Origin of the sequence: Tenacibaculum sp. TC6, from assembly GCF_050606265.1 — a bacterium.
Taxonomy (GTDB): Bacteria; Bacteroidota; Bacteroidia; order Flavobacteriales; family Flavobacteriaceae; genus Polaribacter.
Map to the genome: position 1 here is coordinate 1 of NZ_JBOCUK010000015.1, position 88,739 is coordinate 88,739.

57 protein-coding genes are annotated in these 88,739 nt (G+C 32.3%); 31 read left to right on the forward strand and 26 right to left on the reverse strand.

Features of this window, described 5'->3' with window-relative positions; all coding sequences use genetic code 11:
- Nucleotides 1-184: 184 nt before the first annotated feature.
- Both ACQY1Q_RS09865 and ACQY1Q_RS09870 read right to left on the reverse strand, forming a co-directional pair.
- The gene (locus ACQY1Q_RS09865) at nt 185-883 is read right to left on the reverse strand and encodes an OmpA family protein (protein WP_431005145.1); all 699 of its coding nucleotides are present in this window, start codon (nt 881-883) and stop codon (nt 185-187) included.
- Nucleotides 884-899: 16 nt separating this feature from the next.
- Nucleotides 900-1,370: a hypothetical protein gene (locus ACQY1Q_RS09870; RefSeq protein WP_431005146.1), complete on the reverse strand. Its 471-nt coding sequence runs from the start codon at nt 1,368-1,370 to the stop codon at nt 900-902.
- A 209-nt stretch (nt 1,371-1,579) separates the two neighbouring features.
- Between ACQY1Q_RS09870 and rocD the strand changes: the two genes are divergently transcribed.
- Entirely contained in the window at nt 1,580-2,824 is a 1,245-nt protein-coding gene (gene rocD, locus ACQY1Q_RS09875; protein ID WP_431005147.1) for an ornithine--oxo-acid transaminase, read from the forward strand.
- A gap of 146 nt (nt 2,825-2,970) precedes the next feature.
- Here the strand turns inward: rocD and ACQY1Q_RS09880 are convergent, their stop codons facing one another.
- The 4 genes from ACQY1Q_RS09880 to ACQY1Q_RS09895 form a co-directional block, all read right to left on the reverse strand.
- Nucleotides 2,971-5,943 (reverse strand): AAA domain-containing protein, encoded by a 2,973-nt coding sequence (locus ACQY1Q_RS09880; protein WP_431005148.1) that lies wholly within the window; start codon nt 5,941-5,943, stop codon nt 2,971-2,973.
- 220 nt (nt 5,944-6,163) lie between these two features.
- Nucleotides 6,164-6,502 carry a CCC motif membrane protein gene (locus ACQY1Q_RS09885; protein WP_431005149.1) on the reverse strand — a complete coding sequence of 113 codons (339 nt, stop codon included), beginning with the start codon at nt 6,500-6,502 and terminating at the stop codon, nt 6,164-6,166.
- A 17-nt stretch (nt 6,503-6,519) separates the two neighbouring features.
- On the reverse strand, nt 6,520-6,792 hold the full coding sequence (locus ACQY1Q_RS09890; protein WP_431005201.1) for a DUF2752 domain-containing protein: 273 nt from the start codon (nt 6,790-6,792) through the stop codon (nt 6,520-6,522).
- A gap of 26 nt (nt 6,793-6,818) precedes the next feature.
- Entirely contained in the window at nt 6,819-7,142 is a 324-nt protein-coding gene (locus ACQY1Q_RS09895; RefSeq protein ID WP_431005150.1) for a YbaB/EbfC family nucleoid-associated protein, read from the reverse strand.
- A 74-nt stretch (nt 7,143-7,216) separates the two neighbouring features.
- On the opposite strand from ACQY1Q_RS09895, the gene ACQY1Q_RS09900 reads away from it, so the two are divergent.
- Both ACQY1Q_RS09900 and ACQY1Q_RS09905 read left to right on the forward strand, forming a co-directional pair.
- Nucleotides 7,217-9,391, forward strand: a complete 2,175-nt coding sequence (locus ACQY1Q_RS09900; protein WP_431005151.1) for a S9 family peptidase — start codon at nt 7,217-7,219, stop codon at nt 9,389-9,391.
- Nucleotides 9,392-9,504: 113 nt separating this feature from the next.
- Nucleotides 9,505-10,497 (forward strand): PLP-dependent cysteine synthase family protein, encoded by a 993-nt coding sequence (locus ACQY1Q_RS09905; RefSeq protein ID WP_431005152.1) that lies wholly within the window; start codon nt 9,505-9,507, stop codon nt 10,495-10,497.
- A gap of 80 nt (nt 10,498-10,577) precedes the next feature.
- Here the strand turns inward: ACQY1Q_RS09905 and ACQY1Q_RS09910 are convergent, their stop codons facing one another.
- From ACQY1Q_RS09910 to clpB, 5 genes are all read right to left on the reverse strand, one after another.
- Nucleotides 10,578-12,044: a hypothetical protein gene (locus ACQY1Q_RS09910; RefSeq protein WP_431005153.1), complete on the reverse strand. Its 1,467-nt coding sequence runs from the start codon at nt 12,042-12,044 to the stop codon at nt 10,578-10,580.
- 21 nt (nt 12,045-12,065) lie between these two features.
- The gene (locus tag ACQY1Q_RS09915) at nt 12,066-13,838 is read right to left on the reverse strand and encodes a hypothetical protein (RefSeq protein ID WP_431005154.1); all 1,773 of its coding nucleotides are present in this window, start codon (nt 13,836-13,838) and stop codon (nt 12,066-12,068) included.
- A 26-nt stretch (nt 13,839-13,864) separates the two neighbouring features.
- Nucleotides 13,865-15,397, reverse strand: a complete 1,533-nt coding sequence (locus ACQY1Q_RS09920) for a hypothetical protein (RefSeq protein ID WP_431005155.1) — start codon at nt 15,395-15,397, stop codon at nt 13,865-13,867.
- A gap of 267 nt (nt 15,398-15,664) precedes the next feature.
- Nucleotides 15,665-16,087: an Hsp20/alpha crystallin family protein gene (locus ACQY1Q_RS09925; RefSeq protein WP_431005156.1), complete on the reverse strand. Its 423-nt coding sequence runs from the start codon at nt 16,085-16,087 to the stop codon at nt 15,665-15,667.
- 34 nt (nt 16,088-16,121) lie between these two features.
- On the reverse strand, nt 16,122-18,722 hold the full coding sequence (gene clpB, locus ACQY1Q_RS09930) for an ATP-dependent chaperone ClpB (RefSeq protein ID WP_431005157.1): 2,601 nt from the start codon (nt 18,720-18,722) through the stop codon (nt 16,122-16,124).
- A gap of 162 nt (nt 18,723-18,884) precedes the next feature.
- Between clpB and ytxJ the strand changes: the two genes are divergently transcribed.
- Together ytxJ and ACQY1Q_RS09940 are read left to right on the forward strand one after the other, a co-directional pair.
- Nucleotides 18,885-19,277 carry a bacillithiol system redox-active protein YtxJ gene (gene ytxJ, locus ACQY1Q_RS09935; RefSeq protein WP_431005158.1) on the forward strand — a complete coding sequence of 131 codons (393 nt, stop codon included), beginning with the start codon at nt 18,885-18,887 and terminating at the stop codon, nt 19,275-19,277.
- A 71-nt stretch (nt 19,278-19,348) separates the two neighbouring features.
- The gene (locus tag ACQY1Q_RS09940) at nt 19,349-20,902 is read left to right on the forward strand and encodes a DEAD/DEAH box helicase (protein ID WP_431005159.1); all 1,554 of its coding nucleotides are present in this window, start codon (nt 19,349-19,351) and stop codon (nt 20,900-20,902) included.
- Between the two features lie 11 nt (nt 20,903-20,913).
- Here ACQY1Q_RS09940 and corA read toward each other — a convergent pair whose 3' ends face one another.
- Both corA and ACQY1Q_RS09950 read right to left on the reverse strand, forming a co-directional pair.
- Nucleotides 20,914-22,008, reverse strand: a complete 1,095-nt coding sequence (corA, locus tag ACQY1Q_RS09945; RefSeq protein ID WP_431005160.1) for a magnesium/cobalt transporter CorA — start codon at nt 22,006-22,008, stop codon at nt 20,914-20,916.
- Entirely contained in the window at nt 21,995-22,396 is a 402-nt protein-coding gene (locus tag ACQY1Q_RS09950; protein ID WP_431005161.1) for a hypothetical protein, read from the reverse strand. The genes corA and ACQY1Q_RS09950 overlap by 14 nt, the downstream gene beginning before the upstream one ends.
- Nucleotides 22,397-22,458: 62 nt before the next feature.
- Here ACQY1Q_RS09950 and ACQY1Q_RS09955 point away from each other — a divergent pair, with 62 nt between their 5' ends.
- The 8 genes from ACQY1Q_RS09955 (at nt 22,459) to ACQY1Q_RS09990 (ending at nt 28,982) form a co-directional block, all read left to right on the forward strand.
- Nucleotides 22,459-23,289: a universal stress protein gene (locus tag ACQY1Q_RS09955; protein ID WP_431005162.1), complete on the forward strand. Its 831-nt coding sequence runs from the start codon at nt 22,459-22,461 to the stop codon at nt 23,287-23,289.
- A 111-nt stretch (nt 23,290-23,400) separates the two neighbouring features.
- On the forward strand, nt 23,401-23,916 hold the full coding sequence (locus ACQY1Q_RS09960; protein WP_431005163.1) for a mechanosensitive ion channel domain-containing protein: 516 nt from the start codon (nt 23,401-23,403) through the stop codon (nt 23,914-23,916).
- 339 nt (nt 23,917-24,255) lie between these two features.
- Entirely contained in the window at nt 24,256-25,647 is a 1,392-nt protein-coding gene (locus tag ACQY1Q_RS09965; protein ID WP_431005164.1) for an arginine decarboxylase, read from the forward strand.
- Between the two features lie 36 nt (nt 25,648-25,683).
- Entirely contained in the window at nt 25,684-26,619 is a 936-nt protein-coding gene (gene speB, locus ACQY1Q_RS09970; RefSeq protein WP_431005165.1) for an agmatinase, read from the forward strand.
- Nucleotides 26,620-26,621: 2 nt separating this feature from the next.
- Complete coding sequence (locus tag ACQY1Q_RS09975) at nt 26,622-27,401, forward strand: RMD1 family protein (protein WP_431005166.1); 780 nt, start codon at nt 26,622-26,624, stop codon at nt 27,399-27,401.
- A gap of 43 nt (nt 27,402-27,444) precedes the next feature.
- Nucleotides 27,445-28,413: a deoxyhypusine synthase family protein gene (locus ACQY1Q_RS09980; RefSeq protein WP_431005167.1), complete on the forward strand. Its 969-nt coding sequence runs from the start codon at nt 27,445-27,447 to the stop codon at nt 28,411-28,413.
- A 3-nt stretch (nt 28,414-28,416) separates the two neighbouring features.
- Nucleotides 28,417-28,707, forward strand: coding sequence for a hypothetical protein (locus tag ACQY1Q_RS09985; RefSeq protein ID WP_431005168.1), 291 nt, complete (start codon nt 28,417-28,419; stop codon nt 28,705-28,707).
- A gap of 14 nt (nt 28,708-28,721) precedes the next feature.
- A complete protein-coding gene (locus ACQY1Q_RS09990) occupies nt 28,722-28,982 on the forward strand; it encodes a hypothetical protein (protein ID WP_431005169.1) in 261 nt (86 codons plus the stop codon).
- Between the two features lie 59 nt (nt 28,983-29,041).
- On the opposite strand, the gene fahA is transcribed toward ACQY1Q_RS09990, so the two are convergent.
- Nucleotides 29,042-30,322, reverse strand: a complete 1,281-nt coding sequence (gene fahA / locus ACQY1Q_RS09995; RefSeq protein WP_431005170.1) for a fumarylacetoacetase — start codon at nt 30,320-30,322, stop codon at nt 29,042-29,044.
- Between the two features lie 201 nt (nt 30,323-30,523).
- On the opposite strand from fahA, the gene glyA reads away from it, so the two are divergent.
- Nucleotides 30,524-31,798 (forward strand): serine hydroxymethyltransferase, encoded by a 1,275-nt coding sequence (gene glyA / locus ACQY1Q_RS10000; protein ID WP_431005171.1) that lies wholly within the window; start codon nt 30,524-30,526, stop codon nt 31,796-31,798.
- A 702-nt stretch (nt 31,799-32,500) separates the two neighbouring features.
- Here glyA and ACQY1Q_RS10005 read toward each other — a convergent pair.
- Nucleotides 32,501-33,685: a hypothetical protein gene (locus tag ACQY1Q_RS10005; protein ID WP_431005172.1), complete on the reverse strand. Its 1,185-nt coding sequence runs from the start codon at nt 33,683-33,685 to the stop codon at nt 32,501-32,503.
- Between the two features lie 133 nt (nt 33,686-33,818).
- Nucleotides 33,819-35,198 carry a DNA recombination protein RmuC gene (gene rmuC, locus ACQY1Q_RS10010; RefSeq protein WP_431005173.1) on the reverse strand — a complete coding sequence of 460 codons (1,380 nt, stop codon included), beginning with the start codon at nt 35,196-35,198 and terminating at the stop codon, nt 33,819-33,821.
- A gap of 106 nt (nt 35,199-35,304) precedes the next feature.
- Here rmuC and ACQY1Q_RS10015 point away from each other — a divergent pair, with 106 nt between their 5' ends.
- Entirely contained in the window at nt 35,305-35,838 is a 534-nt protein-coding gene (locus ACQY1Q_RS10015) for a lysophospholipid acyltransferase family protein (protein WP_431005174.1), read from the forward strand.
- Between the two features lie 47 nt (nt 35,839-35,885).
- Nucleotides 35,886-36,827: an MBL fold metallo-hydrolase gene (locus tag ACQY1Q_RS10020; RefSeq protein ID WP_431005175.1), complete on the forward strand. Its 942-nt coding sequence runs from the start codon at nt 35,886-35,888 to the stop codon at nt 36,825-36,827.
- Between the two features lie 73 nt (nt 36,828-36,900).
- On the opposite strand, the gene ACQY1Q_RS10025 is transcribed toward ACQY1Q_RS10020, so the two are convergent.
- The 4 genes from ACQY1Q_RS10025 to ACQY1Q_RS10040 form a co-directional block, all read right to left on the reverse strand.
- Complete coding sequence (locus tag ACQY1Q_RS10025; protein ID WP_431005176.1) at nt 36,901-39,663, reverse strand: TonB-dependent receptor; 2,763 nt, start codon at nt 39,661-39,663, stop codon at nt 36,901-36,903.
- Between the two features lie 121 nt (nt 39,664-39,784).
- The gene (locus ACQY1Q_RS10030) at nt 39,785-42,715 is read right to left on the reverse strand and encodes a TonB-dependent receptor (RefSeq protein ID WP_431005177.1); all 2,931 of its coding nucleotides are present in this window, start codon (nt 42,713-42,715) and stop codon (nt 39,785-39,787) included.
- Between the two features lie 16 nt (nt 42,716-42,731).
- Nucleotides 42,732-43,736, reverse strand: coding sequence for a FecR family protein (locus tag ACQY1Q_RS10035; RefSeq protein WP_431005178.1), 1,005 nt, complete (start codon nt 43,734-43,736; stop codon nt 42,732-42,734).
- Nucleotides 43,737-43,811: 75 nt separating this feature from the next.
- Nucleotides 43,812-44,378, reverse strand: coding sequence for an RNA polymerase sigma factor (locus tag ACQY1Q_RS10040; protein ID WP_431005179.1), 567 nt, complete (start codon nt 44,376-44,378; stop codon nt 43,812-43,814).
- Nucleotides 44,379-44,528: 150 nt separating this feature from the next.
- Between ACQY1Q_RS10040 and ychF the strand changes: the two genes are divergently transcribed.
- Complete coding sequence (ychF, locus tag ACQY1Q_RS10045) at nt 44,529-45,620, forward strand: redox-regulated ATPase YchF (RefSeq protein ID WP_431005180.1); 1,092 nt, start codon at nt 44,529-44,531, stop codon at nt 45,618-45,620.
- A gap of 90 nt (nt 45,621-45,710) precedes the next feature.
- On the forward strand, nt 45,711-46,385 hold the full coding sequence (locus ACQY1Q_RS10050; protein WP_431005181.1) for a DUF2461 domain-containing protein: 675 nt from the start codon (nt 45,711-45,713) through the stop codon (nt 46,383-46,385).
- Here the strand turns inward: ACQY1Q_RS10050 and ACQY1Q_RS10055 are convergent.
- A complete protein-coding gene (locus ACQY1Q_RS10055; RefSeq protein WP_431005182.1) occupies nt 46,382-47,710 on the reverse strand; it encodes an MATE family efflux transporter in 1,329 nt (442 codons plus the stop codon). The two genes, ACQY1Q_RS10050 and ACQY1Q_RS10055, sit on opposite strands and share 4 nt — an antisense overlap.
- A gap of 111 nt (nt 47,711-47,821) precedes the next feature.
- On the opposite strand from ACQY1Q_RS10055, the gene ACQY1Q_RS10060 reads away from it, so the two are divergent.
- Nucleotides 47,822-48,214: an acyl-CoA thioesterase gene (locus ACQY1Q_RS10060; protein WP_431005183.1), complete on the forward strand. Its 393-nt coding sequence runs from the start codon at nt 47,822-47,824 to the stop codon at nt 48,212-48,214.
- 32 nt (nt 48,215-48,246) lie between these two features.
- On the forward strand, nt 48,247-48,882 hold the full coding sequence (locus ACQY1Q_RS10065) for a trimeric intracellular cation channel family protein (protein WP_431005184.1): 636 nt from the start codon (nt 48,247-48,249) through the stop codon (nt 48,880-48,882).
- A gap of 32 nt (nt 48,883-48,914) precedes the next feature.
- On the opposite strand, the gene ACQY1Q_RS10070 is transcribed toward ACQY1Q_RS10065, so the two are convergent.
- The gene (locus ACQY1Q_RS10070) at nt 48,915-49,346 is read right to left on the reverse strand and encodes a hypothetical protein (protein ID WP_431005185.1); all 432 of its coding nucleotides are present in this window, start codon (nt 49,344-49,346) and stop codon (nt 48,915-48,917) included.
- Between the two features lie 231 nt (nt 49,347-49,577).
- Here ACQY1Q_RS10070 and ACQY1Q_RS10075 point away from each other — a divergent pair, with 231 nt between their 5' ends.
- From ACQY1Q_RS10075 to ACQY1Q_RS10115, 9 genes are all read left to right on the forward strand, one after another.
- Nucleotides 49,578-53,963, forward strand: a complete 4,386-nt coding sequence (locus ACQY1Q_RS10075) for an Ig-like domain-containing protein (RefSeq protein WP_431005186.1) — start codon at nt 49,578-49,580, stop codon at nt 53,961-53,963.
- 110 nt (nt 53,964-54,073) lie between these two features.
- Nucleotides 54,074-54,619: a LysM peptidoglycan-binding domain-containing protein gene (locus tag ACQY1Q_RS10080; RefSeq protein WP_431005187.1), complete on the forward strand. Its 546-nt coding sequence runs from the start codon at nt 54,074-54,076 to the stop codon at nt 54,617-54,619.
- A gap of 221 nt (nt 54,620-54,840) precedes the next feature.
- The gene (locus ACQY1Q_RS10085) at nt 54,841-57,330 is read left to right on the forward strand and encodes a hypothetical protein (RefSeq protein WP_431005188.1); all 2,490 of its coding nucleotides are present in this window, start codon (nt 54,841-54,843) and stop codon (nt 57,328-57,330) included.
- Between the two features lie 14 nt (nt 57,331-57,344).
- Nucleotides 57,345-63,449: a fibronectin type III domain-containing protein gene (locus ACQY1Q_RS10090; protein WP_431005189.1), complete on the forward strand. Its 6,105-nt coding sequence runs from the start codon at nt 57,345-57,347 to the stop codon at nt 63,447-63,449.
- Nucleotides 63,450-63,452: 3 nt separating this feature from the next.
- Entirely contained in the window at nt 63,453-64,016 is a 564-nt protein-coding gene (locus tag ACQY1Q_RS10095; RefSeq protein ID WP_431005190.1) for a hypothetical protein, read from the forward strand.
- Nucleotides 64,017-64,053: 37 nt separating this feature from the next.
- Nucleotides 64,054-68,673 carry a hypothetical protein gene (locus tag ACQY1Q_RS10100; protein WP_431005191.1) on the forward strand — a complete coding sequence of 1,540 codons (4,620 nt, stop codon included), beginning with the start codon at nt 64,054-64,056 and terminating at the stop codon, nt 68,671-68,673.
- Nucleotides 68,666-70,765, forward strand: a complete 2,100-nt coding sequence (locus ACQY1Q_RS10105) for a hypothetical protein (protein ID WP_431005192.1) — start codon at nt 68,666-68,668, stop codon at nt 70,763-70,765. Before ACQY1Q_RS10100 ends, ACQY1Q_RS10105 begins: the two co-directional genes overlap by 8 nt.
- A 5-nt stretch (nt 70,766-70,770) precedes the next feature.
- The gene (locus tag ACQY1Q_RS10110; protein ID WP_431005193.1) at nt 70,771-80,076 is read left to right on the forward strand and encodes a T9SS type A sorting domain-containing protein; all 9,306 of its coding nucleotides are present in this window, start codon (nt 70,771-70,773) and stop codon (nt 80,074-80,076) included.
- A gap of 122 nt (nt 80,077-80,198) precedes the next feature.
- Nucleotides 80,199-80,621, forward strand: a complete 423-nt coding sequence (locus tag ACQY1Q_RS10115; RefSeq protein ID WP_431005194.1) for a hypothetical protein — start codon at nt 80,199-80,201, stop codon at nt 80,619-80,621.
- Nucleotides 80,622-80,724: 103 nt separating this feature from the next.
- On the opposite strand, the gene ACQY1Q_RS10120 is transcribed toward ACQY1Q_RS10115, so the two are convergent.
- Both ACQY1Q_RS10120 and ACQY1Q_RS10125 read right to left on the reverse strand, forming a co-directional pair.
- Entirely contained in the window at nt 80,725-81,777 is a 1,053-nt protein-coding gene (locus ACQY1Q_RS10120; RefSeq protein WP_431005195.1) for an endonuclease, read from the reverse strand.
- A gap of 21 nt (nt 81,778-81,798) precedes the next feature.
- The gene (locus ACQY1Q_RS10125; RefSeq protein WP_431005196.1) at nt 81,799-83,010 is read right to left on the reverse strand and encodes an RsmB/NOP family class I SAM-dependent RNA methyltransferase; all 1,212 of its coding nucleotides are present in this window, start codon (nt 83,008-83,010) and stop codon (nt 81,799-81,801) included.
- Nucleotides 83,011-83,156: 146 nt separating this feature from the next.
- On the opposite strand from ACQY1Q_RS10125, the gene recG reads away from it, so the two are divergent.
- Nucleotides 83,157-85,274, forward strand: a complete 2,118-nt coding sequence (gene recG / locus ACQY1Q_RS10130; RefSeq protein WP_431005197.1) for an ATP-dependent DNA helicase RecG — start codon at nt 83,157-83,159, stop codon at nt 85,272-85,274.
- A gap of 267 nt (nt 85,275-85,541) precedes the next feature.
- On the opposite strand, the gene ACQY1Q_RS10135 is transcribed toward recG, so the two are convergent.
- Together ACQY1Q_RS10135 and ACQY1Q_RS10140 are read right to left on the reverse strand one after the other, a co-directional pair.
- Nucleotides 85,542-86,066 carry a DinB family protein gene (locus ACQY1Q_RS10135; protein WP_431005198.1) on the reverse strand — a complete coding sequence of 175 codons (525 nt, stop codon included), beginning with the start codon at nt 86,064-86,066 and terminating at the stop codon, nt 85,542-85,544.
- A 58-nt stretch (nt 86,067-86,124) separates the two neighbouring features.
- Nucleotides 86,125-86,676: a Crp/Fnr family transcriptional regulator gene (locus tag ACQY1Q_RS10140; protein ID WP_431005199.1), complete on the reverse strand. Its 552-nt coding sequence runs from the start codon at nt 86,674-86,676 to the stop codon at nt 86,125-86,127.
- Nucleotides 86,677-87,170: 494 nt separating this feature from the next.
- Here ACQY1Q_RS10140 and ACQY1Q_RS10145 point away from each other — a divergent pair, with 494 nt between their 5' ends.
- A complete protein-coding gene (locus ACQY1Q_RS10145; RefSeq protein WP_431005200.1) occupies nt 87,171-88,664 on the forward strand; it encodes a DNA/RNA helicase domain-containing protein in 1,494 nt (497 codons plus the stop codon).
- The last annotated feature ends 75 nt before the right edge of the window (nt 88,665-88,739 follow it).

The window sequence follows — 88,739 nt, forward strand, 5'->3', positions numbered from 1 at the left end:
TGTGCGCTTTTTCTTGTGTGGACTCGTATTCATAAAATAAGTCTAATTTGTGTCAACTTATTTCAGGACGGGACAAAGGGAATAAAAAAAGAGGTCGTCTAAAAATTACTTTTTAGACGACCTCTTTAATTAATGTTTTATAAAAACTGTCAACCTATTTTAGGACGACTCACTAAAAATTTAATTATTGACCTCCGGCTTCTTTTTTAGCTTCCTGAATCATTTGTTCATTGGCTACAATAGCAAACTCTACACGTCTGTTTTTACTTCTACCTTCAACTGTTTCATTAGTAGCTATAGGATCATTAATACCTAACCCTTTAGTGGTAAATCTTGCAGTAGCTAATCCTTTACTAGTTAAATAGCTTTTAACAGAATTTGATCTTTTTTCAGAAAGAGCTTGGTTGTACTCAACTTTACCCGTATTATCTGTATATCCGTAAATAACAATGTTTGTATTTTGATAATCTTTAAACACAGGAATCAATTTGTCTAAGTTAGATTTAGCAGCACTGGTTAGTGTTGATTTGTTAATGTCAAATCTAACCGCATTTTCACCTAAGGTTAACTTAATACCTTCACCAACTCTTTCAACTTCAGCAGCAGGTAATGCTTCTTCGATTTCACGAGCTTGTTTATCCATTTGATTACCAATGATACCTCCGGTAACCCCTCCAATTACACCACCTAAAACAGCTCCTAGTTCAGAGTTTTGTTTGTTACCTACATTGTTTCCAATAACAGCTCCTAAAACAGCTCCGGCTGCTGTACCGATTGCGGCACCTTTTTGCGTGTTATTTGCATTTTGAATTGATTTACATGAAGTAAATATACTTCCTGCTAAAAGTAAGGCTGATAAGCTATAAATTATTGTTTTTTTCATCATTTATATAAATTGATTATTTTCTTTGAAATGTATACGTAATGTTTTTAACGCTACCGGCAACGTTAACTTTGTCTATTAAATTAAAACTGTTTTCTGTAACGTTAGTTAGTTTTAAAATGTAACCGCTATTTACTTCTTTAGCTTTATGGTCGTTAATAATTTTTAAAACAAAATTACCTTCAGTATTAACATACCATGTTATTGGAGAGTTAAATGATTTACAGTTTACACTATTTAAACTCATTTCACCTTCGTTATTGTTAGAAATAAAACTCCAATTACTTCCAACAAAACATTTTGAATCTTCGATATTAAAAGAGGTAACTTTTAAATAATCAGAACCCGGAAAATCAACAGAAGTAATAACCCAGTTTCCTTTTAACATTCTTTCTGTTTTACCGTCAAGTTTTGTGTTGGTAACAGATGTTGATTTACATCCAATAAGTGCAATTGAGAATAGAAGTAATAAAAGGCTTTTTTTCATAATTAAAAATTTAATATTTCTTATTTAGACCCAAAAATATAAATAACGTCACTTAATATTTAACTCAATACAGTTTTTCTTGTGCTCATTTATTATTAATTTGCACCTTTTTAGGGATGATTTCTCTCCCACGCTGCTTTTTTGAGTTCTTCAAAAAAATAAAGGTATAGTAGGAATGGTTATTTTATCAATTTTTAAAAATTAAAGAAATGGCTGTTTTAGAACAATTAACTTCACAGCAAGCGATTGATTTAGAAAATAAGTACGGAGCCCATAACTATCATCCATTACCGGTAGTTTTAAGTAAAGGAGAAGGAGTGTATGTATGGGATGTAGAAGGAAAAAGATATTATGATTTTCTTTCTGCATATTCTGCAGTAAACCAAGGACATTGTCACCCTAAAATTGTAGGAGCAATGGTAAATCAAGCTCAAACATTAACACTTACGTCTCGTGCCTTTTATAATGATATGTTAGGTCGTTATGAAAAATTTGCAACAGAATATTTTGGGTTTGATAAGTTACTACCGATGAATACCGGAGCTGAAGCAGTGGAAACGGCGTTAAAAATCTGTAGAAAATGGGCTTATGAAGTAAAAGGTATTGAAGAAAATGAGGCTCAGATTATTGTTTGTAAAAATAATTTTCACGGAAGAACTACTACTATTATTTCATTTTCTAACGATCCGGTTGCTCGTAAAAACTTTGGACCGTTTACCAATGGTTTTATTAAAGTTGAATATGATAATTTAAAAGAATTAGAAGCTGCTTTAGAAAACAACAAAAATGTAGCTGGTTTTATGGCAGAGCCTATTCAGGGTGAAGCAGGAGTATATGTGCCTTCAGAAGGATATTTAGCAGCAGCTAAGGCGTTATGTGAAAAACATAATGTTTTATTTATTGCTGATGAAGTACAAACAGGAATTGCACGTACCGGTAAACTATTAGCTGTACAACATGAAAATGTACAACCGGATATTTTAATTTTAGGAAAAGCATTGAGTGGCGGTGCTTATCCGGTATCAGCAGTTTTGGCAAATGATGCTATTATGAACGTGATAAAACCGGGTAACCATGGTTCTACGTTTGGAGGAAATCCTGTAGCAGCGGCAGTGGCTATTGCTGCTTTAGAAGTAGTAAGAGATGAAAAGTTAGCTGAAAATGCAGAACGTTTAGGAATTATTTTCCGTGAAGAACTAAGTAAGTTTGCTGAAGAGAACGATTTAGTAACTTTAGTAAGAGGAAAAGGATTGTTGAATGCTATTGTAATTAACGATACAGAAGAGAGTGATACGGCTTGGAATATTTGTATGCAATTACGTGATAATGGATTGTTAGCAAAACCAACTCACGGAAATATCATTCGTTTTGCGCCACCTTTAGTAATGAATGAAGAGCAATTAAGAGATTGTATAGCTATTATTAAAAAAACAATTTTAGAGTATACAAACTAATTTTAATAGAAAAAGGTTTATAAAAAAAACGGTATTGAATTAATTCAATACCGTTTTTTTATTTTTAAGTTTGGGATATCGTCCAAATTAGGTTTGAATTGCTATCCTTATTAGTTTTAAAGAATTGTATTAACTATTGAAGATACTTAATTAACCATCTCATAAATATTCAAATGTTTTTTTAAGAGTCCGGAAGGTGTGTTTTTGGTTTCGTCAAATATTCGGGTATCACCAAATAAAATAAAGCTGTCTTTGGCTCTGGAAACCGCTACGTTTAGCATGTTGGGTTTGTTATCTTTGTCAAAAAAAAGTGTACCTTCATCGTTATTACTATATACTGAGCTAAATAAAATAATATTTCTTTCTGCTCCTTGAAGCGCATGCACGGTTCCTAGTTTTATGTTGTTTATATCGTATCCCGCTTCTGTAAGCGCTTTTGATAATTCTCCTTTTTGGCTGGCAAAAGGGGTAATAATTCCTAAAACTTCTTCAATGGTATCAACATTATAAGCTTGTTGAATTTCTTCTTTATGTTGTTGAAGCCATTGAATAATAGCTTTTACCTCGTCTAAATTACAACGACTATTGTACTTACGTTCACTAACACCCTCTACGTGGTAGGCCATCATAGAAGGAAAAATCTGACTGTCATCGGCTTTTCCCTTCATCGGTTTTAAAATACCACCATAAGCTAATTCGTTACAAAAACCAATAATTTCGTCATTGCAACGCCTGTGCTCTAAGAGAATAAGTCCATTTTCTGTTTCGGAGTGTAAAGGTGTTTCATACTCACATGCATTTTGAGCCATTTTCATAATACTACCACTAGAAGCCAGAAATCCTAAATCATTTAAAAAAGTATTTTCAGAAAAGTCATCAATAATATGCAATGAGGTAAGGTTTCCTAAATCTATTTTGGGAGGAATAGACCAAATAGGTTCTATTTGTTTTAAATCTCCTACTACAAAAGCTTTTTGTGCTAAAGAAAAAATAGGAATACTAACTTCAGGAGTAACTTGCCCGGCTTCATCAATAATTAATAAATCGATAAAGTTATATAGCGGAAGATATTCAAAAACAGGCCTGCCTTCTTCATTGGCTCCTTGAAACTGACTGTAAACAAAATGAGAAGGTGCCATATAAAAGGTAGCTACAAAGCAAGGTGTAAGCATGGCTCTACGTTTCCATTGTGCTTTAATGGCTTTTTCTCCGGTACCTTTTTCTGTATCGTATTCAAGAGCATTAAATGTTTCTAATAACCAACGAGCTTCCCAATAATGCGTGGCTAATAAAAAAGCGGAGTGACGTAAGGTAACATCTATTTCGTCATAGAAAAAGCGATGTGATTTATCATTGTTTTTAATCTTTTCATACTCATAATTCCACATTTGTTCTTCCGAAGTAAAAGGTTGTCCTTTAATATTATTTTGCTGTTTCCATTGTGTTAACTTCAAGTTTGTTTGAAGTAGTTGATTTATATGAGCTAAAAGTTGTTTTATATAAGAAAGAGCTGTATGAATATCTTCGAGCTTATCATTGTCAATTTTAAAAAGATGAGTAGGCTTTAAAGCATCAGAAGAAGATTTAAAAACGACTTGTATTTCTTGGATAAAGTTAGGCTCTTTGTATAAAGATTTTAATTCAGAAATAATACTTCTCCACTGGTGTAGTTTGGTAATGGTAATATTTTTGTTGGTAATAAGATCTTCTTTATGTATGACTAAATTGTTGATATAATCGATAGAAATAATATAGTCATTAGAAAAGCGAACACTATCTATCAATACATCTTCAATATGTATAATTTCTTGTTGTAAATGATAACAGGCTTCTTCTAAAGAGTTTTCATGAAGATTGAAATAGGTGTTGAACTTTTCTAAAAAGTAATATTCGGCTTCATGTAAATACTGTTCATTTTCAAGCTCACAAAGAGTGCCTTCATAACCAAATAAATTTCCTTTTAGGAAGTTGATATCTTGTAATGATTTTTCTCCTTTGGTGTTTGAGGGTAAGTAGGTAGCGTATCCTTGAAAATTAGGAATCCAACGCTCTGCTAAATTTTCTAACGTACTTACTGAATTGATAAAACTATCAATAATATTAGTAACTGCCTGATTGTTATTAGAGCAGGCTAAAATTAAAGGAGGTTCTTCTCCAATAATAGCTGCTTTAACAAACTCGGTTGCTACTAAACTTTGTAATAACGTAGTTTTTCCGGTACCCGGAGGTCCGTTTACGGCTAAAACCGGTTTTTCTTCAGCTGTTAAATACGATAACAAGGTTTTACGCTGACTGATAGACAAAGGAAATTCATTTGACATTTGACCTAAGTGCAAATGATTGTAATGTAAAAAACCTTCATCAGTAATCGGAGGTCTTCTGAGCCTGTTTGCCGGATGTATAATTTTAGAAAGGAGCGGAAGCTCTTCTGTTTCATTCAATAAATTATCGTATAAAAATAAAATGCTTTTTGCTGTTGATATTTTAGAGCTTACGGCAAAATAGGTCAACTTGCGTTGTGTTGTGTATTTCTCTGTACGATAGGTGTATATAGAAGAATGGGTAATTGCTGAAAAAACGCCATTCAGATAGTCCCAATACACATTCCAATCAACTTTTTCATGTTCATAATCACTTTCAGGCGTTTCTAAATCTCTGGCTAACGTAACATTATGAATGGATGAAAAAACAAAATCATTTTTTGTGTCGGCAATAGGAGTAAGGTAATTACGAACAATTAAAGGAAAAAGATCTTTAGGAGCCGATAATTGACCGGATCTGTCTACGGTGGCTGTAATCCAAAAAGGATGAATAATTCGTTGTTTAAATTTAGGATCATTAGAATGATGTTCTAAATAAAAAGGGGCAATAAGAATTTCTGTTTCATTGAATTCTTGCCATCTGGAACTGTCTTTTTTAGTAACTCCACGCAATCGGTTAATTCTTCTTTCTTCACTATTTAAAAGCTCTTCAGCTTGTTTAGCATTAATCAGCGGAGTACTTAAATCAGAATTATTTTGGTAATATAAATTTTTAATTCTTGAGATGTCAATAGCCAAGTTTTCACTGTCAAATAAGCTGTTTTTATAGTAAAGCAACCAATTTTTTTCGTTATCCATTACTGCTTAATATTCGAAATTAATAGATTTTTGATTGAGATGAGGGAGCGCGAAAATAGGAGAATTAATTCTTTTTTTTGAGGAAAAGAAAGAGTTTTTATCAAGTAAAAAAGTGAAAAAATGAGTACCTGTATTAAAGTCAGTAGGTTAACAAAATAAAAAACCGATAGTACTGTAAAAAATACTATCGGTTTTTTATATATAATCTTGTTAGAGGAGGTTAACCTTGTAATTCTTGCATTCTTTCCTGTAAAAGTTCAGGGTTTTGAAGAACGTCCCATCCTAAAAATGCTAGCATAGCAATTACATAGATTAAAAATAAAATACTTAATACTAATCCTATAATGGCTAAAATTCTTCCGGTATTTAAGTTTGAATAGTTTGTGTACATGCTTGGACTTGCATTATATTTAGCTTTGTCTTGTTTAAATAAAACTAAAGCAATAATAGACATAATGATTCCGGGAACTCCGTAGCAACAACAAGTAATAATTGATAAAATACCTAAAACTAAAACAGCTGTGGCGTTAGGGAGAGATCTTTGTTCAAATTCATTCATAATATTAGAAAGTTTTGTTAGATATATAATTTGTTCATTTTAATAACGTAAGCAATTATCATGGTAATTACATTAACAATTGCCAAAATAATAAGAATTTTTGAAGTAATTTTTTTCTTTAAATAGAAATGAAGTGCTACAGCAAACACAAAGAGGATGGTAGTATAAATAGCAGGAAACATAAAAAAAGCTTCTTGAAATTCTCCTTTTGATACCAGTGCTAATGAACGTTGAAAGCCGCATCCGGGGCATTCAAATCCAAACATTTTTTTGTTTAAGCATGGTAGCATGTAGTCTTCTAACTTCACAATCTTTTTTATTTAAAAAAATCCATTCCCGGAATAGAAGGCATACCACTTTTTGCAGCTATAGCTAGCTCTTGTTCATTAATTTCACCGGCACGTTTTAAAGCTTTGTTTAAGGTTAAAATTAAGTAATCTTCCAGTTCTTCTTTATCTTCAAGTAATGCCTCATTAACGGTAATAGCTTTGATTTCACGATTGGCAGTTACGGTTACTTTTATATTACCATTGGCTGCAGTTTCATCAATTAATACTGTATTTAGCCTTTTTTTAGTTTCTTCAACCTTTTCCTGAGCTTCTTTTAATTTGCCCATCATCCCTGAAATATCTCCAAACATTGATTTTTTATTTTAAGATTTTTATAACAACAAAAGTAGTATTTTCACAAAGAAAATAAGTAACCAAAATAAAAATGAAAAAAATAATCCTCACTATAATAGTATTAAATCTTACTTTTGCATCCTGCAAAAAAGAAAGAATGGAAAATGATATTAAAACAGCTGCTAAAGCTCCTATAGCTGAAAAACAGTTAACTAAATTAGAAAAACACGGTGACGTAAGAGTAGATAATTACTTTTGGATGCGTTTAACCGACGATCAAAAAAATGCAGAAGTTAAAGATGAGCAAACACAAAAAGTGTATGATTATCTGAATGCAGAAAATGACTATTATGATAAAATGACTGCTGAAACTAAAACATTTCAGGAAGAGTTATTTGAAGAAATGAAAGGTCGAATTAAGGAAGATGATGAATCGGTTCCTTATAAAGAAAACGGATACTACTATATTACCCGATATGAAATAGGAGGACAGTACCCTATATACAGTAGAAAAAAAGGAACGTTAGAGGCTGAAGAGGAAATATTATTTGATGTAAATAAAGAGGCTGAAGGGTATGATTACTTTCAGTTAGGAGGACTGAATATTACACTTGATAATAAGTTAGCTGTATTTGCTGTTGATACTTTGAGTAGACGTCAATACACGCTTCAGGTTAAAAACTTAGAAACGGGTGAAATTTATGCTGATAAAATAGAAAATACTACCGGAGGTTCTGTTTGGGCAAATGATAATAAAACATTGTTTTATACTAAAAAAGATCCGGTTACTTTACGAAGCTCACAAATATACAGACATACTTTAGGAACTGATGTGTCTGAAGATGTATTAGTGTTTGAAGAAGAAGATGAAACTTTTAGTGTTTTTGTAACTAAGTCAAAATCTAAAAAGTATATAATTGTAGGTTCTTTTAGTACCGTATCAAATGAATATCAGGTTTTAGAAGCTGATGAACCTAAAGGAGCTTTTAGAATTATACAACCACGTGAAAGAGATTTAGAGTATGATATAGCACATTATAAAGATCATTTCTATATCAGAACGAATAAAGACGGGGCAACTAATTTTAAGTTGATGAAAACCCCGGAAACTAAAACAACCAAAGAAAATTGGGTAGATGTAATTCCGCATAGAGAAGATACTTTTTTTGAAGATTTCTCAATTTTTAAAGATTACTTAGTTCTTGAAGAAAGAAACGAAGGGTTGAATAAAATACGTATTAAACGTTGGGATGATACAGCAGATTATTACTTGCCTTTTGATGAAGAAACCTATTCTGTTGGAGTATACTCAAACCCTGAATTTGATACAGATGTGATTCGTTATTCATATAATTCAATGACAACTCCTAACTCTGTGATTGATTTTAATATGAAAGATAAATCGAAGGATGTTAAAAAGGAACAAGAGGTTTTAGGAGGAAAGTTTAATAAAAACAATTACATAAGTAAACGTATTTGGGTACCTGCAAGAGATGGTAAAAAAATAGCTCTGTCTATAGTGTATCATAAAGATACTCAGATAAATAAGAACACCCCTGTTTTACAATATGCTTACGGTTCATACGGGTATACTGTTTCAGATGGTTTTTCTACTACTCGCCTAAGTTTATTAGATAGAGGGTTTATTTTTGCGTTGGCTCATATTAGAGGAGGTCAGTATTTAGGTAGAGAGTGGTATGAAGATGGTAAAATGTTAAACAAGAAAAATACCTTTACAGATTTTATAGACTGTTCTAAATATTTAATAGATAACGGATATACTTCACCTCAGCACTTATATGCGATGGGAGGTTCAGCAGGTGGATTGTTAATGGGAGCAATTATTAACATGAATCCTGAATTATATAACGGAGTTATTGCAGCTGTTCCGTTTGTTGATGTAATTTCAACTATGTTAGATGATAGTATTCCTTTAACAACAGGTGAGTATGATGAATGGGGTAATCCTAATGATAAAGAGTATTATGAATACATAAAATCGTATTCTCCATACGATCAGGTAGAAGCTAAAGCGTATCCGAATATGTTGGTTACTACCGGTTTACATGATAGTCAAGTACAATATTGGGAACCGGCAAAATGGGTAGCTAAATTAAGAGAAGTAAAAACAGATTCTAATTTATTATTCTTACATACCAACATGGAAGCTGGCCATGGAGGAGCATCAGGAAGGTTTGATGCTTTAAAAGAAACAGCAGAAGAATACACGTTCTTTTTAATGTTAGAGGGTAAGTTAGAAAAATAATTATATTTTTGCCCTCGGAAAGAGTAGGGGTGTCATTACGAGAAAACTGAGGAAATCTTTAATTTCACCGTGTACCTCTCGTAATGACACCTTTTTATATTATATAAGTAAGAATGAGACATACTGGTATAACCAATACAATTTTAGATTTAGTAGGACAAACACCGTTAGTAAAATTACATGAAATAACTAAAAAACTACCAGGAAAGTACTACGCTAAAATTGAGGCATTTAATCCAGGGCACTCGGCTAAAGATAGAATAGCTCTTCATATACTTGAAACAGCTGAGAAAAAAGGAATCGTAAAAGAAGGTGATATTATTGTTGAAACTACTTCCGGAAATACCGGCTTTTCTTTAGCAATGATTAGTATTGTAAAAGGGTACAGATGTATTTTGGCAGTAAGTGATAAATCTTCACAAGATAAAATAGACATGTTGAGAGCTATGGGGGCTGAAGTACATATTTGCCCTGCTTATGTAGCAGCAGATGATCCTCGCTCTTATTACGAAGTAGCAAAAAGACTCCATAAAGAAAATCCGGGATCTATCTATATTAATCAATACTTTAATGAATTAAATATTGAGGCACATTATGTAAGTACCGGACCTGAAATTTGGGAACAAACCGAAGGAAAAGTAACTCACATAGTTGTAGCTAGCGGTACCGGAGGAACTATTTCCGGAACAGGGCGATTTTTAAAAGAGCAAAACCCTAAAATTAAAGTAATGGGAGTTGATGCTATGGGCTCTGTTATAAAAAAATACCATGAAACAGGGGAGTTTGATGCTACAGAAATAAGTCCGTACAAAATAGAAGGATTAGGTAAAAATTTAATTCCTACCTCAACAGATTTTGATGTGGTTGATATTTACGAAAAAGTATCAGATAAAGAATCGGCATTGAAAGCAAGAGAACTTGTAAAAACAGAAGGAATTTTTGCAGGGTATACTTCAGGAGCCGTTTTACAAGGGTTACAGCAGTACGCAGATAAAGGGTATTTTGATGAAAATAGTGTAGTAGTGGTTATTTTACCAGATCACGGGTCTCGCTATATGAATAAGATATACTCAGATAAATGGATGAAAGAACAAAACTTTTTATAGAAAGCAATTCTTATAGATAATAACTACGGGTAGGTTGTAAAACCTACCCGTAGTTGTTTATAATAGAAAGATAAATGTTGTTATGAAAAAGTATTTCCTATACTTTGCTCTACTAAAAGGGCTTCTGCCGCAGAAATACGAGTTCTTTGTCTGCTTAAATTAGTAGGCATTATACGATCATTAGTAATAATAGCATTTAAATTAAGTTCATCATTACTTACTATTGAAGAGAATGAAGAACCAGAATCTAAAGCGCTTTGAATACCTTCTCTTACGGCTATCAGTAAATCTGTTAGTTTACTGCCAAAAGCAGCTTGAATCCAAGCTCTCTCACTATGTCTGTCCATAGAAGAAAGTAATTGGTTTCTTTGAGTTTCGTTTAAAGCACGGGCAAATTCATGTGAATGAAATCTTCTTAAAAAACGTCTTTTACGTTGTCTTATTTCCACAATAAAAGCGGCTAATAAATCTCGTTCTCTTAGGTAAGCAGGGTGTACATCTCTAATCAGCTCACCTGGAACTCTATCGTTTCCAACAACAGGATGCACTTCAGATCTAATGCTTCTAGGGAAGTAATTTCTGTAATCATACACCCAGTCTAATCCCGATCTTCCTCTGGAATGTGCATCTCGTCCTGCAGTTACAATTCTGTTGTTTGAATGTGCCAAAGCAGTGCTTACACCAGATTCTCTAATAGCAACGGCTAAAACAAAGGCAATGTCAATTTCATTTCTACCTTGATGAGATCTTTCGTCAGTATCATTAACAAATAAATTAATTGTATCGGTAATATGAGCTCGAATTTCGGGTTCATTAAGTCTTTCAATTAACTGATTTATTCTAGTTGTTTCTAAATTCTTTCGTATTCTTCCTCTTGCAGTTTCCACTAAGAAACCATCTTCAGGAATATGCATTTGGCTTTTTACTTGCTGAATTTGAGATGCTGTCAAAGCTCTGAGCGGTTGTATAGTTTCATGTTCATCTTGATCCGGTTCGTCATCTATATAAGCTTCATCTCTGGCAGATTCTCCGTCTTCATAAGAACTTCCATACACTTCCTCTTCCGTAAAAACCATATCCGGTTCACTGTGTGTGTCTCCGCCTCCTTTACTAATTCTTGAACCAGATTCGGTTCTTGTTGAGTCTGTATCCGGTGATTTTGAATAACTATCGCGTTCTTCTTCATAAGGCGGGTCAGTAATAGGCTCATCATCATAATCATAGCTTGATGATCCTTTTTGGTAACCCGAATCTCTATGAGTTTCACTACCGCCTCCTTTTGAAGGTGTAGAATGATAGCTACTGCCACCTCCTTTAGACGGGTAGCCTCGATCATCATCGTAACCACGTCCGCTACTTCCTTTAGAAGAATATCCGCGGTCATCATCGTAGCTACGTGAACTGCCTCCTTTAGAAGAATAATTTCCATCATCATAATAACTGCTACCTCCTTTAGAAGATGAAGATCTGGAAGTGCCTTTTCCGGAAGAGCCACTGCCACCGCTACCGCTTCCTTTTCCATAGTAGCCTGATTGTTTTGCTGCCATAATTGTTGTTTTTTAAGTTAGTTATAAGTAGTCTGCCTTTTTTATAGGATTAGGGTAAGGGGAAATTTTTGATGCAATTACACCGATTAACTGAAAAGAATTATCTATAAAATCTGGTTCCTTAACAGGAGTTTTAACCAGATTGATTGTTAGTTTAACAGGTATGTTTTTAGATGGTTTTTTAATTTCTGTTTTAAAAACTACCTCTTTAATTTTATATCCTTCTTTATTTATATTTAATTTATAAGAGGTGTTGAGTTGTAATTGTGTATAAAGTATTGTAGAATTTTGTTTGTTAAAAACAATATTAATTTTCTTGCTGTCTTTATACAAAGTAACACATTCAGGTAAAATAGGAATCGTTTCTTTGGTTACAGCATCAATAAAACTAAATTCATATTTAATGGTATTTAGCTGAATGGCTGTAATCATACTTTTTAAATTCAACCCTTTAAATGCTACTGATTGTAGTTTAAGCGGATTAGTAATTTTTACGGTTTTTTGTTCTTTTTGCTGAAGCCTTGGTGCTAACTTTATAAATTGTTGTTGTTTTTGAGTAATAATACTTTTTGCAGGTTTACTGGCAATTGAAAACTGCTTTTTTGTATTGATTTGCGAAGCTACATTGAACACTGTTTTTCTTTCTAAATTTAAAGCTGTGTTTACAGATTGTAGCTGAATTTTTTTGTCTGATTTTAGTAGTGTTGGGTTTAAAACGAAAGGCCCGAAATTTTTTAATTGATTAGAGTTTAAAAAAGCAGTATTGGTTTGTGAAGCTGTATTGATTTTTAAATCGATTTTTCGAATAAAAATAAGTTTACTGGTAATGCTAGGTATTTCTATTTCTTCTTTATTAATAATATTAATATCCCAAAACGGACTTTCTAAAAGACTGCTCTCAAACCAAGATCGTGTAACATTTACCAATAACAATTCAAATTCTATTTCATCTAAATCCAAATCAGAAGGTTGATCACCAAAAATTGTTTGGTAATTTTTCATGGATTCTTTTTTGAGTAACCGGGTAATTTCAGTCTTATTAATAGTTATTTTTTTCCAATCCAATTTATCTGCGTTGTACAAATTATTTGGTGAACAATAAGTCAGATAAAAATTGGATCCGCTACCGGGGTGTGTTCTTATAGCAGTTTCAAAAGAAGCTTTAAGATCGCTCAATTTTGAAATGAAACGTTTGATTTCATCTTTAATAATCGCTACTATTTTTTGTTCTATTTTATCTTTATAACCTCTTGTAACCCATTCGCGTTTAACTTCTTCAAGGTTGTTTTCTTTAAGATTGATTTCAAATGCTATTGTGGCACTGTTTTCAGAAGCTTTAAGTTGATTTATTTCTTCTAAAAGTTTCTTTTGCATAGCATAAAAAGAGGAGTATTCATCTTTTTCCTGAAAAGACACTACCTGTAAAGCTTTTTCAAAAATAGGATGCTCATAAAGCATTTCTATTTGTAAGGTATCGATATCAATAAGTCGTAACGACTGAATAATTGATTTGTATTTATTGAACAAAAAATCATTTTGATCATTAGAGGTAACCCAGTAATTATCCAGCTTAGGTATGGTATTGGCTATTTGAGAAAACTCGTATAGCTCATCAAGATATTTATGAACGTTACTAGAGGCGTTATTGGTATCAAGGAATAAAAAATCATCACTGGTAAAACCTGTAGAAAAAGGAGCAAAAACAAGATCGAATTGCTCCTGAGTTTCATTAACAGGTAGCCCGGTATAAAAATCTTCTTTGATTTTTTCAAAAATAGTTGCTAGCTGTGACATGGGTTATATTCATGTGTTTAGTTAATTTATACCCATTCTTGGATATCTCCTTTAGGTTCTGGCGATTTAGGTAATACGTGGCATTTGAATCCGATTAATTGCATACCATCAACTCGAATTCCTTGACTATTACTTTGAAAATCCATGTTGCGTTCTTGTTGATGAGATTCATATTTACCACCGGCATGAAAAGGTCCCCAGCTAACATATCCGCCACCGGAAGCTTTGGTAATTTCATCTGTAATTTCTTTATTACTTTCACCAAAATGTAGTATTAAGTCTTTTACAAAAATGGCTGTGGTAGTATAAGCAGGTATCATTCCGTTTGGCGGATTTTTCCCGTCAGAAACCATATTGTCTTTAAACTCTCCGTTGTTTTGGTCAAACCTCCAATACTTACTTGTTAAATAATTGACATTAAACCAAGGTCTGTTAATAGGAACCTGGCATATTTTAAAAGTAAGCTTAAAGTTTTTGGTGTCAATTTTATGGTTTTTATTTACTTTTTCGTAGCTACCGCCGCCGCCAATGTTAAATACACCAAGAGCAAGTCCGCCGCCTCCGCCGCCTTTTTTAGAGTCAAATTTATAATTAGATTTTACGTCAGTACTGGTAAAAGAAAATTCTGTCCAACCATTATCAGACTCGGCAAAACCACCGGGAAGTAATGAAGTGTAATAAAAATCAGAACCGGAAGTATTTCCTGTTAAACGAGCTTTTTCTAAATCGTCAATGTATTGTTGTTTTAGAGTTACCATACTTCTGCCTTCAACTTGAGCAATGTAAGCAGCAATTTGATCGTATTCTTCCTTATATCCATTGGTAATCCAATCGTTTTTAGCAGCCATTACTTTGTTACGAAGTATAGAAGCATTCATAGCCCAAAAATGAACAGCAGCAGGGTCGTTACCGGCTAAGGCGTTAACTCGGTAGCTATTGTACTCTAAAGCAGCATTCATGTACTGCTGCATTTTTTCATTGTACAATTTTACTAGTGGAGTTTCTACTAACACTTCCTCTTCTTCTTCGGTAACTATATTTTTCTTTATTTTCTTTTCTTGAAGCAGACCTCTGAGTCGGGTAATTTTATCTTTTGTTTTTTGATCAGGTTCAAAATTAGCTACCTGACTGAATTTTAAAATATGGTAATATGCTTGAGATAAGGTGTTTTCCGGATTCCAAACATTCATGGTAACATCGCCTTGTATGCCACTTGTATCTGGTACTAAATCACATATTCTGGCTAAGTTTTCAGCTTGCATATATTTTCGATTGACATCTGAAGCCAATAAGGTTTTAATTTCTTCAGGATCTTTTTTTTCCGGAGGTTGGATGTTTCCGTCTTGGTCGTAGGTAGGTACGGGTTGTTTTAAAACCCCGGTTAATCCTGTTGATAAAAATTCCAATTCTTCTTTAGGAAAAGGCATACCAACAGAAAGCCAAGCCAGGTAGTTGTCATCTGATTTAGGAGCAACATCATCACCGTTAGCGAGTATGTCATATAGCTTACCTAAAACGGAGTTCATTAATTGATCCGGTAGAATTTTTTCTTCATCCATGATTGTGAGTTTTAAGATTAGATATTTAGTTAATAGTTTTTAGAGCAACTAAGTTACCGGATCTTTACAGGATGATTGGTAGTGTAATTGATGTTTTTTACCGGGTGATTTTCAGAGTTTTATAAGGTGTTTTTCCGAAAAATGAAAAGGAAAAAAATGGTGTGGTATTTTTGTTACTTGTTTAATGGTGGAGGAGGAGAAGTGGTAAAAAAAGTAACTGGCTGCATAAACTAATTAATACAGCCAGTTACTACTAAAAAACGGGGGCTATTCTATTTCTATTAATTTTATAGAATTTTCCTTGATTAATTTGGGAATGGTTATTTTTAACTCTCCGTTTATATAAGATGCTTTCACATTGTTTTCGTTAATAACACCTTTTGGAAGAGAAAAACTTCTTTTAAAAGACATATAGCTATATTCCTTTCGGGTGTACTTTTCATCTGACGTGTTTTTATCACTTGTTTTTTCAGATGATATGGTTAAAATATCATTTTCAATGTTGATTTTAAAATCTTTTTTATCCATTCCCGGTACCGCTACATCTACTATAAAATCGTGTTCATTTTCTTTAATGTTTACAGCAGGTAATGTAGTATTTGTCATAGAAAAATTTGAGGTAGACCAATCTCTTAAAAACTCATTTAATGTATTTGGAAATACCGGAAAATCTGTGTTCTTCAATAACATAACATTAGGTTTTAGGGTTATACATTTAATTTTATTAATTAACTAATTCAGCTTGATTTCTAAATACTAGTTTATCATCAAAAGCATCTAAAAGAATAATGCTGTCGGTGGTAACTTTACCAGATAGTATTTCTTTTGATAATGCATTTAATACTTCTTTTTGAATTACTCTTTTTACCGGACGCGCTCCAAATTCCGGTTGATATCCTTTCTGTGCTAAATATGTGATTGCTTCATCGGTTGCATCAATAGTAATGTTTTGTTTAGCTACCATTTTTTTAACATTGTTTAATTGTAGCTCTACAATACTTCTAATGTCTTTTTCTGATAGCGGAGTAAACATGATAATATCATCAATTCTATTTAAAAACTCCGGACGTACACTTTGTTTTAATAAACCAAGAACTTCTGTTTTGGCAAGTTCCATAGTAGTGTGAATGTCTTTTTTCATGTTTTCAAATTTCTCCTGAATAATATGACTACCCATATTTGAAGTCATAATTATAATGGTGTTTTTAAAATCTGCAACACGTCCTTTGTTATCTGTTAACCTACCTTCATCTAATACTTGTAGTAAAATGTTAAAGGTATCCGGATGTGCTTTTTCTATCTCATCTAATAACACAACAGAATATGGTTTTCTTCTAACAGCTTCTGTTAACTGACCACCTTCATCATAACCAACATATCCCGGAGGCGCTCCTACTAATCTACTTACCGAGTGACGCTCTTGGTATTCACTCATATCAATACGAGTCATGGCATTTTCATCATCAAACAAATAATCGGCTAAAGCTTTTGCTAATTCTGTTTTACCTACACCGGTAGTTCCTAAGAATAGGAAAGAACCAATAGGTTTACTTGGATTTTGCAATCCTGCTCTTGAACGACGAACCGCATCAGATACCGCCTCAATAGCCTCTTCTTGACCAACCACACGTTTGTGAAGTTCATCTTCTAATCGTAATAATTTTTCACGCTCAGATTGTAACATTTTAGTTACCGGAATCCCAGTCCATTTAGCAACAACTTCGGCAATATCGTCATAAGTAACTTCTTCTTTTATTAAAGATTTTTCTTGTTGACTGGCTAATAAAGTTTGTTGTTGATCTAGCTTTTCCTGAGCTTCTTTAATTTTACCATATCTTAATTCTGCTACCGTACCATAATCCCCATTACGTTCTGCTTTTTCAGCTTCAATTTTATAATTTTCTATATTTGATTTTAATTGCTGAATGGTGTCAACTATATTTTTTTCTGATTGCCATTTAGCATTAATTTCATTACGTTCTTCTTTTAAATTGGCTAAATCGGCATTTAACGATTTTAGTTTAATTTCATCATTTTCACGTTTTATAGCTTCAATTTCTATTTCAAGCTGCATAATTTTACGGTCAAGTACATCTAATTCTTCCGGTTTAGAGTTAATTTCCATACGTAATTTAGAAGCAGCTTCATCCATTAAGTCAATAGCTTTATCTGGTAAAAAACGATTGGTAATATAGCGCTGAGATAATTCAACAGCTCCAATTATGGCCTCATCTTTAATACGAACTTTATGGTGTGTTTCATATTTATCTTTAATACCTCTTAAAATAGAAATGGCACTTTCTGTATCGGGTTCATCAACCATTACTTTTTGAAAACGACGTTCTAAAGCTTTATCTTTTTCAAAGTATTTTTGATATTCATCTAAGGTGGTAGCACCAATAGCTCTTAGTTCACCACGAGCCAAAGCAGGTTTTAAAATGTTAGCAGCATCCATAGCACCTTGTCCGCCACCGGCACCTACTAATGTGTGAATTTCATCAATAAAGAGAACAATATCACCTTCTGATGAGGTTACCTCTTTTACAACAGCTTTTAAACGCTCTTCAAATTCACCTTTATATTTTGCACCGGCAATAAGTGCTCCCATATCTAATGAGAAAATTTGTTTGTTTTTTAGGTTTTCAGGAACATCTCCTCTAATAATTCTATGAGCTAACCCTTCTGCAATAGCCGTTTTTCCGGTTCCCGGTTCTCCAACCAAAATAGGGTTGTTTTTAGTTCTTCTTGATAGAATTTGTAATAAACGTCTTATTTCTTCATCTCTACCAATCACGGGATCTAATTTTCCGTCTTGTGCTAATTGATTAAGGTTTTTAGCATATTTGTTTAAAGAATTGTATGTTTCTTCAGCACTTTGAGAGGTAACTCTGTCACCTTTACGTAATTCTTGTATAGCTGCTGTAAGATTTTTTTCAGTTACACCTTGATCTTTAAGCGCCTGTGCTATTTGACTCTTTGATTTAAAAATGGCTAAAATTAAATGTTCAATAGAAACATATTCATCGTTCATTTTTTTAGCAATAACTGAAGCTTCGGTTAAGGTTTTTGCAGCTTCCCTTGAAAGTGTCAATTCAGCACCGGATACTTTACTAAAACTTTCTAGTTGTTTATCTAAAATTAGTTGAATCATACTAACATTTACATCTAACTTTTTTAGAATAAAAGGTAGTATGTTTTCATCTACTAAAAATAAAGCCTTGAAAATGTGTTCATTTTCAATTTGGTTATGTTGATAACTTTGCGCTAATTGCTGCGCTTGCTGTATCGTTTCTTGGGATTTTATTGTATAATTGTTAAAATTCATAATCGTATATTTTTTATTCAAAACAAGTCAAATTCAATACCAATACTTTAAAAAGCTTAAAAACAGTCAAAATGTCTGTTAAGTGATTGGTTTTAATGACTTTTTGGCGTTTTGAAAGGTTCGAATTCTATTTTCGACAGAATTTACTAAATTAATGTGTGTATGGGAATATTAAAATCACTTTTTGGAAATTCAGATTCATCTAAAAATGAAAAGGTAACGTTTGTTAACTGGATTCCGTTAAGAAGCATAGCAGAATTAGAGAACATAGAAAAACAATCATTTAAAGAGCCGATAGCAATATTTAAACATTCAACACGTTGCGGAATCAGTAGTATGGTAATTCAACGTTTTGAAGGTAGTTTTGATGAAAGCCTTAAAAATTTTAAGGTGTATTATTTAGATTTGTTGAATTATAGAGAGGTCTCTAATGAGGTAGGTTATAAATTTCAAGTGTTGCATCAATCGCCACAATTGTTGGTAATTAAAAATGGAGAAGCGGTTGCGCACGCCTCACATTATGATATTGCAACTATAAATTTGAAAACTTTTTAAATTTAATCCCCGTTTTACTGGTATTATCCTTAAATAGGTCGTATTTTTGCTCACTTCAAAATACATTAAAATTGAGTAAAGAAACAACGACGACTAAGAGAATTGTAGGTAAAGATTTATACGATTATCAAAAGGAAGCGATACACAAAATTTTTAAAAGTTTTGAAAATGCCCCCGAAAATTATCACCTCTTGTTTCAATTGCCAACAGGAGGAGGAAAGACGGTTATTTTCTCTGAGATTACCAGACAATATTTAAAACACTACCAAAAGAAGGTGTTAATAATGACTCACCGTATTGAGCTGTGTAAACAAACGGCTAAAATGTTAGGTGAGTTTGAGGTTGAAAACAAAATTATTGATAGTAAAGCAACGTTAGATGACCAAGACAATTACGGTTGTTTTGTGGCAATGGTTGAAACCTTAAACAATCGTTTGAATGATGATATGCTTGATATTTCTGATGTGGGATTGGTGATTATTGACGAAGCGCATTATAATTCTTTTACAAAGTTATTTAAATTTTTTGATCAGTCTTTTATTTTAGGCGTTACGGCTACTCCGCTAAGTTCAAATATAAAACTACCTATGAAAAACAATTATGATGAGTTAATTGTTGGTGAAAGTATTGGGGTTTTAATAGAAAATGAATTTTTAGCAAAAGCAAATATATATTCGTATAACGTTGGGTTAACTTCGCTTGAAGTAGGAGCCAATGGAGATTATACGGTAAAATCTTCTGAAGATTTATATACAAATTCAGACATGCTTTCTAAGCTTCTTCAATCTTATGAAGAAAGAGCTAAAGGAACTAAAACCTTAATTTTTAATAATGGTATTAATACGTCTCTTCATGTATATGACACTTTTAAAAGGGCAGGGTATCCAATAGCGCATTTAGATAATACCAATACTAAAAAGGAGCGTGATTTTATTCTGAAATGGTTTAATAAAACACCGAATGCGATTATTACTTCTGTAAGTATTTTAACTACCGGATTTGATGAACCGTCGGTGCGATCAATTATTCTAAACAGAGCTACCAAGTCGCTAACATTATATTACCAGATGATTGGTAGAGGATCTCGTATTTTACCCGGAAAATCAGAGTTTAATGTGATTGATTTAGGAAATAACTTCCATCGTTTTGGACCTTGGGGAGCTGATTTAGACTGGCAAAAAATGTTTAGATCTCCAAACTTCTATTTAGACAACTTACTTAGCGATGAAGAAATAGAAAGTTCTTTTAAATATGAATTACCGGAAGAAATAAAAAAAGAGTTTGCTAATTCTGATGATTTATATTTTGATGTAAAAAAGGCTTATGTAGAGACGATTCAGACTGGGCAATCTTCGAAAAAAGTATTAGAAAAATCAATAGAGCATCATGCTAAATTGTGTGTAGAAAATAGTGAAGATGTATTTGATGCGTTAATTTTAGCAAAAAAATTAGGAGGAGATATAGATGATAGAATTTACAGATACTCTAAATGTATTTGTAAAAGCACTCATAATTTTATTGAATGGTTACAGGATGATTACAGGAAAAAGTTAAACACGCATCTCCGTAGTAATTTTGATGAGATTTACGAAGAAATACACGGGCATCCGCCTTTAGATGAATAAAAAAGTGGTTTTTAAAACCACTTTTTAAATTTAAAGTATCCAAGCATTATAAATGCGGTTATGATAATAACTCCCCACATTATAAAATAAGCGCTGTGAAATTTTAGCTCGGGGATGTATTCAAAATTGGTTCCGTATACACTTGTAATAAAGGTTAGCGGAATAAAAATGGTTGAAAAAATAGTAAGTACCTTCATGATATCATTCAACCTGTTGTTAACGTTGATAGAATATACAGCCAGTTGCTCACTTAACATATTTTTATATTGCTCAACAGAATCATAAGCTCTTTTTATTAAATCGATTAAATCATTATAAAAAAGCTGTTCTTCACTATTTATAAGGTGTGTACTTGCATTTTTAAAGAATAAAATAGAATCTTTGGCCGGTCTTATGGCTTTTCTGAAGTAATTTAATTCTATTTTATTACTATTAATTTCTTGTAAAGTATTTTCGTTTGGTTCTAATAAAATTTGGTCTTCTAATTCTTCAACTCTAGTTCCAAAAGTTTCCATTAAAAAAAGATAATTATCTACAATAGAATCAAGCAAAGAGTATTTTAAATAGGCTAATCCAAAACTACGAACTCGTCCTTTTTTATTTCGTATTCTATTACGAATGGGCTCAAACAAATCTCCTTCTTTTTCTTGGAACGTAAGTAAAATGTTTTTGGATAAATACATTGAAACTTGTTCGGCATTCAATTGGTTAGAATCTTTATCTAAACCCAACATTTTCATAATGGTGAAAATATAATTTTCATCAATTTCAACCTTCGGAGTTTGATCTGTATGCGCTATATCTTCCAGTATAAGGGGGTGGATATTAAAATAAGAACCAAAATCGTTAATTAAATCAATGTTATGCAAACCATTAATGTTAATCCAAACATTTTTGTATTTATTTTGATAATTAGCAAGTTCGTTAACCGAGTTTATGGCTATTTCAATAAAGTTATCTTCGTCATAAGCTATTAACTCAATAGAAGCATTTTCTTGTTTTTGTTCTCCAATAAAAATGAGCTTACCGGGGCTTTGTCCGGCAGTTTTTCTCTGCTCAATAATAAAACGTTTTTTCCTAGGAGTTTTAGGCTTACTTTTTTTCATGAAGTGAAGATAATAATATATTGAGTTTAGCTAAAAAGATTAGTTCAGATTTATTTTTATCAGATTTTGAGCCGGCAATTTTATGAGCCGCGTGAATTAAAGCATCAGAAGTTTCTTTGGTGAAAATATGCTTGTTTGCGGTGGCATAATGAGAAAATTGTTCAAAAGCCTCATCGCTTGTTACGTTATCTTTTATAAGATTTCTAAGTGCTTCGTATATAGCTTCTTCGTTGTCAGATAAATTACCCAACTCAGCTGAACTGTTTTTTATAACTTCTATAATGCTGCGTTTTTCTTCAATTACAATTTTTTTATCGGCATTAGCTACTGCATAAAAAAGCAAAGCTATGTTTTCATAAAAAGTAGTATTAAAATATTCTGATTTCATCTTTATTTTTTTAAATGAGCAACTAAATTTACTAAATTTGGTTTAGTAAATCATTGAAAAGAATGAAGGATATATTAATACCGTACGATTTTTCAGAAGTAGCAGAGAATGCGTTGAATTATGTACAGAAATTTTTTGAAGATGTACCTGTAAACATCTTTCTGTTAAGTGTATATGTAAGTACTCCTTCTAAAATGATAGGAGAAAGATATAATGAAGAATGGTTTAATAAAATTGATGATTCAATTGAAGAGGAGTTAAAGAAATTAGTAACTTCATTAAACGAGCAAGATAAAAAGCATAAATACCATGCTGTTATTAAATCAGATTCTATAAATAATGCAATTAAGCAGGTTGTCAACGATAAAAAAATAGATTTAATAGTTACCGGTACTAAAGGAGTACACGGATTGTCTGAAATTTTTATTGGCTCTAACACAATGAGAATGATTAACGCCATTCATAATTGCGCCATTATGGTTGTACCTACAGGTTATAAGTATAAACCATTTCAACAAATTGTTTTTTCAACAAACTATAAAAGAGCGTTTACTGTAGAAGAATTACACGTGTTGTTAGGCATAACTCAACTCAAACAAAGCTTAATAGAAGTGGTAAATTTGGCAGGAGAGGAGTTTCTAACGGAACAACAGCTTAAAAATAAGGCAAAGCTAAAAGAACTTTTAGAGGGATTTGAAGCTACCTATAAAAAATTAGATTGGCAAGATTCGGAGACTTCTACTATAGAAAAGTATATGGAAACTTCTATGCGAGAGTTGTTGGTTTTGATTAATCATAAGAATAACTTTTTTAATAGACTAACAGAGGAAAACGTTATAAAAAAATCAACATTTCATACAAAAACTCCTTTATTGATTTTGCCGGAAGTATAATATATTATCATGGGTAAACTTTAAGGTATTTTATAAAAACTATTTTTAAAACTTTATATAAGCGGTAGCGAAAATACATCTCACTTTGTGAGTAAACTTCAAAATATTATAATGAACACAGACTTATTGCAGATAACATTAACTAATCGTTTTATTTTGTTTGGTATTTTATGTATAGCATTATTTTTAATGATCTATCTAACCAAAAAAATTATCAGATCTTATGTTGTTAAAAACTCTATTGAACCTCATAGAAGAAAATTGATACTGAGTTTGAGTTACTTAATTTATTACACACTTTTTTTTGTATTAACGCTTTTAATTTTTGGCGTTAATTTAAAAGAATTACTTATTTTTCTTTCCTCAATATTGGCGGTTTTAGGTGTGGCTTTTTTTGCGCAATGGTCAATTTTATCTAATTTAACGGCTAGTGTTATTTTATTTTTTTACCATCCGTTACGTATAGGTGATACGATTAAGATTATTGAAAAAGACAATAACTTAGAAGGAAAAGTAAAGAACATAACAGGGCTATATGTTTTATTGGAAATCCCGGAAACAAAAAGGGAAGTAACCATACCAAATACGGTAATTTTGTATAAAACAATTGAATTGATAAAAAAATAATTTTTTTTTTGTTGTATTAAAAAAAAAATTATTTTTGATTTTGTTATAATAAGTTAAATGTTTCGTTTTACTTATTTCGTATACAGTTACTTAAGGGAGATGAATAGCTGTAACGTGTTTAAGAAACACAACGAAAAAATAGAGGTTTCTTCCATATTTACTTTGCTTTGTACTCCACAAAAAGTATTACTTCGTGGTGTGTTGTTACAGCTAAGAGTTTAGTTATATTTTCAATAATTGGTTTATACATAATAAAGACCTACACTACCGTTATATTTAATAGATACATCATATAATTGGATAGTTAAACGCGACTTTCTTATAATTTTATTGAAAAAAATGAATACTAAATACAGAGATTTAATAGAACAAACATTCGATTTTCCACAAGAGGAATTTCACACTATAGACGGAAACTTATTTTTTCACGATATTGACTTACAAGCATTGGTTGAAGAATACGGAACCCCGTTAAAATTTACCTATTTACCAAAAATTTCAGAAAACATAAACAAAGCTAAAAAATGGTTTAATAATGCCATGAAAAAGCTAGAATATAAAGGTAAATACCATTATTCATATTGTACTAAAAGCTCACATTTTAAGTATGTTTTAGATGAAGCGCTTAAAAATGATATTCATATTGAAACCTCTTCTGCTTTTGATATTGATATTGTAAAAGCTCTAAAAGAGGCAGGAAAATTAAGAGACGATGCTTATGTGTTATGTAATGGTTTTAAAAGAGACCAGTATATTGAAAATATTGTAAGTTTAATTGATGGCGGGCATACCAACTGTATTCCTATTATTGATAACTATGAAGAATTAAACCTATTATTAGACGCTACTAAAAATCCGTTTAAAGTAGGAATCAGAATAGCCTCTGAAGAAGAACCTAAATTTGAGTTTTATACAAGTCGTTTAGGGATAGGGTATAAGAATATCGTTTCGTTTTATGAGCGTGAGATAGCTAACAACCCACAGGTAGAATTAAAAATGTTGCACTTTTTTATCAATACAGGAATAAGAGATAATGCTTATTACTGGAACGAATTACTAAAGTGTTTAAATGTATATATTAAGCTAAAAAAAGTTTGTCCAACATTAAACAGTTTAAATATAGGTGGAGGTTTTCCTATTAAAAACTCGTTGGCTTTTGATTTTGACTATCAATACATGGTAGAAGAAATTATTAATCAAATTAAAACTGCTTGTAAAGATGCAGATGTTGATGTACCGGACATTTTTACTGAGTTTGGAAGTTTTACGGTAGGTGAAGCAGGAGGTGCTATCTATGAAGTTTTATATCAGAAAAGACAAAACGATAGAGAAAAATGGAATATGATAAACTCATCGTTCATTACCACCTTACCTGATTCTTGGGCTATTAGTAAGCGCTTTATATTATTGCCTATTAATAAATGGAACAGACAATATGAGCGTGTTTTATTAGGAGGATTAACATGTGATAGTGATGATTACTACAACTCTGAGCAGCATATAAATGCCATTTATATGCCGGTATATGAAAAAGATAAGCCATTGTATATAGGTTTCTTTAATACAGGTGCTTATCAAGAAACTATTGGAGGTTTTGGCGGATTACAACACTGTTTAATACCTAACCCAAAACATGTTTTAATAGATCGAGGTGATAACGGAGAAATTACCACCAGAGTATTTAAAGAACAACAAAAAAGCGAAGAATTATTATCAATTTTAGGATATTAACTATTTAAACCCTTAGAATAAATTTATTTAAAAAAGATGGAAAAAAGAACCTATGCAGGTATCCCTGAGCAATATGCTAAATTAGAAACAGCAAAAGTTGTATTAATTCCTGTGCCTTATGATGGAACCAGTACTTGGCAAAAAGGAGCTGATAAAGGACCGGAAGCATTCTTAGAAGCTTCTGAAAATATGGAATTATACGATATTGAAACGAATAGTGAAGTATATAAAGAAGGAATTTATTTAGCAGATGCAGTAACTGAAAACTCTTCTCCTGAAGCAATGGTTGATGAAGTACATGCTATGACCAAAAAGTATATTAACAGAAAAAAATTTGTTACTATTTTTGGAGGAGAACATTCTGTATCAATAGGAACTATCAGAGCTTTTAATGAGTGCTTTGATAATTTAACAGTATTACACATTGATGCACATGCAGATTTACGTAAAGAATATGAAGGAACTTCTTGTAATCATGCCTGTGCTGTATATGAAGCCAATCAAAATACAAACTTAGTACAAGTAGGTATTAGAAGTATGGATGTAGCTGAAACAAGAGTAATGAATAGAGACAAAATATTTTTTGCTCATGAAATGGCTACTAATGAGTATTGGATGGATGATGTAATAGATCAACTTACAGGTAATGTATTTATTACATTTGATTTAGATGCATTAGACCCGTCTATCATGCCAAGTACAGGAACTCCTGAACCGGGAGGCTTATTTTGGTATGAAACACTAGAATTTTTACGTAAAGTATTTGACCAAAAAAATGTGGTAGGTTTTGATATTGTAGAACTTTGCCCAAATAAAGAAGAAAGATCATCAGACTTTTTAGCAGCGAAACTTTACTATAAAATGTTAAGTTATAAATTTTGTTTAACTGAAGATGATAATTTTGAAGAAGGAGATGATGATAATCATCAATCGGTTTCAAAATTTAAAGATGATTTCGAAGACGAATATTAATAATGGGGTTACAAACTCAAGCCTATCATCTTGAAAAATGGATACCTTTAGGTGTCGTTAGAGATAAAATAAAAGAATACGAGCTCATAAAAAGAGAGCATTCGTTTTTATTATATAGAATTGATGAACAACGTTTTTTTTATGTTAAAGATTACGGAAGTGTAGTTTTTATTAACTGTTCTGAAGATTTAATACATAAGATAATAGGAAATTTATTAGTTACCGGTAATGAAACACTTGATGATTTACCTTATGAAGAGTACGAAATTGTTTTTAAAGATGTGGTAGAGGTTGATTTTGGAGTTATCCAAATTCAAGAGTTAAGTGAAGACATAGCGCATGTAATCATGCTTAACTTAGCACAATCAGTAGCGTTAATGTATTATGTTAACAAAACCTCTGATTTACACGATAAAACGTTAGTATATTCTAAACAACTAGAAAAAACAGGAAGTTTTAAACTGTCTAAAGTTCAAATGAGAAAATTTATTGGTAGAACAATGAATTTGAAAAATGACATAGCAGAAAATCTTTTTGTATTTGATTCACCTGATGTAGCTTGGTATAGCAAAGAATTATCTACCTTAGATTACAAGTTAAAAGATGAATTAGATATTATAAAAAGACATCAAGGTATTCAAAACAGTTTAGGAGTTATAAAAGAAAACTTAGAACTGTTTAATGATATCCTTCAACATAAATATAGTAGCATGTTAGAATGGATTATTATAATTTTGATTCTTTTTGAAGTAGTTCAGGTAATTCTGGAAAAAGTGTTTTAATAAGTAAAGTAAATAAGAAATAAAGAGAAATTAAGTAAAGAAAATGGATAAGCCAATATCAAGTTTTATTGAAAAGTATTTTTTGCATTTTAATGCGGCATCACTTGTTGATGCAGCAAAAGGTTATGAACAACAATTAGAGCAAGGATCTAAAATGTTGGTGTCTTTAGCCGGAGCAATGAGTACTGCTGAGTTAGGAAAAATATTTGCAGAAATGATTCGTCAAGATAAAGTGCATATCATTTCTTGTACCGGAGCTAATTTAGAAGAAGATATTATGAATTTGGTGGCGCACTCTCACTATAAGCGCGTACCTAACTATAGAGATTTAACACCTTCAGACGAGTGGGATTTATTATTAAAGGGATTAAACAGAGTAACCGATACCTGTATTCCTGAAGAAGAAGCTTTTAGAAGGTTACAAAAGCATATTTATAAAATATGGACAGAAGCGGAGGCAGAAGGAGAACGCTATTTTCCGCATGAATTTATGTATAAACTGTTGTTATCAGGAGTTTTAGAAGAGTACTATGAAATAGATTTTAAAGATTCTTGGATGTATGCAGCAGCAGAGAAAAATTTACCAATGGTAGTACCGGGATGGGAAGATTCAACAATGGGGAATATTTTTGCATCGTATGTATTAAAAGGTGAATTACAAGCATCAACTATGAAGTCAGGGATAGAGTACATGACATTCTTGGCAGATTGGTATACTGACAATTCAGAAAACGGAATCGGTTTCTTCCAAATAGGAGGAGGTATAGCCGGAGATTTCCCAATATGTGTAGTACCAATGTTATATCAGGATTTAGAAAGAACTGATACACCATTTTGGAGTTATTTCTGCCAAATATCAGATTCAACAACAAGTTATGGTTCTTATTCAGGTGCCGTGCCTAATGAAAAAATTACTTGGGGAAAATTAGATATTGATACTCCTAAGTTTGTTATTGAAAGTGATGCAACTATCGTTGCTCCGTTAATTTTTGCATATTTATTAAACATGTAATGTATGAAAAGAGTAATTGTTGATTACAATAAACTAACTACTGACATTCTTGATATGTTAGTTGAACGTTATCCTGACGGGTATGACTATAACGATATAATTACATTCCAAAATGCTAAAGGCGAAACCATCAGAGCTGTTGAAGTAAGAACGGATGAAACTATATACTTAGTAAAAATAAGTAGTCAATTAGAAAAAACGATGGAAAGCTATTCAGAAGATGAAGAATCATTTACGAATGATGATTTTGATTTTGAAGCTGATCATGAAGATTCTGACTCGGATAATTATTAAAAAGTCATATGAAAATGAGTTATTATAATGCAGAACAATCTGTAACAACAAACGGAGTTTTTGTAGGTTACATTAATGGATATGCAACATTTCATCTAGATAATGATGATGTAATTGATTTTGAACAGATAGACAAAAAGGTGTTAGAAAAATACAACTTAAAAGACGGAAGTTTTAAAGATCAAAAATTTGAGATAACTTATTCAGAGATAATAGATGATTTAGATGATGAAGATTTTGTTGTATTCAAATTGAACAACTTAAATTTACTATAAAAAATAAAAAATCCATTTCGAAAGAAATGGATTTTTTTTGAACCTGTATTTAAAAAGGTTTATTCAATAGCCGGTAAAATTTTACCGGTACACTCTCCAAAACCAATACGAACACTATCATTCTTAGCATATCCTCTTAATATAACGGTATCATGATCGTTAATAAATTTACGTTCACTTCCGTCGTTCATTTTAATAGGATTTTGACCTCTCCAAGTTAATTCAAGCATAGAACCAAAACTATCTTTAGTAGGGCCGGAAATCGTACCGCTACCCATCATGTCACCGGCATTTATAGGACAACCGTTTACCGTATGATGAGCTAATTGCTGAACCATAGTCCAGTACATATACTTAAAGTTAGAATTAGAAACTACAGTTTCTTCACTATCTTCTGGTTTAATAGCTACTTGTAAGTTAATATCATAACTATCTTTACCTTCTTTTCTTAAGTAAGGTAATGGTTCATACACCTGCTCAGGATTATCTACTCTAAAAGGTTCTAAAGCATCTAAAGTTACTATCCAAGGAGATATAGTAGAGGCAAAGTTTTTACCTAAAAACGGACCTAACGGAACATATTCCCAAGCTTGAATATCACGGGCAGACCAGTCGTTAAATAAAACTAATCCAAAAATATACTCTTCGGCTTCTTCAATAGGAATTCTTTCTCCTAAATCGTTAGCAACAGTGGTAATAAAAGCCATTTCCAATTCAAAATCTAATAATTTTGAAGGACCAAAATTAGGAGTTATTTCACCCTCATTAGGTCTTGATTGACCAATTGGACGACGAATTGGAGTACCTGAAGGAATTATTGAAGAACTTCTTCCGTGATAACCGATAGGAATTTGTAACCAGTTTGGAAATAACGCATTTTCAGGATCTCTGAATAAGCAACCTACATTAGTAGCATGCTCTTTACTGGCATAAAAGTCTGTATAATCACCTACGCTAACCGGTAATTGCATTTCCACTTCATCCATGGTAAAAATTACTTGATCTCTATGTTCAGCGTTATCACGTAAATTGCTGTTTTCGGCATCAAAAATGTCAGCGATTCTGTTACGAACCAAACGCCAGGTTTTTCTACCATCAGCAATAAAATCGTTTAATGTATCTTGTAAGAAAATATCATCAGTTAAAGGAATACCTTCAAAATAACCTAATTGATGCAAAGCGCCTAAGTCAATAGCATAATCACCAATTCTAGTTCCTATAGTAATGATGTCATCTTTAGTTAAGAAAACACCAAAAGGTATATTTTGAATAGGAAAATCAGAGTTTTCGCTTACGGTTAACCAAGATTTTCTATTAGGGTTATTTGCCGTTATTTTCATTTAATTGTTTTGTTTTATTTCTCATCAAACCTACATATTTTTTTCTTTTTACCCTAAAGGAAAGGACAAAAATTGTACAAATGAAATCTTAAAAGATGCTATTTAACGAATAGAGGTAAATATGTGAAAATACTTTTGATACGATATATAATTACTTTTAAAATTAGTACATTTGGCTGCAAAATATAACAACACACAACAATGCAAAGAGATCATCAAATTTTTGACCTTATCGCTGACGAAAAAAAGCGCCAGTTACACGGTTTAGAGTTAATTGCTTCTGAAAATTTTGTAAGTGAGCAAGTAATGGAGGCTCAAGGGTCAGTTTTAACCAATAAATATGCAGAGGGGTACCCCGGAAAAAGATATTACGGAGGGTGTGAGGTAGTTGATATTGTTGAACAAATAGCTATTGACAGAGCAAAAGAGTTATTTGGTGCCGAGTATGTAAACGTTCAACCACATTCAGGAAGTCAGGCTAATACAGCAGTTTTTGCAGCATGTTTACAACCGGGAGACACTATTTTAGGGTTTGATTTATCACATGGTGGGCATTTAACACATGGTTCACCGGTAAACTTTTCAGGAAAATTATACAATCCTGTTTTTTACGGAGTAGATAAAGAAACCGGATTAATTGATTATAATCATTTAGAGCAACAAGCTAATGAGCATAAACCAAAGTTAATTATTGCCGGAGCTTCTGCGTATTCAAGAGATATAGATTTTAAACGTTTTAGAGAAATTGCTGATAGCATTGGTGCTATTTTAATGGCAGATATTTCTCACCCGGCAGGTTTAATTGCTAAAGGTATTTTATCTGATCCGTTACCACACTGTCATATCGTAACTACTACAACACACAAAACCTTACGTGGGCCAAGAGGTGGTATGATTATGATGGGGAAAGATTTTGATAATCCGTTTGGACAAGTATTAAAAAACGGAAACCCAAAAAAGATGTCAACTTTATTAAATGGTTCTGTTTTTCCGGGAAACCAAGGAGGACCTTTAGAGCATGTAATTGCAGCTAAAGCTGTTGCTTTTGGAGAAGCGTTAACGGATGGGTTTTTAGAATACCAAATACAAGTACGTGAGAACGCAAGAGCTATGGCTGCTGCGTTTGTAGCAAAAGGATATCATATCATTTCAGGAGGTACAGACAATCATATGATGTTAATTGACTTACGTAATAAAGATATCACAGGTAAAGATGCTGAAATTGCTTTAGGAAAAGCTGAAATTACGGTAAATAAAAACATGGTTCCTTTTGATACACAATCACCATTTATTACTTCAGGTATTCGTGTAGGAACAGCAGCTGTAACCACTCGTGGTTTAGTAGAAGAAGATATGGTAACTATAGTTGAATTGATAGATGAAGCTATAATGAATGCTACGAACGATGAAGCTTTAGAAGCGATTGGAGAGAAAGTATATGATTTAATGCACCACAGACGATTATTTGTGATGTAATTTATTTTATAAACTATTTTAAAATATAAAAACCGAAGATTATTAATCTTCGGTTTTTGTTTTATAGCGAGTTGCGCTATTGATCTTGAAGAAAATGGTTTAATAATAATGTATTAGAGTAGGATGATAGCTTTTCGGGATTCAGAAAGAGCATTACACTAACGCAGGACGATTTCCAGAACTTAGAATTGGCGTTACACTAACGCAGGACGATTTCCAGAATTTAGAAAGAGCATTACACTGATGCAGGACAGTTTCCGGAGTTTAGAATGGGCATTACATTGATGCAGGATGGTTTCCAGCAATTAGAATTGGCGTTACACTGATGCAGGACGGTTTCCAACATTTAGAATTGGCGTTACACTAATGCAGGACGATTTCCGGAGTTTAGAATTGGCGTTACACTAACGCAGGACGATTTCCAGAATTTAGAATGGGCGTTACACTAACGCAGGACGGTTTCCAGAACTTAGAATGAGCGTTACACTAGCGCAGGACGGTTTTCAGAGTTTAGAATGGGCGTTACACTAACGCAGGACGGTTTCCGGAACTTAGAATGAGCATTACATTAATGCAGGACGGTTTTCAGATTTTTTTTTCGAAGAATTTTAATTTCTTTGTGAGTAGTTGTGTGGAATTGAGGTTAGTTTAGCAAGTTAATTTATACAGATAATTAATTTTATACTGTGTTGATAATAGCTTTTATTTATTTTTCCACGCTGTCATTAATTTAAGCATAAGGTTTTTATCAATAAAGTTTTCAATATTTCGTTCTTTATAAATATGATTAAAATTTTTCGATATTAGAGTAGCTTGTTTATTTATAAATTCATTAGCGTTTTCCCTAAATTTTAATACTTCTTTTGAATTTAATTCTAATACTAAATTTTCTTGAGAAAAACCTGACTCATAATAATAACTGATAAAAATTTTATTTTCTAATACTGATTCATAAACAGTACTATGAAAATCTTTAAAAGAAATTATTTTTAGGTCATTAGGAATGTTCTTGTTTTTTTTGATTGGTTTTGTAGATAAAGAATCTTTAGGGAAAACATGATTGATTTTCTTTTTCTCTTGGCTTATAGATACATTAATTTTATGTTCTTTTTCTATATTATTTTCTTTCGTAATAGAAGTAAGGTACTCATTGAAATCACCTTTAAAATTTTTCCAATAACTTTCTTCTATTAATTTGTTTCCAGGTAATTTCTCTAACATACTTTCTCTTAAATCAATTCCCCTAATAAGTCCTAAGTTATTTGAAGAAGCGATTTCAATTAGTTTAATGATTTTTTTAAAATAATTATAATCGTCTTCATCATAAGGAGGCTTAGAGAATAAGTCTTCTTTACAATTGAAAAGTATGTTTGTATCTTCTATGTTAATCCAATTACCAACTCCTGTATTGTCTGCACAAAAAAAAGTATTAAAATTTTCTAAATTATCTAGTATTTCATTAGCAATAGTGTTTTTTTTAGGGGCTAATACAGAGTTCAATCCACGTTTACCTGTATAAATATGTGGATGAAAATCTGCACAATATTTAAAAATAGAATACTCAAAAAACATATTGAATGTATAATAATATTCATTATCGTTTAGATATTTTCTTTGTTCTTCCCAAGGTTTTATGTTGTTATATATTTTATGAATTTTAAAAATTGAATCAAATTGATTTGATATTCTTATAATTTTAGATATTGATTCGTTGGTTAATTTTTTTAAGTCATAATCTGATAAATCATTAATTCCTCCAATCCTTGATAATTTAAGAAAATCTATATAATCATTTTTTAAAGAGCCTTTCTCTCCACGTAAAGTAGGAATTATATCATTATAGAATTTACTAACGTCAAATAAATGTACCGTATTCCAACTACCCATTTTTATTAATTATTATCAAACGGTTAAACTGTCAGTTATTAGGGATAAATATATTTTAATTTTATATCTAGAACTATCATTGGTAAATTCCATTGGATTTGGGATTATAGGAATAGAAGGAAGAACTAATAGTTTACTCTTCCTCTTCCTGAGCACGTTCAATAATTTTTTCAGGTAATGCTTTTTTAGTTTTAGCCCCCATTTTTTTTAGCTTTTCTACACTGGTTATTAAGTTGCCTCTTCCTTCTACCAGTTTATTCATGGCGGCAGAATAATCTAGTTTGGTAGCGTCTATTTTTTTACCAATGTTTATTAAGTCTTTTAGCAAGCCATCAAATTTATCGTATAAAGCACCTGCCTGACGTGCAATTTCCAGCGCATTACGCTGTTGTTTTTCATTATTCCACATCGTATCAATAGTACGAAGGGTAGCTAACAGCGTAGTAGGAGTTACAATTACTATATTCTTTTCAAAAGCTTTGTTATAAAGTGTATTATCTTCATTAAGGGCTACGGCAAAAGCAGGTTCTATAGGAACAAACAACAATACAAAATCAGGAGATTCAATTTTATAAATATCTTCATATCTCTTTTCAGATAATTGCTCTACATGACGTTTTAAAGAATTTACATGCTCCTTTACAAAACGTTCTTTTTCAAAATCATCTTCTGTATTAATATATTGTTCATAGGCAGTTAATGATACTTTGGCATCAACAATCATTTTTTTATTATCCGGTAAATGGATAACCACATCAGGCATAATTCGCTTACCTTCTTCATTGGTAAAAGACTGCTGTACAAAGTATTCTCGGTCTTTTTCTAAACCCGATTTTTCCAACACTCTTTCTAACACTAATTCACCCCAGTTTCCTTGCGTTTTACTATCACCTTTTAAGGCTTTGGTTAAGTTAATAGTTTCTTTACTCATTTGAGCATTCAACTCTTTTAAGCCGGATAACTGCTCTTTTAAAGCCGAATGCATAGAAATACTTTCCTTTTGAGTATCTTCTACTTTTTTCTCAAAAGTCTGAATTTTTTCTTGTAACGGAGAAAGGATATTTTTTATGTTTTCTTTGTTTTGCTCTGTAAATTTAGTAGACTTTTCATCAAGAATTTTGTTGGCTAAATTTTCAAATTCCTTAGTAAACTTATCTTGTAACTTTTCTACTTCCTCTTTATTCTCGTTTAGTTTAATTTGTAAGTTTTTTAGCTCTTCATTTTTCTTAGCCAATTCAATAGCAGAAAACTCTTTTTCTCTACGTAGCTCACTATTTTCTTTAACTTGCTCGTTTAAACGCTGAATAAAATCCTCTTTTTGTTGTACAAAACTTTGTTCTTTTTCCTGCTTCAACGTTTCTAAGTTATGAATAGTTGCTGTTAGAGAGTTGTTCTCTTTTTCAAGTTCACCGGTTGCTTTTTTTAGCGCCAGTTTACCTAATAAATTACCAATAACAATACCTAATAGTAGTCCGGATATTACAGCAATAAGTATGAATAGCGTAGTGTTCATTTAAACTAAAAAAATTAATTAAGTAAGCAAATATAGGGCAAGATATCATAAAAATGTTTGTATTTATTACTGAAAACCGTATCATTGAGGTTTATTTTATTAAGAAATGATATCTAAGTTTATTTATACCAAAATTTTAGGCTGGAAAATAGTAGGGGAGTTTCCGCATGAACTAAAGAAATATGTTGTTATTGGCGCTCCGCATACAAGTTGGAAAGACTTTCCTATTGCCATTTTAGCCCGAAATACATGGGGAGTAAAGATTAACTTTATAGGAAAAAAGTCATTGTTTAAGCCACCGTTCGGGTTTATTTTCAGATGGTTGGGAGGAGCTCCGGTTGATAGGAGCAAGAGCAATAATTTGGTTCAGTCTATAGTTGATATTTTTGATGAAAAGGAAGAGTTTAGACTGGCGTTATCACCTGAAGGAACAAGAAAAAAAGTTGAGCAATGGAAAACGGGTTTTTATTTCATAGCTAAAGGGGCAGGAGTGCCTATTATAATGTTTACACTTGATTTTGGCAGAAAGCAGGTAGCTATTTCTGATCCTTATTATCCCACAGATGATATGGAGAAAGATTTTAAAGTTTTTCATGATTTTTATAAGGATGTTAAAGGTGCCAATCCGGAATTATTTTAGTTAATGTATTAATAAGTTGTAGTAAGTAATACAGATTGTGATAGCGTATGAAAAGTAAATGGTACATTTTTATATTAACAACATTGTTTTTTTGGGGATGTCATTCAAAACAAGAAGTTGTTGAGATTCCTAACCAACCATTTTTTGTGGTATTAGGAGTGGCACAAGATGCTGGATACCCGCAAATAGCCTGTACAAAACAATGCTGTACTGCTACGTATAAAAATCCAACATTAAAACGTATGGTGAGTTGTATAGGGTTAGTAGATCCTATTAATAATGAAAGTTGGATGTTTGATGCAACTCCTGATTTTACTAAACAGGCGAAATTATTAACCAATTATGTAAAAGAAAAAGAAGTACCTGACGGTATTTTTTTAACCCATGGACATATAGGGCATTATACCGGGATTATGTATTTAGGTAGAGAGGCAATGAGTGCTGCAAAAGTACCGGTATATGCTATGCCTAGAATGAGAGAGTATTTAACAAATAACGGACCTTGGAGTCAGCTGGTAAGTACAAAAAATATAGCGTTACAACCTATACAAAATGATACTACTCTGATGCTTAATCAACGCATTGCAGTTACTCCGTTACAAGTACCTCACAGAGATGAGTATACAGAAACAGTAGGCTATATGATTCATTATGGCAAGAAAAAAGCATTGTTTATACCGGATATTGATAAGTGGCAGAAATGGGAGAGAAGCATTGTTGAGTATATTAAAGAGGTGGACATTGCTTTTTTAGATGCTACTTTTTTTAAGAACGGAGAGATCAATCGAGATATGTCTGAAGTTCCGCATCCTTTTGTAGAAGAAAGTATGCAATTATTTGAAAACTTAACTCCGGAAGATAAAAAGAAAATTTACTTTATTCATTTTAATCATACCAATCCTTTATTAGAAGAAGGGAGTGAAGCGCAAAAGCAGGTGCAGGCTAAAGGGTTTAGAATAGCGAAAGAAAAATCAGTGATTCCTTTTTAAAAAGAAAACCCCGAGGTTAGGGGAACCCTCGAGATTTTCACATATAATTATATATAATGGAAACAATTAAATTTTAAAACTTGTAGTTCACAGATAAGTTAAATAATGTTCCTAACTGACTAAAATGATAACCATCATAAGTCATTTGAGAATATCTTTGGTTAAATGTGATTAAATTTGATTGAATTTTTACTTGTGCAGGATCATTTAAAATTGATTGACCGGCAGCATTTTCTGCTTTAAAACTCCACTCAGGTAGTACATTTAAAATGTTATTTACATTAAAAGCTACTGTCCAATTACTATCAACATTATAGTTAATACCTAAATCGGTAACAATTTTAGGGGTAAATTCGGTTCTTAGATTAGCGTCTAAACCTTGTTGCTTGAAGATAGTTTTTCCGAAATATGTATTGTTTAGAGAAAAACCGAATTTACCGATATCATAAGTAGTTCCTAAAATCCATTTTGTTTTGGGTCTTGAAGTAAAGAATAAAGCTTCTTGAGTAGCGTTTACAACTGATTGACCAGAGTTTGCGGCAAATGCCGGATTTTTTACAGCACCGTCTCTTTCATTTTGTATAGTATAGTTACCAGATAAATTAAATCCTAACTTACCGGTAGCTAAAGCAAGATTATTATAGCTAACTACAACATCTAAACCAGATGTTTTAGTATCAATAGCATTTACAAAGAAACTAACATCTGATAAACCGGCAAAAGCAGGTGTACTAGGAGGTGTTAATTCTGTACTTAATACAATTCTGTCGTTAACAGCAATATTATAATAATCAATGGTGAAAGAGAAGTTTTTAAATGGTTTTCCGCCAATACCAACAGTAAAGTTTGTAGATTCTTCTGCTTTTAATTTAGGAATTCCTAATAAACGTGCCTGAGGAGAAACATTATTTACCAAACCACCTACTTGGATTCCTTTACCCGGTACAAAACTATACTGTGCTTTTTGCGTATAAATTTGGTGTAATGTAGGCGCTCTGAAACCTGTAGAAACAGATCCTCTTAAAGTATACTTATCGTCAGCAAATTTATAACGTGTACTAGCTTTCCAAACAAAAGTGCTACCAAAGTCTGAGTAGTTTTCAACTCTGGCTGTTCCACTTAATAAAAAGTCTTTAGTAATATCCCAATCTAAACTGGCATATCCACCTAAGTTATAGCGATTAAAATTACCTGAGTTTTCAGGTCTGTTTCCGGCAAAAGAATCGGCACCACCACCGTCATAAGAAGCTAGATCACCAGCTATCACTTCGAAGTTTTCTGTTCTAAACTCAGCTCCAACAGCAACAGCTACTTTTTCTGATAAAACTCTTGAAATATCAATGTTTCCTACAATATGATTAAACGCTGTTCCTCCCGGATCAAAACTAATTGGACTGTTTTCTCTGTATAGTTGAGAGCTTTCAGACATTTCTCCCGGATCAACAACTCCGTTATTATTTGTGTCTGTCCAAGTAGCAGGTGATAATACTACATTTCTGTTATGCGAGTTATTTACAGAATAGGTTTGTTTGTTACCTCCAAAAGTTGCACTGGCATCAATATTCCAATCATTTATTTTAGACTTAAACCCTAGTGTAGCATTGTAATCATTTAAATCACCTTCAAAAGTTGGAACATATCCGTCATAACCACCTGGATTGGTTGGGTTATTTCCGGGGAAAAAGTTTGCTAAATAAGGATAATCAGTAATAGTTCTCCAGTACGGAGTTCTGTAGTTAGCAAAACTATTTACTTTTTTATAGATGTATGCAGCATTAAAATAAAGCTCATTGTTGTTTTTTAAATCAATACCACCATTCACTAAAAACTTAGCAGCAGTAGTTTCAGGTGAACCATTGATATTTCCTGCGTCGGGTCTTCTAGATAAAAACTCTCTTACATCGTTAATATCAGCGCCAAAATCTGCAGCTTCACCTTCAGCATCTACAGTTCCCGGTCTATTAGCTAACGCAGTTTTAGAGAAGTCTAAAGTATAGTTAAGAAAACCTTTTCCTTCACCTAATTTATTTCCGTTATTAATACTTACGCCAAGCATTTCACCATCACCTTCACCGGTAATTCCAGATCTAAAGGTGGCAGAACCATTTTTATAATCATCTTTTAAAATAATGTTCATTACTCCGGCAATAGCATCAGAACCATACTGAGCAGAGGCACCGTCACGTAAAATTTGAATGGTTTTAATTGCATCTGTAGGTATTCCTGAGATATCGGCTCCGGTTTCACCTCTACCCGGAGAGGTTTGGGTATATAATAATGAACTTAAATTTTTACGTTTACCATTAATAAGAATTAAAGTTCTACTAGGTCCCATGTTTCGTATTTCGTATGGATCTAATAAAGAAGTAGCATCATTTACAGGTGTGTTTACCGTATTGAATGACGGAATTTTATACTGTAATGCTTTATCAAAAGTAGTTTGTCCGGTGGCTTGTAACTCTTTTGCTTCAACGATATCTACCGGTAACGGGCTTGAAGTATTACTTCTGGCAGGAGTTCTACTACCTGTTACCACTACTTCTTCAAGTTGAAGTCCTTCTTTTAAAGTAATATTGAATATTTTTCTTCCGTCTACAGAAATTTCTTGAGTTTCAAATCCTGAAAAACTTACAATAAGTATAGCGCCTTCTTGAACGGTTAATTGAAATTTTCCGTCAAAATCTGAGGTGGTACCGTTTTGAGTTCCTTTTTCAAGAACATTTGCTCCTGGTAAGGGCTCGTTGTTAACATCTTTTACGGTACCGGAAATTTGCATTTGTGCCCACGTAAGACTACTAAATGCAACGGTTAAAAGCAAGGTTAAGAGTTTCTTCATGAATAAAATTTTAGTTAATAATTTTAGAATATGTTTATTGAGTTTTTAGTCAATTAACAATTCTGATATATTATTACTAAGTAGAGTTTGTTTTTTTTATACTCTTTTATTTTTGAAAAAGTTAAAATTTTGCTAAAAATTTAGTGTAGTAGAACGATCCGTTAGCTCCCATTTGCACAGCATCCCATAATCCTCCGCTATCTGTATTTCTAGCTTGTTCAGTAGGATAGGTGTTGAATAAATTGTTAACTCCGACTTGTATAGAAAAATGATTGGAAATCTCATAAGAGAAGTGAGTATCTAAAGTATATTTAGATTTGTAAGAATCTATAGAAGCCTGTAATCTGTCTTGGCTTGAATTGTTAAATTCACTAAGCGGTTTATAGATTTGCCAATCAATAAGATCAACATCACTATATTTTGTAAGTGTATTACTTAAAGAAAAATGATTGTTGCTGTAAACAGCATTTAAAATAAGTTTATACTTTGGTGCCGAAGCTCTTAAGAAATATTGTTCTCTTGTACCAAAGAAAATTTCAGAATCTAACCCTTTGTGGTTAATTTCAGTAATCTCCATTTTGTTAAGATTACCGGTAAAATTAAGGAGTAGTTTAGAGCTTGAAAACTTTTTACACCAGTTAAATCTAAAATCCAGTCCGTAAGTTGAGGTATTTACTCCGTTGGCAAAAAACTGTACATTTTGAACGTTTGAATTTAAACTTGAAGCGTCAAAATTACCGCTTAGAATAATTCGATCTTTAATAAAAATATAGTAGGAGTCTAATGAAAACTGAAAATTATGACTGAACTTATGATTGATACCTAAACTGTAATTTATGGCTTTTTCTTCTCGAAGCCTCTCAATACCAAATTTTTGGGTTATTGGATTGTTATTAGCAATTAAAAAAGATTCTACCGGTTGGTTATCTATGTAATTGGTGAACTTTAAATTATAGTAAATCTGAGCAAGTGAAGGTGCTCTAAAACCTGTACTAAAAGAAACTCTTAAGTTAGTTTTTGGAGTTACTTTAAATCGTGAAGCAATTTTTGTATTCAATGTACTACCAAAATCACTATAGTTTTCATAGCGAAAAGCTGTGGCTAATAACCATTTTTTTGAGAAATCAATTTCACTATCAAAATATAAACTAACACTGGTTCTGGTTCTGTCTACCTTATTTAACGGAGAATATCCGGGGAACCCTTGCGAACCACCGGGTCTTATTTTTCCGTTGTGCGTTGGAATTAAGTTTGAAGGTGTAGAGTTAGTAACTATGTTTCCATTATTGTCATACGATTCATAAGAGCCCTGTTCTCCGGCAAAAATTTTATAATTTTCTATTCTGTTTTCTAAGCCTGCTGCAATGTTTAAACCTTTTAAAAAGTTAGGAAAATGTTTTGAAACATCAATGTTTGTTGCGTTTTGAGCTAAGCTATGTCCGCCGGCATCAAATTCATTAGGCGATTTTTCTAAAAGTGTAGCATTTAGCGTTTCTTTTATATAATAATGAAAATAGTTTTTACCGTAGGTATTGCTAAAATCAATATTCCAATTCTTTAATTTTCCTTTTAAGCCTAATGTGAGTGATTTGTCTGATATATTAGAGGTTATTAGCGGATTAAATCCGTTAGGATATATGTCTTTTACATTTCGTTCACTGCCAGGTGTTCTTGTAAAGGCATAGGCTTTGGTGTTTTTATAGTTATAACCTCCGTTTGTGTAAGCTTTAATCGTGGAAGATATAGGTATTTCAGCATTTACAAATAAACTATGAGAGGTAACAGCAGCATCTCCATAGTTTTCGCGTATGTTAGTACCTTGCCTAAAGGTGTGACCTTTGCTGAGAAATTCAGCAGAAAGATTAACAAAACCATTTTCATTTATGGCTGTCCCGTAATTGATAGCCGCTTTATAAGTTATTCCATCTACGCCTTTTCTGTTTTCATTTGTATTATTGTTGGCGTTATAAAAACCAAAGGTTGAATTTACATTGGTTTCATCGGTAGCATCATTTAAAACAATATTAATAACTCCGGCAATAGCATCAGAACCATATTGAGCAGAAGCACCATCTTTAAGTACCTCAATTCGTTTAATAGCAGAGGCGGGAATAGCATTTAAATCGGTTCCGGAATTACCTCTTCCACGAGTACCATATAAATTTATTAAAGAAGCTTGGTGTCTTCTTTTTCCGTTAATTAAAACTAATGTTTGATCAGGTCCTAAACCTCTGTAAGTTGCCGGAATAATATGATCTGAACCATCAGAACCGGATTGTTTGGTAGCGTTAAATGAAGGAATTTCATTTTGAATGAATTGATTTACTTCTAAAAACTCACTGTTTTTTTCGATGTCTTTTATTTCAATAACATCGGTAGATACCGGAGAATCCGCTTTTCGTCTGTTGTTATTTCTTGAACCTACTATGAGTACTTCGTCTAGTTCAAGTCCGGATTTAAGAAAAATGTTTACAAATTGACTCTTTGGCTGAATTATCTGTGAAGAGTACCCAATATGAGTAATTGTTATAGAATTATTGGTTGTTAATTTTAATTCAAAAGTACCGTCATTTTGAGTAATGGTTCCGTTTTGTGTATTATTTTCTATAATGTTTGCCTTTTGAACGGGTTTGTTGTATTGATCAAGCACAATACCGCGAAGAATGTATCCGTTTTGGAAATTTTTTATGATACTGTCGTTTCTAAGTGTATGAAACGTTTCGGAACTTTCATTTATAGAGGTGTCGTTTGTTTTCTTTAGATAATATAGAACATAGTAGTTGTTCCCTAGATATTCAATATTATATGGAGTGCTTTTTTTTAGTAGGTTTATAGATTGGTTGAGCGTTAAATTTTCAAAAGGAACAATATCAATCTGCTGATGTTTAATGGTAATAGGATTATAAGTAAAGAAAATATGATGTTTGTTGCTTATAATACTTAAAGCTTCAGAAAGTGAAATGTATTTTTTGTGTTGTGAATGTAAACTTAGAGAATATAAAAAGAATACAACAAAACAGTAAAATAGTGAAATTGTATTCTTTTGCGTCATTAAAAAAGAGAATTAATTAGTTTTTATAAACTACTAATTTAGTATTTTCTTTTTTAATATTAATATTTGTTGATTTTCTAATAGCGTTTAAACAAATGTCTAAATTTGTTGTAGGTACAATTCCTGTAATTAAAATTTCTTTAGCTTCCGGATGTTTATACTCAAAAGTAACACCATAAGTGTCAGATACTTTGTTTAAAGCTTCTTCAAGAGTAAAGTTGTTAAAAATAAGCTTTCCGTTTTTCCATGAAACATGTTCTTCATTTGAAGCTAAATTTTTATCAATAAGTATTTTTTTATCTAAAGAAGAATATTCTATATAATTTCCCGGAGCCATTTTTTTAGAAGTTCCGTTGTTTAAGGTTAACCATATATTACCTTCTTCTAAATAAACTTTGGTTTTTTGCCTTTGTGTGTTTACATTAAATTGGGTACCGTAAACCTCCACAACTAAATCATTTGTATTTACCCAAAATTTAGCATTGGTCGTTTCTTTTTTATTAACCTTAAAATAGGCTTCTCCTTTCAACCAAACTTTTCTAACATCATTTTTATTATATGAAATACTAGAGTTTGAGTTTAAGGTAACTAACGTACCGTCTTTTAATTTTAATTCTAAAATTTCACCATAGGCGGTTTTGTGAGTTACACGAGTAAGGTTAAAATAACCTATAAAACTTAATGAAATAAGAAGTAAAATACTGGCAGCTATACCTAGTTTTTGATATAAATGCTTGTTTTTACGTGAAGTCTTTTTGATTTGTTTGTCTTGAATTGCTTTTAACTTGGTTTCAAGTTTATCCCATTCAAACTCAATTTTTTCTTCCGTAACAGTATCTTTTTTAAAATTAATGCCTAGCAATATATCACGAGCTTCATATGCAATATCTCGTTTCATGGGATTATTTTTTAACCAAAAATCCCAAAAAGAAACATCTGATAACTGACTGTTAAAAGCCCAGTTTTTAAATGATGCATCATTTAAAAAATCGTGAATTGTATTATATGTTTTTTTAGTCATTAAAAATCAATACTAAGGGGTACTATTGACATAAGTATAATTTTTATTAAATATACTCCTTTTAAGGTTACAAATTTATGAATTTAATAATTGTAAAATTGCCATTTCTTCTCTTAAATTTTTAATGGCTTTATGTAGTGTATTTATAACGCTTTGGTAGTTGATATCCATAGTTTCTGCAATTTCACTTGCTTTTAAATTGCAATGGAATTTTAAATAAATAACTTCTTTTTGGCGTTTAGGTAGTTGGTTGATTAGATTAGCAAGATTTTTGTTTCTGAAGGTAGTTGATTCTTGGTTGGTAATAAACTCTTCCGGGGTAAAGTTAATATCAACAATGTTTGTGTCAATATTTCTTACCATTGAATATTTTTGAGTTTTATTTAATTTTTTTATAATGAATCTTCGAAAAGAAGAAAATAAATAAGGAGCTATTGAGTCTAAATCACTTAAATTTTCTTTATGCTCATAAATATAGACAAAGAAATCCTGTAAAGAATCTTCTGTTAAAATTGCATTATTAGAAATTTTTAAGCCATAACTGTAGAGAGAAGGGTAGAACTTTTTAAAAAGAATAGAGAATGCTTTTAAATCCCCTTCTTTTAAAGACTTCCACAATATTTCATCAGATAAGCTACTCATTAAATGTTAGTTAGTTTACGTAAAATTAATAAAAAAATAATAAACTCATAAAAAACTGTTAAAATTCTTTAATATACTAAAATTATGATACTGTAAAAAATGAAGTAATGTACTATATTTGCCAACGCAAAATATCAATAATAAAGTATAATGAAAGCCGGAATTGTAGGATTACCAAATGTAGGAAAGTCAACCTTGTTTAATTGTTTATCAAATGCTAAAGCACAAAGTGCTAACTTTCCATTTTGTACCATAGAACCTAATTTAGGTGTTGTAAACGTACCAGATACTCGATTACAAAAATTAGAAGAGTTGGTAAATCCGGAAAGAGTATTACCAGCCACAGTTGAAATTGTTGATATTGCAGGATTGGTTAAAGGAGCAAGTAAAGGAGAAGGTTTAGGAAATCAGTTTTTGGCTAATATTCGTGAAACAGATGCTATTTTACACGTATTACGTTGTTTTGAAAACGATAATATTGTGCATGTCGATGGTTCTGTAGACCCGATTAGAGATAAAGAAACTATTGATATTGAACTTCAACTTAAAGATTTAGAAGCTGTTGAAAAGCGTCTTGATAAAGTAAAAAGAGCAGCAAAAACAGGGAATAAAGAAGCGCAAAAAGAATTAGAAGTACTAGAAAAAATTCAACAGTCGTTATTAGAAGGAAAATCTATCAGAACTATTGAGTTTACAGATAAAGAAGATGAATTAGTAAAAACCATGCAATTTATTACAGCTAAGCCTGTATTATATGTGTGTAATGTTGATGAAGCTTCAGCAAAAGAAGGAAATGCTTATGTTGAAAAAGTAAAAGAAGCTGTAAAAGATGAAGAAGCTGAAATTATTGTATTAGCTGTAGCAACTGAAGCAGATATAGCCGAGTTAGAAGATTATGAAGAGCGTCAGATGTTTTTGTCTGATATAGGATTGGAAGAGCCGGGAGTATCACGTTTAATTCGTTCAGCGTACAAACTATTAAATTTACAAACATACTTTACTGCCGGTGTTAAAGAAGTAAGAGCATGGACAGTTCCGGTTGGAGCAACAGCTCCTCAAGCAGCAGGTGTGATTCATACAGATTTTGAAAAAGGATTTATTCGTGCTGAAGTTATTGGGTATAATGACTATGTAACTTACGGGTCTGAGTCAAAAGTAAAAGAGGCAGGAAAAATGAGAGTTGAAGGGAAAGAGTATGTAGTAGCAGACGGTGATGTTATGCACTTTAGATTTAATGTATAGGTAAATCTATAACAATCATAAATTTAGTAAGCAAACTCTATTGAACTGGTTTCGATAGAGTTTTTTTGTACCTTTAAAACAAAAACATTCATGATCCAATTTGACAAAAAAAGTCTTCAGTTTTTAAAAGATTTAAAAGAAAATAATAATAGAGAATGGTTTACTGAGCATAAAAAAGAGTTTACAAAAGCTCAAAATAATGCTAAAGAAGTATACGCTGCTATTAGAGAAAAATTAGAAACGCATGATGAAATAGAGGCATTCAAATTATTTAGAATATACAGAGATGTTCGTTTTAGTAAAGATAAAACACCTTTTCAACCTCATTTTGCAGGTTCTTTTTCAAGAAAAGGAGCACATTTAAGAGGAGGTTATTATTTGAGAATAAGACCTGGAGAAAGTTTTTTAGCCGGCGGTTTTTGGGAACCTAATAAAGAAGATTTATTAAGAATTCGAAAAGAATTTGAGATTGATGATAGCGAGATTAGAGCAATAATTTCTGATAAGAATTTTATAAAGTATTTTGAAGGAAAGCTAGAAGGTGAAGAGTTAAAAACGGCTCCGAAAGGTTTTGAAAAAGAACATCCAGCAATAGACTTAATAAGAAAAAAAGGATTTATAGCCATTCGAAAGTTTACTGATCAAGAAGTGATATCTGATAACTTTTTAGAGGAGGTTGAAGCATCTTATAAAGCATTACGTCCGTTTTTTGATTATATGAGTGATGTGCTAACCACCAATTTAAACGGAGAGAGTATTCTTTAGTTTAAATGCCTATTAACTTCTTTTTTAAGGTATAGATATGTAACTAAAGTAGAAAGAATATCTGCAATAGGAAAAGAAATCCATACACCGTTAATTCCATAAAATTTAGGAAGAAAATACACTAGCGGAATTAAGAAAAAACCTTGTTTTAATAAGGTTAAAAGCAAAGCCGGTAAAGCTTTTCCTGCAGCCTGAAAATATGCAGATCCTATTAATTGGGTGGTGATAACCGGAGTAGCTAAAAAAGTAATTATTAAGGCATTTGGAGTAAGATTAAGTAGCTCCTGATCGTTTGTGAAAATTCTAACTAATTGAGAAGGAAAAAGCATTATTACGATAAAAATTACCGTAGCAATTCCGGTTCCAAATAAAATAGAAGTCTTTATAGTTTCTTTAACTCTTTTTGAATTATTAGCCCCGTAATTGTACCCGGCAATTGGTAAAAAACCTTGAGTTACTCCTAATACAGGAAACAAAGCAAACATCATTATTCTATTGATAATTCCATAAATAGAAATAGAAATTTCACCTCCATAGTAAAATAAACTATGATTTAAAATAATCATTAAAATACTAATTGTACCTTGTCTAATTATTGTAATGCCCCCTAAAGCAATAATTTCTCTTACAATAGAAAAATTGATGATAAAGTATTTAGGTATAATTTTGAGCTCATTTTTTTCTGAAAGAAAAAACCAAATAACAAATAATCCGCTTACCGCATACGAAATAGACGTTGCTAAACCGGCACCAAACATGCCCAATCCTAAAAATTTAATAAAAACAATATCTAAAACTATGTTTGCAATAGCCGGTAAAATTAGGGTAAACATAGCATAATTCGGCTTACCAACGGCTCTAATAACAGGATTTCCCATCATAGCAAAAGCTAAAAAAGGTACGCCCCAAATGATTACCAAAAAATATTCGGTGGCAGGAGCAATTATAGACCCTTTTGCTCCGAAAATTTCTAAAATAGGAAGATGAAAATAAGAACCGAGAAGAATAAATAGTAAAGATAAACTAATGGTTAAACTAATTTGATTTCCAAAGACATTAAAAGCTTTGGTAAAGTTTTGCTTTCCTAAATTTCTGGAAATAATAGAACTTCCTCCAATGCCTATTCCCATACCAATTGAAGAGATAAAAAAAGCTATAGGCATTACCACAGTGATGGCTGCAATGGCTAATACATCTATCCATCTTCCTACAAAGATAGTATCAACTATCATGTTTAAAGACATAACCAAGATACCAATAGAAGCAGGAATAGCTTGTTTTAGTAATAGACTGCTTATGCTATCAGACTCAAATTTATTTGTCAAATTATATTTGTTAATTTATTTGGAGATTCAAATATCAATTGTTTTTTCTTAAAAAATAAAAACAATACGTATTTTAAGTAATAATTAACAACAATGGGTTAAGTTTGCTGTATGAATTTTTTTGAGAAGAAACATATAGTAACGGCCAATGAATTGGACGTATATAATCATGTAAATAATGTAGTATACGTACAGTGGATTCAGGATATTGCAGATGATCATTGGAATGTATTAACAGAAAAAATGGAAGAGCCGGATTACGTGTGGTTTGTTATAAGACATGAGATAGATTATAAAGCTCAGGCAAAATTGAATGATGAAGTTACCATTACAACGTGGGTTGGAAAAACAGAAGGCGTAAAGTCTGTAAGACATGTAGCAATTAAAAAAGGAGAAACCCTTTTAGTAAAATCAGCAACTACCTTTTGTTTAGTAGATAAAAAATCGTTAAAACCCAGAAGAATAACAGAAGATATTATTCAAATACTTCAACCACCTGTTTAACAGAAATGAAATTGTTTAGAAACTGATTTATAATGAGTATAATTAGCATAATAGATATAGTAGGTACATTTGCTTTTGCAATTAGCGGGGCTTTGGTAGCTATAAAAAAAGATTTTGATGTTTTTGGAGTTGTTATAATTGCATTTGTAACCGCAGTAGGAGGAGGAATGTTGAGAGACATACTAATCAATGCGCATCCGATAAACTGGATTGGTGATGTAAATTATATATGGACAATTTTAGGAGCCGTCGTTTTTACTTTTTTATTCAAATCAAAAATAGCTCCCTTACGTAAAACAATGTTTCTGTTTGATACTATTGGTATTAGTGTATTTACCTTGTTAGGATTGCAAAAAGGATTAAGTTATAATTTACATCCGTTTTTAGCATTGGTAATGGGGGTTGTATCAGCTGTTTTCGGAGGTGTAATCAGAGATGTATTAACCAGAAAAGTTCCTTTAATATTTAAAAAAGAAATATATGCTTCAGCGTGTTTATCAGGAGGTGTAATATACTTGGCGTTAGAAAATTTTAATATAAATGAAAACGTTCAATTTATAACTTCAGCCATAGTAATTATAGCAATAAGAACACTTGCTGTGATAAAAAAATATGAATTACCTAAAATAAAAGGAGATATTTTTTCTTTACTGAGTAATCACAAATAGCCAATTTAAAGCTATTTGTGATTATTTATATTTTAAGAAAGCCAACCTTTACTTATACTCTTTTTAGTAAAGAAATAGAGTAAAAAACCAATAATTAAAACCATAATAGGCATTATAATGGCTCCCGGTCCGTATACTTCTATAGATTTACTTATAAAAAGATTGTATATCATTTGAATAATTATTCCTACAAGTGAAACTAAAAAAATAGGCAAGGCAATCTTTTTTCTTAAAAGAAGCAATATACAACCTATAAAACCACCAAAAACAGCTAATGCAAATGCAGCCATAACCCAAGACGGAGTATTGGTAACCATTTCGAGTTGTTCTTCAGTATACATAGCTTTAAAAGCATCAGTTTTATATGCCTGTTGTAGATAGGCATTTACTCCCATAGCATTCCATAGAAGAGCTATAACTCCAAAAATCCAGAAAAAAGTAGAAGGTTTACTAGAATTTGTCATAAAAAATAAGATTTAGTTAGTTGATTTTAAAAGTATTAATAAAGAGTCATAAATCAAAATATAAAGTATTAGATCTTTTAAATGACTTATTGCTTAGAAATTAACAAGTTAGAAAAAATTGGTAAAGAAAAATAAGTTTTAAGTTGTTGGTTTAAGGTTGTTTGTCGATTTTTTTTTAAGTCTCTGTTAATTATTTACAACTTAACAAGTAACAATCAAAATAATTATAATATGACACCCTTTTTATTTATCCGAAAAAGAATGCTACAAGCATTTTTTTTCTTCATGGCGGCATATATGTATGCCCAAGTTAATACCGGTGGAAGTGCAACAACGGCCAATCACCAAAAACAAGTAATAGGTTATATAAGTAACTGGGATGCTTGGAAAGATCAAAAAGCCGGAGTTCCGGCGCAAGGAGCCCTTACCCATCTTAATATTGATTATTCAAAATACACTATTTTGAATTACTCATTTTTTGGTGTGGCAAGAGATGGTTCATTACATAGTGGAGATCATAGAAATAAGAATATTTATCAAAGCGGTGTAACTCAAGAACCAAAAGACCTTTTTTTTACAGATATATACAGTAGCTGGGATTTACATATACTATTTGGTGAAATAGATCCTATACAATATATTAATCAGGATGCAAAAACCAGAGCGGAGGCTCAAGGATTTCAGGTAGAGTTAAACGGTACTACATGGACACATCCTACTTGGGGATTAAGCGGTAGTTTACCGTTGCCACTTCATAAAGAAACCGGAGCTCCCGGATTATTAGAATTAGCACATCAAAAAGGAGTAAAAGTGATGGCTTCAATAGGAGGATGGAGTATGTGTAAACATTTTCCTGAAATGGCTGCAGATCCTGTAAAAAGAGCAAAATTTATTGAAGATTGTAAGAAGTTAATAGCAACAGGATTTGATGGTATTGATTTAGACTGGGAATATCCGGGACCTTATTCAGGAATGAATTTTACAGGAACCAACGCAGATTTTGCCAATTTTGAAGCATTGGTAGAAGAAATTCGTGCAGCAATAGGACCTGATAAATTAATCACAGCAGCAATGTCTGCTGATCCAAGAAAGTTAGATGGATTTAACTGGACTCGATTGGCGGCTTCTATGAATTATTTTAATATGATGACTTATGATATGAACGGAGGTTGGTCTAATATTGCAGGACATAACGCACCGGTTTATCCATATACAGGAGCAGAAGTTTCTTTTTTTAACTGGCAATCTACTTTACAAAAACTAACAGAAAAAGGAGTACCGACCAATAAAATTTGTATGGGAGCTCCTTTTTATGGAAGAGGGGTTGTTACTAACGGAGCAGCAGACTTAAATGTAGCTACTGTAAAACGATCGGAAACTGTTCAACCTGATGGACCTATTGTAACGGCAGCAGATTATACCAATTGGCCTAAAGAGGTATATGACGGAACGCCTAATTACTTTTTTATTAAGCAAAAAGCCTTATCTGCAGGTAGCGGATGGACTAAAAAATGGGATAATGAAGCAAAAGCTCCATATTTAGTTAAAGGCAATTACTTTTTAAGTTATGATGATGAAGAGTCAATAGGGATTAAAGCACAGTTTATTAACGATTATTCCTTAGGAGGAACTATTGTTTGGACGGTTTACGGAGATTTAGAGTTTGGAGGAAGTGTTACTTCTTTTGGAACAAAGTTAAAGCGTTGGTCTGATGTAAAATCACCATTAGTAAATAAAATAAATGAAGTTTTTGCTAATGGAAATACAGGAGGAAATGTAGCTCCGACAGTAAGTATTACATCACCGGCAAACAACGCAGCATTTGCAGTGGGTGATAATGTTGTTATTACTGCTAATGCAACAGATAGCAACGGAACGGTTACAAAAGTTGAGTTTTTTAACGGAGCAACTAAATTAGGAGAAGATACTACAAGTCCGTATTCATTTACCATTTCAAATGCAGTAGCCGGAACTTATCAACTTACCGCAAAAGCAACCGATAATGATAATGCATCAACAGTTTCTACGCAAGTAACTATTTCTGTTACAGACGGAACATCTAATGTTCCTCCGGTAGTAGTTATAACTTCACCTGCTGCAAATGCTTCTTTTAATGAAGGAGAAGCTGTAACTATTACAGCAAATGCAACAGATAGTGACGGAACCGTTGCAAAAGTTGAGTTTTTTAACGGAGCTGCTAAGGTAGGAGAAGCAACAGCAAGCCCATATAGTTATGTATTAAACGGATTAACAGAAGGCACTCATGTATTAACAGCAAAAGCGACAGATGATAAAGGTGCTATTACTACTTCTGATGCGGTATCAATTACTGTAACTAAAGACTCTGGCGATGTATGTAGTAGTTATCCGGTTTGGTCTGCTTCAGCAACCTATACAGGAGGTAATGATGTAAAATATAACAATGTACATTATAGAGCTAAATGGTGGACACAAAATGACAATCCTGAAGATAAAAGCGGAGCTGATGATGTATGGAAAAAAATAGGCCCTTGTGGAGGCGCAACAGATCCTACAAATGAACTTCCGGTTGTAAGTATTACTTCACCGGCTAACAATGCTTCTTTTGATGAAGGAGCAACTATTGAAGTTCAAGCAAACGCATCAGATGCTGATGGAACTATAGCTAAAGTTGAGTTTTTTAACGGAACTACTAAATTGGGAGAAGATACCACAAGTCCGTATTCATTTACCATTTCAAACGCAGTAGCAGGTACCTATACACTTCATGTAAAAGCTACAGATGATAAAAACGGAGTAGCTACTTCTTCAAATGTGTCGGTAACGGTAAAAACAAGTACTACCGGAGGAGGAGATTGTGGCGGAGTACCACAATATGCAGTAGGTACATCATATAGTCAAAATCAAGAAGTACAAAACGAAGGAGAAAAATACAAATGTAATGTACCGGGTTGGTGTTCTTCAACAGCCGATTGGGCTTATGCTCCAGGTACAGGAACTTATTGGCAAGATGCTTGGGCAAAAGTAGGAACCTGCGGAGGAGGAACAGGAGGAAATTCTCCATTAGTAAGTATAACTTCACCTTTAAATGGTTCTACCTATTCAGAAGGAGCAAGTTTTACAATTCAAGCAGATGCATCTGATTCTGATGGAACGGTAACAAAAGTTGAATTTTTTAACGGAGTTTCTAAATTAGGGGAAGATACCACAAGTCCATATTCATTTGCAATTAGTAATGCTCAGGCAGGTAGTTATTCTTTAACTGCTGTTGCTACAGATAATGATAATAACCAAACAACTTCAACTGCGGTAATAATAAGAAGTAGTAATGGTGGTGGAGGTAACGGTACCCTACCGGGAAAAATTTTAGTAGGTTATTGGCATAATTTCAATAACGGATCAAGCACACCAAGATTGAGTGAAGTTTCAACAGATTGGGATGTTATTTGCATTGCTTTTGCAGAACCAAGATCAGGAAGTACTTCTGATATGGTATTCAATCCATATGAAATATATAGTGGTAATGTACAAGCCTTTATTAATGATGTAGCTACTGTTAGAAATAGAGGGCAAAAAGTACTTATTTCTATAGGAGGAGCTAATGCCAGAGTAGAATTAAATACTGAAGCTGAAAAAAATGAGTTTGTAAATTCAATGACTGCTATTATTAATACGTATGGTTTTGATGGAATGGATATAGATTTAGAAGGAAGTTCACTTTCATTAAACAGTGGAGATACTGATTTTAGAAATCCTACAACACCAAAAATTATCAATTTAATAGCAGCAACAAAGTCTATACGAAATAATATTGGCGCAAGTTTTATATTAAGTATGGCGCCTGAAACGGCGTATGTGCAAGGAGCTTATGGTAACTACTCGGGAGTTTTTGGAGCCTATTTACCTGTAATTCATGCTTTACAAAATGAAATGAATTACATTCATGTACAACATTATAATACAGGATCTATGTTTGGAAGAGACGGTAGAGTATATCAACCGGCAACAGCAGATTTCCATGTAGCCATGGCAGAAATGTTGATTACCGGATTCCCGGTAGCTCAAACCGGATTAACGTTCCCGGGGCTTAGAGCAGATCAAGTAGCTATAGGATTGCCATCAACAACACAAGCAGCCGGAAGTGGTTATACTTCAGAAGCGGTTGTACAACAAGCATTAGATTATTTAATTAAGGGCGTTTCTTATTCAGGAAGAACATATACTACCGCAGCTACATATCCGGATTTTAGAGGTTTAATGACTTGGTCAATTAACTGGGATGTTGTTAATAATGCAGCATTTTCTTCAAGTCACAGAGCTTATCTAGATAGCTTAGGAGCACAGGCTAAAACAACAAAAGAAGAGGTAGTTGTTGAAGAAGAAGTAAGAATTACTCCTAATCCTGTTGCTGAAAAATTAACAATATTGAACTTAAAAACTCAAGAGTTAAGAGGAGGTAGTAATGAAACTAAAATTCAAATTTTTGATGTTAATGGTTCTTTAATGTTTGAGTCAATATTTACTTCAAGTGCTAAAAGCACAAGTTTTGATGTGAGCTTTTTAAAAGGCGGATTGTATTTTTATTCTTTAGAAAATACTAAGAAAAAGCACATAGGGAAGTTTATTAAAGTAGATTAATAACTTTTTAAATTTATTATAAATCCTGCATATAAACTATGCAGGATTTTTTTGTGAAAAATTAGCAACTAAAAGATTTCCTATCTTTGAAATAAGAAAATTAATAAGTTATGAGAAAAATGATACTATTATGTTTCTTGCTAGTAGGAACCACTCTAGTTGCTCAAGAGAAAAAGCTACCCAAAGGGTGGGATGTTATTTTATTAAATGGAGAAACTGCATATATGAATTTAGTAACTGGAGAAGTTTCTAAAAAATATCCAAATAAACCTGCTCAAGAAAAAATAGAAGAAACAGATTTTGATCCTACTATCATACACATAGTAAAGAAAGGAGAAACATTAAGTACTATTGCAAGAAGCTATGTGATGCCTTTAAGTAGATTGTATCAACTGAACAGTTTAACAGATTTTGATGATTTAGAAGTAGGGCAAGAAATAGTGGTAGGATATGCAACTACAGAAAAGGCTAAAAATGATTTTTTAAAAGGGATACCATCAGAGAAAGTAATAGACGCAAAATACCATACGGTAAAAAAAGGCGATACCTTGTTTACCATAGCTAAACATTATGGAATAACAGTAAATGAGTTAAAAAGGAAGAATATGTTAAACGATACTACAATTTATTTAGGGCAACGTTTAATTATTAACTAAGATATCTTAAAATACTGTTAAAGCTAACAAAGAACTGTAACTACTGTTTTATTTGGTCGTCATATAATTGATTACTTAACAGAAAAAGTTGGTGATTAGTTAGTTTTTAATAGTTGATTGAAGAAGGCACAAGATGAAATCTTGAGCCTTTTTTATTAAATAAAAACATGCTTTTTTTTTAGCTAAAAAAATCTTTTATTTGTGCCTTAATTCTTAAAAAATTGAAATTTAAAAAGAAGGCCTCCATTTTCTTTCTGTTATTCCCTTTCATAGTTTTAAGTCAGAACTTAGAAAATATAGGGAAATCATCATTATTTAAGTTAACCGGAGGAGTTGGAGTAAATACAGTGTTTTATGAGGGAAATTCTAACAGAGCACCGTTTACTTATTTTTTATCGGGGAATGTAAATGTCAATGTAAGCGGAGTCTATAATATTCCTCTTTCTTTTTCGTATTCCAATAGTAAATTTCAAACCAACAATCCATTTTCTTTTAACAGATTTAGTTTACACCCCAGTTACAAATGGGTAACTGCCCATATAGGAGATGTAAACATGACATTTTCACCATATACACTTAGCGGACATCAATTTACCGGGTTAGGAGTAGACCTATCACCTAAAGAAAAATTTAAAGTTAGTTTAATGTATGGACGATTGTTGAAAGAAAGAGAGTATAACGTAGATAATTTTAATGGAGAAGCGAACTACAGAAGAGTAGGTTATGGTGTTAAAGCTTCTTATAAGTTTGATAAGTTTACATTAGGCGGAATTTTCTTCAAAGCCTCTGATGTTGTAGAGTCTTTAAAGGAAAGAATTCCTGTAGAAAAAGAAATTCAGCCCAAAGATAATACGGTGATTAGTGTAGATGGAGAATTTTCATTCATTAAAGATTTAAAAATAAGAGGAGAAGTTGCGGTTTCTGCTTTAACAGAAGATATTAGAGCAGGAGGAGGAAATAACGGATTTATGTCTTTTTTAATGAAAACCAATGTAACAACTCAATATTACAAGGCATATAACATTAACTTTTTATATCAGGTAGGAAAAGGAAATATAGGAATACGATATGAATACATTGACCCTGATTATAAAACACTAGGAGGTTATTTTTTTAATAACGATCTTGAAAATATTACCATTAACGGATCTCAACGTATTTTTAAAGATAAAGTAGGGGTTGCTATAAATGTAGGGTTACAAAGAGACGATTTGAAAGGAGCCAAAGCTTCACAGTTAAAAAGATTGGTAAGTTCGGTTAACGTATCATATGATGCCAGCAAAAAAATGAATATGACACTGTCTTATTCAAACTTTCAATCATATACCAACATAAAAAACCAGTTTGATTATATCAACGGAATATCTCAGGTTGAACAAGAACTGGATAAAGCTAATATCACGCAAATTTCTCAAAATGCAAACTTAAATGTTAATTACATTTTAAAAGAATCGGATGTAAGAAGAGAAAATATAAATGTAGGATTAACCTTTCAAGATGCTGCTAATAAAGTGGGAGACACTCAAAGAAGTATAGATCAATCTACTCTATATAACGGAAACTTAGCATATACTGTAGGTTATCCTCAAAAAGATTTAACACTATCCGGAGCTTTAAACGCAAGTTATAATGTATTAGATGATTCAAATAGCATTATAATGGGACCTACAATTTCAGCCAGTAAAGGCTTTTTAGACAAAAAACTTAAAGTAAATAGCTCTTTAGGATACAACCAAAGTAGAATTAATGGCGAAAATCAAGGAGAAATAACAAACTTTAGAGTTAGTAGCAGATACGTTTATAAAAAGCGACATAACTTTAACCTTAACGGAATGGTTCAATTTCGTAATTCTTTAAATACCTCCAGAAAAGATTTTACCGTAACGTTTGGATATACTTACAGATTTGGCATTTTTGATTCAAAAGATTTAAAATTTTCAAAAAAACCAAATCCAGTTAAAAGTAAAATAAAAATAGTAAGAAGAACAAAGACCAAAACTAAAAACGATGATATTAAGTTCATTTTTAGAGATTCTTTATATGAGGGAACTATTCCGCAAATAGATTATAAAATAGCTTCCTTATTACATTCTTCATTATTTGAAAAAATTCCGCAGAAAAGAAAGAACAAATTAGACGAGCGAAGAATTGAAATTGCGAAAGAAACAAATAAGAAAGCATATAAAATAAAAAGTATTCAATTTTTAAAAGAGCTTTACGATTCTGAAGATGTATTAAATCAATACTACACCATGCTTTTTGAAACGGTTAACGAACTACAGGCCGATGCGGAAAGATTAGATTATTCTATGGAAATGGAATATATTAAAAATAGAAAAGAAGCTATTAAACATCCTTTGTGGAATAAATCGGAAGAGGATAAAAAAGAGTATGCAGAAAATTTACAGGCAGAATTTAAAAAAGTAGAAGAAAAATTACAGAAATCACTTAAAAAACTACTTACCCACAGATGGATTGTATCTGAAACTAAAAAGTACTCAACTATTGATGAAATTAAAAATGACACCCAAGTTTTAAATAAGTTTTATGAGGAAAATGGAAGTGTTATTTTTGAGAAGATTGAAAATGAGAAAAATAAACAAAAAATAAAATTATATTTGTTGGAACATATTATCGAATTTTTAGCACATGAATCAGAAAATTATATAGATAATAAACAGTACCAACTAAAATACATCTATAAAAACTAACCAGCTTTAATTGTATGAAAAGACTATTACCCCTAATCTTTACATTATTTACTATTGTACAAACTTTTTATGCGCAACAGTATCCTGTTACGATAGTACCAAGAGTAAATGCACCTGCACCTGTTAACTTTTTTAATTATGCTGATGAAACTAGCTTAAATAGCCCGATAACAGTTCAAATTTTTCTGAATGATATAACAGTAACTAACAGACAAATTCGTTTAAAAACATACTTTGAAGGCGGTAATATTAGTTTTAGAAGTAAAGATTTTGTTTTAGGAGCTGAAGAGCTGTTTTTAGAAGGAGGAGTTCCGTTAACGCTCAGAAATACAGAACTTGCTCCTTACTATAAGTTTGAAAATATTGAAGGAATTAATACGGCAACGTATTCTCAAACAATTCCTGAAGGAAGTTATAATTTCTGTTTTGAAGTATATGATTATTTATCCGGAGCGAAATTGTCAGCTAAAAAATGTGCAACTGTTTTTATCTTTAAAAACGAACCTCCCATTTTAAATTTACCCTTTAACGGGGCAAACATAGAGCCTAAAGATTTTGAAACTATTGTTTTTCAATGGACACCCAGACATATCAATGTAAGCAATGTTGAGTACGAGTTTAGCATGGTTGAAATTTGGGATAATTATGTAAATCCGCAAACTGCTTTTTTATCTCAAGTTCCTATTTATGAAGAAACCACAAGAAGAACAAGTATTGTTTACGGACCTGATAAACCATTACTCTTACCAAGTAAAAGATATGCATGGAGGGTAAAAGCAAAAGCATTACAAGGGGTTGAAGAAATAGGACTCTTTAAAAACCAAGGATATAGTGAGGTTTTTTGGTTTTCAAGAACGTTACCTTGTCAACCACCGGATAATGTGAGTGCAGAGCCTAAAGGAACTTCAAAAATTAATGTATTCTGGGATCAAGATCCGACTGTTCATTCAGAATTTATCATAGCCTATAGAGAGGCAGATAAACAAGATGCTCAATGGTTTACTAAAAGAACTAACAGTAGTTGGGCTACCATATGGGATTTAAAGTCAGGAACCACCTATGAATATAAAGTAAAAGGTAAATGTCAGTTTCAGTATAGTGAGTATTCAGAAGTACAAAGAGTAACAACAGAAACTTCACAAAATGAAGATGCTAATTATCAATGTGGAATTGTTCCTGACGCTATTGCTATTAGTAACAGACAACCACACCCGGGACTTAGTTTAGGAGATGTAATTACAGCAGGAAATTTTAAAGTAACAATAACTGAAATTCAAGGACAATCAAACGGAGTAATTTCAGGAAAAGGATATGTAGCAATACCTTATTTAAAGTTTGCAAAATTCGGAGTTACGTTTAACTCAATTTTAGTCAACTCTTCTAATCAATTAGCAGAAGGAGAAATAGTAACCTTATACGACCCTGCGTTTGGAGAAGGAGCTTCGGCAACTGTTGATGTCGATGTTAATATTTCTGAAGGAATTAATGGAGATAGCGGTGAATTAGAAGATGCAGTTACAGTTGATTTTGTCATTGATTCTATTGAAATAGATGCTAACGGAGCTATTGTAGTTACCGGGACTAATGGAGAAACAGCAACCATACCGGGTGATGATGATGTAAATATTGTAAGTTCTAATGGCGATGTATGGTCGGTAGGAGAAGATGGAACTATAACACAACAAACAGGAGCAGAAGGAGGAGCTGTTGTTGATGGAAATACCAATGGAGTTGGTGCAGACGGAAATGTAACTGCTATTACGGCAACAGGAGTAAAAGTTACTTTTAAAAATTCGGGGTATTATTATTTTGATGCTTTACCGGAAGGTACTTCCTCTACATTTGAGAAAGAGTATAAAATAATAACTACAAATTCAGGAGATTATAAAATACCTTACAAAGCAATATCTGATACAAACGGAGATGATTTTATTGAAGCAAAAGTTGAAATAAACGATTCGAGTATCACAAAAGAAGATATCATTTTTAAAACTAAAGACGGAGCAAAAATTGAGGTTGAATGGTTGAGTAATGATACGGCAAAATTAAAATTAAAACGTAAGTATCATTATGTTGATGAAGAAATTTTTGCGGTTGTAAAATCTAAAGATAACTCTGAGAAATTTGATATAGGCGGTAGCATAGTAACTACACATTTAGCGTCACAAAAATTAGAGGCTATTAATGTAACACTTATACCAGTAGGAATTGCTTCAATAGATAATCAGGTAAAAGAACAAGTAAAAGAAATATATCGTAAAGCGGGGGTTCGATTAAATATTCAAGAAGCTAACAAAGTTGACTTAGAAGAAATTTACGGTTGGGATATAGATAAAGATTCTCAGTTAAAAGTAGGTGATAGTTCTGTATTATCGCATTATACAGATGAAGAAGGTGTATTTAATAGTTATGTGAAAAAGCAAAACTATTATAGTAAAACAACCTATTATGTTTTTGTAACCGATGTCCCAATTTCAAAATCTGAAATAGCAGGATTCATGCCTTTAAAGAGGCAGTTTGGTTTTGTGTTTACAAGAAATGCCAATACAGTAGAAAAACAAGCGAGAACTTTAGCACATGAATTAGGGCATGGAATTTTTGGTTTACAGCACACTTGGGACGAGTATAAGTTTCCGCAAGGAGCAACCCAATTCTTAATGGATTATGGTAATGGAACCGTATTAAACCATTTAGATTGGAAAAAAATGCATGCTCCGGGAATACAATTGTATTGGTTTCAGGGTGATGAAGAGGGAGAGCAAATATCTACTTCCTTAGCTGATTTTAAGAATTTTGTGAATAGAAATGAACAAGGAAAAGAAATTTCATATTCATTTATAACGCCGTCCCTAGAAGTTGTTTCTATACCATTAAATTCTAACAAAGTCACTTTTTCAACATTAGACCCATATTTTTATAGTAATAATGTACAATCAGGAAATTATGCACCTGTGGGTAGCTTACTTCATTTTGAAGTAAATGGAGAAAAATTTTCATTTACAGGAGTAAATGATGTATATGCTTATAGAAATAATAAAGGAGATAAGTATAAAGATGTTTTAACAAAAAATACATCCAAAAATGAAGCTATAATAGCTTTACCTGTTTATGATTTTAATAATAAAAAAATAAAACTTAGTGTTAATAAATATGATATTAAAAGTAATCAAGTTATAAGTGGTGATTTTGATTCTTTTAGTAACGTATCAGATAAATTTTGTGTAGTTGAGGAATATAATGAACCTGAAAAATTTGATATTAAGAAATTATCAACATTATTTAAAAATAATGTTGTAGTTGATGATGTTACTCATAATAAACTGACTCCTTTTGCAAAAGAATATTTAGACTTTTTTAGCCCTCAAAAAAATAAAGATGCAGATTTATGGAATTTGACTTTTTATCAAAATGAATTTTCTCCTGTAATTATTTCTGCAGCGTTAGCATATGCTTCAAATGAAGCTGTTGAGTCTTTTATTCAATGTCATTTAATTGATGCAATAAATCAACAAGAAAAGGAGAGAAGAGAAATAAACTCAATGCCTTATGAAACAACAGGTTGGTCTTTGTTATTTACATTTAGAACTTATGCAAAAACTAAGGTACCTGAAGCTTTGATAAGATCATATCTGGATTATTATTTAAAAGATTTAAGAGAACTAATAAAGTTACCGGAAAGTATTGTTGAGATTCAAAGTCAATTATCTAGTGATAAGTTAGATAGTTTAACATCAAAAGAGTTAGTACCATTAGTAATGGAATCATCTAATTGTACTATAGAGCAAATTAGTTTTGAAGACAGAATAAAAATAATTAAAAAAATTCTTGAGAGAGATAATAGCTATTTCAATGACGATGAAGAAGATGCTTTAGTAAAACTAATAAATTCTACAGTTTTCAATAATCAATCTGAGTTATTAGTAGCTGAGTTATTTAATGAAGAGAATTCTAAATTGTTTACTAGTTTATGGGATGATTTACATTTTTCTGAATACCATGAATATATTAATAAAGTAACAGAGCTAATTACATTAGAAGGTATTAATAAAGAAGTTAAAGAAGAAAATAAATTTTCTTTTTCAACAGATAACAGATATAATTTTGACTATAATTTCAAAGGAAAAGAATTAGAAATTAGTTACGTAAATAAAATTGATTTTAAAATAAGTAAAAAAACTTTTCAAAGTTTAGATGAAATAGTTGAAATAACAATACCTAAAGAGAATTCTTATGTTGAGTGGGGAGAAAGTAAATTAACTGAAGATAAAGTTTTAAGACTACCTGCTTATTATATAGCCTATCTATTACAAAAAAAGAGCACAGAAGATAATTTTACTGCGGTTAGAGTTATAGGTAATCTAATAGCTATTGCAACAGCAATACCAACAGGAGGTGGTTCTATTACTGTTGCGGGAGCTTTAACTATCGCAATTTCTTCTGCAGATTTGATAATGACTTTTTCTGAAAGTCATTTGAAAAACTTAGATGGAGGAAAAGAGTTTATTAAAGCTTGGGAAGTAATTACATTAATTGATGGTATAAATGGTTTAGCAAGAGTAGGAATTAGTATAACTAAAAATACGGCAGGACAGATTTCTAAAATAAAAATTGACTTACCTAAGTTTAAAGCAAATATTAGAAGTTTAAAAAATGTTAAAGGGAGTGCTTTCGATGAGATAAGAAAAATTCCAGCCCTTTTAACAAGAATGAAGCAACTACCTTCTGAAATCATTTTTAATAAAAGACTCGTACTTGAAATAGAGCAAGTAATAATTTCTGAAAAGTTTTTAAGTCAAGTAGGTAAAGAATTAAGGTTTAATAATGGAATTGAAGGATTAGTAGATAATATTAAGGTTTTTGATATTCAATTAGCTTCAACTGGAGGTTTTTTGAAGTTCAAAACTCTTAAAGAATCATATAACTCTGTAGATAGCTTCTTAGGGAAATTAGATAATATTAGGTATGCTGAAGGTTCAAAAATAAAAGAAGGGACATTCTTATTGTTTAAAGGAACTGATGGAATTGTTTATGCAGTTAAAGATATTAATTACTTTATACCTGATTTACTCAAAGGGGCTAGAAATAATGTTAGAAACGTCTATGGAAATGAGTATGTTGATATATTTTTGAAGCAAAAATTTAAAGAAAATCAAGGCGCTGCAGCAGTAATCATAGATAAGTTTGGAGCGGCAGGGAAAAAAATTCTTGATGATGTAAATATAAAAAATTTAGATGATGCAGCTAAAGCTTTAGTTAAGGATAAAGATATAATGCGTTTCTATAGCGAGCATATGGATCGTGCTTATCGTGCTGTAAATGAAACATCATATAATTTTGACAAATTAAAAAGCACAGGAGTTATTGAAGCCGCGCCAGAGGCTTTTCCTACATATATATCACTTGATAACTTCTTAGATGCAGATAAAGCAAAAGATATCTTACAGTTACCCAAAAAACCAACTTGGGTTGCTGAGTTTACCATTGATCAAGTTGTTAATGATTTAAGATTTCCAAAAGGAAAATTTAATAAAGGAGACTATACAGAGGTTTTAACTCAAGCTTTTCCTAATTGGGGAAAAGGTGGAGGAACTCAATTTCTAACAAACGCAAAAATTAAAGTTTCTACATTGAGGAATTTAATAACTGGAGAGGTTATTAAGTTTACTCATTTAGTTTATAAAACAGATTTTGCTAAACATTTAAAAGAAGTTGAAGCATTTAGTCAAAAAAGAGCAATTACTGGAGGGCATAATTTGGCAGATTTTAATAATTATCTAATAAATAATAATATTGAAATTAATAGATTAGGAATGAGAAGTGGATCGGTAGATGGTATCTCTGAATTGACTTATCAAATAAAAAAAGCTGATGGTAGTGGTGGTTGGAAAGCTACAGAGTTTAAAAAAACATTATATGATCCATCAAAACTTTCTGATCAAGATATGATTAAATATGGAAAAGAAGCTATGGATGAAGGTATATTATCTAATAGAATGATAGTCCAACCAGGTAGTAATACAATTATAAAAGGAGAATCATCTAATGGGATTAAGTTTTTGGGATATAGAGATCCTGTTACCTTAGAAATTAAAAACTTTCACCCTGTTATAAATTATTAAAAAATGAATTTACCGAATATATATAAATATATAGATACCAAGTATAATCCTTTAATTAGGTATTTGTTTGTATTACCTTCTACAGAATTTCTTGAGTTTTTAGAAGCAGTGAGTTTAAGAAGGAGTATAGGGAAAGAGAACCATGGTTATGAAATTGAACAAGATTTTATAGAGTTTTGGGATGTTAGTAATGAAATAGAAAATACTGTAAATGTTACCTTTCAGGAATTTGTTGAAATAATAGAACCTTTAAAACAAAATTTCATACAGGAATTTCCGATTAATGAAAAAGAGATTGATGAAGTCATTCTAAAAATTTTAAATAAAAAACCTATACCAGAAAAAGAGTTCTCAGGACTAGAGAAACAATTTTTAAATGAGTTAGAATGGTTTTATAGAAACTATGGAAATGAATGGAGTTTAGATGATTTCTCAAATAAAATAAAAAATAATAAGAAAAAATTAGAGAAGACATTAATGTATTTATCTGATATGGGATATATAAATATTAATCATGAAAATAAATATTCCTTTGAAATCCTAAGATTACCTAATAATATTAATTAGACTGAAAATAGAAAAACAAACTAACCAACCAAATTAAATGAATACAAAATTACCCCTAAGCTTTATTTTTATTGTATTTATAAGTATAAACATCTTTTCAAACAGAAAATTTGAAATTCATAATAATGAAAAAGATAGTTTACATATAAACAAAATACATCCTGTAAAGCCTACTAAAACTCTTTCAGCAAAAACCTTTCGAAATTTCTCTTCATTAGAAAAATTTGACAAAAAAGAAGTGTTTAAAACGCAACAACGTTTTACACAACAAGGTTTTCAGTTTAATACGCCTGATTCTATCATCAATAAGAAATGGTTAGATATGGCTACCAATACATTTAAGAGTATTGAAGCCTCAGGAAATTATATTGACCTTTTAACTAAAGACGGGTTAAGCGAATTACCGGTAGCTATTAAACCGGTAAATATAAGTAACGTTAAATATACGGTAGGAATTGCAAAAGCAGTATTTAAACCGGCATATACTGAATTAACCGTTTTTTTAAAGGTAGAATTGCCTAATACAAATCCTGATAGAGGGGATCAGGTGCTAATTTTAGGCGCATCAAATGTTAAGCTATCTCATGAAGGTGGAATTATAGGAGATGCTAAGTTAAATTTAATATCACAATTCACTGTTAATTTTAATAGTGGCTCCATTTTACTTACCTTAAAAGGAAGTTTTGAACAGCCCGGAACTTATGCCGTTATTGACTGTTCCGGATTTAAAGAAATGGGGTTAGATGCCAATATCAGATTTGCTGATGGATTGTTGCACCCTGTTGATCAAAACGGAAAAAAGAAAATAGGATATGTAGAAGCCGACTTTAAAACCTCTATAGCCGATTGGAATGATATGGTTGTAAACATTTCACTACCGGAGTTTGGTATTAAAGGATTAGAAGGAACTACATTTAAATTAAATACAGCTGTTTTTGATTTTAGTGATTTAAGAAATGATGAAGCTACGCCTAAAGCATACTTAAATAAATTTTACAGTGCAGAACCTAATTTATGGAGAGGTGTTTATGTAAAGTCGTTACAAGTATTGTTACCACCTGAATTTAAAAAGAAAAACAATGATAAAAGAGTAGCTTTCGGGGCTACAGATTTGATTATTGACGCTCAAGGAGTAACCGGTAAATTTACGGGAGATAATATAATTAGCCTGAATGAAGGAACAGCTTCCGGATGGGATTTTTCTCTTGACCATTTTCTGTTAGACATAGAAACAAATCACTTAAGAGCCGGAGAATTTGACGGAAAATTAGTATTACCGGTTTCACAATTAGATAGTTTACAATACAATGCAGTTTTTCAGCCGGGAGAATATAAATTAGCAGTTAAAACTGAAAAAGATATCAAGTTTAATGTATGGAAAGCTAACGTTCTTTTAACCCAAGATTCTTATATAGAAATGAAGGTGAAAGATGGTAAGTTTAGACCTAAAGCAAGTCTAAATGGATCCATGAGTGTGGCTTCAGGTCTAAAAAATGACGAGAACCCTTCTAATGACACCTCAAAAAGTATTATCAATTTTAAAGGAATAACATTCCAGAAGATGGTCTTGCAAACTGAATCACCTAAGTTTTCTGTTGATTACTTTGGTGTTAAAGGTAGGCTACAACTCGCAAATTTTCCAATAGCAATTAATGAAATAGGTTTAAGAACCCCCGCAGATAATAAAGCGGAGTTAATTTTTGATTTTGAAGTGAATTTAACTTCAGAGTCAGATGGAGGAAATGGAGGAGCTTCAAAATTAGCATTTAAAGCTAAGATGGATGAGGCAGGAAATAAATGGAAGTTTGACGGAGTTAAACTAGAACATTTATTTATTAAAATGGACGTGGCCGGAATGCAATTAAAAGGAGCCATTTTTATTTTTGAAGACGATCCAACTTACGGGACCGGGTTTGCAGGAGCAGTCGGGGCTAAATTTTCAACAGGACTTAATTTAGAAGTAGAAGCAAAAGCATTATTCGGACGCACAGAAACGTTCAGGTATTGGTATGCAGATGCTAAAGTGACCATTCCATCAGGAATACCAATATTTCCGGGATTCGCATTGAATGCCTTTGGTGGAGGTTTCTATAATAAGATGCGTATGGCCGGAAATACAAATGTAGAAGATGCAGCCTTTAAAGAAATAGGGGCATCAACTTCAGGGGTTATTTATGAACCGTATGCTGAAAACTCTTTCGGAATGAAAGCGTCGGTAGGAATCATAACTCAAAATTCAGAAGAACTATTCCATGCAACGGTTGAATTTGGAATGGCGTTTAGAAAATCAGGAGGATTACAAGAAGTATATTTTAAAGGGTTTGGAGAGCTAATAGCAGCTTTACCTGCTGGTTTCTTTGATACGGTTACAAGCAATCTGGCTAGTATAGCTGATAAAGGAGGTCAAGGAATCCCGGCTCAAAGTCCAACAGGAGCTATTTCAGCAAACGTATTTATAGGTTTCGATTTTGTCAATGATATTTTTCACTCAACCTCAGAAGTATATATCAATTTTGGAGTGATTAAAGGAGTTGGACCTTCAGGAAGAGCGGGTTGGTTAGATTTTTATGTTTCTCCAGATGAATGGCACATGTTAATCGGAACACCGGAAGACAGAGTAGGAGTAAAAATAGATTTGGGAATTTTGAAGGTAAAAATGGACAGTTATTTCATGACCGGAGAAAATTTACCAGGAAGTCCACCACCACCACCAATTGTAGCTGATATTTTAGGATTAGATGTTGCCGAACTCGATTATATGCGAGATGCTAATATGTTAGAATCCGGAAAAGGATTAGCCTTTGGTTCTAGTATGAGCATATCAACAGGAGATTTAAAGTTTTTAATATTCTATGCTCGATTTGATGCAGGAGTAGGATTTGACATCATGCTAAAAGATTATGGAGAAGCATATTGTAAGGGCTCATCAGAACCTATTGGAATGAACGGATGGTATGCTAACGGACAAGCTTATGCATATTTACAAGGAGAATTAGGCCTTACATTTAAGCTGTTTGGTTCTAAAAAGAAAATCCCTATTATTAGTGGAGGAGGCGCTGTATTATTACAGGCCAGACTACCAAATCCGGCATGGTTTAGAGGATATTTAGGAGGTAAGTACAATCTTTTAGGCGGGTTAATTAAAGGAAGATTTAGATTTAAAATAGAACTGGGAGAAAAGTGTGAAATTGTAGGAGGAAGTCCTTTAGACGGTATTGTAGTAATTAGTGATTTAACACCGAAAGAAGGTAGTGGTGATGTTGATGTGTTTGCTGCACCACAAGCCGTTTTTAACTTACAGATTAATAAAATATTTGAACTTCCTGATGACACAGGAGATCGCAAATACAAAATTTTGTTAGATGAATTTTCGGTAACCGACAACGGGAAGAAAATTGTTGGTGAAGTAAAATGGAATGATAGAAACGATGTAGCAGTATTTTATTCTCATGAAATATTACCACCACATACACAGCTTAAAGCGTACGTTCAATTACATTTTGAAGAATTTAAAAACGGAAATTGGGTAACTATAAAATCTGATGGAAAGAATGCTACAGAAACCAAAGAAGTAAACTTTACAACAGGAGATGCACCAACCACAATACCGTTAACAAATATTGAGTACATGTATCCGGTATTAGGGCAAAAGAACTTTTTTGTTAATGAATACGGTACTGCTTATGTAAAATTAAAAAGAGGGCAATCGTATTTATTTGAAGAAGCTCCGGATTGGAAAAAAGAAATGGTTATGACTGCTAGCTCAGGTTCAATTCTTAAAAAAGAATATACCTATAATTCTGCGCAAAAGCAGTTAACGTTTACGCTGCCTACTCAAATGAATAGACAAACTCAGTATGATGTGAATTTAAAGTTAGTTTCTAAAGGAAGTGATTTAGATGATAACATAACGGAAACATATACTTCTAAAAATATAAATCAAGGAGATACTGAAAATACAGCAGAAGTAAAATCAAGAAAAGCGGAAGGAAATATTAGTAAAGATGGAGAAAGAGATTTACTAACGTATGATTTTAAAACAAGTTCATATGCAACGTTTGATGAAAAGATGCGTGATATGAATAAGAATAAAGATTTATATGAACACATAGTGTATCCTTACGGATTAATACTATTATCTAGTATTGATTATCAAGAAGCTTTTGATATAGTAGAATTAAGAGGAAATGAATATTCCGGAAATAAACCATTAGTACTGTCTAGAGCGGTGTTAGATGATAGCTATTACAAGAGACAGATTTATCCGTTAATTTATAATAGCTACCCATATGCAGGTACAATTACAGTAACCAGAGAAACAGATAAAGTTAGTGTACCACCAGTTGAAGGAGTTGAACCAATGACATGGTATTTAACTTACTTAGAAAATGGATATACGGGAGATATTAATGAATACAATCCATATAGATATAATCTTACTTACTATTATTTACAAGATTATGAAGATTTAGGATATCAGTTGGTAAACTCTAACTTACCTTGGAGAAACTATCCTCAATATGTAAAACTAATAACAGAAACATTCCCGTATATGCGTCAAGGAAGATATAATGCTACTTTAAAATATGTATTGCCGGGACAAGTAAAAGTAGGTAGAGCTAATTCAATAAAATATACAAACCCTTTAAATGATTAAGAAGAGAAATAATAGTATCGCATTACTACTGCTACTATTAAGTGTAATTTCTAATGCCTTTGCACAAAAGGAAATAGGAAGCAAAATAGCAGAAGTAAAAGTAATAGCGACAACTGATAAAGGTAAAATTTTGTTACGTTGGGGAGTAACAACCCCAACAGCTTGGAAATATGCCAACGAATTTGGATATACAATTGAAAGAAAAACAATTGTAAGTAACAAAGTAGTATTAGAAGAACCAGAAGTAGAACAATTAACAGTAACACCTCTTAAGCCAAAACCTATGATGGAATGGAAAGAGTTTACTGAAAAAAATACAAATGCAGCAATTGCAGCTCAAGCGTTATATGGAGATCAGTTTGATGTTGAAATGAATAACGGAGGTGATGGATTACTAAATGTTATCAACCAGGCACAAGCTTTTGAACAACGTTTTACTTTTGCTTTGTATGCAGCTGATCAAGATTTTGAAGTAGCCAAATTTTCAGGATTAGCATTTGTAGACGCTACTGTAAAAGAAGGAGAACGATATCTTTATACTGTAAAAGTAGCTTTGCCGGAAACTAAGAAAGTGAAGATTAAAAGCGGAGGAGCTCTCATAGGGCTTATGGATTCAAGGCCGCTTCCTGAACCACAAGAATTCGTAGGAGTATTTAAAGATAAAACGGTTATTTTAAGTTGGAATCAAGCTGTTTTAAAAAGGTTTTATACAAATTATACTATTGAAAAATCAGAAGACGGAGGTAAAAAGTATAAGAAACTATTAGGTACTCCGGTAATGAATTTAGCTGAGAGAGAAAAAAATCCATCAAATAGAATGATGTATATAGATAGTCTTTCTCAAAATAATAAAACCTATAAATATAGAATTAAAGGAATTTCTCCATTTGGAATAGAAGGGCCTTATTCAAATATAGTTTCCGGAGAAGGTATAAAACCCCTAACATTTACTCCGTTTATTACAGATGTTAAGTTTGATAATCAGGGAGCAGTGTTAAGCTGGGAGTTTCCAAATGAAGCTATGGCTACGTTGCAAAAATTCCAATTAATACGCTCTAATACGCCTAAAGGAAAATATCTGATAGTAACTGATAACATTTCTAAAAACCAAAGAAGTATTAGATTAACAGGCTTACAAGTTATAAACTATTATAAAATTGTAGGAGTTGGAAACGATGGAGGAACAAGAGAATCATTCCCAAAAATGGTGCAACCTGATGATAATACACCTCCGATAAAACCTAGTATGTTAACTGGAACTATTGATTCACTGGGGATAGTGAGGTTAAATTGGAAAAAAAATACCGAGATAGATTTTCTTGGGTATAGAGTTTTTAAGGCAAACCTACAAACAGATGAATTTACTCAAATTACTTTTGAGCCGATACCTACCAATAGTTTGATTGATACGGTTAATATAAAAACACTCAATAAAAATATATATTATAAAATACAGGCTTTTGATAAAAGATATAATCCGTCAGAATTTTCTGAAGTAATAGCATTAAAAAGACCGGATGTTGTGCCACCAACTCCTCCTGTATTTACTTCTTTTAAGTCAGACAAAGGTAGTGTTGTATTACAATGGATTACAAGTACAAGTGATGACGCTAAATCCACTATGTTGTATAGAAAGGAGCAAGGAAAAGAAGGGTCTTGGCAATTAATAACTTCGTTACCGATACCTCAGAATACGTATACAGATGAAACAGGGATTCCTAACAAAACATATTTATATACGGCTTTAACTACAGATGAATCAGGTTTAGAATCGGAACCTATTACACCATTAAAAATTACAGTGATAGATAATTCCTCTAAACCGGTTATTGATAAGTTTTCAGGAGAGGTTAACAGAGAAGAAAAGTACATTCAACTAAACTGGAATTATAAACAAACAGGTGTAAGAGAGTTTGTGCTATATAAGGGAGAGGAAGAAAAAAGACCCACGATGTATAAAACTTTTGGTTTTAATACAAGGAAATTTAAGGATACCAATTTATTGATTAACACAAAGTATACTTACTTAATTCAAGCCGTATTTGAGTCTGGCTCTAGATCACCATTAAAAAAAATTGAAATAAATTATTAAGAGAGATGAAAAGAATAGTTCTTTTTTTAGCAATCACACTTTTTAGTATATTCAATACTGTTTCACAACAGTATAAAATTAACGTAAGTGGTTATATAGGACAAGGAGATTCGGGGTGTGGTTCAATAAATGGACTTAGAAGAATAACTTTGATTTATAAAGATGGATATAGAAATGATATTCATAAAATAAATTATTATATAAATAAACCCTATAATTATTCTGCAACGTTTAATCAAAGTAATCCGGTAGTTGCTGTAGAGTTTTTTACCAGAGAAAGACATAAAACTTGGATTGGTGATTGTCGATCAGGAAAAGAAGCTACCAAAAAGGTCACTGTAAGTATTCCTTGTCATAATGTTAGATATACAAAAGATCAAATTTATCAAGGACGAATAAAAAGCGGTTATGCTCTTATTACAATAAATCCGTTGCCTCAAATTAAATTTACAGACAATTCGAGTATAAGTAGCGTTAAAACAGTTTGTGAAACAGATCCTGTTAAAATAACAAGTACTTATGCAGGATACACTTCACCGGCTACCGTATACAAATGGGAGTTTTTAGATCCGGTAAATAAAATAACTAGAAATACTGCTGGTTATCAATCGCTATTAGACCAGATGGATGATGCAGAGCGTGATTTTGAAAACTGTTTAAGAAGCGGAGGTGGAGGTGTTATCCCTCGTCAAGGACCAACTAAAAAAGGAACTAAAAATCAGGCCAGACCACCTGGTAGGGATTGTGAAATATTTTTCACTATAATGCAGAATTTGCAAACGCAGATAGCAAATTATTCCCCTAAAACGGAGCAAGTACCAATTTGGCGTCCAATTAGTAGTAAAAATGGACAAGCTGCTATAAACTTATATCTTTCTGACTTATATAGCAGCAGAGATGATCAGAAAAAAGCTTTAAATAATTTAACAATTTCTGTCCGTCTTAATCCGGGATGTAATGGAGAAAATGATATATCCAGAGTATTAAGAATGCAGTTTTTACCTGAGCCGCCTAAAATGGCTAAAGCGCCAACTTTTAATCAACCTGCATGTTCATATAGTGATGTTCAAGGCTTTGTTTTATATTTTGACAGACAATTATATTCACATGAAAAAATAGATGTGAATTTATTGAAAAAGATGCAAGATGGTAGTTATGTAGCAGCAGATAACAATACCAATATAACTTCCTTAGTAAAAGTTAGTAATACAGAGTATAAATATACATGGAACTCTTCCGCAGGAAAAGCTATAAAAGGAGGCTTTTATAGAGTTGATGTTTCCGGTTTTAATAAAAGTACCGGCTCACCATTTTGTAAGCAGTACTCATATACATTTGAAATAAAAGTACCACCTCCGGTAACTTTTAACGCTACAAAAATGCAAGACGAAGTATGTTTTGGAGCAAAAGACGGAAAGTTGAAAGTAAATGCATCAGGAGGTTCCGGAAGCTTTTTATACAGTTTAAATAATGGATCAAGTTGGAATTCGGCTTCATTTGCAAGCGAAATAATAGTTTCAAACTTAGCTCCTGGGACATACAATGTATTGGTAAAAGACTCAAAAAGTTGCGTTGATAAAACAAAGACGTATATCCCTATAACAATAACTGCAAAAAGTAAGATAGTACAGTCGTTTCCTAGTAATCCGGTAACGCATCCGAGTGCTCCTGGAAGTAGTGATGCTTCTATACGTTTTAATAGTGTAACAGGAGGAACTCCTTTTACCAGTTATTATAATTATAAAATATTATTAAAAGGAAGTACTACAAATACACTTACAGGAAGAGCTTATACTAATAGTTTTGTGATTACGAATCTTCCGGCAGGAAAACATAAAATTATATATACAGATAAAAATAATTGTACTCAACAGTATGATTTACCTGAAATTATAGACCCAAGACCGATTAGTTTTAAGGTAAGTGCAATAACACCTGATTGTTATTTAGGTGATGGTAAAATTAATGTAGGAAGTATCAGTGGAGGGTATCCTAATTACACGGTAACCATTAAACGAGGTACCACTACAATTCAAACATTAACAAATATAACTACAAGTACGTCAGTAAATATCGCTGCCGGAAATTACACTGTATTGGTTAAAGATACAAGAGGAGGCAGTTTAGAAAAACCAATTACGGTTAATCAACAATCTGAAATTAAAATAACAAACATAGCGGTTAATCCAATAAAATGTTCAGGAGGAAAAGCAATGGTAACCGTTACAGCTTCAGGAGGGAAATCAGGAAATTATCAATATGCTATTTGGAATGGAAGCAGTACTTCTTGGCAGAATGGTAATACTTTTAATGTCAGTGTAAACGCTGTTACAGGATACAGATTTAGAGTTCGAGATATTAGTGTAAATAGCTGTATGTCTACAATTTCAAATCCGGTAAAAATAACAGAACCTGCACCGTTAAAAATTTCGAATGTATCGGTTGTAGATAACAAAATTTTTAATGCAAGCTCAGGAAGTATCTCATTAACAATAACCGGAGGTACCCCAACTTATACTGTAACGTGGAAGAAGAAAAATGATGCAGCATTCTCAAAAACAGGTACTACTATAACCGGTTTAAAAGCCGGATTTTATATAGCTACAATTAAAGATGCTAATTTATGTACTATTACTTCACAAGAAATTGAAGTAAAAGAATTACCGGAGTTAAAAGTCCAATTAACCATTGCTAAATCTATAGATTGTAAAGGAGGATTTGGAAATATATCAGCAACTGTAAATGGAGGAACCGGAACGTATACCTATAAATGGTATAAAGGCGGAACATTATTAGCCGGCTCAAGTAGTTCTTTAACCAATGTTTCAGGCGGAAATTATTCGGTTACGGTAAATGACGGTTATGTAAATAAATCCGCATCAATTCAATTAATTGAACCTACTCAGGTAACTTTAAGTATAGCTAAAACTGATGTAACTTGTTTCGGAGTTAATAACGGAACCATTCAATTAACTACAGCCGGAGGTTCAGGTATATATGAATATTCAATAGACAATAAAAATACATACATAGCTACAAGTACTTTAACAGGGAATACTATTACAGGACTGGGTAAAGGAACTTATACCGTATGGTTAAGAGATAGTAAAGGATGTGAAATAACTTCAGGAAAAACAATTACTATTACAGAACCTACGGCTATAAATATACAAGCAACATCGGTAGTAAACTGTTCGGTTGCCGGAGGTAATTCCGGAAGTATTACTATAGGAGTTTCCGGAGGAGTTAGTCCATATTCTTATAAATGGACTAAAACAGGAGCCCCTACATTTAATGCAACAACTCAAAATATCAGTAATTTATATGCAGGAGTATATACTATTGAAATAACGGATAGTAACGGATGTAAGCAAACTCAGAATATTGAAGTAAAAGAACCTAAACCAATTTCGGTAGTTATTCAACAAACAAAACAAATTTTATGTTTTGGAGAAAGTTCAGCTTCCTTGTTAGCAGTGGTGAGTGGTGGATATCCTATAAACTCAACACCTTCTGATTTTACATACAAATGGTACAAGGTTAACGGAGGAACCAAAACGTTGTTAAACTCAGATTTTTCACTGGATAAAATTGAAAACTTAGCTAAAGGAACTTATAGAGTTGAAGTAAGTGATATAAAAGGAGAACAAACATTTAAAGAAATAACAATTTCTGAACCATCACTATTACAAGTAAATTTAGTTTCAACTAAAAACATTAGTTGTTATAACGGTACAGACGGAGCTATTTCTATTAATGCCATTGGAGGAGTTGCAGGTTATACCTATAAATGGAGTAAGGTAGGCGATGCTAGTTTTTCTTCTACAAGTAAAGATGTTTCCGGGGTAGGATATGGAAGTTACTATGTAGAAGTAACAGACGCCAATGGTTGTCAGGTTACTTCAGTAAACTACCAATTAACTCAACCTGTGGCTCAATTGGCAATAGATAACTCTACCATTGTTAATTTAAAAGGTTTTGAAACTAATGACGGAAGCATAGTTGTTGAGGTCTCAGGAGGTACACCTACTTATACTTACGAATGGAGAGTACAAGGAAATACAGCGATTATAGGCACTAATAAAAAGATAGAAAACATAAAGGCAGGAAAGTATGAATTAACATTGAAAGATGCTAATAACTGTACATTTACCCAAATGTTTGAAGTTACGCAGCCTGATAAACTGGAAATTACAACAATTACTCAAAACGGAGAGATTTTATGTTTTGGAGATGAAAATGTTGAATTGGTTATGACAGCTCAAGGCGGAGTGTCTTCATATACCTATAAATGGTTTAGAAAAGGAAGTACAACTGTACTTGCTACTCAAGCAACGTTAACAAATGTGGGTGCCGGAACGTATGTAGCTGAGGTAACAGATCAAAATTTAATAAAAACACAAAAAGAATTTACAGTAATACAACCGGATGAATTAGAAATAACCAATGTTGATATTACCAATGTATTGTGTTATGGAGAAGCTACCGGTAGTATTGCAGTGACAGCTCAAGGAGGAACAGCACCTTATACATATAGTTGGAGACACGGAGTTACAGGTGCTACTATTTCTTCACTAACTGCGGGAACTTACACTGTAACGGTAAGAGATAAAAATTTATGTGAAGTAACTAAAACAGTTGAAGTAACCTCACCATTAGCAGCATTGTCAATTAATCTGTTAGAAAAACAAGATGCTAGCGGTTTTGGTTTATCAAACGGATTTATAAAAGTAAAGGTAGAAGGAGGAACTCCGAATTATAAATATACATGGAAAGATTCAGTAGGTCAGGTTTTATCAAGTACAACAAATGAGTTGTTAAATATAAAAGCCGGATCTTATGAAGTAACCGTTGAAGATGCGGGGAAATGTGTAGCCAAAGCTACTTATGTAATAGGAGAACCTGCTTTATTAGAAGCATCAGTACAAGAAACAGCCATTTTATGTAATGGTGAAAACGGACAATTACGCTCAAAAGTAATCGGAGGAGTTACACCCTATACTTATATATGGAAAGATGCTTCCGGCGGAGTTATCTCTACAGAAGAATTTATTGAAGTAAAAGCCGGAACTTATCACTTAGAAGTAAAAGACGCCAATGGTAATATGGCTCAAGTATCAAATATCAATTTGACAGAACCTACAGTATTAGAATTTTCTTCTATAGATATTACAAATGTATTGTGCTACGGAGAAGCTACAGGAAGTATTGCCGTTACTGTTACCGGAGGAATTGCTCCTTATACATATAGTTGGAGGCATGGAGTTACAGGAGCTACTATTTCTTCATTAACTTCAGGTAGTTATACAATTACTGTTAGAGATAAAAATTTATGTGAAATAACGCAAACAGTTGAGGTAACATCACCGTTAGCACCTTTATCTATCAATTTAGTAGAAAAGAAAAACGTAACAGGGTTTGGCTTAACAAACGGATTGATAAAAGTTTTGGTTGAAGGAGGAACGCCATCATACCAGTATGTATGGAAAAACTCATTAGGACAAACGTTACCGAGCACAACAAATGAGTTGTTAAATGTAGGAGCAGATACATACGAGGTAACTATTGAAGATCAAGGAAAGTGTATAGCCAAAGCTACTTATATAATTGAAGAACCTTCAAAATTAGAAGTAACAGTAAAAGAAACGGCAATTCTATGTAATGGAGAAAAAGGACAATTACATGCTCAAGTAACCGGAGGAGTTACCCCATATACGTATACATGGAAAGATAATACCGGAGGCGTTATTTCTACAGAAGAATTTATAGAAGTAGTGGCCGGAATTTATCATGTAGAAGTAAAAGACGCTAACAATAATATTGCACAAGTTTTTTCTATTAATTTAACTGAACCTTCTGTATTAGAATTTTCAGAGACTAAGGTAACTCATGTTGAATGTTACGGTGATAATTCAGGAAGTATTTCTGTAACTGTAGTTGGGGGAGTTGCTCCTTATACATACACTTGGAAACATGGAGCATTAAACCAAAGTACGGTAACCAATTTAACACAAGGAACTTATACGGTAACTGTTACTGATATGAACGGATGTTCAATAACCAACACTATTCAAGTAACAGAACCGGAAGTATTTGAAATAGCGGAAACAGAATTAATTAGACCTTCTTCTGATTTAGTTAATGACGGAAAAATAGCTATTAAAATTGTAGGAGGAGTTGCTCCTTATCAATATCTATGGACAAATCAAACAGGTGCTATTGTTAAAGATGAAAGTTCTAATTTAAAAACTAATGAAATAAATTCATTAGATGAAGGAACTTACACAATTAAAATTACTGATGCCAAAGGATGTGTAATTCAAGAAACATATAACTTGGCAAATCCGGGAGAACTTCTGGTAGATATAGAACAACTACAAGAAATAACCTGTTTTAATAGTAGTAGTGCTATTTTAGATGTAGTAACTATTGGAGGAGCCGGAGGAAATAAATATACCTGGTATAATTCAGCAGACGATTCAGTAGTAGGTACTAAAAAGCAACTGACAAATATTCCTGCAGGAAACTACTATGTAATTGTTGACAATGCAGAAGGGCTTAAAGAAAAAAGTTCCATTTTTGAAGTTAAAGAACCTGCAAAAATTGAATTAAACTTTACACTAAACCACATAACCTGTAACAATGCTAATGATGGAAGTATAAACGTTACCGCTCAAGGAGGTAATGGAGTTTATGAATACAGATTTGCCTTAGAAGGTAATAGCTATTCTAACTGGACAAGTGTACAAGGAAACAGTGTAAACCTTGTAGGTTTAGCACCGGGTACCTATAAAGTTCAATTAAAAGACGGGTATAACTGTGTGGCAGTAAATGCTGCAGGAGAAGATGAATTTAGTGTTGAAATTACACAACCATTAAGTTTAGCTATCAATGTATTAACACAAAACAATCCAACAGGTTTTGGTTTATCAAACGGTTCTATTGAAGCTGCTTTATCAGGAGGAACAGCCCCTTATAGTTATCAGTGGATAGCATCTAACGGAGTGGTTTTACCTTCTGATTTAAAAATTGAAAATTTAGCTAAAGGAACTTACACTATTCATGTAACAGATGTAAACGGATGTAAAATTTCAGAAACTTACCAACTTACAGAACCGGATAAATTAGAAGCTACGATAACGCAAACAGCTATAATTAGCTGTCAAGGATCTTCTGACGGAGGTTTACGAGTACTGGTAACCGGAGGAGTTTCTGGATATACCTATAAATGGTATAAAGTAGGAAACGCTACTGTGTTAGATACTAAAGAAACTATTGACGGACTTGAAGCGGGTGAATACTATGCAGTAGTAACAGATACTAACGGAAATGAAGTTACTACCTTAACACATGAAATTACCGAACCTGCTTTATTAGAAGTTGAGTTAGTTGCAGACTATATCAACTGTGGTACCGGAAATGATTGGGAAATTATAAGTAAAGTAACCGGAGGAACAGAACCTTATTCGTATTTATGGAACACCGGAGCAAATACCCCAACTATTGAAAACGGCTTGGCAGGAAACTATAAGTTAACTGTAGTTGATATAAACGGATGTAAAATCACAAAAGAAATTACGTTAACACCTCCGCCTGCACTAGAAATTAATACGGTAGCAACAGGTAACCCAACAGGTTTTGGTTTATCAAACGGATTTATAGAAGTTGCTTTATCAGGTGGAACACCTCCTTATACATATAACTGGAAGACGCAAAGTGGTACAGTATTACCTTCTGACTTACGTTTAGAAAACTTACCTAAAGATGTATATATGCTAGAGGTTGAAGATGTAAAAGGATGTAAAACAACGCAAACTTATGAGCTAACTCAACCGGCAAAATTAGAAGTAACCATTGTTAAAACATCTATTATTAGTTGTAATGGTTCTTCAGACGGAGCCTTACAAGCAAAAGTAACCGGAGGAGTTCCTGCATATACCTTTACGTGGTTTAAGGAAGGAAACTCGGTAAGTATAGGAACATCATCTGTAGCTACAAACTTATCAGCAGCAATTTATTATGTAGTTATTGAAGATGCTAATGGAAATAAGGTTGAAAGCGAGAAGTTTGAATTAACAGAGCCGGAACTGTTAAACGTAGCATTAACGTATGATTATGTTAATTGTGGTTTAGGAGCAGAATGGACAGTAACCAGTAAAGTAACAGGTGGAACTGCCCCTTACACCTACTTATGGAATACAGGAGCCAATACAGAAAATATAGAAAACGTAATAGCCAATACTTATGAAGTAACGGTAGTTGATATTAATGGCTGTAAAACAACTCAAAAGATAACCATTCAATTACCGGAACCATTGTTAATTAGTAATGATGATGTGACTGATCCGACTTGTTATCAAGGTAATGACGGAAAAATTGTAGTAGAAGTAGAAGGAGGTACCGGACCGTACAAGTATAACTGGAATAACGGAGCAACAACCGGAACTATAGAAAACCTTTCTGCAGGTGAGTACACAGTGATTATAACTGATAGCAGAGGCTGTACAATTACAGAATCCTATACAGTTACTAGCCCTGAACAAATCTATTTAGAATTAGGAGATACCATTACCTTATGTAAAGGTCAAACAACCATACTAGATGGAACAATTGCCGATGGAGCTCAGTATTTCTGGACATCAAACAACGGATTTACAAGTACAGATGCAATTATAGAAGTAAGCAAAGCAGGAACTTATACCTTAAAAGCCATAGATGCTAAAGGATGTGAAGCCATAGATGAAATTATCATAAAAACATCTAATGAAGATATCATGTCAGACTTTATCGTATCTACTCAGGTATTTAAAAGTGAAAGCGTAGTTGCGGTTAATATAAGTACCCCAAAACCAGATGAGTCAACGTGGATAATTCCTGATGAAGCACAAAAAATTGAAGAAGGATCTAATTATATTGAATTATTGTTTAATGAAGTTGGAAAGTATGATATTACGTTAGTTACCAGAATTGGTGATTGTGAAGAGTACAAGACCAAAACAGTTTTTGTGGTAGAAAAGGAAATAGACGGAACGCCTGAAACAGTATCAGGAAACCAACCAATGATACAAGCGTTTGTGATTTATCCTAACCCGTCATCAGGTAGGTTTACACTAGATGTTACCTTACGAAAAGAAAACCCGCTTAGCGTTAGAGTTTACGGTATTTATAACAACAATGTAATAAGTACTAAAAAGGTTGATGGAGATAAAGAATACAGCTTAGCGTATGACCTGAGTTTAACCACCGGAGTATATATCGTATTGATAGAAACCGAAAATGAACGACTCGTCAAAAAAATAGTAATAGAATAAAAAAATCCCCCTTTTTACTTTTGTAGAAAGGGGGATTTAAATTAATAACAAAATAAACAGTATCTTTTTACGGTTTAGTATCATACTTAACACGTAATTTATACACAAAAAAACACATCAATATGACGTTGGAATATTGGAATACATTAGCGAATCAAACATTGCTGATTAGCTCGTTATTAAGCGGTTTTTCAATTGCTGTAGTGGCTAACTTATTAGTTACGGATAAAAGTGACAAGTTAATGAGGATTATTCTAAAATTGGCCACTGTTTCTGCCGGTTGCTTTTTAGTAGCTGTTTTTGCCATGACTCAAATTTTAATGATTACCACACCGGGAGGCTATATTAAAAATGTTACAACTGCTGATTTTTTTGTGCCAAGAGTAATCGGAGTTTTAGCATTTATGGTAGGGTTAATCAGTTTATTAACCATCATAGCTTTGTCAGGATGGATTAAATCAAAAAAAACAGGCATGTTTACCACAATTATAGGAGTGGTAACACTTCTATTAATTTTTATTACAATGATTCGTATAAGTATATAAATTGAAAGAATAGTGCTTATCTTACAATAAGACCCTCTATAAGCAATGCGCCCTCAATTCATTTATGAGTTGAGGGCGCTGTTATTAAGTATGTTTTACTATTTTATTGAATTACTATTTTCTTAGTAATACTAGATGTCTTATTTGAAATTTTTAAAAGATAAATACCTGTTTGTAATTCATCTAAAGTATAGGTGTTGTTCATAGATGAAGTAGGTATTTGCGAATCTATCTTTTTACCTAAAATAGAATATAAGGTAATCTCGGTAACTTCAATATTACTCGGTACTTTAATTATTACCTTTTTTATAGCAGAAGGATTAGGATAGATTTTTATTTTTGATAATACATTATCGGCTACACCTGCTGTTGCCCATCTGTTTTCTGCTGTAGGGCCACCCCAAATTTGCGTTGCTAAATTAGGATTGTCAATAAAAGGATTTCTATTTCCTTGTGCATAGGTATTCGATGTATTTTCATGGTAAGTGTTTCGTTGATCCTCAACTTCAGAAACCGGATCTTCTGCATTCCATTGTAAAAATAAATCAATCATATTGCTATCTACACCATTGGCAGTACCTACACCAACATTTTTAGGTAAACACTGGTTACCATAACGTAAATACATATACATCATCATTCTGGCTACATCACCTTTCCATTCATCACCCGGATACCAACCATTGGTAACCGAACCAGAATTTCCACTACCTGTAGCAAAAGTTTTATTTCCTCTTGAAGAATTATAACTAACATCGGCAGGTCTTAAATGATGCGCATCAGCTCCCGGACCAGAAGTTCCTAGATCAGGAGTTCCTAAACTTTTAGCATATACATGCTCTCTGTTCCAATCACCGGTATTCCCTCCATTAGCGTTAATACCTCTGGTTTTAGCCGTGGTACCTGAGGCACTGTAACCGTATATAAGTAATACTTCACTGCTATTATCAGGGTTTACATCGGTAGCCTTACAAGCCTCCCAAACTCCCGGAGAATAACTTAAGGTTCGTGTATGTGTGTTAATAACCTTAGTAGCAAGCTCGTCTTTTAAAGCAATGCCGGATTTTGTTAAATCAACATCATTATAATAACTCTGTTGTGCATGGATGCTTAAAGAAATCCATATGATGAGTACAACAAGTAGTTTTTTTATCATATCACAAAATATTAAAGGGTTTTATTTCTTTTCTAATAAGGCCATATAAAAGCCGTCATATCCGGATTTATGAGCTAATACTTTATTATCTTTTACAAAGGTAAAATCTTTTCCGGCATCTGAAGCTAAAAAAAACTGGATTTGTTGTTGGTTTTCAGAAGGTAATACAGAACAGGTAGCATAAACCAGTTTACCGCCCGGTTTAACCATTTTAGAATATTGTTGTAAAACATCTTGTTGAGTTTCACGAATATGATCTAAAAACTCAGGCTCTAACTTCCATTTACTGTCCGGATTTCTTCTAATAACACCTAAACCGGAACACGGAGCATCAATTAAAACTCTATCTGCTTTATCGTGTAACTTTTTAATAACTTTATTAGAATCAATCACACGAGTATCAATATTATGAACTCCATTTCTACGGGCACGTACTTTTAACTTTTTTAGCTTACTTTCATAAATATCCATAGCAATAATTTGCCCTTTGTTTTTCATTAAAGAAGCTATATGAAGCGTTTTACCTCCGGCACCGGCACAAGTATCAACTACTTTCATACCGGGTTCTACCTCTAAATAAGCAGCCACTAATTGAGAAGAAGCATCTTGTACTTCAAAATACCCTTTTTTAAAAGCTTGTGTTTTAAAAACATTAGCTCTTTCTTTTAGCTTTAAGGCATCATCGTAACCTTTAATAAATTCCGTTTCTATTTGTTCAGTAGCTAATATTTTTTGAAGCTTTTCTTTAGAAATACTTAAGGTATTAGTACGTAAAATAACATCGGCTTGTTTATTTAAAGCAGCAATTTCTTTAGTCCAAACCTCTTCACCAAGTTCTTTAAGTCCCACTTCATCAATCCAATCAGGAATAGACTCTCTAAATTTTCTTATTTTAGAAAGCTCATCAAATTTACCTTTTATACGACGGTTAGGAGTAGGTTCAATTTGGTTCCAGTCCGGTAATTGAATTCCTTTTAATACACACCAAACAGCAAACAATCTCCATAAATCCGGTCTGGAAAAAGGAGCCTTTACATTGGCAATTTCAGCATACAAACGTTTCCATCGCACTATATCATAAATAGTTTCCGCAACAAACTTTCTATCTCTTGCTCCCCAGCGTTTATCTCTTTTCAAAGCCTGTTCCACAGCTTTATCGGCATAAACATCTTCATTAAAAATATCGCGTAAACTGTCAATAACCGCGTAAACTAAATTTCTATGTAATCTCATCGAACGAATTTAAGAATGCAAAGATAGTTGAATTTAGTGGTTTTTTGTATTTTCGTTCAAAGTAAAAAAAGGGCGCATTACAGGGATTGCTCCTGTAAAACATTAAGTTGAATATTGAAGAGGAGAAAAGATAACTCCCATTAAAAATGAATTTAAACCATCCGGTAACCTATATAAAAGGGGTAAGTATTGCAAGAGCTGAATTGTTATATTCTGAATTAGGAATAAAAACATGTAGAGATTTATTGCATTTATTTCCGTTTAGATATGTTGACAAAACACAATTTTACACCATTAATCAGTTGCAAGAAAACTCTGCTGAAGTACAAATTGTAGGTAAAATTACCGGACTTAAAACAGTAAAACAAAAGCGAGGCAGTAGGTTAGTGGCTACGTTTAGTGATGCTACCGGAACCATGGAGTTGGTTTGGTTTAAAGGAGCCCAATGGATTAAAGACAATTTAAAAGCAAATGTTCCGTATGTGATTTACGGAAAACTAAATTGGTTTAATGGTACTGCCAGCATGCCACATCCTGAAATGGAAACGGTGCAGGCTTACAAAAGTAAGTTACAAATGGCCATGCAGCCCGTATATCCGTCAACAGAAAAGTTAAGCAATAAAGGAATTAGCAATAAGGTAATGCGAGGCATGATTCAAGACTTGTTGCAACAAGTTTTTGGGGTTATTGAAGAAACATTACCACCTTATATTTTAGAAGAGCATCAATTAGTAGATAAAAGGGAGGCATTGCTAAATATTCACTTTCCTAAGAGTCAGGAATTATTAGCAAAGTCGCAGTTTCGATTAAAATTTGAAGAGTTATTTTTTATCCAAATTCAATTGCTTCAAAAAAAAATTATACGAAAAGCCAAGTTAAAAGGCTATGTTTTTGAGCAAGTAGGGGATGCATTTACCAACTTTTACAATAACCATTTACCGTTTGATTTAACCAACGCGCAGAAAAGAGTTCTTAAGGAAATCCGCAAAGATGCCGGTTCTGGAGCACACATGAATCGATTATTGCAAGGAGACGTAGGTTCCGGAAAAACCATTGTGGCATTGTTAACTATGTTGCTGGCCATAGATAATGGGTTTCAAGCAACCATTATGGCACCTACAGAAATACTGGCAGCTCAGCACTTTTATGGTATTTCAGAATTGCTAAAAAACACTAATATTCAGGTAGAATTATTAACCGGTTCTACCAAAACCAAAAAAAGAAGAGAAATTCATGCGGGTTTAGAAGAAGGAACTTTGCATATTTTGGTGGGTACTCATGCTATTTTAGAAGATAAAGTACAGTTCAATAATTTAGGGATTGCCATTATAGATGAACAGCATCGCTTTGGGGTAGAGCAACGCTCTAAACTCTGGAAAAAAGGAAGAGGAAATGAAGCCGGAGGAGCCATACCTCCGCATATTTTGGTTATGACGGCTACACCCATTCCAAGAACCTTGGCAATGTCTGTATATGGCGATTTAGATGTATCGGTTATAGATGAATTACCACCGGGAAGAAAAGAAATAAAAACGGTACACCGCTATGATAGCCACAGGTTGGCGGTATTTAAGTTTTTAAAAGATGAAATAGCCAAAGGCCGACAGGTGTATATTGTGTATCCGTTAATTCAGGAATCTGAGGCTATGGATTATAAGGATTTAATGGATGGTTATGAAAGTATTTCCAGAGAATTTCCTACTCCGCAATACCAAATAAGTATTGTTCACGGACAAATGAAACCCGCCGACAAAGATTATGAAATGGAACGTTTTGTAAATGGCGAAACCCAAATTATGGTAGCTACTACAGTAATAGAAGTAGGAGTTAATGTACCTAATGCCTCAGTGATGGTTATTGAAAGTGCCGAACGTTTTGGACTAAGCCAATTGCATCAGTTACGAGGAAGGGTAGGGCGAGGAGCCGAACAAAGCTACTGTATTTTACTATCTAGCTTTAAGTTATCATCTGACGGCAAAACCAGGTTACAAACTATGGTAGATACCTCTGACGGATTTAAAATTGCAGAGGTAGATTTAAAACTTCGCGGTCCGGGTAATATTATGGGAACCCAACAAAGTGGTGTGCTAAATTTAAAAATTGCCGATGTGGTAAAAGATTCGAGCATTTTATATAGCGCCAGAAAAACGGCTATTGAAGTAATGAACGATGATCCCGGGTTGGCAAAACCTGAAAATAGTAGCTTAAACAAAGTAGTTTCACAACTTCGTAAAAAAACGGGTATTTGGAGTAATATTAGTTAGTGTTCTCAAGAAATTATAAGAAAGCAAAGTGAGGATACAAACCAATTTCCGCTGGCTACATTGCGAAGGAGTGGTAACAACTGAAGTAATCTCTCAATAAAAAGAGACTGCCACAGCAAAAGTGTTTGCTTCGCAGTGACGGTTTTATTTTTAAAAACGGAAATAGCTTGTAAGCCTAACAATATTAGAAATCGACTTATAAATTAGATTTACTAGAAAACACAAGCGAGAAGATTTTTATAAATTTTTTGTGTACAGGTCTTTTTGTCAGTCAATATTATTTTTTAGTATTTCTTGAATTTGTTTTTTATGATGTAATGGATGAAAGAGCATTAAGTAAAACATTTCTCTTATTGTTATTTTTCCAAGTAAAGGATGAGGTAGTGTAAGAGTATCTAGTTCCTCTTCAGAGTATTTTTCAAAACACTCTTTTATTTGTTCGAGTATTTTTTTTATATCAGAAATAATAGTAGATTTTTGATTAATTGTAATCTTTTCTTGAGGTAGAAATCTGTCAGGAGCTTTCAAAGTTGTTTTTGAGTAATTTTCTAAAACAGTTTGATAATTCCAAGTTTCACGATTGATATATCCAAATTTCTCAATGAGGTATTTTTTGGAAAATAAAATGTTTGGAAAAGGAATAATGGTTAGTAAAATATGTTCTAATTGTTGTCCTGCTGACCATTTTCCATTATGTACATAAGTGAACTTCTTTTCATCTAAATTATCAATGTATTGAATTATTTCCTGATGATTTTGAATAAATTTTTTGATTAGCTCTGCTTTTTGCATTTGTATAGATTTTTATACAAATAACCTTAATTATAAAATACAATGCAATGAACTATGGTTAATTAATTCTTTTTCTAATTCTACTTAATGCTTGCGGTGTAATTCCAATGTAAGAAGATAAATATTTAAGAGGAACATTTTGTATAAAATGAGGTTTGTTTTTTAGAAGATATAAATACATTTCTTCTGGGGTAGATTTCAAAAGTTGTATTTCTCGAATTGTTTTTTCTCTTAACCTTTCTTCTAAAAACACTTTTTGAGTTGTGCTACAAAGTTTAGATTCTAAAAAAAGTTTGCGTACAATATTCATTTCAACATAACCAACAACTCCGTCACTTATAGGTTCATAATTGAATTGTCTTTCCTCTTCATTTTCAGTTTTTGCTGTGAAAATATCGCCCTCAAAATAAAAGTCTATTGAAATGTTTTCGGTACATTCATTACTTAAGCCTATTAAAGATTTTCTTATCGTTCCTTTTTGAAGGAAACAAAGAATATCTTTTGGTAAAACAGTTTTTTTAGTAAAGTGTATGAGTTTTATTTTGTCCCAAATTTCAGCATAATTATTTATAGGATATTTTGAAAAAACTGTTTTATCTATTTCAATCATTTTTAGGTAGTTTTTTCGTTTGTATATAACGGTTAGGTTTAACAGTGTTTTTAATACTGTTTAGGTTTTGTTGTAGATAATTATATATCATATTCAGTGTTTTTCAGTTAAAAACTGACGTTAACGATTCCGAGTGCTTACGTAAGCAGAAGAGTTTCTTCATTTTGAGCATCGCTAACGCGATCGTGACACTCGTGATAACAAATATAACAATATAAGAAATTATCAAGATGACCAAACAGTATTAGAAATCGATATATAAATGAGATTTACTTGGAGGCACAAGCGTGACGCTTGTGCTAGCCAAGAGTTTTTACTTGTTATCATACTCATGACGCTCAACTTATTAAAAGGTATGACATAACTCCTTATTTTTGAGTTATAAGAAAAGTAAGCAAAAAGTAACGAATAACTTATCTTAAACGATTAATTATAGTATCTTTTTTCTTAAGTTTGGATATACTAACGTTATGTGCAAGTGAGACAAAACGCTAATGAGAGAATCAAACATCATATCAATTCTTAGTGCTTATCATAAGCTTCCTAAAAATATTTTTGAATCATATTTAAATCACTTTTCAATAAGAATTAAAAAAGATGAATTAGATGACTTAACAATTTTATACAATCATTTAAAAACTTTAACAAAGAATATTGAACTGTTCGACAAGTATTTCATTGGGTATTCAATCCCCCAAATTGGAAAAGAATTCGATTTATTAAGGTTTGATAATGAAACAATAGTAAACGTTGAATTAAAACGAGAAAGTGATTTAGAAAAAATAGAAACTCAGTTGAGAAGAAATAAGTATTATTTGAGTTTTCTAAAAAAAGAAACACACTTATTTTCTTATGAAGCCTCTACAAAAAAACTTTTTGGTTTGGATGAAAGCAATAATTTGATTGAATTAAACATTAGACAATTGATTGAAAAACTTGCTTCCCAAAACGTAGTTAATTTGGAGAATATTAATAAGTTGTTTAATCCTTCAAATTATTTAGTATCACCTTTCAATTCCACTCAAGAATTTATAAAAAACAGATACTTTCTTACTGTTCAGCAGGAAGATATAAAAAATCAAATCTTAAAAGAATTTGACAAGCCTAAATATTCCATTATATCTATTCGTGGAAAAGCTGGTACAGGAAAAACATTACTCACATACGATATAGCAAAGGATATTTACAAGTCTAAAGAAATAATTATAATTCATTGTGGAATACTAAATAAAGGACATATCACTTTGAGAGATGATTATGCTTGGAAAATTGTCTCAGCTAAAAGTTTAGTTTATCAAGACTATACAAAATACGATTTAGTAATTGTAGACGAAGCACAGAGAATAAGAAAGGGGCAATTAAATCACTTAATTGAACAAATAAAACTTCATGGAAAAAATTGTATTTTTTCTTACGATTCAGTTCAAACCTTAAGAGGTGGCGAAATTAGAGCAAATGTAAGTTCTGAAATTGAAAAAAATGTAACAAAACATTGCTTCGAATTAACAACCAAAATAAGAACAAATAAAGAGGTTGCAAGATTTATCAAATGCTTATTCAATACAGAGGAAATAATTCATAAAATGGATTACTCTAATGTTGAATTAAAATATTTTGAAACTTACAATGTGGCTAAATTATATTTAAATCAATTAAAATCAGAAGGTTGGAAAATCACTAACTATACACCTTCGACTGTTCACACTTTACCATATGAACAACATCGGATTGAGGAAGAAGATGACAATGCACATACCGTAATTGGACAAGAATTTGATAATGTTGTAGCAGTAATAGATGAATACTTTTATTACAAGAATAATAAATTATCAACTCGAAATTACAAAGACAAACCATATTATCATCCGACAAAAATGTTATTTCAAATTGTATCGAGAACGCGACTAAAATTGTGTGTTATTATTGTGAACAATCCGATTTTATTAGAAAGATGTCTAAGTATATTAAGTAAAAACACCAGCACATAACAAAGAACTGAGGTAAAAAACAAGTAAATTTTATACTTTTTTAAACCAAAGTACTTTTATAATTTACATCATAAG

Bases quoted from the DNA above. Each gene is read 5' to 3' on its own strand.
- ACQY1Q_RS09915 (WP_431005154.1), bottom strand. From the start codon at position 13,838: ATGTCACAGCTAGCAACTATTTTTGAAAAAATCAAAGAAGATTTTTAT.
- ACQY1Q_RS10140 (WP_431005199.1), bottom strand. From the start codon at position 86,676: ATGATTGAAATAGATAAAACAGTTTTTTCAAAATATCCTATAAATAAT.
- ACQY1Q_RS09905 (WP_431005152.1), top strand. From the start codon at position 9,505: ATGAGACATACTGGTATAACCAATACAATTTTAGATTTAGTAGGACAA.
- ACQY1Q_RS10090 (WP_431005189.1), top strand. From the start codon at position 57,345: ATGAAAAGACTATTACCCCTAATCTTTACATTATTTACTATTGTACAA.
- ACQY1Q_RS09990 (WP_431005169.1), top strand. From the start codon at position 28,722: ATGAGTTATTATAATGCAGAACAATCTGTAACAACAAACGGAGTTTTT.
- ACQY1Q_RS10080 (WP_431005187.1), top strand. From the start codon at position 54,074: ATGAGAAAAATGATACTATTATGTTTCTTGCTAGTAGGAACCACTCTA.
- clpB (WP_431005157.1), bottom strand. From the start codon at position 18,722: ATGAATTTTAACAATTATACAATAAAATCCCAAGAAACGATACAGCAA.
- ACQY1Q_RS09950 (WP_431005161.1), bottom strand. From the start codon at position 22,396: ATGAAATCAGAATATTTTAATACTACTTTTTATGAAAACATAGCTTTG.
- ACQY1Q_RS09895 (WP_431005150.1), bottom strand. From the start codon at position 7,142: ATGTTTGGAGATATTTCAGGGATGATGGGCAAATTAAAAGAAGCTCAG.
- ACQY1Q_RS09960 (WP_431005163.1), top strand. From the start codon at position 23,401: ATGAACACAGACTTATTGCAGATAACATTAACTAATCGTTTTATTTTG.
- corA (WP_431005160.1), bottom strand. From the start codon at position 22,008: ATGAAAAAAAGTAAGCCTAAAACTCCTAGGAAAAAACGTTTTATTATT.
- ACQY1Q_RS10030 (WP_431005177.1), bottom strand. From the start codon at position 42,715: ATGACGCAAAAGAATACAATTTCACTATTTTACTGTTTTGTTGTATTC.
- rocD (WP_431005147.1), top strand. From the start codon at position 1,580: ATGGCTGTTTTAGAACAATTAACTTCACAGCAAGCGATTGATTTAGAA.
- ACQY1Q_RS09965 (WP_431005164.1), top strand. From the start codon at position 24,256: ATGAATACTAAATACAGAGATTTAATAGAACAAACATTCGATTTTCCA.
- recG (WP_431005197.1), top strand. From the start codon at position 83,157: ATGAATTTAAACCATCCGGTAACCTATATAAAAGGGGTAAGTATTGCA.
- ACQY1Q_RS09975 (WP_431005166.1), top strand. From the start codon at position 26,622: ATGGGGTTACAAACTCAAGCCTATCATCTTGAAAAATGGATACCTTTA.
- fahA (WP_431005170.1), bottom strand. From the start codon at position 30,322: ATGAAAATAACGGCAAATAACCCTAATAGAAAATCTTGGTTAACCGTA.
- ACQY1Q_RS10060 (WP_431005183.1), top strand. From the start codon at position 47,822: ATGAATTTTTTTGAGAAGAAACATATAGTAACGGCCAATGAATTGGAC.
- speB (WP_431005165.1), top strand. From the start codon at position 25,684: ATGGAAAAAAGAACCTATGCAGGTATCCCTGAGCAATATGCTAAATTA.
- ACQY1Q_RS09985 (WP_431005168.1), top strand. From the start codon at position 28,417: ATGAAAAGAGTAATTGTTGATTACAATAAACTAACTACTGACATTCTT.
- ACQY1Q_RS09865 (WP_431005145.1), bottom strand. From the start codon at position 883: ATGAAAAAAACAATAATTTATAGCTTATCAGCCTTACTTTTAGCAGGA.
- ACQY1Q_RS09885 (WP_431005149.1), bottom strand. From the start codon at position 6,502: ATGAATGAATTTGAACAAAGATCTCTCCCTAACGCCACAGCTGTTTTA.
- ACQY1Q_RS10100 (WP_431005191.1), top strand. From the start codon at position 64,054: ATGAATACAAAATTACCCCTAAGCTTTATTTTTATTGTATTTATAAGT.
- ACQY1Q_RS09980 (WP_431005167.1), top strand. From the start codon at position 27,445: ATGGATAAGCCAATATCAAGTTTTATTGAAAAGTATTTTTTGCATTTT.
- glyA (WP_431005171.1), top strand. From the start codon at position 30,524: ATGCAAAGAGATCATCAAATTTTTGACCTTATCGCTGACGAAAAAAAG.
- ACQY1Q_RS10110 (WP_431005193.1), top strand. From the start codon at position 70,771: ATGAAAAGAATAGTTCTTTTTTTAGCAATCACACTTTTTAGTATATTC.
- ACQY1Q_RS10135 (WP_431005198.1), bottom strand. From the start codon at position 86,066: ATGCAAAAAGCAGAGCTAATCAAAAAATTTATTCAAAATCATCAGGAA.
- ACQY1Q_RS09955 (WP_431005162.1), top strand. From the start codon at position 22,459: ATGAAGGATATATTAATACCGTACGATTTTTCAGAAGTAGCAGAGAAT.
- ACQY1Q_RS10075 (WP_431005186.1), top strand. From the start codon at position 49,578: ATGACACCCTTTTTATTTATCCGAAAAAGAATGCTACAAGCATTTTTT.
- ACQY1Q_RS10065 (WP_431005184.1), top strand. From the start codon at position 48,247: ATGAGTATAATTAGCATAATAGATATAGTAGGTACATTTGCTTTTGCA.
- ACQY1Q_RS10005 (WP_431005172.1), bottom strand. From the start codon at position 33,685: ATGGGTAGTTGGAATACGGTACATTTATTTGACGTTAGTAAATTCTAT.
- ACQY1Q_RS10120 (WP_431005195.1), bottom strand. From the start codon at position 81,777: ATGATAAAAAAACTACTTGTTGTACTCATCATATGGATTTCTTTAAGC.
- ACQY1Q_RS10095 (WP_431005190.1), top strand. From the start codon at position 63,453: ATGAATTTACCGAATATATATAAATATATAGATACCAAGTATAATCCT.
- ACQY1Q_RS10145 (WP_431005200.1), top strand. From the start codon at position 87,171: ATGAGAGAATCAAACATCATATCAATTCTTAGTGCTTATCATAAGCTT.
- ACQY1Q_RS09925 (WP_431005156.1), bottom strand. From the start codon at position 16,087: ATGTTATTGAAGAACACAGATTTTCCGGTATTTCCAAATACATTAAAT.
- ACQY1Q_RS09900 (WP_431005151.1), top strand. From the start codon at position 7,217: ATGAAAAAAATAATCCTCACTATAATAGTATTAAATCTTACTTTTGCA.
- ACQY1Q_RS09890 (WP_431005201.1), bottom strand. From the start codon at position 6,792: ATGCTACCATGCTTAAACAAAAAAATGTTTGGATTTGAATGCCCCGGA.
- ACQY1Q_RS10070 (WP_431005185.1), bottom strand. From the start codon at position 49,346: ATGACAAATTCTAGTAAACCTTCTACTTTTTTCTGGATTTTTGGAGTT.
- ACQY1Q_RS10105 (WP_431005192.1), top strand. From the start codon at position 68,666: ATGATTAAGAAGAGAAATAATAGTATCGCATTACTACTGCTACTATTA.
- ACQY1Q_RS09910 (WP_431005153.1), bottom strand. From the start codon at position 12,044: ATGGCAGCAAAACAATCAGGCTACTATGGAAAAGGAAGCGGTAGCGGT.
- ytxJ (WP_431005158.1), top strand. From the start codon at position 18,885: ATGGGAATATTAAAATCACTTTTTGGAAATTCAGATTCATCTAAAAAT.
- ACQY1Q_RS10050 (WP_431005181.1), top strand. From the start codon at position 45,711: ATGATCCAATTTGACAAAAAAAGTCTTCAGTTTTTAAAAGATTTAAAA.
- ACQY1Q_RS09920 (WP_431005155.1), bottom strand. From the start codon at position 15,397: ATGGATGAAGAAAAAATTCTACCGGATCAATTAATGAACTCCGTTTTA.
- ACQY1Q_RS10115 (WP_431005194.1), top strand. From the start codon at position 80,199: ATGACGTTGGAATATTGGAATACATTAGCGAATCAAACATTGCTGATT.
- ACQY1Q_RS10040 (WP_431005179.1), bottom strand. From the start codon at position 44,378: ATGAGTAGCTTATCTGATGAAATATTGTGGAAGTCTTTAAAAGAAGGG.
- ACQY1Q_RS09880 (WP_431005148.1), bottom strand. From the start codon at position 5,943: ATGGATAACGAAAAAAATTGGTTGCTTTACTATAAAAACAGCTTATTT.
- ACQY1Q_RS10035 (WP_431005178.1), bottom strand. From the start codon at position 43,736: ATGACTAAAAAAACATATAATACAATTCACGATTTTTTAAATGATGCA.
- ACQY1Q_RS10020 (WP_431005175.1), top strand. From the start codon at position 35,886: ATGAAAAGTAAATGGTACATTTTTATATTAACAACATTGTTTTTTTGG.
- ACQY1Q_RS09870 (WP_431005146.1), bottom strand. From the start codon at position 1,370: ATGAAAAAAAGCCTTTTATTACTTCTATTCTCAATTGCACTTATTGGA.
- ACQY1Q_RS10025 (WP_431005176.1), bottom strand. From the start codon at position 39,663: ATGAAGAAACTCTTAACCTTGCTTTTAACCGTTGCATTTAGTAGTCTT.
- ychF (WP_431005180.1), top strand. From the start codon at position 44,529: ATGAAAGCCGGAATTGTAGGATTACCAAATGTAGGAAAGTCAACCTTG.
- ACQY1Q_RS10015 (WP_431005174.1), top strand. From the start codon at position 35,305: ATGATATCTAAGTTTATTTATACCAAAATTTTAGGCTGGAAAATAGTA.
- rmuC (WP_431005173.1), bottom strand. From the start codon at position 35,198: ATGAACACTACGCTATTCATACTTATTGCTGTAATATCCGGACTACTA.
- ACQY1Q_RS10125 (WP_431005196.1), bottom strand. From the start codon at position 83,010: ATGAGATTACATAGAAATTTAGTTTACGCGGTTATTGACAGTTTACGC.